This window comes from Halomonas sp. 3H (assembly GCF_024206005.1).
Lineage (GTDB): Bacteria > Pseudomonadota > Gammaproteobacteria > Pseudomonadales > Halomonadaceae > Halomonas > Halomonas campaniensis.
The window spans coordinates 2,470,562-2,582,358 of the sequence record NZ_CP100360.1; the positions used below are offsets into that span (position 1 = coordinate 2,470,562).

Below are 111,797 nucleotides of genomic sequence, written 5' to 3' on the forward strand. Positions count from 1 at the left end.
ATCGCCCTGGCGGGCGCGACGCGCCTCCTCCGGACTGAGCTCGGGCCCCTGGGTCCAGCGGTCGTCTCGTCTGTCGTCGCTCATGGCAGTCTCGTCCTTGCAGCCGTCATCAGAGGGCCCGGCCGACGCCGGCTCGCCCGTGCAGAAAGTCGAAGAGCTCAGGCATCGCCTCGGCGGTGAACGCGGGGCGGCTGGCGGCCAGGCGCTCCGGCGCATGCACCCCCCAGGTCACCGCCACTCGATCCATGCCCAGCGCCCGGGCCATCTCCAGGTCATATTCGGTATCCCCCACCATCACCGCCTCCTCCACGCCGACGCCCAGCTCGGCCAGCAGCTCCTCCAGCATCCGGGGGTGGGGCTTGGAGAGGGTCTCGTCGGCGGTGCGGCTGGCGTGGAACCAGCGGCCGCTGCCGCTCTCGCGGAAGATCCGATCGAGGCCGCGCCGGCTCTTGCCGGTGGCCACCGCCAGGCGCTGACCGGGTCGCCCGTGAAGGTCGGCCAGCCCCTTCACGGCACCGGGGAAGAAGCGCATCGGCGCATGATCGCCCTCGACGAAGTGCCAGGCATAGCGGCTGCGCAGCAGCTCGGCGCGACCGGGGTCGATGCCCGGACAGAGGGTGGCGATCGCCTCGGGCAGGCCCAGGCCGATGATGTTGCGCACGCTCTCCGGCGCCAGCTCCCCCCAGCCGGCGTCCCGGGAGGCCGCCTGCATGCAGGCAACGATCCGCTCGGCGGAATCCATCAGGGTCCCGTCCCAGTCGAAGATCACCAGTCGGTAGCGCATTATCGTCTCCGTGTCAGGCTGAAGGGGTCAGGAGGCGCGGCGGGCGCGGGTCAGCACCGTCTCGAGCTCCTCGGGCAGCGGCGCCCGGATCTGCACCGGCCGCCCGCTGGTGGGCTCGGGAAAGGTCAGCGCCGCGGCATGCAGGAAGAGTCGCGACAGGCCCAGCTCGGCGGACAGTTTCTGGCTGTCGCGACTGCCGTACTTGTCGTCACCGAGCAGCGGATGGCCGGCATGGGCGGCATGCACGCGGATCTGGTGGGTGCGACCGGTGACCGGCTCGGCCTCCACCAGGGTCACCCGAGCGAAGGCCTCGCGCACCGCGAAGCGCGTGCGTGCCACCTTGCCGGCCGGATCGACCCTGACCCGGCGCTCGCCGTTGCCGAGCTCATAGCGGTCGAGCCGGGCCGCCACGAAGTCACGCCGGGCCGGCCAGCGGCCGGCCACCAGGGCCAGGTACTGCTTGTCCATCTGGTGCTGCTTGAGCGAGGCGTTCAGGGCCAGCAGCGCCGGACGCGACTTGGCCAGCAGCAGACAGCCGGAGGTGTCCCGGTCGAGGCGATGGACCAGTTCGAGAAAGTCCAGGTCCTCGCGCACCTGGCGCAGGGCCTCGATCAGGCCGATCTTGACCCCGCTGCCGCCATGCACCGCCAGCCCCGAGGGCTTGTTGATCACCAGCCAGTCGCGCCCCTCCACCAGCACGCTGCCGGCCAGCAGGTTGCGCAGGTTGTCGCTGACCTCGCGCACCGCCTCGCGGGGCGAGAGCCGCAGCGGCGGGATGCGCACCACGTCACCCAGCGCCAGGCGGGTATCGGCCTTGACACGCTTCTTGTTCACCCGCACCTCGCCCTTGCGCACGATGCGGTAGATCAGCGCCCGCGGCGCCCCCTTGATCCGGGTCATCAGGAAATTGTCGACCCGCTGCCCCACCTGGCCCTCGGTCACTTCCACCCACTGTACATCGCGCCCTTCGGCCATGCCGAGACTCCACTGCCAGACCTGCGAAAGCCGCATTCTATCGCAGTGCACGCCATCCTGCGCCAATTGCTGGCCACCCCCTTTGCTGTTATATTGCCAACTCGCTTCAGTGGGCCTGTACGGGCCCCATCGAGCGCCTGCACGACAGACACGCAGGTCGAGGCGAAAAGATCAGGCCGCGACGACGCTCACCCGTCCCGCCGCCGCGTAGGAAAGAGAAAGCAACGATACAACGCCACGCCCGGATCCCCTCGTCGCTCCCCCGTCATGGAGCGGCGGCAGGCCACGGGAAACGTTCCACCATCGTGCCGCAGGTCGGCGTCGGCGAATCGATGAATGCCAGGTGTTGGCGGTGACCGCAGGGCCGGATGGGTGACACCCCACCGAGACATGTCCTGCCTCCGCCCCGTACTCAACATGGTCATGTCGTGCCGGTGCCCCGCCTCGGGCGGGCCCCGACACGGCCGGACGCTACTGCGCATCCGCGACATGCGCTGAGCACAAGCACGCAGCACCCAGAGGTTCGCCCACGCCGATGCTCGCCGGCGCCCCATATTGCGAGTCAACATGAAACGGATGCTCATCAATGCGACCCAGCCCGAAGAGCTGCGCGTCGCACTGGTCGATGGACAACGCCTCTACGACCTGGACATCGAGTCCGGTGCCCGGGAACAGAAGAAAGCCAATATCTACCGCGGCAAGATCACCCGCATCGAACCCTCCCTGGAAGCCGCCTTCGTCGATTTCGGCGCCGACCGCCACGGCTTCCTGCCGCTGAAGGAGATCTCCCGGGAGTACTTCGTCAAGGAGCCCGCCTCCGGTCGCCCCAGCATCAAGGAGGTCCTCAAGGAGGGCCAGGAAGTCATCGTCCAGGTGGACAAGGAGGAGCGCGGCAACAAGGGCGCGGCGCTGACCACCTTCATCTCCCTGGCTGGCCGCTTCCTGGTGCTGATGCCCAACAACCCCAAGGCCGGCGGCATCTCGCGGCGCATCGAGGGCGAGGAGCGCAGCCAGCTCAAGGAGGCGATGAACCAGCTCACGGTGCCCGACAGGATGGGCCTGATCGTGCGCACCGCCGGCATCGGCCGCTCCCCCGAGGAGCTACAGTGGGACCTGGACTACCTGGTCCAGGTGTGGGAGTCGATCACCGCCGAGGCCGGCAAGCGCCCCGCCCCCTTCCTGATCTACCGCGAATCCAACGTCATCATTCGCGCCATGCGCGACTACCTGCGCCAGGACATCGGCGAGGTGCTGATCGACAGCGAGGCGGTGCACCAGGAGGCCCTGGCCTTCATCCGCCAGGTGATGCCCTCCTACCAGCAGAAGATCAAGCTCTACGTCGACGAGGTGCCGCTCTTCTCGCGCTTCCAGATCGAGTCGCAGATCGAGACCGCCTATGAGCGCGAGGTGAAGCTCCCCTCCGGCGGCTCCATCGTCATCGACCACACCGAGGCGCTGGTCTCCATCGACATCAACTCGGCTCGCGCCACCCGTGGCAGCGACATCGAGGAGACGGCGCTGCAGACCAACCTGGAGGCGGCCGACGAGATCGCCCGCCAGCTGCGCCTGCGTGACATCGGCGGCCTGGTGGTGATCGACTTCATCGACATGAGCCCGGCGCGCAACCAGCGCGAGGTCGAGAACCGCATGCGCGACGCCCTGAAGCTGGACCGCGCCCGGGTGCAGATCGGCCGCATCTCCCGCTTCGGCCTGATGGAGATGTCGCGTCAGCGCCTGCGCCCCTCCCTGGGCGAGACCAGCGGCGTGGTCTGCCCGCGCTGCGACGGCCAGGGGACCATCCGCGACGTGCGCTCCCTGTCGCTCTCGATCATGCGCCTGATCGAGGAGGAGGCCATGAAGGAGCGCAGCGCCCAGATCCGCGCCATCCTGCCGGTGCCGGTGGCCACCTACCTGCTCAACGAGAAGCGCGCCGTGCTGGCCGACATCGAACGTCGCCAGGGCGTGCGGGTGGTGCTGCTGCCGAGTCCCGAGATGGACACGCCCCACTACGACGTCCAGCGCCTGCGCGACGACCATGTGGACGAGGAAGGCACCGCCACCCTCTCCAGTTTCGAGCTCTCCACCGACACCGAGGTGGGCCGCGAGCCCGAGGCCGCCTTCGGCAAGCCGGTACAGCGGGCCGAGGCCGCGGTGAAGACCGTGATCCACCACGAGCCGGCCCCGGCCTCCCTGCAGCAGGAAGAGGCCCCGGCCGCCCCGCCGGCGACCCCGGCGCCGACGACCCCGGCGCCGGCGGCCAGGAGTGCCCGGCCGCCGGCCGTGCAGCCGCCCGTCGCCGAGCCCCAGGCCGGCGTGCTGGGCCGCCTGGTCAAGGGCCTGGCCAAGCTGCTGGGCAGCGACGAGGCCCCCGCCGATGGCGAGCAGAAACCGTCCTCCCGCCAGGACGCATCGCGCGACGACAAGGGCGCCCGCAAGCCCTCCCCGCGTGACGACGAGCGGGGCGGCGAACGCGGTAACCGCAACGGCCGCCAGCGTCGCCCCCGCAACGAGGAGCGCCGCGGCGCGCCGCGCCAGGAAAGCGAGCGCGGCGAGGCCAGGGGCGACGGCGCCGAGAGCCGTGACAACCGCGGCAGCCGTGGCGGTCGCGGACGCGGGCGCCAGGACGATGGCCGCCCGGCCCGTCAGCAGGAGACGCCCCGCACCCGCGACGAGAAGTCCAGGGATGACAAGCCCCGGGATGACAAGCCGCGCGACGATTCGCGTCGTCGCGGCAACGAGCGCCGCGACGAGCGTGCCGCCGAGAAACCCGCTGGCCCCAAGGCCGACGCGCCCCAGGCCGAGGCGGCGGTGGATGACGGCAAGCCCAAGCGCACCCGCAACAACCCGCGCAACCGCAGCCGGCAGCACGCCATCAGCCCCAAGGCGTTAGAGGAGCAGCAGCGCCTGCTGGCGGAAGCCCCGAAGGAAGACGCCAAGCCCGACGCCGCCCCGAAGGCGGAAGAGAAGGCCGAGGCTCCGAAGGCAGACGCCAAGCCTGAGACCAAGGCTGAAGAGAAGGCAGAAGCCAAGGTCGACGCTCCGAAGGCCGAGCTCAAGGCAGAAGAGAAGACGGAAGCCAAGGCCGACGCTCAGAAGGCCGAGCTCAAGGCAGAAGAGAAGACGGAAGCCAAGGCCGAGGCTCCGAAGGCCGAGCCCAAGGCAGAAGAGAAGACGGCAGCCAAGGCCGAGCCGAAAGCCGCCGAGGCCAAGGCCGAGGCACCCAAGGCTGAGCCCAAGGCAGAGCAGAAGCCGGAGCCCAAGGCCGAAGCGCCCAAGGCGGAGCAGAAGCCCGCCGAGGCCAAGGTAGAAGCCCCCAAGCCTGAGGCGACCAAGGCCGAGCCGAAGCCCGAAGCCAAGGCCGAGCCGAAGCCCGAAGCCAAGGCCGAGCCGAAGCCCGAAGCCAAGGCCGAGCCGAAGCCGGAGCCCAAGGCCGAGCCGAAGCCCGAAGCCAAGTCCGAAGCGCCCAAGGCCGAGCCGAAGGCCGAGGCGCCCAAGGCCGAGCCGAAGGCCGAAGCGCCCAAGGCCGAGCCGAAGCCCGAAGCCAAGACCGAGCCGAAAGCCGCCGAAGCCAAGGCCGAGCCGAAAGCCGCCGAAGCCAAGGCCGACGCCCAGACGCCCGCCAACGCCGGGGAGACGCCGGAAGAGCGCCGTGCCAGCCGTCGCCGCCGCCGCGCCCATAACGATCCGCGGGAGATCCGCCGTCGCGAGCTGGAGGCGAAGGCCCAGGAGGGCAAGCAGGGCTGAGGCCCCGCATCGCCCTCACCAATGACAGCGCCCGCAGCCTTGGCTGCGGGCGCTGTCGTTTGGGGCCCCGATCAGGTATCTCTCAGCGGCTCAGGGTCTCTCCCCGGCCAGGCGCGGCTCGCGCTCGAGTTCGACGCCGAAACGTTCGCGCACCCGGTCGGCGACGCGCCCGGCAAAGCCCAGCAGCTCCTCGGCGCTGCCGCCGCCGAAGTGGACCAGCACCAGAGCCTGGCGGTCATGCACGCCGAAGTGCTCCTCCCGCCAGCCCCTGAGGCCACAGCGGTCGATCAGCCACCCGGCGGCCAGCTTGACCCGTCCGTCCGGCTGGGGAAAGTGCGGCATGTCGGGCGACGCGGCGAGCAGGCGTGCGGCCTGCTCACCCGCCACCAGGGGGTTCTTGAAGAAGCTGCCGGCATTGCCCAGCACCGCGGGGTCGGGCAACTTCTCGCGACGAATGGCACACACCGCCTCGGCCACCTCCAGGGCGCTGGGCGCGGCGCCCACCCGGGCGGCCAGGTCGCCGTAGCCGAGGCGCGGGCGCGGCGAGCGGGAGAGCCGCATGACCAGCCGGGTGATCACCACCCGGCCGTCCAGCGCCCCCTTGAAGATGCTGTCGCGATAGCCCAGGGCACAGTCGTCGGCAGACAGCACCGCCTCGCGACCGTCCTCGAGATGCACCAGATGCACAGCCTCGAGCACATCACCGAGCTCCACGCCATAGGCACCGATGTTCTGGATCGACGCGGCGCCGCAGTGGCCCGGAATCAGCGCCAGGTTCTCCGTGCCCCAGAGGCCCCGACCGGCCAGCGTCATCACCAGGTCATGCCAGACCACCGCGGCCTCGGCGTGGACGCGAACGCCGTCGCCCTCGCCCGCCTCCAGCCACCAGGCATCCATGGCCGGCCGCAGCACCAGGCCCGCCAGGCGGGCCGGCAGGATCAAGTTGCTGCCGCCGCCCAGCACCGTCAGCGGCCATGCCTCGCGACGGGCCAGCGCCAGGGCCTCTCTCAGCTCTGCCGTGGTCGTCGGCGCGGCGAAGTGCTCGGCGCGGCACGGCAGCCCCAGGGTATTGGCCCGGGAGAGGTCATAGTCGGCCTGGATCGCCAGGCTCAAGGCCGGGGCTCCAGGCGGGCCTCGACGGCCTCCAGCAGCCCGCGGGACGCCGCCTCGACCAGGTCCAGCACCTCCTCGAAGCCCGCCTCGCCGCCATAGTAGGGGTCGGGGACCGCGCGGCCGGGCATCCCGGCAAACTCGAGGAAGAGCCCGACATGGGCCCGACTGTCGGCGGGCCGCCGAGACTCGATGGCGGCCAGATTGTCATGGTCCATGGCCAGCAGGTAGTCGAAGGCCGCGAAGTCCGCGTCATCCAGCTGGCGGGCACGCAGCGCGGAGAGGTCGATGCCCCGGCGGGCCGCCGCTTCCCGAGCCCGGGCGTCCGGACCCTTGCCCACATGCCAGTCGCCGATCCCGCAGGAGTCCACCTGGACCCGATGAGCCAGCCCGCGCTCGTCGAGCAGGCGGCGGAACACCCCCTCGGCGGTGGGGGAACGGCAGATGTTGCCGAGACAGACGAACAGCACTCTCATCAGGCACCTCCCTTGTCGTCATGGGCATCGGCCAGCAGGGCGCGCACCCGCGCCAGGTCTTCTTCGGTGTCGACCCCGGCCGGATGAGGCTCACGGGCCAGCGCCACCTGGATGGCATGGCCATGGTGCAGGGCACGCAGCTGCTCGAGATGCTCGAGGCGCTCCAGGGGCGACGGCGTCCAGTCGCGGTAGTCGGCCAGGAAGCCGGCACGGTAGGCGTAGAGGCCGATGTGGCGCAGCCAGGCATCGGTCTCGAGCAGCTCGGGCCGCGCGGCGAAGGCGTCACGGTCCCAGGGGATCGGCGCGCGGGAAAAGTAGAGGGCTCGGCCGCTGAGCGCGCGCACCACCTTGACCACGTTGGGATTGAAGAGGGCCTCCACCGCGGCGATGGGCTCGGCCAGGGTGGCGATGGAGGCCTCGGGGTCGTCGAACAGACGATCGGCGACCTGGTCGATCAGCGTCGGGGGAATCAGCGGTTCGTCGCCCTGGACGTTGACCAGCACGGCATCGTCGGCGAGCCCCAGCCGCTCGGCCACCTCGCCCAGGCGGTCGGTCCCGGAGGGGTGATCGGCCCGGGTCATCAGCACCTCGGCCCCGCAGGGCACCAGCGCCTCGCGGATGCGCGCATCGTCGGTGGCCACCACCACCCGGGCGGCCCGGCTCTCGCAGGCCCGGCGCCAGACATGGGCCACCATGGGCTCGCCGGCGATCTCCGCCAGCGGCTTGCCGGGCAGCCGCGACGAGGCGAACCGCGCCGGGATGACGGCGATGTACTCGCGCGCCGCCATCACGCCTCTCCCGGGCGTCCGGGGGAGTCGTGGAGCTTCTCGTCGACGGAGAGCTCCCGTGCCTCCTCGGGCAGCATGACCGGGATGCCGTCACGCACCGGATAGGCCAGGCCATCGAAGAGACAGTGCAGCTCCTGGGCCTCGCGGTGATACTTGAGCTTGCCCTTGCAGAGCGGGCAGACCAGCATGGCCAATAGCTCCTTGTCCATTCTCGAACCTCCTGGGGCGACCCGCAGGTCAGCCGCTTGCTCCGCCCCGGGCAGTCTCCCGAGGCGCTCGAAATCGTTCCAGCCGCGCCTCGAACCAGGCCTCGAAGGCCGGATCGGGGGCAGCGACCACGTCCAGCACCCAGCTGTCGTCGGGGGCCAGGCCCCGGCACTTCACCGCATCCTTGGCGGTCATCACCAGCGGCCGGTCGTCGCCGAAGGCGAGATCCTCGGCACGGAAGGCGTGGTGGTCCGTCATGGGGTGGGGAATCACCGCCACGCCGAGTGCTTCCAGGCTGGCGAAGAAGCGGGACGGGTTGCCGATGCCGGCGACGGCATGCACCGGACCCGCGAAGGGCCGCGGTTCCAGCGGACACCGCCGACCATCGCCGAGCCGTCGCCAGCCCGACGGCACCAGCCGCATGCTGAAGGCCCCGTCCGGCGCCGCGAAGGCCGGCTCGCCGTTGACCATCACCGCGTCGACGCTCGCCAGCCGCGACAGCGGTTCGCGCAGCGGTCCCGCCGGCAGGCAGCGGCCGTTGCCGAACCCGCGCCGACCATCCACCACCACCAGTTCCAGGTCGCGACCCAGCGCCAGATGCTGCAGGCCATCGTCCGACAGCAGGATATCGCAGCCGGCCTCGAGCAGCAGGCGCGCGCCCCTCGGGCGGTCCGGATCCACCACCACGGGAAGGGCGGTCTGCTCCGCGAGCATCCGTGGCTCGTCGCCGCACTGTGCCACCGGGGTATCGGCCGTGACCCGCAGCGGATAGGCCTCCGACCGTCCGCCGTAGCCGCGCGAGAGGATGCCCGGTCGCCAACCGCGCTCGACCAGCCGGCCCGCGAGCCAGGCCACCAGCGGGGACTTGCCGGTGCCGCCGAGGGTGATGTTGCCCACCACGACCACCGGCACCGGCGCGCGCCACACCGGCCGGCGCCCCGCGGCGAAGGCCGCCGCCCGTCGGACCACGGCGCGTCGGTACAGCGCCTCCAGCGGGCGCAGCGCGCGCAGCCAGCCGGCGCCGCCGTAGGCGGAGGCCAGCCAGCGCTCGCCCAGCCCGCCGGTCATGCCGACGGGGCCTCCCGAGACGTCATCGGCCAGCGTTCACACATGCCGCTCATGTCACCGGAGCCTCCTGGAACTGCAGGCGATGCAGGGCCGCATAGGCCCCGTCGCGGTCGATCAGCTCGGCGTGGCTGCCCTGCTCGACGATCTCGCCCTGCTCCATCACCAGGATGCGGTCGGCGCGCTCGATGGTCGACAGGCGATGGGCGATCACGAAGGTGGTCCGCCCTCGGCACACCTCCTCCAGGGCCGCCTGGATATGGCGCTCGGATTCGGTATCCAGCGCCGAGGTGGCCTCGTCGAGGATCAGCAGCGGGGCATCCTTGAAGATCGCGCGGGCGATGGCCAGGCGCTGGCGCTGGCCGCCGGAAAGCATCACCCCGTTGTCGCCGACCACGGTGGCGTAGCCCCCGGGCAGGCGGTCGATGAACTCGTGGGCATGGGCCGCCCGGGCGGCGGCCTCGATGGCGGCGGGGTCGGCATCGGGCTCCCCGTAGGCGATGTTGTCGGCGATGCTGGCGTTGAACAGGGTCACCTGCTGCGAGACCAGGGCGATCTGGCGACGCAGCGGGGCCAGGCGGTACTCCTCCACGGGCACGCCGTCGATCAGCAGGCGGCCGGCGGTGGGCCGGTAGAAACGCGGCAGCAGGCCCATCAGGGTCGACTTGCCGCTGCCCGAACGGCCGACGATAGCCACCATCTCCCCCGGCGCCACCTCGAGGTCGATCCCCTTGAGCACCTCGGGCTGGCCCTCGCCATAGGCGAAGCGCACGCCCTCCAGGATCACCCGCCCCGCGAGCCGGCCCGGCTCGCGGGCGCCCTCGTCGCGCTCGGGCGGCTCGTCGAGCAGGCCGAACAGCTCGGCGGCCGCGGCGATGCCCTTCTGGATCTCGCTGTTGATCTCGGTCAGCTGGCGGACCGGCTTGGCCATCAGCGAGGCGGCGGTCACGAAGCCGACGAACTCGCCGGGGGTCATGTCGGCCATCAGCGCGGGCGACATGGCCAGCCACACCAGCACGGCCAGGGAGAGCGCCACCAGCAGCTGGATCACCGGGGTGCTGATGGCCTTGGTCAGCGCCTCCTTCATGCTCTGCTGGCGGTTGTAGTCACTGGCCGCGGCGAAGCGCGCCTTCTCGAAGGCCTCGGCCCCATGGGTACGCACCACCCGATAGCCGGAGAGGGCCTCCGAGGCCACATGGGTGACGTCACCCATGGAGGCCTGGATGCGGCTCGAGATACGCCGGAACCGCTTGCTGGCATAGCTGACCACGCCGCCGATCAGCGGGGTCACCGCCAGGAACAGCAGCGTCAGCATCCAGTTGGTCCACAGCAGGTAGCTCACCAGGCCGATGACGAAGAGGCCTTCCCGCAGCAGGATGGTGATCGCCTTGGTGGCCGCGCCGGTGACCTGCTCCACGTGGTAGGTGACCCGCGAGATCAGGTGGCCGCTGGAGTGGGTGTCGAAGAAGCGACCCGGCAGGTGCAGCATGTGGTTGAACACGTTGCAGCGCAGCGCATGGACCACGTTGCGGGCCACGTTGCTCATGTAGTAGGTGCCGAGGAAGGTGCCGAGGCCGCGGGCGGCGAACATGCCGACCACGAACAGCGGCAGGAACAGCCGGAAGCTGGCATCGGGGTTCTGGATGCCATCGATCAGCCGCTTCATCATCTCCGCCAGGGCGGTGCTCGAGGCGGCATAGATGGCATAGCCGAGGATGGCCAGGGCAAAGGAGCGCCAGTGCGGTCGCACGTAGCCCAGCAGCTGCCGGTAGAGCGTCCAGCCCGAATGGTGTGGGGTCCCGTCCTGGTTCACGGTGTCTCCGCTTGAGTGGATGAAGCCTCGGTGGTGGCGATGCGCACCTGGCGGATGCCCTGCAGGCCGGCCTGGTCGAGGGCGCGCACCACGTCGGCGTGGCGTGCCCGGGCGTCGGCCTCCACCACCAGGCCGTGCTCCCGGGCCTGCTCGGCCTCGGCGGCCAGGGCGTCACCGAGGGCGTCGGCGGAGAGGTCGCGCTCGCCGAGCCGGTAGCGACCCTCGGCGGTGATCACCAGGGTCACCGGCGATGCCTCCGCGGCCAGCCCGCTGGCGCTCTCGGGAAGCTCCAGCTCCAGGGCCTGGCGGGTCTCGAAGGTGGTCGAGACCATGAAGAAGATCAGCAGCAGGAAGACCACGTCGATCAGCGGCGTGAGGTTCACCTCCACCGGATCGCGTCGGGTGCGAGGCAACCTCACGGCTGCCGCACCCGGGGCGCGATGCGCCCGTCGGCCTCCTGGCGCTCGGCCTCATGGCGCTCCGCCAGGGTCAGCTCACCCGGATAGTGGGCCAGGAACTCCACCACCTGCCCGGCCTGCTCCTCCATACGCACGGTGATGTCCTCCACCCGACGCTGGAAGTAGCGATGGAACATCAGCGCCGGGATCGCCACGGTGAGGCCCGCCGCCGTGGTGACCAGGGCGCGGGAGATGCCGCCGGCCAGGTCGGCGGTGCGGCTGGCCCCGTCGCCCGAGACGATCACCGAGAACACCTCGATCATCCCCACCACGGTGCCCAGCAGGCCGATTAGCGGGGCAATGGCGGCGATGGTGCCCAGCGGGCTGAGGAAGCGCTCCATGTCGTGGATCACCGCGGTGCCGGCCTCCTGCAGCCGCGCCCTCACCTGCTCATGGCCCAGCCGGGCATTGCGCAGCCCCGCGGCCAGCACGCCGCCCAGCGGCGAATGGCTCTCGAGCCAGTAGAGGTTCACCTGGCCTCGGGCCACCAGCGAGCAGACCTCCTGCCCCAGCCCCATGGGAGCGATGCGCCCGGCGCGCAGGGTCCACAGCCGTTCGATGATGATCACCGTGGCCAGCAGCGAGCAGCCGAGCAGCGGCAGCATCAGCCAGCCCCCGGCGATCAGGGCCTCCATCATGTCCATGCGCTTCCCCCTGCAGATGCCCGGTCTCTCGAGCCCGGTTACTCGGAAGATTCTAACGCAAGGCAGCCCCCTTCGACACCGCCGTGCCGCCAGGGTAGCGGATGCTCCCCCCGCACCCTCGCCGTCTGGCCATCCCCCAGCCACAGGGTGACGGCGCCGTCATGGGCGGTGCTCCACAGGCAGCTGCCGACGCCACGGAAGCGCCGCACCACGCCGTCATCCGGGTGGCCGAAGGGATTGTGACGCCCCGCGCTGAAGACCACGTGCTGCGGCGCCAGGCGCTGGACAAGCTGCGGCCCGGAGCTGGTGCGGCTGCCGTGGTGGCCGGCCACCAGCGCCGCCAGCGGCGCCTCGGCCTCGAGCAGGAAGGCGCGTTCCACCTCGCGCCCGACGTCGCCGGTGACCAGCAGCCGCTGGCCGCCGGCACTGGCCTCGAGCACGCAGGAGCGGTCGTTGCTGGATAGGCCGGCGGTGTCGGCCGGCGGCCACAGGAAGCGAAAGCGCACCCCGTCGCGCTCCCAGGCGTCACCCGCCCGGCAGGGCGTGAAGGCCACGTCAAGCGTCTCGCCGGGGGGCGCCAGGACGTCTCCGACCCGGTGCCGGTCGACCAGCGCCCCTACCCCGCCGGCATGGTCCAGATCAGCGTGACTGACGATCACCCGGTCGAACCGCTGGCCGGGCGGCCAGAGGGTCTCGAGGGGCGTGAAGCCAGAGCCGAAGCGCGGCCCGGCGTCATAGAGCGCCCGGTAGCCGGCGGTACGCAGCTCGATCAGCTGCCCCTGGCCAACGTCATGGATCCGCACCCGCAGCTCGCCGGGCGCCAGCTCGGGCGGGGGCGTGGTGATCGCCGGCACCGCCAGCAGCACCAGGGAACCGACCAGGCGCAGCGCCAGGGCCAGTCCCGGCAGGGCCCAGAGCAGCGCCATGAGCCCCAGCGCCAGGGCCAGCGGCGTCACCTGGTCGGGGGACGGCAGCCATAGCGGCAGCCACTCGACCGCCAGCTCGAGCAGCCCGGTCAGGAGCTCGACCAGGCGACCGAACAGCCACCAGCAGAGCGTCGAGAGCGGCGCCAGCGGGGCGCTCAGCCAGCCCAGCAGGCCGAGCGGCACCATCAGGCTGCTCACCAGCGGCACGGCCAGGAGGTTCACCAGCGGCGCCGCCGGGGCCAGCCGGGCAAAGGCGACGAGCACTGCGGCGGCCATCAGCGGGGCCAGCAGCAGCTGGGTGCGCACCAGGGCCCTAAGCCAGCCGCGCAGACCGCGCGGTCGGGGCCTGCCCTGCCAGATCAGGATCAGCAGCGCCACCGCCAGGAAGGAGAGCCATAGCCCCGGCCGCCAGGCCGAACGGGGATCGACCAGCAGCACCAGGGCCAGCGCCAGCCACCAACCCTGCCAGGGCCCCGGCGCATGCCGGCCGCTGGCCACCCAGAGCCCCACCAGGGTCATGATCATGGCGCGCATGGCCGGTGGTTCGAGCCCGGCCAGGCCGGCATAGGCCACCGCAGCCGCCCCGGCGAGCCACCAGGGCCAGACCGCCAGCCGCCATCGCCCCGGCGTCGCCAGTCGCGCGGCGCCGCGCCCCAGCAGCAGCACGAAGGTCGCCACCAGCCCCACGTGGAGCCCCGAAATCACCATCAGGTGCGTGGTACCGCTGGCATTGAGCAGCGCCCAGTCGTCGGGGGTCAGGCGCTCGCTTGCCCCGAGGGTCAGGGCCGCCAGCCAGCGGGCGTGGCGCGGTGGAAGGTCGCGGGTATCGAGATGGGCCAGCGCCGGGCGGCGCAGGGAGACCCCCGGCGGCGCCAGCCGCCGTGGCGGCGGATCGCGCCGCACGTAGCCGGCGGCCTGGATCCCCTCCCGCCAGAGCCAGGCACGGTAATCGAAGGTGTCGGGGTTGGCCAGGCCGGACGGCGGGCGCAGGCGCACGACCAGAGACCAGCGCTCGCCGGGCTGCATCGCCGGCGCCTCGTAGGCGCTCAGCCGAACCCGCCGCAGGGCGTCGCAGGGCAGCCGGCCCTCGACCAGTGGGGCACAGCTCTCGACGGCCAGGGTCAGGCGGGTGAGGCGCGCCTCCGGCGACACCTCGAGCAGCCGTCCCTCCACGGCCAGGTCCTCGCGCACCAGTCCCGCGGGGAGGTCCGCGCCCTTTGCCAGCAGCACCACGACGGCCACCGCGGCCATGGCCCCCAGCGGCAGCAGCCAGAGCCACCGTCGCCCGGCCATTGCCCACAGCACGGCGAGGCCGAGTCCCTCCCCCAGGCCCGGCGGGGCTTGGCTCCCCAGCGCCACGCCGAACAGCACGGCCAGCGCCAGGGGAATGGCCAGTCCAAGCGGCATTCCGTTGCTCCCGGATGGTGCTCCGCCCCGCCCCGGTGACCGCGGCGACAGCGCGATTCCGTGGAAGCGGCGGCATGGCAGGTGACATGGCTTGTATGGATAATAGCCCCCATCACGATGCCGCGAGCCAGACGTCATGCCGCGCCGCTTCCTCCAGCGCTACATGCCCCACCCCGACACGCTCAGGCGCCAGCGCTCGCTGCGTTTCATGGGTCACCTGATCGGCAATCCCGCCCTGTGGGTCCTGTCGCGCCGCAGCGTGGCCAACGCCTTCTCGGTGGGGCTGTTCAGCGCCATGCTGCCGATCCCCTTCCAGATGGTGGTGGCGGCCTTCGGCGCCTGGCTGGCCCGCTGCAACCTGCCGCTCTCGGTGGGCCTGGTGTGGATCACCAACCCGCTGACCATGCCGATCATCTTCTACGGCAACTATCGCCTCGGCGCCTGGCTGATGGACACCCCTGCCCGGGAGGCCCCGGAGCGCCTGTCCACCCGCTGGATCGCCGAGCAGATGGCCGACATCCTGCCGGCCCTGGCGGTGGGCTCGGTGGTCACTGCCGTACTGCTGGCGATCGTCGGCAACGTGGTGATCCGCCTGCTGTGGCGCTGGCAGGTCTCGCGGAGCTGGAAGCAGCGTGCCCGGCGACGCCGCCGGCGCCGGGGCCGAGAGGCACCCTGAGCGACAACGCACGCGGCCGGTGCCCGAGGGCACCGGCCGCGTTCCTTGCAGGGTACGTCGCGCCTCAGCGCTCGCTCGCCGCCTCGCGAGGCTGGGCGGCGAGCCGGCCCTCGTCGAGGCGCATCACCCGGTCCTGGTGGGCCGCCAGTGCGGGGTCGTGGGTCACCACCACGAAGGCGCAGGCGGCGTTGCGGGCCAGGTCGTCCATCAGCGCGAGGATGCTGGCCGCGGTGTGCTGGTCCAGGTTGCCGGTGGGCTCATCCATCAGCACCAGGCTCGGGTCGGTGACCAGGGCGCGGGCGATGGCCACCCGCTGGCGCTCTCCCCCCGAGAGCTCGCCGGGCTTGTGGTCGGCGCGCGCCGCCATGCCGACCTTGTCCAGCAGTTCGCGGGCCCGCACCTCGGCGGCCTTCTTGCTCAGCCCGCGCACGATCAGCGGCAGGGCCGCATTCTCCAGCGCGGTGAACTCGGCCAGCAGGTGGTGGAACTGGTAGACGAAGCCGATATGGCGATTGCGGAAGCGTCCCAGCGCCGCCTCGCCCAGCGCCAGCAGCGACTCGCCGGCGATCCTCACCTCGCCCCGGCTGGGCCGGTCGAGCCCGCCCAGCAGGTTGAGCAGCGTGGTCTTGCCGGAGCCGGAGCTGCCGACGATGGCCACCCGCTCCCCGGCATGCACCTTCAGCGCCAGGCCGTCGAGCACGGTGATGTCCTGGGGCCCCTCGCGGTAGATCCGGGTCAGGTCGTGGCACTCCAGCATCGGCTGGCCGGCGGTGCGCTCCATCGGGCGCTCCTCGTTGCGTGTCGTGTCCATGCTCGGCTCACTCATAGCGCAGCACCTCGGCCGGCTGGACGCGCGCCGCGCGCCAGGCGGGGTAGAGGGTCGACAGGAAGGTCAGGCCCAGCGCGGCCGTGACGATGTCGCGCACATCCGTCCAGTCGAGCCGCGAGGGCAGGTTGCTGATGAAGTAGACCCCGGCATCGAGGAACTGGATGCCGAACAGGCTCTCGACCCCGTCGATGATGTCGGAGATGGTCAGGGCCAGCAGCACGCCCAGCCCCACCCCGACCAGGATGCCGATCACCCCGATGGCCAGCCCCTGGACGATGAAGATGCCCATGATCGACCGCGGCGTGGCCCCGATGGTGCGCAGGATGGCGATATCGGCATGCTTGTCGGTGACCACCATCACCAGGGTCGAGACGATGTTGAAGGCGGCCACGGCGATGATCACCGTGAGCAGCAGCGCGATCATGCGCTTCTCCATCTGGATCGCCTGGAAGAGGTTGCCGTGGGAGAAGGTCCAGTCGACGCCGCGATAGCCGGGGCCCAGCTCGTCGATGATCGCTCGGGTCTCGCTGCCGGCCATGAAGAGGTCGTCGAGTTCCAGGCGCAGGCCGCCCACGGCATCGCCCAGGCGCGCCAGGGTCTGCATGTCCTCGATATTGGCATAGGCCAGGCCGGCGTCGAGGTCGGCGCCGACGTTGAAGATACCGCTCACCGTGAAGCGTTTCAGGCGCGGGAAGACCCCGGCGGGGGTGATCGAGGCCTCGGGGACCAGCAGGGTCACCCGGTCGCCCACGTCGACCCCGAGCCGTCGGGCCAGGATCGAGCCGAGCACGATGTTCCATTCGCCGGGTTCCAGGTCGGCCAGGCTGCCCTGCTGCATGTGGCGACCGATGATCGAGACGCGATCCTCCCACTCCGGGTGGATGCCGTTGACCATGGCGCCCTGGTTGCGCCCGCCCACCGAGAACATGCCCTGCTGCTCCACGTAGGGCGCCGCGCCGATGACCCGCTCGCGCTCCATCAGGCGTTCGGCCAGCGACTCCCACTCCACCATGCCGGTGCGCGACTCCACCTTGGCGTGGGGCACCATGCCCAGGATCCGCGTGCGCAGCTCGTGGTCGAAGCCGTTCATCACGGAGAGCACGAGGATCAGCACGGCCACGCCCAGCATGAGGCCCAGCATGGAGGTCAGGGAGATGAAGGAGATGAAGTGGTTGCGGCGCTTGGCGCGCACATAGCGCAACCCGATCAGGAAGGGCAGTCGGTCGAGCATGGTGGCGTTCCTTGTCGGCGGGCGCCCATGGTAAGGCTTTTCGTGCGCCGCTGCATCGGGGTGGCCGCGCCTTGCCGCGGATTTGCACCCTGGCGACTCAGGCCAGGGGTGACGTGCGCAGCGGCCTCGGCGCCGGCATGCCGATGCAGGCCCCCTGGGCATGGTCGATGCCCAGCTCGCGCACCAGGGCCAGCACCTCGGGGCTGTGGACGAACTCGGCCACCGTCTGCAGGCCCAGCTCCCGGGCGAAACGCACGATGCCCCGGGTCAGGGTCAGGGCGCCCGGGTCGCGGTCCAGATGGCGGATCAGGCTACCGTCGATCTTCAGCAGGTCGACGTCCAGGCGCAGCAGGTGCTCGAAGTTGGCGTAGCCGGTGCCGAAGTCATCGATGGCGATGCCCACGCCCAGCGCCCGGGCCCGGGCGATGACGGCGCCGACCGCCGCATAGTCCTCGATGCCCTCCGACTCGAGGAGTTCGAGGATCAGCAGCTCGCCGAGGCCGCTCTCGGCCACCCGGGCGAGCAGCGGTTCGCTGATCTCGGGGTCCAGCAGATCCTCGACGGAGAGGTTGAGGGAGAAGGCCCCGTCGCTGTCGCGCATGGCCTCAAGGCAGCGCTCGACCATGGTCAGCGTCAACCGCCGGTGCAGCCGGCTGCGCCGGGCTACCTCCAGGAACTGGCCGGGGCCCACCGGCTCGCCGGCCTCATCGATCAGGCGCATCAGGCACTCGTGCTTGGCGACTCGGCCGCTGGCCAGGTCGAGGATCGGCTGGAAGTAGGCGACGATCCGCCCCTCCTCCAGGGCCGCCGTCAGCCGGTTGGCCCAGGCCAGGTTCTGCTCGTAGCCCTCGCGCATGCGACTCGCGGGGTCGTGGATCCGATAGCCCAGCTGCTGCTCCCGCGCCTGGCGCAGTGCCATGCCGGCGGCGCTGAGCAGCCCCTCGCGCCCCCCCTCCCCCAGTTGCCAGCTGGCGGCCAGCCCCAGGGTGGCATGCAGCGGCAGCTCCTGGCCCCGCCAGATGAGCCGGGTGCTCCCCACTGCCGACTGGAGCGCCTGCAGGCGCTCCGGCAGCGCTTCCGGCGGGAGGCGCCCCGGCAGCCAGATCGCCTGCTCGTCGGCGGGCATGCGGTAGAGCCGGCTGCCGCGCCACTCGGGCAGCGCCAGCAGCGCCTCGAGCCGGGCGACCATGTGGCGGATCACCTGGTCGCCGCACTCGTGGCCGAACACCCCGTTGAACTGCTTGAAGCCATCGACGTTGACCAGCACCAGCGCCCCCGGACGCTGCTCCTCGAGGTCGGCCAGCAGCCGGGCCCGGTTGGGCAGGCCGGTGAGCGGATCGGTATAGAGGGTACGCAGCCGGCGCAGCATGCCGGCCACGCGCAGCAGGATCACCACCGCCAGCAGCAACACGCCCGCGCCGACGGCGGACATGATGCGCAGGTTGGCCTGGCGCATGGGCACCAGCACCGCGTCGATCTCGGCCTGGGGCACGCCGATGCCGAACACCATGCCGGCTCGGGTATTGGCATGCAGCAGCGTCCAGGCCTCGCCCTCCAGGGCCAGGGAGCGTCGCGCCTGCGCGTCCGTGCCGTCGCGATGCAGCTCCAGGTCGATGATCGCCTCGATCAGCGGCTGGGCACGGGCCTGGTCCTCCGCCCAGGCCAGGCTCGAGAGGTTGCGGTTCTCGCGGTCCACCAGGAAGGCGAAGGCGCTCGGGGTCACGTCCACGTCGCTGACCAGGCCGATGATGTCACCGGCCACCCAGTCGCTGGCCGCCATGCCCAGCAGGCGCCCCTCGGCGTCGATCATCGGGACACCGACGCTGACCACCACGTCGTCGATGCGCGACTTGAAGTAGGCGGCGGTCCAGTGAATGGCCGGAGCGCCCTCCCGCCAGGCGTCCAGGCGACGCCGCAGCCAGTCCGCCTCGCTCCAGCCGGCCTCCAGCGGCTCGACGCGCAGCGTCTCGCCCTCCCGCCAGGCATGCACGCCCAGCGTCAATGACGGGTCGGTGAGCCACAGGGTCACCCCCTGGGCATCGGGAAAGTCGACCAGCGCCTGGCGCAGGGCCGCCTCGACGGCCTCGCGCCCGCCGTCCAGTGCCACCAGTAACTCGCCGGTCCGCGCCAGGTCCCGGGTGTTCTGCTCCATGCGCCGGTGGTGGTCATCGATGCGCCCCCGATTGGCCTGGAAGGTCTCGAGGATCTGGCGCTCGCGCAGTTCGGCCAGGGAGGACTCGGCGATGCGCAGGTTGAGGCTGGATAGCAGCCACATGCCGCCGAGGAAGAGCGCCACCAGCAGGGCCAACAGCAGCATGATGACGTGGCGCCCGGCCAGCCCGGCGCCGGGAGGCCTCATGGCGAGGCCTCGAGATCATCGCCGTCGGCCGCCTCGGCGAGGGCCTCGAGGCGGGTGGCCGCTCGCTCGTCGCCGTTGTCCGCGGCGCGCCGGAACCAGCGTATTGCCGACGCGGTGTCGCCATCGAGTTCCTCCAGGCTACCCATGTGATGCTGGGCCCGGGCATCGCCCTGCTCGGCGGGACCGGCGCACGCCTCACGCGCCTGCTGGAAATTGCGGATGGTGAAGTAGAGGTAGCAGTCGTTGGCCTGGCGGCGGTCCACCGCCTGCTCGACATCGGCCTCCTCCGCGACTCGCGGGGCCGGTGCCGACTCGGCGGGCGGGGGCGTCGGGGCGGCCATGGCGGTCGACGCCTCTCGCTCCCTGACCCGCGCGAAGAAGGCGTTGACGTCGGCCGGGCAGGAGTAGAGGTAGCCGCGACGGTAGCGGTCCAGGTGCTCCCGCGTGGCCGGCCGTTCGCGGTAGCGCTTGGCCACCTCGGCACAGCGCCGGTCCCGCTCGCGGGAGAGCGTGACCAGCTGGTCGGCGTAGCGGGGATCGTCGCCGTGGGCCTCGAGGAAGCGGGTCAGCGGGTCGATCCAGGGCTGGGCCAGCAGCGCCTCCACCTCGGCCTCCTGCTCTGCCTCGTCGAGGGGCTCGTCCTCCGGCCCGCCGGCGAGGCGGGCCAGCCGCTGCCCCTGGGTGCTGATCACCTCGCCCGAGCGGGACAGCCACTCGCTGGAAGTGGAGAGGACATCCTGGCCATCCGGCAGCCCGGCGCAACCGGCCAGCAGCAGGCTGCAGGCGGCAACAAGCGACAAGGGAGTGAGGGGGCGCATGCAGCTCCTTAGCGACCGGGGAGTCGGTCGGCGGTCCCACAAGGATACCATTGCCACCGGAACGGAAAAGCACCCCGTGGCGAGCGGAGCAGACCGGCTATTGCATCCCGTGCCGTTGCCCCCTACATTCGCGACCACACCCATGCCACCACGAGGCCCCGCACGATGGCCATCCGCCTGCTCCCCGAATGGCATCCCCAGGACGCCGTCCAGCTCACCTGGCCCGGCCCCGAGAGCGACTGGGCCCCCATGCTCGAGCGCATCGAGGCTACCCTCGAGGCCATGGTGGTCGCCATCACCCGCTACCAGGCGGTGCTGGTCAGCGTCCCCGACACCGCTACCCGCACCCACCTGGCCGGCCGCTTCGCCCACCTGGGCGTGCCCGGCGAGCGGCTGCATCTGGTGGTGGCACCGGCCGATGACACCTGGGCCCGCGACCACGGCCCGCTGGCCGTGGAGGAGAACGGCGCGCTGCGCCTGCATGACTACGTCTTCACCGGCTGGGGCGGCAAGTTTCCCGCCGGCCGGGACAACACCCTGACTCGTCGCCTGGCGGAGGCCGGCCTCTATGCCTGCCCGGTGAGCGAGCGCGGCCTGGTGCTGGAGGGCGGCGCCATCGAGAGCGACGGCGAGGGCACCCTGCTGACCACCGAGGCGTGCCTGCTCAACCCCAACCGCAATCCCGGCCTGGACCGCCAGGCGGTGGAGGACTGGCTGCACGAGGACTTCGGGGTCACCCGGGTGCTGTGGCTGGCCCACGGCCACCTGGAAGGCGACGACACCGACAGCCATGTGGACACCCTGGCGCGCTTCTGCGACCCGGGCACCATCGCCTTTGTGCGCTGCGACGACCCGCATGACCCGCACTTCCCGGCGCTCTCCGCCATGGAGGCCGAGCTCCGGACGCTGCGCCGCATCGACGGCGAGCCCTACCGGCTGGTGCCGCTGCCCTGGCCGAGGCCCTGCCTCGACCCGGTGGACGGCCACCGCCTGCCGGCCACCTATGCCAACTTCCTGATCATCAACGGCGCCGTGCTGGTGCCCACCTACGGCGACGCCGCCGACACCCGGGCGCTCACCGCCCTGGCCGGCGCCTTCCCGGGGCGCGATATCATCCCCATCGACTGCCTGAGCGTGATCCGCCAGCACGGCAGCCTGCACTGCCTGACCATGCAGCTGCCTGAGGGCAGCCTGGCCATCGAGAAGACGGCCGCCACCTGAAGCAAGAGGCGCCGGGGACAGGTCGTCGCGGGGGTCCTTTTCCAGGGAAGGAAAAGGTAGCGTACAGGGAAGTATTCACAGCGCCCCCGCCGAGACCTGTCGCCGGACCCGCCTCCGAGAAGAGACACACGAGGAGATTTCATCATGTCCCGCCATCTGAAGGTCGGCCTGGTCCAGCAGCCCGCCTGGCCCGACAAGGCCCGCAGCCTCGCCGAGAGCGAGGCCGGCATCCGCGAGCTGGCCGCCGCCGGCGCCGAGCTGGTCATGCTCCAGGAGCTGCATGCCACCCACTACTTCTGCCAGTACGAGGACACCGAGCTGTTCGACCTGGCCGAGCCCCTGGACGGCCCCACCGGCACGCGCCTGGCGGCGCTGGCCGCGGAGCTCGACATCGTGCTGGTGGGCTCGCTGTTCGAACGTCGCGCGCCGGGCCTCTACCACAACACCGCGGTAGTCTACGACCGCCAGCTTGGCGCGGTGGGCCACTACCGCAAGATGCACATCCCCGACGATCCCGGCTTCTACGAGAAGTTCTACTTCACCCCCGGGGATGCCGACGAGGCCCGCGGCCAGGGCTTTGCGCCCATCGACACCTCGGTGGGCCGGCTCGGGCTGCTGGTGTGCTGGGACCAGTGGTATCCTGAGGGGGCGCGGCTGATGGCGCTGGCCGGGGCGGAGCTGCTGCTCTACCCCACCGCCATCGGCTGGGACCCGGCGGACGACGATGCCGAGAAGACGCGCCAGAAGGACGCCTGGACGCTGATCCAGCGCAGCCATGGCGTGGCCAACGGGCTGCCGGTCATCGTCGCCAACCGGGTCGGCCACGAGCCGGACCACTCCGGCGTGGGCCGCGGCATCGACTTCTGGGGCGGCAGCTTCATCTGCGGCCCCCAGGGGGAGCTGCTGGCCCACGCCGGGGTCCAGGCCGAACGCCTGCTGGTGACCCTGGACATGGACCGCGGCGAGCAGGTCCGGCGCATCTGGCCGTACCTCCGGGACCGCCGCATCGACGCCTACGGGGATCTCACGCGGCGCTATCGGGACTGACAGCGCCTAGCGCCTAGCGCCTAGCGCCTAGCGCCTAGCGCCTAGCGCCTAGCGCCTAGCAGGATGATGTCATCGGCATTTCTGGTATCAACGAAGAAACCCCGTCAGTTCATTAGCACTGACGGGGTTTCTGTTTATCAGCCTCGACACTTCCCGCCCGTCATTGAGCAGCTAGGCGCCGGGCGCTCGGCGCTGATCTACTTCCAGAAATCGCGGATCGAGGCGATCCCCTGGGCGCCCACGGCACGGGCATGATTGGCATCGAAGCGGGTCATCCCGCCCAGCGCGAAGACCGGCATGGCGGCTCGCTCGACCAGCTCCTGGAAGTCATGCCAGCCCATGGGCGGCACCTCCGGGTGCGACGGGGTGGTGCGCAGCGGCGAGAGGGTCACGAAATCACAGCCCAGGCGGCCGGCCTGCACCAGCTGGGCCCGGTCGTGGGTCGAGGCGGAGAGCCACTTGCCCTCGGCGATGGGCCGGCGCTCCAGCGACATCAGCCGGTCGCTGGTCAGGTGGATGCCGTCGGCCTCTACCCGCTCCAGCAGCGCAGGCTCGCCGTTGAGCAGCAGGCGCGCGCCATGCTGCCGACACAGCGCCAGCGAGGCCTCCGCCCGGGCGACATACGCCGCCTCGTCCAGCGACTTGGCACGCAGCTGCACCAGGCGCACACCATCCTCCACCAGGGCACGCTCCAGGCGCTGGGCGAACAGGCCCTCATCCGCTTCCTCGGCAGTGATCAGGTACTCGGTGGGCAGCATCACCGCTCTCAGGATCGGCAGGTTGGCCGCCGGGAACGGGTAGTTGACCAGCTCCTTCATCGGCACCCAGCGCACCGCCTGCCCCTCGCGGCCGAAGGGCTCGCCGGAGAAGTCGTGGACCTGCCAGACATCAAGCAGGATGTGCTTGTCGGGATACTCGTGATGGATGCGGATCAGCGGCTGGGCGCGCTGGATCTCCACGCCCAGCTCCTCGTGGAGCTCGCGCTTGAGGCCGCCCAGGCCCGTCTCGTAGGGGGCCAGCTTGCCCCCGGGAAACTCCCACAGGCCGCCGTGATCGACATTGGACGGCCGGCGCGCGATAAGCACCTCGCGGCCGTCGGCGCTGATGATGGCGGCGGCCGCCACGTGCACCCTTCTCTTCACCATTGCGTTCATTCACCTTTCCCACTGGCCCGCGCCCGACGGCGCGGGGTTCTCTGTCTGGCGATGGGCGGCCTCCGCCACCCGATCAGCTGCGATAGTCGGCGTTGATGGTCACGTACTCGTGGGAGAGGTCCGAGGTCCACACCGTGGCACTCTCCTCGCCCCGCGCCAGGTCGATGCGGATGACGATCTCCTCGCGAGCCATCACGGCGCTGCCCGCCTCCTCGGTATAGCCGGGCGCCCGGCCGCCCCCTTCCACCAGGCGAACCTCACCGAGGTCGATGGTCACCCGGGACACATCGAAGTCCGCCACCGGGGCACGCCCCACCGCGGCCAGGATGCGCCCCCAGTTGGCGTCCGAGGCGTACAGGGCGGTCTTGACCAGCGGCGAGTGGGCCACGGTGAAGGCCACGTCCAGCGCCTCGCGGCGACTGGCCGCCGCGTTGACCTGCAGGGTGACGAACTTGGTCGCCCCCTCGCCGTCGCGGATGATCGCCTGGGCCAGCTCGGTCATCACCCGCTGCAGCCCGTTGCGGAACACCGTCAGGGACTCCTCCCCGGCGATGACCGGCCCGCGGCCGGTGCTGATCAGCATGCAGGCGTCGTTGGTGGAGGTGTCGCCGTCCACCGTGATGCAGTTGAAGGAGCGGTCGACGGTCTCGCGCAGCAGGGCGTCGAGCACCCCCTGCTCGATAGTGGCATCGGTGGCCACGAACGCCAGCATGGTGGCCATGTTGGGCTGGATCATCCCCGAGCCCTTGCTGATGCCGTTGATGGTCACGGTCTCGTCGCCCAGGGTCAGGGTCACGCTGGCGCCCTTGGGGCGGGTATCGGTGGTCAGGATGCCCTCGCCGGCCAGCCGCCACGCCTCGGGGCCGTCGTCCAGGGCCTGGAGTGCCGCCGGCAGGCCGGCGACCAGCCGGTCCATGGGCAGCGGCTCGCCGATGACGCCGGTGGAGAACGGCAGCACGGCATGCTCCCCCACCCCGGCCAGCCGCGCCAGCTCGGCACAGGTGGCCCGGGCGTCACGCAGGCCCACCTCGCCGGTGCCGGCGTTGGCATTGCCGGTATTGACTACCAGGTAGCGCGCCCCCTCGCCCCGGGCCACGCAGGCCGCCTGGTGCTCGCGGGCCACCGTCACCGGGGCCGCGCAGAAGGCGTTGCGGGTGAAGCTGCCCGCCACCCTGGCACCCTCGGGTATCTCGATCACCACCAGGTCGCGCCGGCCGGGCTTCTTGATGCCGGCCATGGCGGAGCCCAGGCGCAGCCCCTCGATCACCGGCATCGCCGGAAAGCTCGCGTCACCCACTGCCATCGTCTCGTCTCCTGTCTGGTTGGCGTGCGCCGTGTTCAGCTCAGCTTGCCGCAGCACTGCTTGTACTTCTTGCCGGAGCCGCAGGGGCAGGGATCATTGCGCCCCACCTTGGGCCCCTCGCGGCGCACCGGCCGGCCATCGGCGCCGGGCGGTACCGCCGCCTCGTTGCCGGTGTCGCCGACGGCCGCCGCGGGCTCGTCGTGGCGGCTCGCCGCGCTGGCCTTCTCGCGCTCCAGCGCCTCGCGCCGCTGGCGCTCGAGCTCCTCGACCTCCTCGGGACGCCGCACCTGCACATGGCTCAGGATGCGGGTCACATCGGACTTGATGTTGGCCAGCAGGCTCTGGAAGAGCTCGAAGGACTCGCGCTTGTACTCCTGCTTGGGGTTCTTCTGGGCATAGCCGCGCAGGTGGATGCCGCGCCGCAGGTGGTCCATGGACTGCAGGTGCTCCTTCCAGCGAGTGTCGAGCACCTGCAGCATCACCTGCTTCTCGAAGCGGCGCATCAGCTCGGCACCGGCCTCCTCCACCTTGGCCTGGTAAGTCTCGCGGTGCATCGCCTGAAGGCGCTCACGCAGCTGCTCCTCGTGGAAGCGCTCGTCCTCCTCGGCCCACTGCACCACCGGCGCCTCCAGGTGGAACTCGGCCTTGAGGTGGTCCTGCAGCCCCGCGAGGTCCCACTGCTCGGGCAGGCTCTGGGGGGGCACGTAGTCGCTGATGGCCAGGTCGAGGACCTCCTCGCGGATGCCCATCACGGCGTCGGAGACGTCCTCGGCAGCGAGGATCTCGTTGCGCTGCTCGTAGATCACCCGCCGCTGGTCGTTGGCCACGTCGTCGTACTCGAGCAGCTGCTTGCGGATGTCGAAGTTGCGGCTCTCGACCTTCTTCTGGGCCCGCTCCACGGCGTTGGAGACCATCTTGTGCTCGATCGCCTCGCCGTGCTCCAGGCCCAGCGCCTTCATCATGCGCTGCACCCGGTCGGAGCCGAACAGCCGCATCAGGCTGTCCTCCAGCGACAGGAAGAAGCGCGTCGAGCCCGGGTCCCCCTGGCGGCCGGCCCGGCCGCGCAGCTGGTTGTCGATGCGCCGCGACTCGTGACGCTCGGAGCCGACCACGTGCAGGCCCCCGGCGGCCAGCACCGCCTCGTGGCGCGCCTGCCACTCGGCCTTGAGGCGCTCGATCTGCTCGGGGCCGGGGTTGTCCAGCTTGGCCGCCTCGGCCTCCCAGTTGCCGCCCAGCACGATGTCGGTACCGCGGCCGGCCATGTTGGTGGCGATGGTGATCGCCCCGGGGCGACCGGCCTGGGCGATGATCTCCGCCTCGCTCTGGTGCTGCTTGGCGTTGAGCACGTTGAAGGTCATCCCGGCCCGCTTCATCAGGTTGGCCAGGTACTCCGAGGTCTCGATGGACGCGGTCCCCACCAGCACCGGGCGTCCGGCCTCGGTCTCGGCCTGGACGTCCTTGATGATCGCCTCGAACTTCTCCTCGGCGGTGAGGTAGACCAGGTCGTTGAGGTCACGGCGGACCAGCGGCTTGTTGGTGGGGATCACCACCACGTCGAGGCCGTAGATCTGGCGGAACTCGAAGGCCTCGGTGTCGGCGGTGCCGGTCATCCCGGCCAGCTTGTCGTAGAGGCGGAAGTAGTTCTGGAAGGTGGTCGAAGCCAGGGTCTGGCTCTCGCGCTGGACCGTCACGCCCTCCTTGGCCTCCACCGCCTGGTGGAGCCCCTCGGACCAGCGGCGACCCGGCATGGTGCGGCCGGTGTGCTCGTCGACGATCACCACCTGGCCGTCGGCGACGATGTAGTCCACGTCCCGATGGTAGAGGTGGCGGGCGCGCAGCGCGGAGTGCATGTGGTGCAGCAGGTTGAGGTTCTGGGCCGCGTAGAGGGACTCCTCGTCGCCCAGCAGCCCCTCGCCGCGCATCAGCTCCTCGACCTTGTTGTGGCCGGTCTCGGTGATCTCTACCTGCTTGTGCTTCTCGTCAAGCAGGAAGTCACCGCTGGCCGGATCCTCCTCGTCGCTGCACCTCTCGAGATCGGCGGCGAGGCGGTCCACCACCCGGTAGAGCTCGGTGTTCTCGTCCACGGCCCCGGAGATGATCAGCGGGGTGCGCGCCTCGTCGATCAGGATCGAGTCCACCTCGTCGACGATGGCGTAGTGGAGCCCGCGCTGCACCTTGTCCTCCAGGGAGAAGGCCATGTTGTCGCGCAGGTAGTCGAAGCCGAACTCGTTGTTGGTGCCGTAGGTGATGTCGCAGGCGTAGGCCGCGCGCTTCTCCTCGGAGGTCTGGCCGGAGAAGATGATGCCCACCGAGAGCCCGAGGAACTCGTACAGGGGACGCATCCACTCGGCGTCGCGACGGGCCAGGTAGTCGTTGACCGTGACCACGTGGACACCCTTGCCCGGCAGGGCATTGAGGTAGACGGCGAGCGTCGCCACCAGGGTCTTGCCCTCGCCGGTCTTCATCTCGGCGATGCGGCCATTGTGCAGCGTCATGCCGCCGACCATCTGCACGTCGAAGTGGCGCATGCCCATCACCCGCTTGCCGGCCTCGCGGACGGTGGCGAAGGCCTCGGGAAGCAGGCCGTCGAGGGGCTCACCGGCCTCCAGGCGGCCGCGGAAGTCGGCGGTGCGCGCCTGCAGGGTAGCGTCGTCCAGCGCCTCGAGCTCGCTCTCCAGCGCCGTGACCCGGTCGACCTGGCGGCCCATGCGCTTGACTTCACGGTCGTTCTTGGAGCCGACGACCTTGCGTAACAGGGAGTTGATCATGAAAGGTCCAGTTTCTGCGTGTGGCATCGTGCCGGCGCCCGCGGCGGCCGGCCGTTCAGTTCGGGGATGGCTCAGCGTGCCCACGCAGGGGGGCCACGACGCGTAAGCACGTCGTGGGCGGCCGTGGCCCGCCGCTGCGGCCACGGCAGGAAGGGAAGGCGCGCGGGGGGCGCCAGGCGGACGGGCTCGACAGGCCAGCGCACCAGGGCGCGCCGGCGTGCCTGGAGGCGCGAGCTCGCGCGGATGAGCGCCGGGGCAAGAATGCAGATCTGCACGATCCGCTCGGCATGGCGCAGCCCATCGGCGTGGGCCAGGCCGGCCGGCAGCAGGCAACCCACCAGCAGCCCGGCCAGCCACCAGCGCGCCGGCCGGCGCGGCGTCGAGCGCTGCGACGGGGCACCGGGCGCATCGGCCAGCGGGCGGTCGAGGGGGGCACAGGGCATGGCTGTCGAGGGACTCCCGAGCGTGCTAGGCTTTCGATCCAGAAGGCAAGGCCCATGCCGGCTCCGGCCGAGCCGAATCCAGGCGAAAGCCCCGAGAAACAAGCCAATGAGTATAAAGGTTAAGCGCGCGCGAGCCCAGTCCATGTCCCGACTCCTAGAGGGTCGCGGCGAGCTCGGGTCGCTGATGCGCACGGCCAGGATGATCGAGCGCGCCCAGCAGCACCTGCGCGACCACCTGCCCGTGGAGGTGCGCGAGCACCTCCACGTGGGCGGCTTCCGTGACGGGCGACTCACCCTGATCACCGACCGGGCCGTATGGCTGACCTGGCTGCGCTACGAGCAGCGTCGGCTGCTCGGCCTGCTGCACCAGTTGCCCGGCTTCGAGGCAGTCAACGGCTTCCAGTTCAAGGTGCGCCCGGTGCGCCCGGTCAAGGCGCCCCTGCGCCAGGTGCGCGACCTCCCCCTGCACGCCGCCGACGAGCTGGCCAGCTGTGCCGCCGACGTGGAGGATCCGCGGCTGAAGCGCGCGCTGGAGCGCCTCGCCTCCCATGCCGAGCGCCACTGAGCCCTGACACGACGACGCCGCCCCGTGCCGGGGGCGGCGTCGTCGATGCCTGGCTCGAGGACGGCGTCAGGCCATGGCCGGCGCCGCATAGGAGATCGGGGCGATCTCGGCCTCGTCCTCGAAGGTGACCAGCTCGAAGGCCTCGGGCTGGGCCATCAAGGCACGACACAGCTGGTTGTTGAGCGCATGGCCGGACTTCACGCCACGGAACTCGCCGATCAGGCTGTGGCCGAGCTGGTAGAGGTCGCCGATGGCGTCCAGCACCTTGTGCTTGACGAACTCGTCGTCGTAGCGCAGCCCGCCCTCATTGACGATGCGGTAGTCGTCCACCACGATCGCGTTGTCGAGGCTGCCGCCCAGGGCCAGGTTGTTGGAGCGCAGGTACTCCAGGTCCCGCATGAAGCCGAAGGTGCGCGCCCGCGAAACCTCCTTGACGAAGGAGGTCGTGGAGAAGTCCACCACCGCGGTCTGCTTCTGGTCCTCGAAGACCGGGTGGTCGAAGTCGATGGCGAAGGAGACCTTGAAGCCCCGATGCGGCAGGAAGATCGCCTCCTTGTCGCCGTCGCGCACCACGACCTCGCGCTTGATGCGAATGAACTTCTTCGGGGCATTCTGCTCGCTGATGCCGGCCGACTGGATCAGGAACACGAAGGGGCCGGCACTGCCGTCCATGATCGGCACCTCGGGGGCGCTCAGGTCGACATAGGCATTGTCGATGCCCAGGCCGGCGAGGGCCGACATCAGGTGCTCGACGGTGGCAACCTTGGCCCCGTCGCGGGTCAGCGCGGTGCACAGGGTCGTGTCGGTGACGTACTCGGCACGGGCCGGAATCTGCACCTCGGGATCGAGATCGGTACGCACGAAGACGATGCCGGTATCCACGGGGGCCGGGCGCAGGGTCATGTAGACCTTCTTGCCGGAGTGCAGGCCGACGCCAGTGGCGCGGATGACGTTCTTCAGGGTGCGTTGTCTGATCATGAGCGGTGGCCAGGCTGTTTATCGGTTATCAAACACCGTTCACTATAACACCGAACGAGTGTTTCAACAAAGAAACCTCGCCCGGCGTGACCTACTGGCTCGATAGCACGCCTCAATCGGCCTGACGGCGCAGGAAGGCCGGGATGTCGAGGTAGTCGTCGAGCTCCTGGGAGCGGCGCTTCTCGGCTCGGGGCTTGGCGGCTTCCTCCGGCTCGGCGGCGGCGCGGGCGGCCTGCTGGCGCATGGCCGGCTGCGCCTGGCGCTGGCGGTAGTCGCTGCCGCCCTCGGCGCGCTTCACACCCTCGCGGGCGGCCGACTTCTGCTGCTGACGGCCGTCGAGGCCCGCGGCCACCACGGTGACCCGCAGCTCGTCGGTCATCTCCATGTCGATGGAGGTACCGACCACGATGGTGGCGTCCTGGGAGGCGAACTCCTGGACGGTGGCGCCCACGTCGTTGAATTCGCCGATGGAGAGGTCGGGGCCCGCGGTGATGTTGACCAGGATGCCCCGGGCGCCGTGGAGGTCGATGTCCTCCAGCAGCGGACTGCGGATCGCCTTCTCGGCGGCCTCCCGGGCCCGGTTCTCGCCGGTGGCACCGCCGGTGCCCATCATCGCCATGCCCATCTCGGACATCACGGTGCGCACGTCGGCGAAGTCGACGTTGATGATGCCCGGGCTGGTGATCAGCTCGGCGATCCCCTGCACCGCCCCCAGCAGCACGTCGTTGGCGGCGCTGAAGGCGGTCAGCAGGCTGGCGCTCTTGCCGAGCACCGAGAGCAGCTTCTCGTTGGGGATGGTGATCAGGGAATCGACGTGCTCGGAGAGCTCCTTCATGCCCTCCTCGGCCGCGCGCATGCGCTTGGGCCCCTCGAAGGGGAAGGGACGGGTGACCACGGCCACGGTGAGGATGCCCAGCTCCTTGGCCACCTGGGCCACCACCGGGGCGCCCCCGGTGCCGGTGCCGCCGCCCATGCCCGCGGTGATGAACACCATGTCGGCACCGTTGAGCAGCTCGGCGATGCGCTCGCGATCCTCCATGGCGGCCTGGCGGCCCACCTCGGGATTGGCACCGGCACCGAGCCCCTTGGTGATCTCGCTGCCGAGTTGGAGCACGGTCTTGGCCGCGACTCGCTTGAGGGCCTGGGCATCGGTATTGGCGCAGATGAACTCCACGCCCTCGATGCTGCTCTCGACCATGTGGTTGACGGCGTTGCCGCCGCCGCCGCCGACGCCGATCACCTTGATGACCGCGCTGCTTGAGGGTGCGCTATCTACCAGTTCAAACATTTGCCCCGTCTCCTGGACCGCCGCTGGCGATCCTGTCAGAAATTTCCTTTCAACCAGCCCTTCAGCCTATCCAGCGCCGGGATGCCTTCCCTGAAGCCGCGCCGGGAGGCGTCTTCGCGCCTCGGCTGAACCGGCATCACGCTGCCCTGTGCCTGCTGTCGACCGTGCCCCTGCCGGGCCTCCTGCAAAGCGTAATGTAGCAAACCGACGCCGGTCGAATAAATCGGGTTGCGGACCACATCGGCCAGGCCCCTGACGTTCTGCGGGCAGGCGATGCGCACCGGCATGTGGAAGATCTCCTCGGCCAGTTCCACCACCCCCTCCATCCGCGAGGTCCCCCCGGTCAGGACCACCCCGGCGGCCACCAGGTCCTCGTAACCGCTGCGGCGCAGCTCGTCGCGGACCAGGGTGAAGAGCTCCTCGTAGCGGGGCTCGACCACCTCGGCCAGGGACTGGCGCGAGAGGTCACGGGCGGGGCGGTCGCCGACACTGGGGACCTTGATCAGCTCGTCGCTGGCGGCCAGCTGGGTGAGGGCGCAGGCATACTTGACCTTGATCTCCTCGGCATGCTGGGTCGGCGTGCGCAGGGCCATGGCGATGTCGTTGGTGACCTGGTCACCGGCGATGGGAATCACCGCCGTGTGGCGAATGGCCCCCTCGGTGAAGACCGCGATGTCGGTGGTGCCGCCACCGATGTCGACCATGCAGACGCCCAGCTCGCGTTCGTCCTCGGTGAGTACCGACATGCTCGAGGCGAGCTGCTCGAGGATGATGGCGTCGACCTCGAGACCGCAGCGGCGCACGCACTTCTCGATGTTCTGCACGGCATTGAGGGCCGCGGTCACCAGGTGCACGCGGGCCTCGAGCCTGACGCCGGACATCCCGAGGGGTTCACGGATGCCCCCCTGGGTGTCGATGGCAAACTCCTGGGGCAGCACATGCAGTACCCGCTGTCCCTCGGAGATGGCCCGGGCCCGGGCCGAATCGATGACGCGATCGATGTCGGAGGGGGTGACCTCACGCTCCTTGATCGCCACCACGCCATCGGAATTCATGGAGCTGATGTGGCTGCCGGCCACGCCGACATAGACCGAGTGGATATCACAGCCGGCCATCAACTCGGCCTCTTCCACGGCGCGCTGTATGGACTGCACCGTGGACTCGATGTTGATCACCACTCCCTTCTTCATGCCGCGGGAAGGATGCGAGCCGATACCGGCGATCTCGATGCTGCCATCGTCGGTGGGCTGACCCACGATCGCCACGACCTTGGACGTTCCGATATCCAGCCCGACTACCATATTGGACGCATTGGATGGACCTGCCATGAGTCGGGGAGTCTCCTCGAACCTGGCCCGCTTGGCGGACCTGCAAAACAAGAAATGAACCTGGAGCCAATTATAGGAACAACTTCGGTTGATCCTCCACCCCGGGAAGGAAAACACTCTTCACGATACGGTGATTTTGTCACGAAAGAAACAGGCCGATGCCCTGAGAGACGCGCCTCCCCGCGAAAAAAGGCCTCAGCCTTCTTTCGCGGAGTCATCCTCCAGGGGCTCGGTTTCTCCGTGCCAGGCCACGGCCACCCCGTTGGGGTATCGAAGGTCGATGTAGCGGATATGCGACGCCTGGGAACCGAGCTGACGCTGCCAGGCGGCGGAGAGACGAGACAGCCGGGCTTCCCGGTCGTTGCGGCCAAGCATCACCCAGACGCCATCGTCGAGCTGGAAGCGCCAGGCGCCGCGCGGCTCGAGTCGCAGCTGGGTCATCGACAGCCCCAACTCGGCGAACCGTGCGGCCAGGCGTTCATGGTAGGCCAGCACCTCGGCCCCGCTGCCCGGCGGGCCGGCGAGGTCCGGCAGGTCGCCCGGTGGCGACACCGGCCCGAAGGCGAAGGGTTCACCCTCGGGATTGAGCAGCTGGTCGTCATTCCAGCGTGCCACCGGTACCTGCTCCACCAGCTCGAAGGTCAGGGCATTGGGCCACTCGCGGCTGACGCGCACCTCGGCGAGCCAGTCGATGGCCAGGGCCTCGTCGCGCAGCCCGGCGAGGCTGACAGCCAGCCAGGTCTCGCCCTGGATCAGCGGCGCCAGCTGGCTGCGCAGGTAGTCGGCGCTGACGTGGGTCAGCTCGCCCCGGATCGACACCCGCTCGATGGGCCGGTCGAGCCACAGCCAGAGCGCCCGTCCGCCGGCCCCCACCAGCAGCGCCAGCAGCAGCACGCCCATCAGCCCCCCGCGCCGGCTCATGCCTCGCGGGGCGCCAGGGTGGTGGCGAGGATGCGCAGCACCAGGGCCTCGAAGTCGATGCCCGCATGGGCCGCCGACTGCGGGACCAGGCTGTGATCGGTCATCCCGGGGGAGGTGTTGACCTCGATCAGCCAGAAGCGACCCTCGCCGTCACGCATCACGTCGACCCGGCCCCAGCCCTCGGCGCCGATGGCCAGGAAGGCCTCGCGACTCAGCTCGGCCAGCATGGCCTCGTCGGCGGCCGGGAGGCCGCAGGGCAGGTGATAGCGGGTGTCGTTGGAGAGGTACTTGGCGTCGTAGTCGTAGAAGCCGCCCGGCACCTCGACGCGGATCGCCGGCAGCACCTCGTCGCCGAGCAGCGACACCGTGTACTCCTCCCCCTGGATGAAGCGCTCGGCCATCACCCGGGCATCAAAGCGGGCCGCCTCGCGATAGGCCGCGGCCAGCGCCTCGGCGCTGTCGACGATGCTGATGCCCAGGGTGGAGCCCTCGTGGACCGGCTTGACGATCAGCGGCAGGCCCAGGCGCTCGGCCACCGCCTGCCAGTCGGCGTCGGGGCCGAGCATGACGGACTCGGGCGTGGGCAGACCCAGCGCCTGCCAGACCAGCTTGGTGCGCTGCTTGTCCATGCCCAGCGCCGAGGCCAGCACGCCGCTGCCGGTGTAGGGGATGCCCAGCAGCTCCAGCGCCCCCTGCAGGGTGCCATCCTCGCCGCCCCGGCCGTGCAGGGCGATGAACACGCGGTCCGGCGCCAGCGCCTCGAGCCCCACCAGCCCGCCATCGGCGGGGTCATAGCCGATGGCGTCGACCCCGGCCCGCTGCAGTGCCGCCAGCACGGCGGCGCCGCTCTTCAGGGAGACCTCGCGTTCAGCGGAGTGACCGCCGTAGATCACGGCCACGCGGCCCAGGTCATTCACCAGGCTCATAGGGTCACCTCGTCGAGCTTCAGGGCCGCCTCGGCCAGGCTCAGGGCGATCCCGCCCACGTCGCCGGCGCCCTGGGTGATCAGGATGTCGTCGGGGCGCAACACCCTCGCCAGCAGTCCCGGCAGCTCGCTCTTGTGCTGGACGAAGATCGGGTCCACCTCGCCGCGCTGGCGGATCGACCCCGCCAGGGTGCGCCCCTCGGCCCCGGGGATCGGCGCCTCGCCGGCGCTGTAGACGTCCAGCAGCAGCAGGGTATCGACGCCGGCCAGCACGCGCACGAAGTCCTCGTAGAGGTCACGGGTCCGGGTGAAGCGATGGGGCTGGTAGACCATCACCAACCGCCGCTCGGGCCAGCCGGCGCGGACCGCCTGGATCACCATCTCCACCTCGCGGGGATGGTGCCCGTAGTCATCCACCAGCATCACCTCGCCGGCCCCCTGGGGGGCCGGGAAATGGCCATGCACCTGGAAGCGTCGCCCCACCCCCTGGAAGCTGGACAGACCACGCAGGATGGCGGCGTCGTCGACGCCGGCATCGCTGGCCACCGCGATGGCCGCCAGGGCATTGAGGGCGTTGTGGCGCCCGGGCATGGCCAGGCGCACCTCGAGGGGGGCCAGGCCCGCCGGGCGGCGCGCGGTGAAATGCACCTCGCCTGCGGCCTGGACGAACCCCTCGATGCGGTAGTCGGCATCCTCGCTGAAGCCGTAGGTGACGAACTGGCGATGCACCCGGTCGAGCAGTCCGCGCACGTTGGGGTCATCCAGGCAGAGGATCGCCATGCCGTAGAACGGCAGGTTGTGCAGGAACTCGAGGAAGGTCGCCTTGAGCTTCTCGAAGTCCCCCCCGTAGGTGGCCATGTGGTCCGCATCGATATTGGTGACGATGGCGACCATGGGCTGCAGGTGCAGGAAGGAGGCATCGGACTCGTCGGCCTCGGCCACCAGGTAGTCGCCCTCCCCCAGGCGCGCGTTGGTGCCGGCGCTGGTCAGCCGGCCGCCGATCACGAAGGTCGGGTCGAGGCCGCCCTCGCCGAGCAGGGTCGCGGTCAGGCTGGTGGTGGTGGTCTTGCCGTGGGTGCCGGCCACGGCAATGCCGTGGCGAAAGCGCATCAGCTCGGCGAGCATCTCGGCGCGGCGCACCACCGGCACGCGGTGCTCGTGGGCCCAGCGGATCTCGGGATTGGTCTCGTCCACCGCGGTGGAGACGACCAGCACATCGGCCCCGGCGACGTTCTCCTCGCCGTGGCCGATGGCCACCGTGATGCCGCACTGCCGCAACCGGGTGAGCACCGGCGATTCGCGCAGGTCGCTGCCGCTGACCGTGTAGCCCTGGTTGGCCAGCACCTCGGCGATGCCGCACATGCCGGCGCCGCCGACGCCCACGAAATGGATGTGCCGGATGCGGCGCATGCCCAGCCCGCGGCCGCGCCGCGCCGGGAGGGATTGGCCGGGTACCGGCCGTGACGTGCTATCGCTCAAAACCTGTCTCCATGCAGCCGGCCACCAGGCGCTCGACGGCGTCGAGGTGTGCGCAGGCACGCGCCTGCGCGGCCATGGCGGCGAGTGTGTCGGGATCGAGCAGCGCCGCCAGCCGGTCGGCCAGCGTCGCCGCGTTGAGTTCTGTCTGGGGCAGCAGCTCGGCGGCCCCCTCCTCCACCAGCGCCCGGGCGTTGGCGGTCTGGTGGTCGTCCACCGCATGGGGAAAGGGCACGAACAGTGCCGGCCTGGCTGCCGCGGCCAGTTCCGCCACGGTCAGCGCCCCGGCGCGGCACACCACCAGGTCCGCCCAGCCGTAGGCGCCGGCCATGTCATCGATGAAGGCCGTCACCTCGGCCTCGACCCCGTGCTGGCGATACCCCTCGCGGGTCGCCGCGTCCTTGTCGCGGCCGGCCTGGTGACGCACCTCGGGACGCTCGGCCTCCGGCAGTCGGGCCAGGGCCTCGGGCAGCCGCTCGTTGAGGGCCTGAGCCCCCAGCGACCCCCCCACCACCAGCAGGCGCAGGCGCCGGCCGCGCATCGCCTCGGCACCCCGCGGTGCCTCGCCCAGGGCGGCGATCTCGGCGCGCACCGGGTTGCCGACCACCTCCCCGCGGCCGGGAAAGGCCTGGGGGAAGGCCGCATAGACCCGTCGCGCCAGGCGCGACAGGGCCCGGTTGGTCAGGCCCGCCACGGCGTTCTGCTCGTGGATCACCAGCGGCCGGCCGGCGAGCCAGGCCGCCAGGCCGCCGGGGCCGCTGGCGAAGCCGCCCAGGCCCACCACCAGCTGGGGGTCGTAGGCGCGGATGATCCGCCACGCCTGCCAGACGGCCCGGGTGAGGTTGATCGGCGCCAGCAGCCAGCCGGCCAGGCCGTTGCCGCGCAGCCCGGCCACGCGAATCCGGTGCAGCGGGATGCCGGCCTCCGGCACCAGGCGGTTCTCGATGCCGCGGGGGCTGCCCAGCCACTCCACCCGCACCCCTTCCGCGGCCAGGCCGCGGGCCAGCGAGAGGGCCGGTATCACGTGGCCCCCGGTGCCTCCGGCCATGATCAGGGCACGACGTTGCTGATGCTGGCTCACTTCGGGACTCCTTGGGGTTGGGGTCGGGTGTCGGGACGTCGCTCGCCGGCCCGCGGTGCGGTGGGGCTCGCCCGTCGCACGGCCTGGCGGGTCTCGATGTCCGCCCGCAGCAGCAGGGCCATCATCACCGCACTGACCAGCAGGCTCGAGCCGCCGTAGCTGAGCAGCGGCAGGGTCAGGCCCTTGGTGGGCAGCATGCCGGTGCTCACCGCGATGTTGATGAAGGCCTGGGCACCGATCACCAGGGCGATGCCGTAGCTCAGGTAGGCGGCGAAGGGCAGCCGGGCCAGCTCGGCGCGACGCCCCACCGCCATGGCGCGCCAGATCAGCAGGGCGAAGAGCCCCACCACGCCGATGGCACCGAACAGGCCGAGCTCCTCGGCGAGCACCGCAAAGACGAAGTCGGTATGGGCCTCGGGCAGGTAGAAGAGCTTCTGCACGCTGTTGCCCAGGCCCATGCCCAGCCAGCTGCCGCGGCCGAAGGCGATCAGCGCCTGGGTCAGCTGGTAGCCGCTGGCGAACTGGTCCGCCCAGGGGTCGGCGAAGCTGGCCAGGCGCGCCAGCCGATAGGGCTCGGCGATCGCCAGCAGGGCCCCGCCGGCCGCGACCACCAGCGCCAGCAGCAGGAAGCGACCCCAGGGCGCGCCGGCCATCAGCAGCATGCCCATCACGCAGGCGGTCATCACCACCACGGCCCCGTAGTCGGGTTCGAGGATCAGCAGCACCCCGATCAGCGCCATCACCAGCAGCGGGCGCAGGAAGGCCCCCCACTGGCGCCGCACCTGGGGCAGGAAGCGCTCCAGATAGCCGGCCATATAGGCGATCAGGCAGAGCTTGGCCACCTCGGAGGCCTGGAGGTTGAAGGGCACCCCGGGGATCGAGATCCAGCGCTTGCTGCCGTTGATCTCGCGCCCCACCAGCAGCACCAGCACCAGCAGGGCGATACCCACCAGCAGCAGCAGCGGGCCGTTGACCTTCCACCACACCAGGGGCACGCGCAGGGCCAGGGCGGCGGCCACCAGGGCCGCCACCAGGAAGATGCCGTGGCGGATGCTGAAGTACCAGGCGTTGCCGGTCAGGCTGGCGGCCACCTCCGAGGAGGCCGAGGTGACCATCACCCAGCCGATCAGCATCAGCGCCAGGGCCGCCGTGAGCAGCCAGCCGTCGAAGGGCTGGTCGCGGGTGGAGAGGCGCTCGCGCAGGCGGGCCAGGCGCTTCATGTCACCTCCCGGGCCACGTGGCGCTGCACCCAGGAGCGGAACGCCTCGCCCCGCTCCTGGTAGTTGGCGAACTGATCGAGGCTGGCACAGGCCGGCGACAGCAGCACGCAGTCACCGGGCTCGGCGATCCGGGCCGCCCGGGCCATGGCTGCGGAGAGCTCCCCCACCTCGCTGAGCGGCAGGTGCCCGCGCAGCGCCCGCGCGAGGCGCTCGGCATCGGCGCCGAAGAGGATCGCCTCGCGGCCGTAGCGGGCCAGGGGCTCGGCCAGGGGGCGGAAGTCGGCCCCCTTGCCGACCCCGCCGGCCAGCAGGATCAGCTTGCCCTCGAGGGTCGGACCGAGCCCGGCGATGGCGGCCAGGGTCGCCCCGACGTTGGTGCCCTTGGAGTCGTTGATCCAGCGCACCCCGCCGGCCTCGGCCACCAGCTCGCCCCGGTGGGGCAGGCCCGGGAAGCGCCTCAGCACCGCGCACATGGCCGGCAGCGGCAGACCCAGCCGGTGCCCCATGGCCAGCGCCGCCAGGGCGTTGGCCTGGTTGTGGCGCCCGGCCAGGCGCACCTCGGCCGCCGGCATCAGCGGCGCGTCGCCGTGCATCAGCCAGTCGGCGCCCCGGTAGCGGCCGATGCCCCACTCCCCCGCCTCCGGGGGCCGGGTGGTGAAGCGATCCTGGGCCGGCAGCCGCTCCTCGGGCCAGGTGTTGGGGTCCTCGGCGTTGACCACCCCGTGGCGCGCGCCGCGGAAGATGCCGAGCTTGGCGGCGCGGTAGCCGGCCATGTCGCCATGCCGATCCAGGTGGTCCTCGGAGAGGTTGAGGAAGGCCGCGGTTTCGGCCCCCAGCCGCGGCGTGGTCTCGAGCTGGAAGCTGGAGAGCTCCAGCACGTAGAGGTCCGCGTCGGGCGCATCGGCCAGCAGGTCCAGGGCCGGCGTGCCCAGGTTGCCGCCTACCGCCACGCGCACCCCCGCTTCGCGGGCCATCTCGCCGACCAGCGTGGTCACGGTGGACTTGGCGTTGGAGCCGGTGATGGCGGCGATCGGCGCATGGCAGGCGCGAACGAAGAGGGCGATCTCGCCCACCAGCAGGGGGTCGCCGGTAGCCTCGCGGGTGCAGCCGGCCAGTTCGGCCAGCCCCGGGGCCTGCGGATCGATCCCCGGGCTCAGAACCACCTCCTCCACCTCGGAGAGGTCCAGGTCGGTGAGCGGCCCGCAGTGGAGCTCGACCCCGGGATGGGCGGCCAGGAAGTCGTCCCTGCCGGGCGGAACGGCACGGGTGTCGGCCACCAGGTAGCGCACCCCCTGGCGGGACAGGTGGCGGCAGATGGCGCGACCCGAGACGCCGAGTCCGACCACCAGGGTGACGCCCTTCGGCACCTTGACCATGAACAGCTCCTTGCCCGAGGCGTGACGACGTGCCAGGTTCAGCGCACCTTGAGGGTGGCCAGGCCGATCAGCACCAGCACCACGGTGATGATCCAGAAGCGCACGATGACGCGCGGCTCGGGCCACCCCTTGAGCTCATAGTGGTGGTGCAGGGGCGCCATGCGGAAGATCCGCCGGCCGGTCAGCTTGTAGGAGCCCACCTGGAGGATCACCGAGACGGTCTCCATGACGAAGATGCCGCCCATGATGAACAGCACGATCTCCTGGCGCACGATAACCGCCACCACGCCCAGCGCGGCGCCCAGCGCCAGCGCCCCGACGTCGCCCATGAACACCTGGGCCGGGTAGGTGTTGAACCACAGGAAGCCCAGGCCTGCGCCGGCGATGGTGGCGCAGAACACCGCCAGCTCCCCCGCCCCGGGAATGAAGGGGATCTGCAGGTAGCTGGCGAAGACGCCGTTGCCGCTGGCGTAGGCGAACACCGCCAGGCCCATGGCCACCAGCACGGTGGGCATGATCGCCAGGCCGTCGAGGCCGTCGGTGAGGTTGACCGCATTGGAGCTGCCGACGATCACCAGATAGGTCAGCACCACGTAGAAGACCCCCAGCGGCAGCACCACGTCCTTGAACAGCGGCACGATCAGGCTGGTCTCCACCGGCGAGGCTGCCGTGACGTAGAGCAGCAGGGCGGCGGCCAGGCCGATCACCGACTGCCAGAAGTACTTCCAGCGCGCCGGCAGGCCGCGGGGGTTCTTCTCCACCACCTTGCGGTAGTCGTCGACCCAGCCGATCGCCCCGAACCCCAGGGTCACGGCCAGCACCACCCAGACGTAGTGGTTGGCGAGATCGCCCCACAGCAGCGTGCTGACGGCGATGGCCATCAGGATCATCGCCCCGCCCATGGTCGGGGTACCGGCCTTGGAGAGGTGTGACTGGGGGCCGTCGTCGCGCACCGCCTGGCCGATCTGGCGCTCGACCAGCCGGCGGATCATCACCGGCCCCAGCCACAGGCAGAGCACCAGGGCAGTGAGCGTGCCCAGGATCATGCGCAGGGTCAGGTAGTTGAAGACGTTGAAGGCGCTGAAGAACTGCGCCAGGAAATCAGCCAGATAAAGCAGCATGTATCGCGTTCACCTTGATGCATCCGTACGCAGTGCGGCTACCACCCGTTCCATGCCGGCACTGCGCGACCCCTTGACCAGCACGCTGGCGCCGGGCGGCAGATGGTTGAGGACGTGGCGCGTCAGCGCCTCCCGATCGTTGAAATGGCACCCGCCTTCGCCGAAGGCCCGGCTGGCGGCAGTCGCCGCCTCGCCGAGGGTGCCGAGGAAGTCGATCCCCAGTTCCTGCGCGTAGCGTCCGATCTCGGCATGCAGCCGGTCGGAGGCCTCTCCCAGTTCCCCCATGGCACCCAGCAGGCACCAGTGCGGCCCGGGCAGCGTGACCAGCAGTTCGAGCGCCGCCTTCACCGCGCCGGGGTTGGCATTGTAGGTATCGTCCAGCAGTCGCGAGCCGTTGATGCCGGCCACCGCCGACAGGCGTCCCGCCAGGGGCGTCACGCCGGCCAGGCCGGCCAGCACCTCGGCGGGCGACAGCCCCATGGCCAGCGCCGCGGCGGCGGCGGCCAGGGCATTGGCCACGTTGTGGCGCCCCAGCAGCCCGAGCTGCACCCGGCCCTGCTCGCGGCCGTCGACGACAAGCGTGAAAGCATAGCGCCCCAGGTCGTCGCAGGCCAGCGCCGACGCCGTGACCCGCGCCCCGTCCGCGAGGCCGAAGTCGAGCACCTCGCGGGGAGCCGCCAGCCGTGACCAGGTGGCGAAGAAGGTGTCGTCGCGGTTGAGCACCGCGATGCCGTCGGCGGGCAGCCCGGCGAGGATCTCGCCCTTGGCCTGGGCAATCCGGCCCATGCCACCGAACTCCCCCACGTGGGCACCGGTGACATTGGTGATCACCGCCACCCGGGGTTCGGCCAGCACGCTGGTCCAGGCGATCTCGCCGAGATGGTTGGCCCCTAGTTCCACCACCGCCTGGCGGTGCGACGGCGTGAGCTCGAGCAGGGTCAGCGGCGCGCCGAAGTCATTGTTGAGGTTGCCGCGGGTGGCCAGGGTGGCCCCGCGGCACGACAGCAGCGCGGCGAGCAGCTCCTTGACCGTGGTCTTGCCGCTGTTGCCGGTGACGGCCACCAGGGGGCCGCCCCAGGCGCGCCGCCGCGCCCGGCCGAGCAGGCCCAGCGCCAGGCGGGTGTCGGCCACCTCGAGCTGGGGCAGCGGGTCGTCCACGGAGCGTTCGACGAGGGCCGCCACGGCGCCGGCCTCCCGGGCCTGGCCCAGGAAGTCGTGGGCATCGAAGCGCTCGCCCCTGAGCGCCACGAACAGGCTGCCCGGGGCCAACCGCCGGGTATCGGTGACGATCTCGCCGATCGCCAGGTCCTCCGTCGGCGCCGCGAGGCCCAGCGCCTCGGTCACCTCGCCCAGGGTGGTCAGCCCGCAGCGGCTCATGACGCGCCCTCCCCCGTCGCGCGTCGGTCCAGCGCCCGCTCGGCCTCGGCGAGGTCCGAGAAGGGGTGGCGCACGCCGGCCATCTCCTGGTAGGTCTCGTGCCCCTTGCCGGCGATCAGCACCACGTCGTCGTCACCGGCCTCGGCGAGCACCCGGGCGATGGCCGCCGCCCGGCCGTCGATCTCCAGGGCCCCCCCCCGCGCCGGGGCGGAAAGCCCGGCAAGCACCGCCGCGCGGATCCGTGCCGGCTCCTCGCCACGCGGGTTGTCATCGGTCACCACCAGGCGGTCGGCGTGGCGCTCGGCGGCGGCGGCCATTTCCGGTCGCTTGCCCGGGTCGCGATCGCCGCCGCAGCCGAACAGGCACCACAGCCGCCCATCCAGCGGCAGGTGGTCGCGCAGCGCGGCCAGGGCGTTGTCCAGGGCATCGGGCGTATGGGCGTAGTCGATCACCACGGTGGGCGCGCCGGGCCGCACCAGCGGCTCCATGCGCCCCGGCACCGGCGTCAGGTCGGCGGCGGCGTCGAACAGCGCGCCGATGGGGTGGCCCAGCCCGTAGAGGGTGGCGATGGCCAGCAGCACGTTGTCCAGGTTGAAGCGCCCGAGCAGGGCAGCCTCCAGCACCCGCTCGCCCTCGGGGGTGGCCACCAGCGCCCGCTGGCCGGTCCCGTGGGGGTGCCAGTCGATGACCCGGAAGGTCACCGCCTCGCCCTTCCCGGTGGCCAGCACCCGCACCCGCCCCTCCTGGCCACCCGGCAGGCCGGCCAGCATCAGCCGGGCCAGGGGGTCGTCGGCGTTGACCACCGCGAGCTCGAGCTCGTCGCGGCGGAACAGCCTCGCCTTGGCCGCGGCATAGGCCGCCATGCTGCCGTGGTAGTCCAGGTGGTCGCGGGTCAGGTTGGTGAACACCGCGGCACGCATCCGGCAGCCGTCGAGGCGTCCCTGCTCCAAGGCGTGGGAGGAGACCTCCATGGCCACCCGGCGCACCCCCATGCCCGCCAGCTCGCCCAGCATGGCCTGCAGCGCCAGCGGCCCCGGGGTGGTGAGCCCGCCTGCTGCCAGGGCGCCGGGGCGGCCGTGGCCCAGGGTGCCGACCAGCCCCGCCTCGACGCCCAGCGCCCGGCTCAGCTCGGCGATGTAGTGGGTCACCGAGCTCTTGCCGTTGGTGCCGGTGACGCCGATCAGCTCCAGGGACTCGGGCACGGCGAAGAGCACGCGGCCCAGCTCGCCGAGGCGCTCGCGCAGGCCATCCAGCGTCAGCACACGCGGGTCGTCGGGGCAGGCCCTGGCGTCGCCCGAGTGACACAGCACCAGGCAGGTGCCGGCGGCCAGGACCGCCTCGATGAAGTCGCGGCCGTCGGCGGCGACCCCGGGCACGGCCACGAACACGCGCCCCGGGCCGGCCTGGCGGCTATCCAGCGTCAGCGTCAGGGGCTCCGCCGGCAGCGCGGGGAACTCCCCGGCGGCGCCGGGCCAGAGGCGCTCGAGGGTCGCGGCCAGGTGCGATGCACTCACCTGCATGGAAGGCGTCTCCTGTCGTGGCAAGGGCAGCGGCGGGGGAACATGGCGGGCCTCACCGGCTGCGCTGGTCGGGGGGCACGTCGAGCAGGCGCAGGGCGCTGCCGACGACACGCGAGAAGACCGGAGCCGCCACGGCCCCGCCGAAGTAGCTGTCGCCGCGGGGGTGGTCGATCATCACCACGGTGACGATGCGCGGGTCGGAGACCGGCGCGATCCCGGCGAACAGGCTGCGGTAGGCGTCCTGCACGTAGCCGGCGGAGCCGGTCTTGCGCACCGTGCCGGACTTACCGGCGACGCGATAGCCGGGCACCATGGCGCGTCGCGCGCCGGTGCCCGGCTGCACCGAGGCCTCCATCACCCGCAGCAGGTCGTGGGCCACCGCCGGGTCGATGACCCGCTCGCCCGGCGGCGGCGCGTCCAGCCGCAGCAGCGACGGCGGCAGTCGCTCGCCGCCGTTGGCCAGGGCGGTATAGGCGCTGGCCAGCTGGAGCGCCGAGGTCGACAGGCCGTAGCCGTAGGAGAGCGCGGCCCACTGGCTGCGTGACCAGCGCACCGGCGCCGGCAGGGTGCCGGTTGACTCGCCGGGAAAGCCGGTCTCGGGGCTCTGTCCGAAGCCCAGGCGGCGGTAGAGGTCGGGGACCAGCGGGTCGTCGAGTTCCAGCACCAGCTTGGACATGCCGATATTGGAGGACTTCTCGAGGATCCCGGCCAGGTCCAGCTCGCCATAGTTGCGGATGTCGCGGATGGTGAAGCGGTCGATGCGCATCCAGCCCGGCGATGTGTCCACCACCACGTCGCGGGGGAACTGGCCGCTCTCCATGATCGCCGCCATGGCCAGGGGCTTCATCACCGAGCCGGGCTCGAAGACATCGACGATGGCCTGGTTGCGCAAGCCCCGGGGGTCGATGCCGGCGCGGTTGTTGGGGTTGTAGGAGGGCTGGTTGGCCATGGCCAGCACCTCGCCGGTGCGGGCGTCCATCATCACCACCACGCCGCCATCGGCGTCGTGCTCGGCCACCGCCGCCTTCAGCTCACGGTAGGCCATGTACTGCAGCCGCTGGTCGATGGCCAGCGTCAGCTCGCCGCCGGGCCGGGCATCGCGCAGGACTTCGAGGTCGCGCACCAGGCGACCGCGGCGATCCTTGAGCACCCGCCGCTGCCCCGGGGTGCCGGCGAGGTAGGGCTGGTAGGCAAGCTCCAGCCCCTCCTGGCCGGTGTCGTCGACGTTGGTGACCCCCAGCAGCTGGGCGGCCACCTCCCCCGACGGGTAGTAGCGCTTGTACTCGTTCTGGGCGTACACCCCGGGGACGCGCAGGTCCAGCACCTGCTGGGCCGCCTGGGGGGTCATCTGCCGCCGCAGGTACATGAACTCCCGCGAGGCGAAGCGCTCGAGGCGCGCCTCCAGCTCCTCCAGCGGGAGGTTCAGGGCCCGGGCCAGCATGAGGCGCTGAATGCTATCCTCGGGAACGTCCTGAGGGTTGGCCCACAGGGTCACCACCGGGGTGGAGATCGCCAGGGGCTCGCCGTGGCGGTCGGCGATCATGCCGCGGTGGGCGGGAAGGGTATCGGTGCGCAGCGTGCGGGCATCGCCCTGCCCCTGCAGGAAGGGCCTGTCGAGGACGTGCAGAGTGACGATGCGCCCGGCGAGCAGGCCGAGGGCCAGCAGCACGATCAGCAGCATCAGGCCGTAGCGCAGACCGCCCATGGGCGCCATGGGCGGTGGGCGGCGCGGCGTCACACCGCTGCGGACCTCGGTGCTCATGGCCGGATCACCTCGACTTCATCGACGTCGGGCAGGCGCATCTCCAGGCGCTCCATGGCCAGCCGCTCGATGCGTGCCGGAGAGGACCAGGCGCTCTCCTCCAGCAGCAGCTGGCCCCATTCGGTCTGCAGCTGCTGCTGCTCGCGCTCCAGCTGCTGCAGGCGGCCGTACTGCTCGCGCGTCAGGTGGCTGGCGGTGATCACCGCCAGGGCACTGGCCAGGCAGGCCGCCAGCAGCACCAGCACGACCACCAGCCGGGGACCGGGCCGCAAGCCAGGCGGCCACCCGAAGCCGGTTGTCGATGGTCGTCCCTGAACCATGTCGCCTCCTTCAGTGACGCTTGCGCGCCACCCGCATCACCGCACTGCGCGCACGCGGATTCTCGTCGACCTCCTGCGGGGTCGGACGCTGCGCCCTGCCCAGTGCCTCGAGGCGCCGCTCGAGCTGGTCGTCGCGGATCGGCACCCCACGCGGCAGGTGGGTGTCGCCGCGCACGTGGTGGCGGATGAATCGCTTGACCCGCCGGTCCTCCAGGGAGTGGAAGCTGATCACCACCAGGTGGCCGCCCGGGGCGAGAGCTTCGAGGGCCGCCTCCAGGGCCGCATCGAGCTGCTCGAGTTCGCCGTTGACCCGGATGCGCAGCGCCTGGAAGACCCGGGTGGCCGGGTGCTTGTGCTTCTCCCAGGCAGGGTGTGCCGCCTTGACCACCTCGGCCAGGTCGGCGGTGCGCGCGAAGGGTCGCTCGCTGCGTCGCGCCACGATGGCCCTGGCCAGCCGGCGGGCATAGCGCTCCTCGCCATACTCCTTGAAGACCCGGGCCAGCTCATCCTCACCGGCCCGGGCGATGAAGGCCGCCGCACTCTCGCCCTGGGTGGGATCCATGCGCATGTCCAGCGGGCCGTCGCGCAGGAAGCTGAAGCCGCGCTCCGGGTCGTCGAGCTGCGGCGAGGAGACCCCCACGTCGAGCAGGATGCCCGACAGGCGGCCGTGCAGGCCGTGGCGCTCGGCGATCTCGCCGAGGCGGGCAAACTCGGCCCGCTCGATGGTGAAGCGATCGTCATGGATGGCGGCCGCCTCGGCGATGGCCTGGGGGTCGCGGTCGATGGCCAGCAGGCGCCCGCCCTGCCCCAGGCGATCGAGGATCGCCCGGGAGTGGCCACCGCGGCCGAAGGTGCCATCCAGGTAGGCGCCGTCGGGGTCATGGATCAGGGCCTCGACGGCGCCGTCGAGCAGCACGCTGGCATGGCGATAGCCGCGGGGGGGAGTGTCGGGTGCGGATGACGTCATGCGCTTCTCGATCGGCGACTGGCGGGACGGCACCGGGCCGGACGCTCAGGGATGGAAATCGGGGGGAGCCGGCCGATAAGCCGGGTTCTGTCGTGGACAGTCATTCCTCTAGGGGCCGCGTCACCGCGGCCCTCAAGCAACCTACCCGAACCCGACGCGGGCCACGCCATGGGGTTCCTATTTGGTCTTGCTCCGAGTGGGGTTTGCCGTGCCACGCACTGTTGCCAGGCGCGCGGTGCGCTCTTACCGCACCCTTTCACCCTTGCCGGCCTCCCGAGGGAGACGTAGGCGGTCTACTCTCTGCTGCACTTTCCGTCGGCTCGCGCCGCCCAGGCGTTACCTGGCACTCTGCCCTGTGGAGCCCGGACTTTCCTCCCCCGGATCACTCCGGCGGCGACTGTCTGGCCGACTCCCGCGGCAAGGATAACAGCGCCCCGCAGGCCCCTCAATGCCTGATCGCGGCTCAACCCGCATCCTTGAGGGCCTGGGCACGGGCGTACCAGGCCTTCCTGGCGCCGCCCAGCACCCGCGCGGCCACCGAGGCCGCCTGCTTGACGCCGACGCCCTCGGCCAGCAGCGCCGCCAGCAGCGCCTCGCCCTCCACCACCGTCGCTTCGTCCTCCTGGCGCGGCGGCGCGCCGGCCACCATCACCACGAACTCGCCGCGGGCCTGGTCGGGGTCGACCTCCATGCGGGCGAGCAGCGCCTCGGCGCTGCCATCGAGGAAGGTCTCGAAGGCCTTGGTCAGCTCCCGGGCCAGCACGACCCGGCGATCGCCCATCACCGTGGCCAGGTCGGCCAGGGTGTCGCGGATGCGGTGCGGGGACTCGTAGAAGACCAGGGTCTCCTCGCGCGCGGCCAGCGCCTCCAGGCGACCGCGACGTCCCGCCCCCTTCGCCGGCAGGAAGCCCTGGAAGGCGAAGCGGTCGGTGGGCAGGCCGGCCGCCGATAGTGCCGCCACCAGGGCACAGGGGCCGGGCACCGGCACGACCCGCCGGCCCCGGGCGCGCAGCTCGCGCACCAGCACGAAGCCGGGATCGCTGATCAGCGGCGTGCCGGCATCGGACACCAGCGCCAGCGCCTCCCCGGCGGCCAGTCGGGCATCGAGCTGCTCCACCCGGGCCGCCTCGTTGTGTTCGTGCAGCGACAGCATCGGCACCGAGAGCCCCAGGTGGCGAAGCAGCCCGGCGGTATGGCGGGTGTCCTCGGCGGCGATCAGCGCCACCTCGCCCAGCAGGCGGGCGGCCCGGGGGCTCAGGTCCTCCAGATTCCCAATCGGCGTGGCGACCACGTACAATACACCTGACTTCGAGTCTGACACTGGCGGCTCCACGGCAAGCTCCTGACACAACGGACGAAGGATGGATTCATGCTGACACCCTCACGCGGCCTGCTGGCCACCGCGCTGGTGGCGACGCTGCTGGCAGGCTGCGCCATGCAGCCCGGCAGCGTCGACCGCCTGCCCGACGACGACCCCGCCCGCCTGCTTGAGCAGGCCGCGCAGCAGGCACCGGAACAGGCGGCCCGCACCCGGCTGGAGGCGGCCGACATCCTAGCACGGCAGGGCCAGACCACCCAGGCACTGGAGATCGCCACCGACATCGACGACAGCCGGCTCGAGGGCCGCGACCTCACCCACTGGGCGCTGCTGCTGGCCGATCTGGGGCAGCGCGAGGAGGACCCCTGGGCGGTGATCCAGGCGACCCAGCGTCTCGACGAGCTGGACCTGGGCCCTGAGGAGGCCCTGGGGCTTCGCGAGCAGCTCGGTCTGGCGCTGCTCGAGGTGGATGAGCCCCGCGCGGCGGCCGAGGCCCTGCTGGCCGTCCAGGCGGCCACCGACGAGGTGTCGCTCAACGATCCGATCTGGCGCGCGCTGGGTCGGCTGGACGGCGGCGAGCTCTCCACCCTGGGCCGCGAAGGCGACGAGCTGACCCGCGGCTGGGTCGCCCTGGCGGAGCGGGTGCGCAGCAGCGGCGGCGACATCCAGCGCCTGTTCGCCCGGCTGGATGACTGGCGGGAGCGCAATCCGCGCCATCCCGCCGCCCGCCAGGTGCCCGCCGAGCTCCTCGCCCTGCGCGAACTGCGCGGTCTCGAGGTGCGCCATGTCGCCGTGCTGCTGCCCGAGTCCGGGCCCCTGGCCCGGGCAGCCGGCGCGATCGGCGACGGCATGCGTACCCGCCACCGTGACGCCGTCGGCAGCGGTGCCAGCGGGGTCCAGCTGAGCTTCCTCGATGCCAGCCAGGGCGACCTGGCGGCCCTCTATCGCGAGGCCGAGAACCGCGGTGCCCAGGTGGTGGTCGGCCCGCTCGACAAGGAGCAGGTCACCGAGCTCGAGAGCCGCGACAGCGTGCCGCTGCCCACCCTCGCCCTCAACTACGGCCATGGCGAGCGCAACCGTGCCGAGGGCCTCTTCCAGTTCGGCCTCTCCGCCGAGGACGAGGCACGCCAGGCGGCCCGCCGGGCCTGGGGAGACGGCCACCGCCGTGCGGCCCTGCTGGTGCCCGACAACGACTGGGGCCGGCGCGTGGGGGAAGCCTTCTGGGACGAGTGGAGCAGCCAGGGCGGCGAGGTCTCCAACGCGGTGCGCTACAACCCGGGCGCCCCGGCCACCGAGAGCACCCGCCGGGCCATCGGCAGCCCGCGTCCCGACATGCTGTTCCTGCTGGGCCTGCCGGACTATGCCCGCCAGGTACCGCCGACCCTGGACTACTACGACGCCAGCCAGCTGCCGGTCTATGCCACCTCGCACCTCTTCGAGGGCCGACTCAACCCGCAGCTCGACCACGACCTGGACGACGTCCAGTTCCTCGACATCCCCTGGCAGATCCCCGATGCCGCCGTGGGCGGGGTGGACGCCCTGCCCTTCAGCGACAGCTATCATCAGCTGCGCGAGGAGGAGGACTCGACGCTCTTCCGGCTGCGGGCCATGGGCGTCGACGCCTATGAGCTGGCCCTGCGACTGCCGCAGTTCCAGGCGCTGCCCGACAGCGAGCTGTTCGGCGCCACCGGCACCCTGCGTGCCGGCGAGGATGGCCGCATCCAGCGCCAGCTGCCCTGGGCCCGCTTCCTCAACGGCGTGCCGCAGCCGATCCTGATTCCCGGGATCTTCGGCGATGACCGGGCCCCGTGATGCCCGCGCCCGCGGCGAGGCCATCGAGCGCCACGCCGCGGCCTGGCTGGTCGAGCGGGGCCTGGTCCTGGAGGCGGTCAACCAGCATGCCAAGGGCGGCGAGATCGACCTGGTGATGCGCGACGGCGAGGTGCTGGTCTTCGTCGAGGTCCGCCACCGCGCCGACACCCGTCACGGCCACCCGCTGGAGACCGTCACCCCCGCCAAGCAGCGCCGGCTGATCCGGGCGGCGCGTTTTTATCTCCAGCGCAACGGGCTATCATGTCCGTGCCGCTTCGATGTGCTGGCCGTCACCGGGCACCCGCCCGCCCTCGAGTTCGAGTGGGTGGACAACGCCTTCGATGCCCACTGAGCGGCTACCCCCAACCGCCCCCTAGGGAAGCAACCGGACCGGACCAGGAACCCAGCATGGATTTCCAGCAGCGCATTCTCGGCCACTTCAATGCCAGCATCGACACCAAGACCTATGCCAGCGAGGTGCTGCCCCCCTTCATTGAGGTGGCCAGCCAGATGATGGTCCAGTGCCTGGTGAGCGAGGGCAAGATCCTGGCCTGCGGCAACGGCGGCAGCGCCGGCGACAGCCAGCACTTCTCCTCCGAGCTGCTCAACCGCTTCGAGCGCGAGCGCCCGAGCCTGCCCGCGCTGGCGCTGACCACCGACACCTCGACACTGACCTCCATCGCCAACGACTACAGCTACAACGAGGTCTTCTCCAAGCAGATCCGCGCCCTCGGCCAGCCCGGCGACATCCTGCTGGCCATCTCCACCAGCGGCAATTCGGCCAATGTCATCCAGGCCATCCAGGCCGCCCATGACCGCGACATGACGGTAGTGGCGCTGACCGGCCGCGACGGCGGCAACATGGCGTCGCTGCTCGGCCAGGACGACTGCGAGATCCGCGTTCCCGCCACCTCCACGGCGCGCATCCAGGAGGTCCACCTGCTGGTGATCCACTGCCTGTGCGACCTGATCGACGAACAACTCTTCGGTACAAGCGAGTGAACCCCATGACCCGGAAGTCCCTGATCACCCCCCTGCTGCTGACCCTCTCCCTCGGCCTCGTGGGCTGTACCACCGTGACCGGCGTCACCCACCCCGGCACCATCGAGGAGAACTACGGCAAGCGCACCACCGGCACCCAGGTCGAAGACCAGAACATCGAGACCAAGATCAGCCACAACCTGCGCCGCACCGATGCCCGCCTGGGCGACGCGCGCATCAACGTCGACAGCTACAACGGCATCGTGCTGATCACCGGCCAGGTCCCCAGCGAAGAGCTCAAGGCGACGGCCAGCGAGGTCGCCAGCCAGGTCCGCAACGTGCGCGACGTGCACAACGAGCTCTCCGTGGCGGCCAACCTGCCGGCCAGCCAGCGCCTCTCCGACACCTGGCTCAATACCCGCATCCGCACCAACCTCGCGGCCAACGAGCGCATCGATGCGAGCCGCATCCGCGTGGTGACCGAGAATGCCAGCGTCTACCTGATGGGCATCGTCACCCGCGCCGAGGCCGATCGCATCGTCGATGCGGTCTCCCGAGTCGGCGGCATGCAGCGCATCGTCAAGGTCTTCGACTACCTCGACTGAGCCGCCCGCGCCCCAACCCCGGCACCTAACGCGACACGGCAGGCCCGAAGGCCTGCCGTGTCGTTTTTGCTGTCGCGAGGAAGCCGGCTCGGCTACTTGATGACCCGCAGCGACGGCTTGCCCTTGCGGGGGCGCGCCTCTTCGTCATCGGAGCCAGACTCGGGAGCCTCGGCCTCCTCCTGCGCCGCGTCGACGCTGGAGAGGGATGGCGCGTCCTCCTGGGGCGGCGCCTCCTCGGGCATCACCGGCTCATGGCCGAACACCATGCCGACGCCGTTCTCGCGCGCATAGATGGCGACCAGCGCCGAGATCGGCACCATCACCTGCATCGGCTTGCCGCCGAATCGCGCCCCGAATCCGATGGCCTCGTTCTCCAGGAACAGGTCACGTACCGCGGTGGGCGCCAGGTTCAGCACGATCTGGCCGTTCTGCACGAACTGCCGGGGGACCTCCACCCCGGGCTGCTCGGCATCGACGACGATATAGGGCGTGAGGTCGTTGTCCAGCAGCCACTGGTACAGGGCCCTGGCCAGGTATGGACGACTCGAGTAGGGGCGACTGGATGGCATCGTGTGGCCCTCCTGGATCTGGTGCCACCCCCGCCGGACGGGCAGAGGGCGGCAGAGTGTTCAGGTGCGCATCTCGCGCTCGCTCTCGCTCAGCGAGGCCTTGAAGCCGTCGCGCTCGAACACCCGCTCCATGTAGCTGAGCAGCGGCTTGACCTGCTTCTCCGGCAGTTCGATGCCCAGCGCCGGCAGGCGCCAGAGGATCGGGGCCAGGCAGCAGTCCACCAGGGTGAACTCGTCGCTCATGAAGAACGGCATGTCCTCGAAGATCGGCGAGATGCCGATCAGGCTTTCGCGCAGCTCCTTGCGCGCCTTCTCGGCTTCCTTCTTGGGGCCCTGCTCGATCTGCTCGACCAGCGGGCACCACTCGCGCTCGATCCGGTGCATCCACAGCCGGCTCTGGGCGCGCGCCACCGGGTAGACCGGCAGCAGGGGGGGATGCGGGAAGCGCTCGTCCAGGTACTCCATCATCACCTTGGACTCGTAGAGCACCAGGTCCCGATCAAGCAGCGTGGGCACGCTGTTGTAGGGGTTCAGGTCGGCAAGCTCCTCGGGACGCTGCTCATCGGTGACCTCGACGATGTCCACCGCGACGCCCTTTTCGGCGAGCACGATACGCACGCGATGGCTGAAGTGATCAGCTCCCCCGGAGTAGAAGGTCATCGACGACCGCTTGGCCACTACACCCATGAAACAATCCTCGCATCAGTTCGAACCGCAATGATAACACGACAGCCGGAGCGGTGAGGGCCGGTGCTTGCCGCGGGCCGCGCAGAAACCACAGGGGGCGCATGGCCTGCGGCCATACGCCCCCGGTCTGTTCCGCCGAGGCGGATCAGTGGATGTCGCGCCAGTACTCGCGCTTCAGCAGGTAGCCGATGACACCGAAGATGAAGATGAAGATCAGCACCTTGGGGGCCAGGGCCTGGGCCTGCAGCTTGGAAGGCTCGCCGACGTAGACCAGGAAGTTGGTCAGGTCATAGACCGCCTCCTCGAACTCGTCCGGCTCCATGGCGCCAGGACGGGTGACCTGCAGCACGTCGCAGGACTGGTACTTGCCGGTCAGCGGGTCGAGTTCGGCGCCCTCCATGGGACGGTCGCTCTCGGCGCAGACCTTCTCCTGCACGCCCTGCAGGGGCTCGAGCACGTTGGGCATGGCCACCAGGTCGAACACGGCGTTGTTCACGCCGGTCGGGCGGCTCGGATCCCGGTAGAAGCTCAGCAGGTAGGAGTAGATCCAGTCACCGCCGCGCAGGCGGCCATGCAGCGTCAGGTCTGGGGCCGCGGCCCCGAACCAGTTGGCGCCATCCTCACGGCTCATGGCGTTGTGCATCTGGTCGTTGTAGGCCAGCTCGGATGAGAAGATCAGGTTCTGCTCCACCAGGTCCTGGGGCATGCCGAAATCCTCGGCGGCCCGAGCGAAGCGCTGGTGCTCCAGGGTGTGACAGCCCATGCAGTAGTTCACGTAGAGCTGCATGCCCCGCTGCAGCGAGGCCTCGTCCTTGAGGTCAGGCGTCATCGAGAAGGGAACATCTGCCGCCGGCGCCGCCATGGCCGTGAAGGGCACCAGCGCGAAGAGCAGTGCGAACAGTTGCTTTTTCATTAGCCAGTCACCCTTTCCGGAACAGGTTTGGTCTTCTCCAGCCTTGTGTAGAGCGGCATCAGCAGGAAGAAGGCGAAGTAGATCGCGGTGCACAGCTGGGCCACCAGGGTGCGCAGCGGGGTGGCCGGCAACGCGCCCAGGATGCCCAGGATGACGAAGCTGACGGCGAACAGGGCCAGCATCACCTTGGACATCCAGCCCTTGTAGCGCATGGAGCGCACCGGGCTGCGATCCAGCCAGGGCAGCACGAACAGCACGGCAATGGCACCGCCCATGAACAGCACGCCGAGGAACTTGGCGTCGAGGCCGAACAGGTCGAAGGTGATCGCCCGCAGGATCGCGTAGAAGGGCGTGAAGTACCACACCGGGGCGATATGGTCAGGGGTCACCATGGGGTTCGCCGGCTCGAAGTTGGGCCGCTCGAGGAAGTAGCCGCCACCCTCGGGGAAGTAGAAGATCACCACGGCGAACACGAACAGGAACACGGCCACGCCGACGATGTCCTTCACCGTGTAGTACGGGTGGAAGGGGATACCGTCCAGCGGCTTGCCGGTCTCGTCCTTCTTGGCCTTGATGTCGATGCCGTCCGGGTTGTTGGAGCCGACCTCGTGCAGGGCGATCAGGTGGAGCACCACCAGCGCCAGGATCACGATGGGCAGCGCCACCACGTGCAGGGCGAAGAAGCGGTTCAGGGTGATGCCGGAGATCAGGAAGTCACCACGGACCCACTGGGCCAGGTCGGGACCGATCACGGGTATCGCCGAGAACAGCGAGATGATCACCTGGGCGCCCCAGTATGACATCTGGCCCCAGGGCAGCAGGTAGCCCATGAAGGCCTCGGCCATGAGCAGCAGGTAGATGGTCATGCCGAAGATCCACACCAGCTCGCGGGGCGCCTTGTAGGAGCCGTAGAGCAGGCCGCGGAACATGTGCAGGTAGATCACCACGAAGAAGGCCGAGGCGCCGGTGGAGTGCATGTAGCGGATCAGCCAGCCCCACTCCACGTCGCGCATGATGTACTCGACCGAGGCGAAGGCGCCCTCGGCGGAGGGGTTGTAGCTCATGGTCAGCCACACGCCGGTGAGGATCTGGTTGACCAGCACCAGCAGGGCCAGCGAGCCGAAGAAGTACCAGAAGTTGAAGTTCTTGGGCGCGTAGTACTTGGTCAGGTGGTCCTGGACCATCTGCGTCGCGGGAAAGCGGTCATCGACCCAGCGCATCAGGCCCTTCTCCGCCTTCGCCTTGTTCGGGTTAGCCATCAGGCAGTCTCCTCATCCTCACCGACGATGATGATGTCATCGGTCTCGAAGCGATAGGGCGGAACCTCCAGGTTGGTCGGTGCCGGCACATTGCGGAACACCCGACCCGCCAGGTCGAAGAAGGAGCCATGGCAGGGGCAGAAGAAGCCACCCGGCCAGTTGTCCATGTCCACCGCATCGGGTTCGGGACGGAAGAGCGGCGAGCAGCCCAGGTGGGTGCAGATACCGATCAGCACGCCGATCTCGGGACGGATGGAGCGCAGCGGGCCGGAGATGTAGCCGGGCTGCTGCGGTTCCTGGGACTCGGGGTCGGAGAGGCGCGAGCCGTCGAACCCTTCGGTGCGCTCGATCATCTCCGGCGTGCGGTTGATGATCCACACCGGACGCCCCCGCCACTCGACGGTCATGCGCTGGCCCGGTTCGAGCTTGGACACGTCCGCCTGAACGGGCGCACCCGCCGCTCTTGCCCTGGCACTGGGCTGCCAGGAAGCCACAAAGGGGACCGCAACCCCGACGGCACCCACCGCACCCACGACGGTGGTGGCACCAACGAGGAAACGGCGCCGACCCTTGTTTACGCCGTTATCTGCCATTTCAGGTTTCTCCCATCAGCTTACCCGCTGTTCCATCACGGGCAGTAGAGCGTCCCGCGACCACGGATACCAAATGCGCTCTATAGTAAGAAAATGCGCTGCTCCATACAAGGACAACACCCCTTGACCAAGGTGGAACCTCGCCGACAATTTATTGATCTGAAAAACAAAACGCCCGAGTCGAACGACTCGGGCGTGTCTCTCGCAGCTGGCAGGCTGACCTGGTGATCAGCGCTTGGAGAACTGCGGACGACGGCGCGCCTTGCGCAGGCCGACCTTCTTGCGCTCGACCTTACGGGCGTCGCGGGTCACATAGCCGGCTTCGCGCAGCTGGCTGCGGAACTCCTCGTTGTACTCCATCAGGGCACGGGTGATGCCGTGGCGGATGGCACCGGCCTGGGCCGAACCGCCGCCGCCCTTGACGGTGACGAAGACATCGAACTGGTTCAGGGTATCGGTCAACTCGAGGGGCTGACGGACCACCATGCGGCCGGTGACGCGACCGAAGTACTGGTCCAGCTCACGGCTGTTGACGGTGATCTTGCCGGTGCCCGGCTTCAGGAAGACGCGCGCGGTAGAGGTCTTGCGGCGCCCGGTACCGTAATACTGCTGTGTCATGGCGAAGACTCCCTCAGATGTTCAGTTCTTGCGGCTGCTGGGCGGCGTGCGGATGCTCGGTGCCGGCATAGACCTTGAGCTTGGAATACATGGCACGACCCAGGGGACCCTTCGGCAGCATGCCCTTGACGGCGGACTCGATGATGCGCTCCGGCGCATGGTCGAGCAGCTTGTCGAAGGTCATGGAGCGCAGGCCACCGGGATAGCCGGTGTGACGGTAGTAGGTCTTGGCCGTGGCCTTGTTGCCGGTGACCTTCACCTTCTCGGCATTGATCACGACGATGTAGTCGCCGGTATCGACATGCGGGGTGAATTCCGGCTTGTGCTTGCCGCGCAGGCGGCGGGCAATTTCGGTGGCCAGTCGGCCGAGCGTCTTGTCCGTGGCGTCGACGACGTACCAGTCGCGCTGGACGGACTGCGGCTTTGCAGTGAACGTCTTCATGGATGAATCACCAAAGATCAGTGTATTGGGTTCTGCCGCCGGCGAGCCGGCATGGAACCATCCCTATTCTTCTTGGTTGCCCCGCTCGGCGGTCAGGCCGCAGGCGAGTCAACGGTCGAGCGAGCGCGCATTCTACCTGAGAGCCGCGGCACGGGCAACGCCTGGCAAACGCCCGAGGTGGCACGGTCGGATCACGGCTTGTGCGGCAGCGCCAGGTACTCGTGGGACTGCATCTCCTGCAGTCGCGAGAGCGTGCGCTGGAACTCGAACTCCAGGCGACCGTCGGCGTAGAGCGCCTCCGCCGGCACCTCGGCGGACATCAGCAGCTTGACGCCCCGGTCGTAGAACTCGTCGACCATGTTGATGAAGCGCCTGGCCTGGTCATCCGTGGCCCCGCTCATGCGGGTCACGTTGGAGACCAGCACGCTGTGGAACTCGCGTGCCAGCTCGATGTAGTCGTTCTGGCTGCGCGGGCCGTCGCACAGCTCCCGAAACTCGAACCACACCACGTCGTCATGCAGGCGGCGGGCGTGCAGCACGCGGTGATTGACCTCGATGGGCGCATCGGCCTCGCCCTCGTGGCCGGCGATCTCGCGGAAGCTTCTCGCCAGCTCCGACTCCGCCGCCTCGTCCAGGGGGGCGTGGAAGATCTCGGCACGCTCCAGGGCCCTCAGCCGATAGTCGATCCCCGAGTCGACGTTGACCACCTCGCAGTGGCGGTTGAGCAGATCGATGGCGGGCAGGAAGCGCGCCCGCTGCAGGCCGTCCCGGTAGAGGTCATCGGGCACGATATTCGAGGTGGCCACTAGCACCACGCCATGTTCGAAGAGCGCCTCGAGCAGGTTGGCCAGGATCATCGCGTCGGTGATGTCCTTGACGAAGAACTCGTCGAAACAGATCACCCGCGCCTCGTCGGCGAACTTGGCGGCGATCAGCCGCAGCGGGTTCTTCTCGCCCTTGTAGTGCTCGAGCTCGTTGTGCACCCGCTGCATGAAGCGGTGGAAGTGGGTGCGCATCTTCTCCGGGAACGGCAGCGACTCGAAGAAGGCATCCACCAGGTAGGTCTTGCCGCGCCCTACCCCGCCCCAGAAGTAGAGCCCGGTCACCTCCGGAAGGGTCGGGGCCGGCGCGGATTCGCGCCGGCCCCGCTTGCCGAACAGCCCGGCCATGCGCGACTTGAGACCGCCCTCCGGGGGGAGCGCCCGGGGGCGCGTCCGCGGCATGGCCACCAGGTCGTCGTAGAGACGCTGGAGATGCGCCACCGCCTGCTCCTGGGCGGCATCGTACTGGAAGTCATCGCGCTCGAGGTCGGCACGGTAGCGGGCCATGGGCGTGAGGCGTGCGTCACGGGAATCGGGCATGGTCGACGGTGCACTCATGGAAGGGGACTGCCTGTCGCGGCTTCGATAGGCAGCGCATTATACGCCCCTCGCCGCCGCTTCGCATCGCCACCGGCGCGTTGACCCGACGCGCAACCTCGGCCCTATAATGGGCTGCCGGGGCCAGCCGCCCCGGGACTCCGGATCCGCTTCGCGCCGGATCGTCCCACAGCCGCAGGGAGAGACACGTGGACGACAGCAACATCAACTGGATTCTGGCCATTGCCTGCCTGCTGGCCGGCATCGGCATCGGGGCACTGGGCTATCACCTGCTCAATGCCAGCGCCGCCGGCCAGCAGCGGCTACGCCAGCGCCTCGCGGAGCGCGACCGCGAGCTGGCCGCGCTGAAGGAGGGTCTGGGCGACCACTTCGGGGAGATGTCCACCCTCGTCGACTCCCTGCAGCGTGACAGCGAGGCCCTGGCCCGACGCCTGGCCCAGGACAGCGAGGCCCTGGGCGGCAAGCCCCGGGCACGAGGCTTGGAGGTCACGACCGCCCCCGCCGCCAACGACACCGAGGAGGCCCTGCCCACCCCCCGCGACTACGCCGACGGCACCGGCGGCACTCTTTCAGAGGATTTCGGCCTGAAGAACGACGAGGAGGCCAGAGCGCCGCAGCCCCCGCGCTACTGAGGTCACCGCGGCACCCTCTCAGAGCTCTCGACAGGGTCTCGGCCTGAAGAACAACGAGGCGAGCAAGGCGCCGCAGCCCCCGCGCTACCGAGGCCACCGCGGCCCCCTCTCAGAGCTCTCGACAGGGTCTCGGCCTGAAGAACGACGAGGCGAGCAAGGCGCCGCAACCCCCGCGCTACTGAACACACCGCGTCACCCTGTCCGAGCTCTCGACAAGGTCCCGGCCTGAAGAACGACGAGGCGAGCAAGGCGCCGCAGCCCCCGCGCTACCGAGGCCCTTTCCCACCCGGCAGCGACGCGCCCCGAGACCTCCTCGGGGCGCATGCGTTAGGGCCGACTCAGGCGGGGTTGTCGATGTCCACGAAGCGGTGCTCGATGTCGAACCGGGCGGCCAGCCACGCCCCCAGCGCCTGGACACCGTAACGCTCGGTGGCGTGGTGACCCGCCGCCAGGTAGTGGATGCCCAGTTCCCGGGCCAGGTGGGTGGTACGCTCGGAGATCTCCCCCGAGATGAAGGCATCGGCCCCCGCCTCCCTGGCCGCCGTGATCATGTCCTGGGCGCCCCCGGTGCACCACGCCACCCCCCGGCGCCTCGACCAGCTGCGGCTCGCGCGCCAGGCGTTGTCCGACGTGCTGCGCGAGCCCCCGGGCGTCGAGCCCCTCGGGCGGCGACCCCAGCCACACCAGCCCCTCGCCGAGCTCGCCGTCGGCACAGCCGTCGACCGCAAAGTCTAGCCGGCGGCCCAGTTCGGCGTTGTTGCCCAGGTCCGCATGGGCGTCCAGCGGCAGGTGGTAGGCCAGCAGGCTGATGTCGTGGGCGAGCAGGGCCCGGAGGCGCCGGCGCTTCATGCCGGTGATCGCCACCGGCTCGTTCTTCCAGAAGTAGCCGTGATGCACCAGCACCAGGTCGGCCTGCCAGGCCACCGCCTCGTCGACCAGCGCCTGGCAGGCCGTCACGCCGCTCATCACCCGGACCACCCGGTCGCGCCCCTCGACCTGCAGGCCGTTGACCGTGTAGTCCTTGAAGCGCTCAGGCACCAGCTCCCGGTCACAGGCGGCCACCAGCGCATCGCGATTCGTCATCGGGACCTCCATACGTCCACTGGGTGAGAATGTTACCATTCCCTCATTGTACCGGCGGGGCCCCTGCCCCCGCGACCGCCCGCCACAAGGACGATCAACCGCATGTTCCGCCCCCTGCGCCCCCTGCTGCCCTTCCTGCTGCCGATCCTCATCGGCGTGCTGCTGGCCGTGGTGCTGCTCAACGCCTTCCCGCAGCTGACGGGTCGGCAGGCGCCGCCCGCCGCCCCGCCGACGCTCCAGTCTCCCGGTGCCACGCCTCCCCTGTCGGTATCGCCGCAGGTCGAGGCGCCGCGGGAATCCGGCTCGCGGCCGGCGCCCGAGATTCGCCAGGCCCAGCCGCTCAGCCGCGAGCAGGGCCCGGTGAGCTATGCCGCGGCCGTGGAGCGCGCCGCCCCCGCCGTGGTCAACATCTACTCCTCCCGGGTGGTGGAGCGCGACCAGCATCCGCTGATGTCCGACCCCTTCTTCCGCCAGTTCTTCGGCGACGACATGCCGGCGCGCCAGCGCATGCTCTCGAGCCTCGGCTCCGGGGTCATCGTCAGCGAGGACGGCTATGTGCTCACCAACCACCACGTGATCGGCGGGGCCGACCAGATCCAGGTGGCCCTGCGCGACGGCCGCGAGACTTTAGCCGAGGTGATCGGCACCGACCCGGAGAGCGACCTGGCCGTGCTGCGCATCGACCTCGACGACCTGCCGGTGATAGAGCTGGCAGACTCCGCCCAGGTGGCCGTGGGCGATGTCTCCCTGGCCATCGGCAATCCCTTCGGCGTCGGGCAGACGGTGACCATGGGCATCATCAGCGCCACCGGCCGCAGCCACCTGGGGCTCAACGCCTACGAGGACTTCATCCAGACCGACGCCGCCATCAACCCCGGCAACTCCGGCGGCGCCCTGATCAATCCCGAGGGAGCCCTGGTGGGCATCAACACCGCCATCTTCTCGCGCTCCGGCGGCTCCCAGGGCATCGGCTTCGCCATCCCGGCCAACCTGGCCCGCAACATCCTCGAGGAGCTGGTCACCCAGGGCCGGGTGATCCGCGGCTGGCTGGGCGTCGAGGCCCAGGAGCTCAACCCGGAGCTGGCCGCCTCCTTCGGCCTGCAGGCCCCCCGCGGCGTGGTGATCGCCGGCGTCGTGCCCGGCGGCCCGGCGGCCCAGGCCGGCCTCCAACCGGGCGACGTGCTGCTGGCCATCGACGGGCGGCCGATCCTCGATGCGCGGGTGACCATGTCCGATATCGCCGCCGTGGCACCCGGCGAGACGCTGCCTCTCACCGTGGTGCGCGGCGGCGAGACCCTTCAGGTCACCCTGGAGGTGGGCGAGCGACCCGCACCGGAGCTGCGCCGGCCGGAGTAGCCTGTCGCGCGCTTCGCGATCCGCCGCAATGCAGGAGGCCCCGCCATGGCGGGGCCTCCTGTGTATCGGCAAATCCATCCGGCTGGCCCGGGCTCACTCCTTGATGCGGTACTCGGCGGAGCGGGCGTGGGCGGTCAGCGACTCGCCGCGGGCCAGCACGGAGGCCACCTTGCCCAGTTCCGAGGCCCCCTCGGCGGAGCAGTGGATGATCGAGGAGCGCTTCTGGAAGTCATAGACCCCCAGCGGCGAGGAGAAGCGCGCGGTGCCCGAGGTGGGCAGCACGTGGTTGGGGCCGGCGCAGTAGTCGCCCAGTGCCTCGGCGGTATAGCGGCCCATGAAGATGGCCCCGGCGTGGCGGATCTCCGGCAGCCAGCCCTCCGGGTTGGCCACCGAGAGCTCAAGGTGCTCGGGGGCGATGCGGTTGATCAGCGCCATCGCCTCCTCGCGGCTGGCGCACTCGATCAGCGCCCCCCGGCGCGCCAGGGACTCACGCACGATCGCCTCGCGCTCCAGGGTCGGCAGCAGCCGCTCGATGGCGGCCTCCACGGCATCGAGGTGAGCGGCGTCCCAGCTCACCAGGATCGCCTGGGCGTCCTCGTCATGTTCGGCCTGGGAGAAGAGGTCCATGGCCAGCCACTCGGGGTCGGTGCCGCCGTCGGAGACCACCAGGATCTCCGAGGGGCCGGCGATCATGTCGATCCCCACCTGGCCGAACACCGCCCGCTTGGCGGTGGCCACGTAGATGTTGCCGGGCCCGACGATCTTGTCGACCCGCGGCACCGTCTCGGTGCCGTAGGCCAGTGCCGCCACCGCCTGGGCGCCACCCACGGTGAAGACGCGGTCGACCCCCGCCAGGTGGGCCGCCGCAAGCACCAGCTCGTTGAGCACGCCATCCGGGGTCGGCACTACCATGATGATCTCGCGCACCCCGGCCACGTGGGCAGGGATGGCGTTCATCAGCACCGAGGAGGGATAGGCGGCCTTGCCGCCCGGCACGTAGATGCCGGCGCGGTCCAGGGGCATCACCTGCTGGCCGAGCACGGAGCCGTCGGCCTCGGTGTAGTGCCAGGACTCGGGCTTCTGCCGCTCGTGGTAGAGGCGGATCCGCTCGGCGGCCTGGGCCAGCGCCTCGCGCTGGGCGGCGGGCAGGCCATCATAGGCCTGGCGCAGGCGCTCGGCGGAGAGGGTCAGCTCGGCCATGGTCGTCGCCGAGAGGCGATCGAAGCGGTTGCTGGCCTCGACCAGGGCCGCGTCACCGCGGCGCCTGACCGCCTCGATGATCTCGTCGACGCGCTGCTGCACCGCGGCGTCGGAGACGCCTTCCCAGGCAAGCAGGGACGACAGGCGTTCTTCGAAGCCCGCGTCGGCGGTGGCGAGCCGGGCGATGCCGGAGGAGACGGATATCTCGGTCATGGGAAGCTTCCGTAACGTTCGGGTCTGTCGATCATTCTTCTGCCTCGGCGAACGGCTGGCAAACCGCCGGCGGCTATCACGTCGACGCGTCCAGGCTATGAGGGCGGTCTGCTCAACTCACGGCCGGTTCGCGGCGCGCCGCCACCGCCTCGCCAAGGCGCTCGATCAGCGGCTTGATACGCGCATGCTTCATGGTCATGGCGGCCTTGTTGACCACCAGCCGGGTGCTGATGTCGGCGATCAGCTCACGGGGCTCCATGCCGTTGGCACGCAGGGTATTCCCGGTGTCGACGATGTCGACGATCTCGTCGGCCAGGTTCATCAGCGGCGCCAGCTCCATGGCCCCGTAGAGCTTGATCACCTCGGCCTGGATGCCCTGCTCGGCATACCAGCGCCGGGCCACGCCGACGAACTTGGTGGCCACGCGGCGCCTTGCGCGGGCCGGCTCGGCGCCGGTGATCCCCGCGGTCATCAGCCGGCAGCGGGCGATCTCCAGGTCCAGCGGCTCGTAGAGCCCCTCGGCGCCGTGCTCGAGCAGCACGTCCTTGCCCGCCACGCCCAGGTCGGCGGCGCCCAGCTGCACATAGGTGGGCACGTCGGTGGCGCGGATCACCACCAGCTTGACGTCGGGCAGGTTGGTGTCGAACAGCAGCTTGCGGCTCCTGCCCAGGTCCTCGGCAGGCTCGATGCCGGCGTCGGCCAGCAGCGGCAGGGTCTCGTCCAGGATGCGGCCCTTGGAGAGGGCCAGGATCAGTTGTTTACTCATGCTCTCGCCTTGGTCGTCCTTAGCCCGGCACGCGGCGGATCTGCGCGCCCAGCAGCTGCAGCTTCTCCTCGATGCACTCGTAGCCGCGGTCGATGTGGTAGATGCGGTCGACCCGGGTCTCGCCCTCGGCCATCATCGCCGCGATCACCAGGGAGGCCGAGGCACGCAGGTCGGTGGCCATCACCGGGGCACCGGAGAGGCGCTCGACTCCCTCGATCACCGCGGTGTTGCCCTCCAGGGCGATCTTCGCGCCCATGCGGTTGAGCTCCTGGACGTGCATGAAGCGGTTCTCGAAGATGGTCTCCACCACCCGGGAGGTGCCCTCGGCCACCGCGTTCATGGCCACGAACTGCGCCTGCATGTCGGTGGGAAAGGCCGGATAGGGCGCGGTGCGGATGTTGACCGCCTTCGGACGCTTGCCGTGCATGTCCAGCGCGATCCAGTCGTCGCCGGTGGTGATCTCGGCGCCGGCCTCCTCCAGCTTGGCCAGCACCGCCTCGAGGATATCGGCGCGGGTCCGGCGCACCCGCACCCGCCCCCGCGACAGCGCCGCGGCCACCAGGAAGGTGCCGGTCTCGATGCGGTCCGGCATCACATCGTGGTAGGCACCGTGCAGGCGCTCGACGCCCTCGACGGTGATGGTATCGCTGCCGTGGCCGCGGATCTTCGCCCCCATGGCGATCAGGCACTCGGCCAAGTCGACCACTTCAGGCTCCCGGGCGGCGTTCTCCAGCACCGTGGTGCCGTCGGCCAGCGTCGCCGCCATCAGCAGGTTCTCGGTGCCGGTGACCGTCACGGTATCGAAGAAGATGGTGGCGCCCTTCAGGCGACCATCCACCCGCGCCCGGATATAGCCACCCTCGACGCGGATCTCGGCGCCCATGGCCTCGAGGCCGCGCAGGTGCAGGTCCACCGGACGCGAGCCGATCGCGCAGCCGCCGGGCAGCGAGACATCGGCGTGGCCGAAGTGGGCCAGCAGCGGCCCCAGCACCAGGATGGAGGCGCGCATCTTCTTGACCAGCTCGTAGGGGGCGTCGCAGTGCTTCACCTGGGCGCCGTCGAGCTGGATGGTCATCTTCTCGCCCATCACCGGCTCGACGCCGAGATGGCCGAGCAGTTCCAGGGTGGTGGTGATGTCCTGCAGGTGCGGCAGGTTGCCGATGGTTACCGGCTCCTCGGCCAGCAGGGTGGCGCAGAGGATGGGCAGCGCGGCGTTCTTGGCCCCGCTGGCCCACACCTCGCCGTCCACGGGGCCGTTGCCGGTAATGATCAGTTTGTCCATGGAGGTTCGCCCGTCAGGCGCTGGCGTTCTCCGGCGCGCTGTCCCACTGCGCCGGGGTATAGGTCTTGATGCTCACCGCATGCAGGGCACCGCTGGCGATCTCGTCGGCCAGCGCGCCGTAGATCAGCTGCTGCCGCTTGACCGGCGACAGGCCATCGAAGACCTCGCCCACGGCCACGACCTGGAAGTTGCAGCCCTCGCCCTGGATATGGAACTCGCAGCCCTCGACGCGCGCCTCGAGCAGCGCCTTGACTTCGCTGGGTTGCATGAACCGGCACTCCTGTGATGCTGGGGATGGGAAGGCCATCGGCCGCGGCGCGGCCGATGGCTCGGATCGAGCAAGGGACACATGGTAAAGAAAAGCGCCGCGCTTGGCGATGCCGGCGGCCAGGGGCGCCTCAGGCGTCCGCTTCGGCCACCGGCAGCAGCCGGTCGAGTCCGGCCACCTCGGTGAGACGCTGCAGGGAGTGCGAGAGGCGCACCGTGCGCAGCTTGAGCCCCGCGGCACGGGCACAGCGCATCCACTCCAGCACCACGCTGAGCGCGGCGCTGCTGACCCCCGCCACGCCGCACAGGTCGAAGACCACCCGGGTGCCGGCCGGCTGGCCGACCAGCCAGTCGCGGCCGGAGGCGGCCAGCGCGGCGGCGGCATCGAACCCCACCCGCCCGCTCACCCGAAGGCCCTCGGCCGTGGCCTCCAGCCGGGCCCCGCGATGCTCGAGCAGCACGCTCATGCGTCGCCGCCCTCCTCCAGCTCCTCGACGGCCAGCTCCGGCGACCAGCCGTCGATCACGGCATCGTAGTCGCGGCCCTGGTCACGCATGGCCTGGTCGAACTGGTTGCGGAAGGTCAGCCCCAGGTTGATGCCGTTGACGATCACGTTGACGACCTTCCACTCGTCGCCGGAGAGTCGCAGCGAGTAGCTGACCGGGTAGACGGTACCGTCCATGGCCACCACCTCCATGTCGACGCTGGCCTGGTCCTCGTGGCGCGGGGCGCGCTGGGCATCGAGCACGCGCAGTTCGCGGTAGTCGAAGGTAACCAGGCCCCGGGTGTAGGTGTCGATCAGGGTCTGGCGGAAGGTCTCCACGAAGCGCGAGCGCTGCTGCGGGGAGGCGTTCTGGAAGTAGCGGCCCATCACGCTGGCCCCGATGTAGCGGAAGTCGGCGATGTCATCGAGGCTGTCGTCCACCAGCGCCTTGAGCTCGTCGAGGTTGTCGGCGAAGTAGTCGCGCCGCCCCTCGATCTGGCCGGTGAGCTCCTCGACGCTGTGGCGGATCAGCTGCTCGGGCGTGCGTTCGGGAGCGGCACTGGCCGGCAGCGCGAACAGGGCCAGCAGCAGGCCCGCCAGCAGCAGGCCCGCCAGCAGCGAACGGAGGGGAAGGTAAAGACGGTTCATGCAGTCAACTCTCCTTGAGACAAACCAGATCGACGCGCACGCGCGTCAATCGCTGACCATGTTGGACACGAACTGCTGGATGAGTTCTTCCAGCACGATGGCCGACTGGGTATCGCGGATGGTGTCACCCGCGGCCAGGGTCTCGGGATCGCCGCCCACCGAGAGCCCGATGTACTGCTCGCCGAGCAGGCCGGCGGTGAGGATCGCCGCGGTGGTGTCCCGGGAGAGCCTGCCCTCCAGGTCGCCATCGAGCTCGAGGATCACCCGGGCGTCGTACCAGTCGGTGTCGAGCTCGATCGCCGCCACCCGCCCCACGGTGACGCCGGCCATGGTGACCCGCGCACGGGGCTTTAGCCCCCCGATATTGGCGAAGTTCGCCTCCAGGCGAAAACTGTCGCCCGGGGCCTGGAAGGTCAACCCGCTGACCCGCAGGCCCAGGAACACCAGCCCCAGGATGCCGGCCAGCATGAACAGGCCGACGCCGAGCTCCATCATCTTGCTGCGCTTCATCGTGTTTCTCCGAACATCAACGCCCCGCTACCGACAGGCAGCGTGCCAACCGCAGGGGGACCAGACAAAGGGGTGGAAGGCATCAGGAGAGCCCCCCGAACATCACCGCGGTCAGCACGAAATCGAGACCGAGCACCGCCAGGGAGGAGTAGACCACCGTGCGAGTCGTGGCCCGCGAGATGCCTTCCGAGGTGGGCACCAGGTCATAGCCCTGGAACACCGCGATCCAGGTGACCACCACCGCGAAGACCAGGCTCTTGACCATGCCGTTGCCCACGTCGCCGATGAACGCGACGCTGGCCTGCATGTTGCCCCAGTAGGAGCCCTCGAAGACTCCCAGCCACTCGACACCCACCAGGTAGCCGCCGTAGATGCCCACCACGCTGAAGCCGATGGTCAGCAGCGGCAGTGAGACGAAGCCCGCCCAGAGCCGCGGCGCCACCACCCGGCGCAGCGGGTCCACGCCGATCATCTCCATGCTGGTGAGCTGCTCGGTGGCCTTCATCAGGCCGATCTCGGCGGTCAGCGCCGACCCGGCCCGGCCGGCGAACAGCAGCGCCGCCACCACCGGCGCCAGCTCGCGGAGCAGCGACAGCGCCACCATCTGCCCCAGCGCCTGCTCGGCGCCGAAATCGACCAGGATGGTGTACCCCTGCAGCGACAGGACCATGCCGATGAACAGCCCCGAGACCAGCACGATGGCCAGCGACAGCACGCCGACGAAGTGCATCTGGCGCAACCAGAGGGCCCACCCCTCCCGGGACGGCACGCCGATGGCGGACTGGGCCACGAAGATCCCGGCCCGGCCCAGTGCCTCGAGCAGGTCGCAGCCGCGGCGCCCGAGGCGCATCACCCGCGCGATCATCGCCCGCCCCCCGCACTCAGAATGTCCTTGAAGTAGTCCACCGCCGGATAGTGGAAGGGCACGGGGCCGTCCGGCTCGCCGTGGACGAACTGGCTGACGCGCGGGTCCTGGTCCACGTCGAGGCTCTCGGGGGTGCCGTGGGCCATCACCTGGCCGTCGGCGATCACGTAGACATAGTCGGCGATGGTCAGGGTCTCCTTGATGTCGTGGGAGACCACGATGGAGGTGAGCCCGAGGGCCTGGTTGAGCCGCTTGATCAGCTGCACCAGCACGCCCATGGAGATCGGGTCCTGCCCCACGAAGGGCTCGTCATAGAGGATCAGCTCCGGGTCCAGGGCGATCGCCCGGGCCAGCGCTACCCGGCGCGCCATGCCGCCGGAGAGCTCCGCGGGCATCATCTCCCGGGCGCCGCGCAGGCCCACCGCTTCGAGCTTCATCAGCACCAGGTCGCGCACCATGGCGCCCGGCAGGTCGGTATGCACCCGCAGCGGGAAGGCGACGTTCTCGAACACGCTCAGGTCGGAGAACAGCGCCCCGCTCTGGAACAGCATGCCCATCCGGCGACGCAGGGCAAACAGCGCCTTGCGCGACAGCCGGTGCACCTCCTCGCCGTCGATCGTCACGCGGCCGGCGTCGGGCGCCAGCTGCCCGCCGATCAGCTTGAGCAGGGTGGTCTTGCCGGTGCCGCTGGGCCCCATGATGGCGGTGATCCTGCCACGCGGAATCTGCAGGTCGACGCCGCGGAAGATCTCCGTGTCGCCCCGCGAGAAATGCAGCCCCTCCACCACCACGAAGGGAGTGTCGCTCATCGGCCTGTCATCCCAGCAAAGAATTATCGAACATCGTATCCTAACCGGGCTCGGCAACGCCACCTCCGCGCGCGCCGCCGCTTGCACCGGCCGCCCCCAGGCCGTTTAATGGGCGCCCTTTCCCGCGACCAAGGAAGGGTCCCCCATGCTGGTTCCCCTGATCGTCGTGCTGCTTGGCCTGGCTGCCCTGCTGTGGAGCGCCGAGCGCTTCGTCGGTGCCGCGGCCGCCACGGCGCATCGCGCCGGGATGAGCACCCTGCTGGTGGGCATGACCATCGTCGCCCTGGGCACCTCCGCCCCGGAGATCGTGGTCTCGGTGATGGCCTCGCTGGACGGCATCCCCGACCTGGCCATCGGCAACGCGCTGGGCTCGAACATCGCCAATATCGGCCTGGTGCTCGGCGTCACCGCGCTGGTGGTGCCGGTCCCGGTGCGCTTCTCCCTGGTGCGCCGCGAGCTGCCCCTGCTGCTCGGTGCCACGGGCCTGGCCGGCTACGCCCTGGCCAACGGCGTCCTCGGCCGCTTCGACGCCCTCTTCCTGCTCCTGCTGCTGGTGTTCAGCCTGTGGTGGCTGTTTCGTGCCGACACCCCCGATGCCCCCGGGGCCGGGGCAGAGGCCGGGACCATCCCCGACATGCGCCTGGCTCGGGCGCTGCTCTGGCTGGTGGCCACCCTGGCGGTCATGGTGGCCGGCTCCCGCGCCCTGGTCTGGGGCGCCAGCGAACTGGCGCGCGGGCTCGGGGTCAGCGAGCTGGCCATCGGCCTGACCGTGGTGGCCATCGGCACCAGCCTGCCGGAGCTGACGGCCTGCGTGGCCAGCGCCCTGAAGCGCCACCACGATATCGCCATCGGCAACGTGATCGGTTCCAACCTCTTCAACCTGCTCGCCGTGCTCCCGGTGCCCGGCCTGCTGGCCCCGGGCGCCATCGACCCGGCCGCGGCCAGCCGCGACTACCCGGTGATGCTGCTGCTCACCCTGGCGCTGGGCATGCTGCTGCTCTGGTACCGTCGCGGCCGCCTGGGCCGGCTGCCCGGCATGCTGCTGCTGCTCGCCTACCTCGGCTACCTGGCCTGGCTCGGCCTGGCCAGCGTCAGCGGCTGAACGGCACCGGTCGCGACCTCCTCCGACGCTCGGCTTGAGTGAAACCCCGCAACAGGCAACAATCATCGCCATGACCCAAGACGCCACCCCGGGCCCCGCGCCCTCGACCCTGCGCGACAGCGCCCGCCGCACCCTGCTGCTGGAGCAGCAGGCCATCGCCGCGCTGATCGAGCGCCTCGATGCCGATTTCGACCGTGCCTGCGAGCTGATCCTCGCCTGCCGAGGCCGGGTGGTCGTCACCGGCATGGGCAAGTCGGGCCACATCGCCGGCAAGATCGCCGCCACCCTGGCCAGCACCGGCACGCCGGCCTTCTTCGTGCATCCCGGCGAGGCCAGCCACGGCGACCTCGGCATGATCACCCCCGGCGACGTGGTGCTGGCCCTCTCCCATTCCGGCGAGACCGCCGAGGTCACCGCCCTGCTGCCGCTGCTCAAGCGCATGGGGGTGCCGCTGGTCAGCATGACCGGCCGGCCCACCTCGACCCTGGCCCGCCATGCCGAGGCCCACCTGGATGCCGGGGTCGAGCGCGAGGCCTGCCCGCTGGACCTGGCCCCGACCTCGTCGACCACCGCCTCCCTGGCACTGGGCGACGCCCTGGCCGTGGCGCTGCTGGAGTCCCGCGGTTTCACCGCCGAGGACTTCGCCCGCTCCCACCCGGGCGGCAGCCTGGGCAAGCGGCTGCTGCTGCGCGTGGCCGACCTGATGCACCAGGGCAGCCGCCTGCCCCGGGTGCCCCTGGGCAGCCCGCTGCGCGACGCCCTGCTGGAGATCACCCGCCAGGGGCTCGGCTTCACCTGCGTGGTCGATGACACGGGCCGCCTGGTCGGCGTCTACACCGACGGCGACCTGCGCCGCACCCTCGACCAGCACCGCGACCTCGGCGCCCTGACCGTGGACGAGGTGATGACCGTCCCCGGCAAGCGCGCCCACCCGGAGATGCTCGCCGCCGAGGCTGTGCGCCTGATGGAAGACCACCGCATCTCGGCGCTGGCCGTGGTCGATGACCAGGGCCGACCGATCGGCGCCCTGCACATGCACGACCTGCTGGCCAGCGGTGTCATCTGATGCCATCCCCCACCCTCCCGGAGTCCCCATGACCCACGTTTCTCCCCTGCAAGACCCCCGCCTGGTCGACCGGCTGCGCCGGATCCGCCTGCTGGCCCTGGACGTGGACGGCGTCCTCACCGACGGCCAGCTCTACTTCCAGGCCGACGGCATCGAGATCAAGGCCTTCAACGTCATGGACGGCCACGGCCTCAAGCTGCTCAAGCGGGCCGGCATCGAAGTGGCGCTGATCACCGGCCGGGATTCCCCCACGGTGAGCCGGCGGGCCGCCGCCCTGGGCATCAAGCACGTCTTCCAGGGCGTGGAGAAGAAGCTGCCGGTGCTGCGCGACCTCTGCACCCGGCTCGGCCTCGAGTTCGACCAGGCGGCCTACTGCGGCGACGACATGCCCGATGTGGGCGCCATCCGGCGCGCCGGGATCGGCATCAGCGTCCCCTCCGCCCCGGACTACATCCAGAAGCATGCCGACTGGGTGACCGAACGGGCCGGCGGCCACGGCGCCGTGCGCGAGATCTGTGACACCCTGCTGAGGGCCCAGGGCCACTGGGACGCGGTGCTCGACACCTACCTCCACGGGGTCAACTGAGCCCATGGCGTGGTCCCTGCCCCGCCCCTCCTTCCGGGTCTGGCTGCTGCTGATCCTGCTGGCCCTGGGCGGCGCCCTCGTCCTGCTCGACCCGCGCGGCGGGCCGGAGTACGGGGAGGTCCCCCGGGACGAGGCGGGCGAGCCCGACTACTACCTCGAGGGCGCCCGCCTGACCCGCTTCGACGCCGAGGGCCGCGCCCACCAGCGCCTCGACACGCCGCGCCTGGTGCATACCCCCCACGACGACGTGACCCGCCTGCAGACCCCCGACGCCCGGCTCCACGACAGCGCCGGGCGGGTCTGGTACGCCCGGGCCGACAGCGGCGTGCTGGGGCCCGGCGGCAACCCGCTGACGCTCTCCGGCGACGCCCGGCTCAACGCCCCCGAGGAGCGCTGGCAGCTAGACACCGAGGTCCTGCACTTCGACGCCGATACCGGCCACGCCTGGAGCGACACCCCGGCCCTGCTGCGCCAGCCCCCCCAGCGCATGAGCGGCGACCGCTTCGATGCCTGGATCCATGACAACCGGGCGCGGCTGACCGACAATGTGCGCGGCCACCATCCGCCCGAGACCCGAGAGGAGTCCCCGCCATGAAGCCCCCCTTCGCCCTGCTGCTCTGCCTGCTGCTGCCGCTGGCCACCGCCCCGGCCCTGGCGCAGCAGGGAGATGCCTCCGCGCCCATCGAGGTGGAGGCCGACCGCCTCGACCTGGACGACCGCGCCGGCACCGCCGTCTACACCGGCGACGTGGACATCCGCCAGGGCAGCATGCAGCTCACCGGCGACCGGGTGGAGATCCGCCGCAACGCCGCCGGCGAGCTCACCCGTGCCATCGCCACCGGCGAGCGCGCCTATATCGAGCAGCAGCCCGACCCGGCCGAGCCGGTGGTCCGGGGCTGGGGCCGCACCATCATCTACCACGTGGCCGAACGCCGGGTGGAGCTGATCGACCGGGCCGAGCTGCACCAGGGCGGCGACACCTTCGACGGCGGCTACCTCGAGTACTTCCTCGACCGCCGCGTGGTCCAGGCCCGTGCCGAGGGCGAAGGCGTCGAGGGACGCCAGCGCATCCGCATGACCCTCCAGCCCGAGCAGTAAGGCGACCCCATGAAGACCCTTCACGCCCGCCACCTGGCCAAGAGCTACAAGCGCCGCCGCGTGGTGCAGGACATCAGCCTCTCCATCGACCAGGGCCGCATCGTCGGCCTGCTGGGCCCCAACGGCGCCGGCAAGACCACCTCCTTCTACATGATCGTGGGCCTGGTGCGCGCCGATGCCGGCGAGGTGTACATCGACGGGCTCGACCTCTCCCGGGCCGCCATGCACCAGCGCGCCCGGGCCGGGATCGGCTACCTGCCCCAGGAGGCCTCGATCTTCCGCAAGCTCTCGGTGGCCGACAACATCATGGCGATCCTCGAGACCCGCAAGGACCTCGACCGCCCGGCCCGCCGCGCCCGCCTCGAGCAGCTCCTCGAGGAGTTCCATGTGACGCATATCCGCGACAACCTGGGCATGAGCCTCTCCGGGGGCGAGCGGCGCCGGGTGGAGATCGCCCGGGCCCTGGCCACCGAGCCCGCCTTCATCCTGCTCGACGAGCCCTTCGCCGGCGTCGACCCCATCTCGGTGGGGGAGATCAAGGGCATCATCCGCCAGCTCAAGGCCCGGGACATCGGCGTGCTGATCACCGACCACAACGTCCGCGAGACCCTCGACATCTGCGACACCGCCTACATCGTCGGCGACGGCAAGATCATCGCCGAGGGCAGCCCCGACTCGATCCTCGCCAACCAGCGGGTGCGTGAGGTCTACCTGGGCGAGGACTTCCGTCTCTAGCCCGAACGCTTCCACAAGTCACTGAAGTACATGTCGTTATATCGCGACGGCATGAGGATTGCGCTTGGCACGCTTATTGCTGCATTTTCCTCTCCCGGAGGCTTGCATCGGGCCCTGCCGCGGACTAGGGTGAGGCTTTCCGGCGAAGAGAGCAGACCTCACCGATGGCCATGAAAGCCTCCCTTCAGCTGCGCGTCGGCACCCAGCTGACCATGACCCCCCAGCTGCAGCAGGCCATCGCCCTGCTGCAGCTCTCCACCCTGGACCTGCGCCAGGAGATCCAGCAGGCGATGGAGTCCAACCCGATGCTGGAACTCGAGGAGGGGTTCGGCGAGCAGGCGGTCGCCGAGACACCCGAGGATGACTGGTCCAGCGAGATCCCCGCGGAACTCTCCACCGACAGCGACTGGTCGGACACCTACCAGGACCTGGGCGCCCCCGCCGGCGGGGGGGAAGGGCCGGACTTCGAGCGCCAGGCCGAGGGACAGAGCCTGCGGGGCCACCTCGCCTGGCAGCTGGCAATGACCGACCTCGAGCCTCGCCAGCTGCAGATCGCCGAGAGCCTGATCGATGCCGTGGACGACGCCGGCTACCTGGCCCAGCCCCTCGACGAGATTCGTGACGGGCTGCGCCGCCAGGGCCTCGACGGCCTGCGCAGCCGCGAGGTGGAGCAGGTGCTGTTGCGCCTGCAGCAGTTCGAGCCCACCGGGGTCTTCGCCCGCGATCTGCGCGAGTGCCTGATGCTGCAGCTCGCCACCCTGCCCGACAACACCCCCCTGCTGCCCCAGGCCCGCCGCCTGGTGCGCCAGTTCCTCGAGGCCCTGGCCGGCGACGACCGCCGCCTGCTCAAGCGGCGGCTGGGGCTCGACGACGACGACCTGGAAACGGTGATCGCCCTGGTCCGCTCGCTCGATCCGCGACCCGGCAGCGCCTTCGCCAGCGTGGACAGCGACTACGTGATCCCCGACCTCGTCGCCCGCTATGACAGCCGCGGCTGGAAGATCGAGCTCAACCCGGACGCCCTGCCGCGGCTGCGGATCCAGCCCGATTACGCCGCCCTGATCCGCCGCGCCGACAAGAGCCAGGACAACCAGTTCCTCAAGGACCACCTGCAGGAGGCGCGCTGGCTGCTCAAGAGCCTCTCCAGCCGCAACGACACCCTGCTCCGGGTCGGCCGCGAGATCATGGCCCGCCAGCTCGACTTCCTCGAGCAGGGCGAGGAGGCGATGAAGCCGCTGATCCTGGCCGACATCGCCCAGGCGGTGGAGATGCACGAGTCGACCATCTCCCGGGTCACCACCCAGAAGTACATCCATACCCCGCGGGGCGTGTTCGAGCTGAAGTACTTCTTCTCCAGCCATGTCGGCGGCAACGGCGAGGGCGACGCCCACTCCAGCACCGCCATTCGCGCCCGCATCCGCAAGCTGATCCAGGAGGAGCCCCCGCGCAAGCCGCTCTCCGACAGCAAGCTGGTCGCCCTGCTCGACGAAGCCGGCATCCAGGTGGCGCGCAGGACCGTGGCGAAGTACAGGGAGGCCATGGGAATCCCCTCCTCCAGCGAGCGCAAGCGGCTGCGTTGAATCCGGGTGGACCGTGGCGCTCTCCACAGTCACCCGCGAGGCCATGGGCATCCCCTCTTCCAGCGAGCGCAAGCGCCTTCGCTGACCCGCGTCAACGCACCGCTCGACGCTGCCGGCGCGGGGGGTATGCAAGGCAGGAAAAAGGGTTACAATCGAATCACAACCAACGAGCAAGGAGCGTGTCATGCAAGTCAACATCACCGGCCATCATGTGGAACTGACCGATGCCCTGCGTGGCTATGTGAACGAGAAACTGGCTCGCGTGGAGCGCCACTACGACAACATCACCAATGTCCAGGTGACCCTGTCCGTGGAGAAGGAGCGCCAGCTCGCCGCCTGCACCCTGCACGCCGCCGGTGCCGACCTGCATGCCGAAGCCCAGGACGGCGACATGTACGCCGCCATCGATGCCCTGGCCGACAAGGTGGACCGCCAGCTGGTCAAGCACAAGGAGAAGGCCCAGGCCCGCGCCCAGGGCGCCGGCGCCCGCTGATTCACCATGACACTGGAAACCATCCTGCCCCCCGAGCGCACCCTGTTCGGTGTGCCCGGGGGAAGCAAGAAGCGGGTGCTGGAGTTCTTCAGCACCTTCATCGCCCAGAACACCCCCAGCCTCGACAGTCAGGAAGTCTTCAGCCGCCTGATCGGCCGTGAACGGCTGGGCAGCACCGGCATCGGCAACGGGGTGGCGATTCCCCATGCCCGGAGCCCCCACTGCAAGACCCCGATCGCCGGCTTCCTCAAGCTGGCCGAGCCGGTGGACTTCGATGCCATCGACGGCGAGCCGGTCGACCTGGTCTTCGTGCTGCTGGTGCCGGAAGAGGCCGACGACGCCCACCTGGCCCTGCTGGCCCAGGTGGCCGGCATCATGAACGATGCCGATACCCGCAGCGCCCTGCGCCGCAGCGAGAGCCAGCGCGAGCTCCACGAGCGACTCATCGAGGCGATCCGACGACAGGCCTGAGCCCTGCGGGCCGCCCGGCCACTTCAATGACCAGGAGACCCGTCATGCAGCTCGTGATCATCAGCGGCCGTTCCGGCTCGGGTAAGTCGATCGCGCTGCAGGCGCTCGAGGACCTCGGCTACTACGCCATCGACAACCTGCCCGCCATGCTGCTCGGGTCGCTGGTCGACGAGCTCAAGGGCGCGGAATCGCCTCGCTCGTCGATTGCCGTGAGCATCGACGCGCGCAACCTGCCCCAGGCCCTGCAGCGCTTCCCCAGCCTGCTCGAGGAGGTACGCAGCCGCGGCATCGACTGCCAGGTGATCTACCTGACCACCGATGCCCGCATCCTGCTCGAGCGCTACTCCGCCACGCGCCGCCGCCACCCCCTGACCCGGGACAGCCACATGACCCTGGCCGAGGCCATCGACTCCGAGGAGCAGGCGCTCGCCGAGATCCGCGACCTGGCGGACCTGGTGATCGATACCTCGCGCCTGTCGGTCCACGAGCTGCGCGGACGCATCAGCGACCAGGTGGCCCGTCACCGCGCCGAACAGCTGACCCTGACCATCGAGTCCTTCGGCTTCAAGCGCGGCGTGCCCCTGGATGCCGACATCGTCTTCGATGCCCGCTGCCTGCCCAACCCCTACTGGGACCCGCGCCTGCGCAGCGCCACCGGCCGCGACCCCGAGATCATCGCCTTCCTCGAGGGCTACCCGATCGTCGCCGAGATGCTCGACGACATCCTCGGCTGGGTCGAGCGCTGGATGCCGGCCTACCGGGCCAGCCACCGCAGCTACCTGACGGTGGCCATCGGCTGCACCGGCGGCCAGCACCGCTCCGTCTACCTGGCCGAGCGCCTCGCGGCGCGCCTGGCCGAGCACCACCCCAACGTGCGGCTGCGCCACCGCGAGCTGGGCATCCACGACACCCTGGCCCGCCAGTCCGGAGGGGCGGAGGAAGCGCCCGACGGCCAGGGAAAGCAAGGAAACTGACGCGTGCCGCAACGCCAGCTGACCCTCACCAACAAGCGCGGCCTGCACGCCCGCGCCGCCACCAAGCTGGTGCAGTGCTGCCAGCCCTTCGCCTCGCGCGTCACCGTGGCCAATGGCCCCCTGCAGGGCGACGCCGCCAACATCATGTCGCTGCTGATGCTCGCTGCCCCCTGCGGGACCGAGCTCACCGTGAGCGCCGAGGGCGATGACGCCGAGGCGGCCCTGGACGCCATACAGGCCCTCTTCGAGGCCCGCTTCGACGAGGATGAGTAGCGGAATCGCTGCGCTCGCTCATCCCTCTCCGATGGAAACTGGGACTCCCGAGCTAACTGGGCGATGTCAGCTGCCGGCCACGGTCATCTCGTCGATCAGCCAGCTGCCGGTGTGGATGCTGCCGCGGGTGTCGGTGTCGCTGCCGATGCCGACCAGACCCTTGAACATCGCCTCCAGGTTACCGGCGATGGTGAACTCCTCCACCGGGTGCCGGATCTCGCCATTCTCCACCCAGAAGCCCGCCGCGCCCCGGGAGTAGTCGCCGGTCACCGGGTTGACGCCCTGCCCCATCAGCTCGGTCACCAGCACCCCGCTGCCCATGCGGGACAGCAGTTCCTCACGCGGGGTGAGCGGCGCCAGGAGGCGCAGGTTGCGCGCGCCGCCGGCATTGCCGGTGGTCTGCCTCCCCAGGCGTCGGGCGCTGTAGGCGGAGAGCATGTAGCTGGCCAGTCGCCCGTTCTCGATGAAGACGTTGTCGCGGGTCTGCACGCCGTCGTTGTCGAAGGGCGAACTCGCCATGGCCCCCACCTCCATGGGCCGCTCCTGCAGGCCGAACCACACCGGGAAGAGCGGGTCGCCCAGGCGGTCGCAGAGGAAGGAGGCCTGGCGATAGAGGGCACCGCCGGCGATGGCGCCCATCAGCGAGCCGACCAGCCCGGCGGCCAGCGTCGGGTCGAACATCACCGGCAGGCGACCGGTGGCCGGACGGCGCGCACCCAGGCGCCGCAGGGTGCGCTCGGCGGCGCTCTCGCCCACCGCTTCCGGGGCCAGCAGCTGCCTGGGATCGCGGGCGCTGGTGTAGTCGTAGTCGCGCTGCATGCCGCCCTCGTCCTCGGCGATCAGCATGCAGGAGAGCGAGTGGCGACTGCCGCGCTGGCTGCCCAGGAAGCCGTGGCTGTTGGCGTAGACCCGCACCCCCTCGCCGCTGGAGAGCGAGGCGCCGTCGGAGCTCTTGATGCCGGCGCGCCCCCGGCCCGCCGCCTCGCAGGCCAGCGCCAGCTCGATGGCCTCCTCGGTGGAGAGTGCCCACGGGTGGTGGACCTCGAGGTCCGGCAGCTCACGAGCCATCAGCTCGGCATCGGCCAGGCCCGCGGCGGGGTCCTCGCCGGTGTGGCGAGCGATCGCCAGCGCCTTCTCCACCACCGCGCGGATCGAGGCCTCGCCGGCATCCGTGGAGGAGGCGCTGCCCTTGCGCTTGCCCACGTAGACCGTGACGGCGATGCCCTGGTCGCGGGAGAGCTCCACGGTCTCCACCTCGCCCTCGCGCACGCTGACGCCGATCCCCTGGTCCACGCTGGCGCCCACCTCGCAGGCATCGGCTCCCAGCTGCCGGGCGAGCGCCAGGGCGGTGCGGGCACGGGATTCCAGCAGGGCCTGCTGGTCGACGGCATCGAAAGCCTGTGTCATGTGATTCTCCTCGTCATCCGGCCCGCAGGCCGAAAGGGTCGTGATGTTCGTGACACAGCCCGCGAGCGCGGGCTGGTATACTCTGTCGAATCTTAAGCCTCAACCATGGAAGCGGCATGTCCCAGGATTCTCCCCGCGAGCTGCTCGAGCAGCTTATCCAGCAGCAGCCCGATGACGACGAGCGCCCCAGCAAGTCGCAGCTCAAGCGCGAGATGCACGCCCTGCAGGCGCTGGGCGAGGCGATCATCGCCATGACCCCCGCCGAGCGCGCCCGCTTTCCCCTCTCCGACGACATGCTGGCCGCCGTGGAGGAGACCTCCCGGGTCCGCTCCCACGAGGGGCGCCGTCGCCACATGCAGTACGTGGGCAAGGTGATGCGCCGCGAGGACCTCGAGGCGATCAAGGCCGTCTACGCCGAGATCGAGCAGGAGACGCTGCGCCGCGACCACGCCTTCCATCGCCTGGAGAAGTGGCGGGACCGCCTGCTCGAGGAGGGCGACGCCGCCGTGGAGGCGTTCATCGCCGATTTCCCCGACGTCGATCGCCAGGCGCTGCGCCAGCTGATCCGCAATGCCCAGCGCGAACGCGAACGGGGCAAGCCCCCCGCCAGCGCCCGCAAGCTGTTCAGGCTGATCCGCGATACCGCGGGGCTCTGACTGCCGTTGCCTGATGCCTTGTAGGAGGCCGACTCTGTCGGGCGACAGGAGCCGACAGGCTCCCGGCCAATGCCTACTCCAGCCGAGACTGCCGGGCGCCTGACGGCGCCGTCGCCCAGCGGAGCTGGCCTCCTACCGTGTCGACGCCTACGAGGCAGTGCCCCCCACCGTCAGCTCGTCCAGCTTCAGCGTCGGCTGGCCGACGCCCACCGGGACGCCCTGCCCCTCCTTGCCGCAGACGCCGATGCCGGCATCCAGTTCCATGTCGTGGCCGATCATCGACACCCGGCCCATGGCCTCGGGGCCGTTGCCGATCAGGGTCGCGCCCTTCACCGGGGCGGTGATCCGGCCGTCCTCGATCAGGTAGGCCTCGCTCGCCGAGAAGACAAACTTGCCCGAGGTGATGTCCACCTGCCCGCCGCCGAAGCTCACGGCGTAGAGGCCACGCCTGACGCTCTTCAGGATGTCGGCGGGATCGTCCTGCCCGGCCAGCATGTAGGTGTTGGTCATGCGCGGCATCGGCAGGTGGGCGAAGGACTCGCGGCGGGCGTTGCCGGTGGGCGCCATGCCCATCAGGCGGGCGTTGAGCTTGTCCTGCATGTAGCCGGTGAGGATGCCGTCCTCGATCAGCGGGGTGTACTGCCCCGGGGTCCCCTCGTCGTCGATACTCATCGAGCCGCGCCGGTCGGCCAGGGTCGCATCGTCGACCACGGTGACCCCCCTGGCCGCCACCCGTTGGCCCATGCGTCCGGCGAAGGCCGAGCTGCCCTTGCGGTTGAAGTCGCCCTCCAGGCCGTGGCCCACCGCCTCGTGGAGCAGGATGCCGGGCCAGCCCGGGGCCAGCACCACAGGCAGCTGGCCTGCCGGGGCGTCGACCGCCTCCAGGTTGACCAGCGCCTGGCGTACCGCCTCCTTCGCGAAGCGCTCGGCCACGTTGTCGTCGCGCAGCCGCGCCATGGGGTAGCGGCCGCCGCCCCCGGCGCTGCCGCGCTCCCGGCGCCCGTTGCGGACGGCGATCACGCTGACATTGAAGCGCACCAGCGGGCGGATGTCCGCCGCCAGGGTGCCGTCGCTGGCCCGCACCAGCACCACCTCGTGGACCCCGGAGAGCGAGGCGCTGACCTGGCTGACCGAGGGGTCGGCGGCCCGGGCCACCCGGTCGGCCAGCTTGAGCATGGCGATCTTCTCCTCGGCGCTGAGGCCGGAGAGCGGGTCCACGCCGCCGTAGCGACCGTCGGCACTCACCACCACCCGCGGCGCCACCGCCAGGCGGCTGCCGCTGCGCACGATGCCGGAGGCGGTGCGCCCGGTCTCGGCGAGGGCCTCGCCGGTGATCTGGTTGGAATAGGCGAAGCCGGTCTTCTCGCCGGCCATGGCGCGCACACCGACGCCGCCGTCGATGTTGTAGCTGGCCTCCTTGACCTCGCCATCCTCCAGCACCCAGCCCTCGTGCCAGCTGCGCTGGAAGTAGAGGTCGGCATAGTCGATGCCCGCCCCCAGGGCGGCCGCCAGGCCGCCGTCCAGGTCGTCGAGGGCGAGCCCGCCCGGGGCGAGCAGGATGTCGGCGGCGTCTTCGAGCAGGGAACGTTGCGATGATGTCATTCGGCACTTTCCACGGAGATCTGCGGCGAGGTCCAGGGACCCCGCACGCGATAATGAATTCGAGTCACGCTGTCGATGGCGTCACCGAACAGCCGATCGGCGATGAACAGGGCGCCGCCGACCACCGGGGCGCCGGCGATCACCGCCGCCAGCGGCAGGTTGCGGCTGATCGGCACTGTGACGCTCAGCCGCTGGTCGAGTTCCCGCCGCGCCAGGTCGACGCGACCGTCCAGGGTGAAGCGAGTGGCCGGCCCCTCGATCTCCACCGGCCCGCGCGTCTCCAGAATGCCACCATACAGGGTCGCGGCGCCGGTGACACGATCGAAGGCGGTGCCCTGGCCGGTGACATCGGAAAAGTCCAGGCGCAGCCGGCGCAGCAGGTTGTCGACGTTGATCAGCCCGACCAGCCGCGCCGAGGGCGAGTCGATGTTGACGAAGCGCCCGTCGCGCAGCCGCACCTCGATGCTGCCACGGGAACGCTCCAGGGCGAACTGCCAGGGCGCCCCGGGCCAGGCCAGCTGGCTGGTCACCCGGGTCTCGCGATTGCGGATCGCCGCCGGCTGGCTCAGCCGCTCGAAGAGCGTGCCCAGGTCGCGGCCATCGAGGTCCAGGCGTGCCCGGGTCAGGCTGTCGGCCGGCCCCGCGGCCTCCCACACCAGCTCCCCCCGGGCCGAGACCTCGCCGAGGGTCAGCCCCAGCGGCGCGATGGTCAGGCGCTGCGGCGAACCCTGCCAGCGGGCGGTGAGCGGGCCGAAGCGCTGCCCGCGGTGCTCGATGTCGGCGATCCTCAGCCGCCCCCGGGGCAGCTCGGCCACCCAGGCCGGGAGCGGCGCCGGATCCGGCGGCGTGGCGATCTCGTCGAGCAGCGTCCCCGCCGTCCCCGCATCGGGCACCAGGCCATCCAGCGAGAGCCGCATCAGCGCGATGTCCAGCGGCTCGGCGAGCTGCGGGCGGTAGTCCAGATGGCCCGCCAGCAGGCTGCCGTCGAGGGCCAGGCGCCAGCCGCCGCCGGCCTGGGGTCGCCCCTCGACCCGCAGCGAGCCCAGGCAGCGGCCGTCATGCCACAGGCAGTCGCTCTCGAGGTGCAGCTGACGCAGGGTGCCGGCCAGGCCGTCGCCGCCGGCGCCCCCGGCCAGGCCCGACAGTGCCCCGCCCCACTCGGCCAGGTCGAGCCGCGGCTGATAGGCCTCCACCCACCAGCCGTCGCCTTCGGGCCACGCCGGGGTGGGCGGCCGGCCCAGCCAGAGCTGGCCCTGGCCGGCGCCAGCCCGCTCTCGCCAGCGCAGCGACAGGGCGTCGCCCAGCCGTCCCTCGAATCGGCCGGCGGTCAGGTCGGCATCGAGCCTCAGCGCGCGTCGCTCGCTCGCCGCCTTGCCCAGCGGCGCGGGCAGGTCGATGGCCAGCCCCTCCAGGGCACTGTCGAGACGCAAGCTGCTGCCGGCATCGCCGATGGCCAGGCGCCCCTGCCAGGGAAAGCGCCCCCGGAGTCGCTCGTCGAGGGCCGGGCTCTCGGCCCAGTCGGCCAGGGCGGCCCCCTCGGCGCTCCCGGCGAGGTCGAGCCCGCCGGCCAGGGTGTCGATGTCGGCCCGCACGGGGCCGCCCAGCAGGCGTCCCTCCACGCGCCCCTCGAGGCCGCCCGCCTCGCCCTGCTGGCGCCAGATCAGCGGGCCCTCGAGGTCACGGAACACCAGCCCCAGGGGCCGGTACGCCAGGCGCGGGAAGGCGGCCTCGGCGGCGATCTCGAGCGCCAGGGGCTCGGCATCGTCTCCGCCGAGGGCATCGTCTCCGCCGAGGGGCAGTTCGAGCGCCAGCGCGCCGCTGGCCGAGCCCTCGCCCTGCCAGTCGGCGACCGCCTCGATCCCCTCCACCGGCATGGCCAGCAGGTAGCGGCGCAGCGCCTCGGCCGAGGCCGAGAGGTCACCGCTGACCGACAGCCGTTGATCGACCAGGGTGGCCCGACCATCGCGGGCCTCGACCCCGAGGCTCTCCGCCCGATCGACGCGGGCCTCGAGGGTGGTGTCCTGCAGGCTCAGGCTCCCCTCGACGCCTTCCAGTGCCGGCCACTCCGGTGCGAAGGGCAGGCGCCCCTCCTCGATCGCAAGCTCCAGGCCGAACGAGGGCGGAAGGCGGCTCGCCCCGCCGGCCAGGGGCACATGCAGCCGCAGCGAGCCCGCCGGGACGCGTCCGGCCACGCCGGCCGAGAGCCAGTCGAGCAGGTCCTCGCCGAGGATCGCCACCGGCAGCCAGTCCACCAGCGGGGTGTCAACGGCATCCACGTCGCGAAAGCCCAGCGACAGCCCGAAGCCACCCCGCGCGCCGCGGCCCGTCGAGAGCCCGAAGCCGCCCTCTACCTCGGCCCCGTTCCACCCGACCCGCAGGTCGCGGCCGCTGACCATGCTGCGCGGCCCGTCATAGGCCCAGCTCACCTGGCCGGCGGCATGGTCGAGGACCATCGGCGCGGCGAACACCTCGGGGAAGTGGAGCTCGGAGTCCTGGCCGCCGCCAAAATGCACCCGGCCGGTAAGGTCACGCGCCTCGACCCACATGTCGAGCGGGCCGACACCGGGGGCCTGCTGCCAGGGCGACACCTCCACGTCGTGCAATGCCGTGCGTGCCAGCCAGTGCCCCGCCTGCTGGCCGAGCCCGAAGCCGGCGACGCGGCCACGGGGATCCAGGGTATCGATGACGCGGGCCAGCGCCTCCGGCAGCGGCACCCGGTGGCGCCAGGCCGCCAGGGAGCCCAGGTCGAACTCGCTGGTATTGAGCCACCAGCCCTCGGGACCGCCGGTGAAGTGCCAGTAGTGCGGCAGCGGGGGACCCCAGCGCGCCTCCGGCGTCTCGGGCTCCACCGCCTCGGGACTGCTGGCGTCCCCTTCCAGCCACGCCTCCCAGCCCTGGCTGCGTCGCAGCCACTGGCCGCGCGCCACGAGATCGTCCAGGGCGACGATGCGCCGCTCGCCCTGGTCGTCGTCATGGCTCATGGCCAGCCGGGAGACATCCAGCTCCAGGCGGGCATCGGCCAGGCTGCCCCGGTGCCAGCGCCCCCAGAGCCGCGCATCGCCGCTGGCGGTGTCGAGGCGCAGGGGTTCGTTGCGGCCCAGCACCTCCACCAGGCCTATCAGGCTGTCGAGCTTCATCTCGGCCTGCAGCGCGGCGTTGAAGTCGCGAAAGCCCGAGGGGCCGGGCAGGACCTCGAGGGCCGCCTGCATGGCGGCGTTCCGCTGGCCGACCAGGCGCACCTCCCCCTCCAGGTGGGCGCGGCGGGCGTCGCCGGTCATCAGCAGCCGCGGCGCCTCGAGCTCCACCCGGCGCTCGCGGCCATGCAGCACCAGGCGCAGCTCCTCGACCCAGGCGCGCTGGCGCAGCAGCACCCCGACCCAGAAGTCGAGTCGCTCCAGGTCGAAGTCGCCGTGGGGCCTCAGCTCGGGGGGCAGCTCGGCGGGGTCGGGCCAGTGCCACCCCCCCGCCTCGGTCTGGTAGAGGTGGATCGTCACGCCGGACAGGCGGGCATCCTCCACCACCGGCACGCCCTGGCGCAGGCTTGCCAGGGTATCCAGCCGCAGCTGCCCATGGCTCACCTCGAGCAGCGGCAGGGCGACACGATCGGGTCGGGCATGGATCGCCAGGCCGTCCAGGGAGACCTGGGGGTCGAGGCGCACCAGCCGGGTATCGAGCTCGCGGATCTCCACCTCGGCGCCGAAACGCAGCGAGAGCAGCGCCTCGAGCCGTGGCGTCAGGCCGTCGGCCAGCCCCAGGGCCAGGCGCAGCGCCAGCAGCAGCAGCGCCACCGATGCCAGCAGCAGCGCCACCAGCGACAGGCTCCAGCGCAATACCAGACGCGTCGGGGACATGGGCTCACATCAGCACGATGTCGTACTGCTCCTGGGAGTAGTGGGCCTCGACCTGGAAGCGGATCGGCTTGCCGATGAACTCCTCCAGGTCGGCCACGGCCGCCGACTCCTCGTCGAGCAGCCGATCCACCACCGCCTGGGCCGCCAGCACCATGTAGGTCTCGGCGCTGTAGGCGCGCTCCTCGCGCAGGATCTCGCGGAAGATCTCGTAGCAGACGGTCTCGGGGGTCTTGAGGGTGCCACGCCCGGCACAGGTCGGACAGGCCTCGCAGAGGGTCTGCTCCAGGCTCTCCCGGGTGCGCTTGCGGGTCAGCTGCACCAGGCCCAGTTCGGTGACGCCGGTGCACTTGGTCTTGGCGTGGTCGCGCTCCAGCGACTTCTCGAGCATGCGCAGCACCTGGCGCTGGTGCTCCGGGTCCTCCATGTCGATGAAGTCGATGATGATGATGCCGCCCAGGTTGCGCAGGCGCAGCTGGCGGGCGATGGCGGTGGCAGCCTCGAGGTTGGTCTTGAAGATGGTCTCCTCGAGGTTGCGATGCCCCACGTAGCCGCCGGTGTTGACGTCGATGGTGGTCATCGCCTCGGTGGGATCGATGACCAGGTAGCCGCCCGACTTGAGCTGCACCTTGCGCCCCAGAGCCTTCTGGATCTCGTCCTCGACGCTGTAGAGGTCGAAGATCGGCCGCTCGCCGGCGTAGTGCTCGATGCGCTCCAGGGCATCGGGCATGAACTCCTCGGCGAACTCGATCAGCTTGACGTAGTTCTCCCGGGAATCGATGCGCACCTTCTCGATCTCGTCGCGCATCACGTCGCGCAGGATGCGCATGAACAGCGGCAGGTCGTCGTAGATCACGCTGGGGGCGGAGGCGGTGACCTTGCGCTCGCTGACCTTGCGCCACAGGCGCAGCAGGAAGTGCATGTCCCCGGCGAGCTCGTCGAGCCCTACGCCCTCGGCGGCGGTGCGCACGATGAAGCCGCCGGTCACCTCCAGGGTCTGCTGGGCCTGGGCCTCCTCGATCAGGCCGCGCAGCCGCTCGCGCTCACCGTCGTCCTCGATGCGCTGGGAGACCCCATGGTGGGGCGCGTCCGGCATGTAGACCAGGTAGCGCGACGGCACCGAGAGGTGGGTGGTCAGTCGCGCCCCCTTGGAACCGATGGGATCCTTGGTGACCTGCACCACCAGCGCCTGCCCCTCGTGGAGCAGGTGCCCGATGGAGAGCTGCTCGTCGGCCGGGGTGCCGGGGGGCATCACCTCGTGGGCGTGTATGAAGGCCGCGCGATCCAGCCCGATGTCGACGAACGCCGCCTGCATGCCAGGCAGCACGCGCACCACCCGGCCCTTGTAGATGTTGCCGACGATGCCGCGCCGACGACTGCGCTCGATGAAGGCCTCCTGCAGCACGCCGTTCTCCACCACGGCGACGCGGGTCTCCATCGGCGTCAGGTTGATGAGTACTTCACCGCTCATGCGGAATTCCTTGTCCAAGAGAGTCTGTCGCCATTATGACATAGGCCCGCTCGGCAGCGCCCCGTTCCACAACGGGACGCCCTGGCGGCGCAGCAGCGCGGCGGTCTCGTACAGCGGCAGGCCCACCACCGCCGAGTGGCTGCCGGCGATGCGCTCTACGAACACCGCCGCCAGCCCCTGGATGGCGTAGCCGCCGGCCTTGTCGATGGGCTCGCCGGTGGCCCAGTAGGCGGCGATCTCGTGGTCGGCGATCTCGCGCATCTCGACCCGGGTCGCCACGCAGGCGTCGAGCATTCCCGAAGGCCCGGTGACCGCCACCGCCGTCAGCACCTCATGGGCGCGCCCGGAGAGCGCACGCAGCAGGGTCGCGGCGTGCTCGGGCCCCTCCGGCTTGCCGAGGATCTCGCCGTCGCAGACCACCGCGGTATCGGAGCCCAGCACGGGTAGCGCGCTGAGCCGCGCGCCGGCCAGGGCCTTCTCGCGGGCCAGGCGCAGCACGTAGGCCTCGGCCTGCTCGCCGGGTTGCGGCGTCTCGTCGATGTCCACCGGCCGGACCTCCACGGCCACGCCGATGGTGGCCAGCAGGTCGCGGCGGCGCGGCGAGGCCGACGCCAGGCAGAGCACCGGGGAACGGGGGGCGTCAGTCATGGCAGGCCTCCGGGTCATTCCCTCGCCAGCCGCCGACCCAGCGCCTCGAACAGGGTGGCCAGCCAGGGCCAGAGCAGGGCGCCGATCAGCGAGGGCAGCAGGAAGGAGAGGTGGATGGAGAAGGGCCCGAGCAGGGTGCGCAGCCACTGCTCGGCCAGCTGGACGGTGCCCAGCAGCACCAGGATCAGCACCGCCTGCTGGACCAGCGAGTAGGCGCGGAAGCGCGGATAGACCAGCGCACAGAGGAAGGCCAGCAGCGACAGGGTCAGGGCATTCTGGCCCAGGGTCGCCCCCTCGATCAGGTCGAGCAGGATGCCGAGCACGAAGCCGTGGAAGACCCCGACCCGCAGCGGCGCCTTCATGCACCAGTAGATCAGCATCAGCCCGAGCCAGTCGGGCCGCCATATCTGCCAGCCATCGGCCAGCGGCATCACCTGCAGGCAGAGCGCCAGCAGCAGCGACAGCCAGATCCACGGCAGGGCCAGGTTGGCGGCGGACGGGGGGGCCATCAGGGGGTCTCCTCGTCGGGGGTGAGGCCGATCAGCGCCCGCGCCGCCTCCACGGCCTCGGGGGTGAGCTCGTGCACCCAGGCCGACTCGTCCACGTCGGGGACGGGGGGCGGGAAGAGCAGCAGGAAGTGGCGGGACCGCTGCAGCTGGGCCACCGGCGTGGCCGTGACCCGGGCGAAGGGCTGGCCGGGGTCATGGACCACCTCGGCGACCCGGGCCACCGGATAGCCGGCGGGGAAGCGCCCGGCCAGGCCCGAAGTGACCAGCAGGTCGCCCTCGCGGATATCGGCGGTGTCGGGCACGTGCAGCACGTTGAGGGCATCGTAGCGGCCGCCGCCCTGGACGATGAAGCGCAGGCCGTTGCGGTTGACCTGCACCGGCAGCGCATGGCTGGCATCGGCCAGCAGCAGCACCCGGCTCGAGTAGGCCGACACCGCCGTGACCTGGCCCACCAGTCCTGAGGCGTCCATCACCGGCTGGCCCACGTAGGCGCCGTTGCGTCGCCCGCGGTCGATCACCATCTGGTGGGCGAAGGGGTCCGGGTCCAGGGAGAGCAGCTCGGCGGTGATGAAGGGCACGTCGTTCTGGTCGCCGGCCTCCAGCAGCTCGCGCAGCCTCACGTTCTCGGCGGTAAGACTGGCCATGCGCTGCACGCGGTGGGAGAGGGTCAGGATCTGCTCACGCAGGCGCCGATTCTCCTCCAGCAGGGCGCGCTGGTCGGAGAGCGCCAGGGAGCCCCAGTTGAGCACGTCGCTGGGAATGCTCACCGCCCACTGGATGGGCGCCACCACCGTGGAGAGCTGGGCGCGGATCTCCTCCATGCGCGTGAAGCGCGTGTCGACGAACATCAGCGCCGCGGAGGCGAGCACGCACAGCAGCAGGCGATAGCCGGGCAGCGGACCATGCGAGAACAGCGGCTTGATAGGCGTTCTCCCCTAAAGTCAGCCCCGGGTCAGTCGCTGGAAAGCAGCTCGAAGGTATGCTGGTCGATCATCTCCAGGGCCTTGCCACCGCCGCGGGCCACGCAGGTCAGCGGATCCTCGGCGACGATCACCGGCAGGCCGGTCTCCTCGGCGATCAGCTTGTCCAGGTCGCGCAGCAGTGCGCCACCGCCGGTCAGCACCAGGCCGCGCTCGGCGATGTCGGAGGCGAGCTCCGGGGGCGACTGCTCCAGGGCATTCTTCACCGCGGAGACGATGGAGGCCAGGGTCTCCTGGAGGGCATCGAGGATCTCGTGGGAGTTGAGCGTGAAGCTCCGCGGGATGCCCTCGGCCAGGTTGCGGCCGCGCACGTCGATCTCGCGCAGCTCTCCGCCGGGGTAGGCGCAGCCGATCTCCTCCTTGATGCGCTCGGCGGTGGCCTCGCCGATCAGGCTGCCGTAGTGGCGGCGCACGTAGCCGATGATCGCCTCGTCGAAGCGGTCGCCGCCGACGCGAATCGACTCGGAGTAGACGATGCCGTTGAGCGAGATGATGGCGATCTCGCTGGTGCCGCCGCCGATGTCCACCACCATGGAACCCTGGGCCTCCTCTACCGGCAGGCCGGCACCGATGGCGGCCGCCATGGGCTCCTCGATCAGGAACACCTCGCGGGCGCCGGCGCCCTCGGCGGACTCCTTGATGGCCCGCCGCTCCACCTGGGTCGACATGCAGGGCACGCAGACCAGCACCCGCGGGCTCGGGGTGAGGAAGGTGCTCTGATGGACCTTGCGGATGAAGTGCTGGAGCATCTGCTCGGTGACGGTGAAGTCGGCGATGACGCCATCCTTCATCGGCCGGATGGCAGTGATGTTGCCGGGGGTCCTGCCCAGCATGCGCTTGGCATCGGAACCCACGGCGGCCACGCTGCGCATGTTGCCGGACTGGCGGATGGCCACGACCGACGGCTCGTCAAGCACGATGCCGCGACCGCGCACGTAAATCAGCGTATTGGCCGTGCCCAGATCGATCGACAGATCGCTGGAGAACAGCCCCCTCAAGCGTTTGAACATGGAAGTCGTTACCTAGTGCAGTCCGGGAACCCTGTGCGGAGGCAAACGGTATCACCGCGGCCCCCCAGCAGCAAGCGGAAGACCCGCCGGGAACCGCGCACCACGGGCCTGCCCGCGAAGCGCCGGATGTGGTACCTTCTGCGTTTTGTTTCCCCTTCCGAGGACATCCGACCATGGCGCTTGAACACGCTGACGTTCTCAGGGCCGCCCACCTGGCCCGTCTCGGCCTGAGCGACGCTGATGCCGCCCACTATCTCGAGGACCTCGGCCGCATCCTGGAGATGGTCGACCAGCTGCAGACCCTGGATACCGAGGGCGTCGCGCCGCTGGCCCACCCCCTCGACGCCACCCAGCGCCTGCGCGCCGACGAGGTCACCGAGACCGACCGGCGCGCCCACTTCCAGCGCTGCGCCCCGGCGGTGGAGCAGGGCCTCTACCTGGTGCCCCGCGTGGTGGAGTGACCGCCCGCATGCCCTCCCCCCTCTGCATCGCAACGGCAAGCCTTACGGAGCCACCGGCCCATGCATGACAAGACACTGAGCGAACTCGCCGCCGCCCTCACCGCGGGCGAGTTCACCAGCCGCGAGCTGACCGAACACCTGCTCGCACGCATCGAGCGCCTCGACGGCGACCTCAACAGCCTGATCACCGTCACCACCGAGCAGGCCCTCGCCGCGGCCGACGCTGCCGACGCCTGCCGCGCCCGCGGCGAGGGCGGCCCGCTGACCGGCCTGCCGCTGGCGATCAAGGACCTGCTCTGCACCGACGGCGTGCGCACTACCGCCGGCTCCAGGATGCTGGCCAACTTCGTCGCCCCCTACGACGCCACCGTGGTGGAGAAGCTCAAGGCCGCCGGCACGGTGAGCCTCGGCAAGACCAACCTGGACGAGTTCGCCATGGGCTCCTCCAACGAGAACAGCGCCTTCGGCGCGGTGAAGAACCCTTGGGACGCCGCGGCGGTACCCGGCGGTTCCTCCGGCGGCAGCGCCGCCGCCGTGGCCGCGGGCCTGGTGCCGGCGGCGATGGGCACCGACACCGGCGGCTCGATCCGCCAGCCGGCGGCCTTCTGCGGCATCACCGGGCTCAAGCCCACCTATGGCCGGGTGTCGCGCTACGGCATCATCGCCTACGCCTCGAGCCTCGACCAGGCCGGCCCCATGGCCCGCACCGCCGAGGACTGCGCCCTGCTGCTCAATGCCATCGCCGGCCACGACCCACGCGACTCCACCAGCGTGGCCCGCGGCGTGCCGGACTACACCGAGGAGCTCGCCGCCCCGCTCACCGGCCTGAAGATCGGCCTGCCCCGGGAGTACTTCGGCGACGGTCTGGACCCCGAGGTGGAGGCCGCCACCCGCGAGGCGATCCGCGTCTTCGAGACGCTGGGCGCCAGCGTGCGCGAGGTGAGCCTGCCGCATACCCACTACGCCATCCCGGCCTACTACGTGATCGCGCCGGCGGAGGCCTCATCGAACCTCTCCCGCTACGACGGCGTGCGCTTCGGCCACCGCTGCGAGGCCCCCACGGACCTCATCGACCTCTACAAGCGCTCCCGCGCCGAGGGGTTCGGCGAGGAGGTGAAGCGGCGCATCCTGATCGGCACCCACACCCTCTCGGAAGGCTTCTTCGACGCCTACTACAAGAAGGCCCAGCAGGTGCGCCGGCTGATCCGCCAGGACTTCCTCGACGCCTTCGAGGAGGTGGACGTGCTGATGGGCCCGGCCTCGCCCACGCCCGCCTTCGACCTGGGGGCGAAGAAGGATCCGGTCTCCATGTACCTGCAGGACATCTACACCATCGCCGTGAACCTGGCCGGCATCCCCGGCATCAGCGTGCCGGCGGGCTTCGTCAAGGGCCGCCCGGTGGGGCTGCAGATACTCGGCACCCACTTCGCCGAGCCGCGCCTGCTCAACGTCGCCCACCAGTTCCAGCAGGCCACCGACTGGCACCGCCGTCGGCCGGCCATCGCCGAGGAGACCCTCTGATGCAATGGGAAACCGTGATCGGGCTGGAGGTGCACGTCCAGCTCGCCACCCGCTCCAAGATCTTCTCCGGCGCCTCCACCGCCTTCGGCGCCGAGCCCAACACCCAGGCCTGCGCCGTGGACCTGGGGATGCCCGGGGTGCTGCCGGTGCTCAACGAGGCCGCCGTGGCCATGGCCGTGCAGTTCGGCCTGGCCATCCACGCCGAGATCCCCGAAGTCTCGGTGTTCGACCGCAAGAACTACTTCTACCCGGACCTGCCCAAGGGCTACCAGACCAGCCAGATGTACCACCCCATCGTCGGCCCCGGCGAGGTGGAGATCACCCTGGACGACGGCGGCACCAAGCGCATCCGGGTGCACCATGCCCACCTGGAGGAGGACGCCGGCAAGTCGCTCCACGAGGACTTCCACGGCATGACCGGCATCGACCTCAACCGCGCCGGGACCCCGCTGCTGGAGATCGTCTCCGAGCCGGACATGCGCTCGGCCAAGGAGGCGGCCGCCTACCTGAAGGCGATCCACTCCATCGTCACCTACCTGGGAATTTCCGACGGCAACATGGCCGAGGGCTCCATGCGCTGCGACGTCAACGTCTCGGTGCGTCCGGCGGGCCAGGCCGAGTTCGGCACACGTGCCGAGATCAAGAACGTCAACTCCTTCCGCTTCGTCGAGCGCGCCATCGCCTTCGAGGTGGAGCGCCAGATCGAGCTGCTGGAGGATGGCGGCACGGTGGTGCAGGAGACCCGCCTCTATGATCCCGAGCGCGACGAGACCCGCAGCATGCGCACCAAGGAGGAGGCCAACGACTACCGCTACTTCCCCTGCCCCGACCTGCTGCCGGTGGTGCTCGACCAGGCCTACGTGGACCACCTGCGCGACCGCCTGCCGGAGCTGCCCGACGAGAAGCGCGCCCGCTTCCAGGACACGCTGGGCCTCTCCGCCTACGACGCCGGCGTGCTCTCGGCGAGCCGCGAGATGGCCGAGTACTTCGAGGCGGTCAAGGAGGCCTGCGGCGATGCCAAGCAGGCCGCCAACTGGGTGCAGGGCGAGCTCTCCGGCGCCCTGAACCGCGAGGGCCTGCCGATCCAGGACAGCCCGGTGTCGGCCGCCCAGCTCGGCGGGCTGATCGCGCGGGTCATGGACGACACCATCAACGGCAAGGCGGCCAAGCAGGTCTTCCAGGCGCTGTGGAACGGCCAGGGCCAGAGCGCCGACGAGGTGATCGAGGCCAAGGGCCTCAAGCAGGTCACCGACAGCGGCGCCATCGAGGCGATGATCGACCAGGTGATCGCGGACAGCCCCGCCCAGGTGGCCCAGTACCGCGACGCCGAGCCCGACAAGCGCGGCAAGATGATCGGCTACTTCGTCGGCCAGGTGATGAAGGCCTCCCGCGGCACCGCCAACCCGCAGCAGGTCAACGCCCTGCTGAAAGAGAAGCTGGACGCGCTCTGCTGATGGCCGGGCACGCAGGCACTACCCGGGCAGGGGGAGCACGGCATGGCAGATGATGTGGGCGCGCGGCTGCGCGCGCTGCGTACCCTGCGCGGCATCTCCCAGCGCGAGCTGGCCAAGCGCTGCGGGGTGACCCACTCCAGCCTGTCGCTGATCGAGCAGGGCAAGGTCAGCCCCTCGGTCAGCTCGCTGAAGAAGATCCTCGACGCCATTCCCATGAGCGTCGGGGACTTCTTCACCATGGACCTGGAGAACGGCCGCCGGGTCTTCTACTCGGCCGAGGATCTGACCGACGTGGGCTCGGGGGACGTCATCTACAAGCTGGTGGGGGCCGATCGCCGCGATCGCGCCCTCTCGTTCATGGTGGAGACCTACCCGCCCGGCGCCGACACCGGCCGCGAGATGATCGCCCACCAGGGCGAGGAGGCCGGCGTGGTGCTGGAGGGCGAGATCGAGATCACCATCGGCGCCGAGACCCGCCTGCTCCGCCCCGGCGAGGCCTACTACTTCGAGACCAACGTGCCCCACCGCTTCCGCAACCCGGGCAGCGAGCCCTGCCGCCTGGTGAGCTGCGCGACCCCCGCCCGGGCCTTCTGACCCCGCGCGGCGTCAGCCCTTCTTGAGTTTCTCGATCTCTGCACGCAGCGCCTCCGCCTCCTCGGTGAGCGAGGCGTTGGCGCGCATGTCGCCGTTGCGGGCGGCATGCATCGCCTGCTCCAGCTTCTGCTCGTAGGCCTTCTGCAGCTTCTTGGTCGGGTCCGTCTTGAAGAGTCCGAACATGGGTCACCTCCTGAGGGGGTCATGTCCGGACAGGCTACTCCTCCTGCCGCACAAAAGCTATACGATATCTGTACAGATTATATTTCTTGTATATGAAACGACAAGGCCGGCGCCCATGGCGCCGGCCTTGTCGCGTTGCGATGGCGTCAGGTCGCCAGCGACATCCAGACGCTCTTGAGCTCGGAGTACTCCTCCAGGGAGTGGTGGGACTTGTCGCGGCCGTTGCCCGACTGCTTGACGCCGCCGAAGGGCATGGTCTGGTCGCCGCCGGCCCAGTTGTTGACGAACACCTGGCCGGAATGGAGGCGCCGGGTCACGCGCATGATGCGATCGATGTCCTGGCTCCAGAGCCCCGCGGCCAGGCCATAGGGGCTGTCGTTGGCCATGGCCACCGCCTCCTCCTCGCGGTCGAAGCCGAACACCGAGAGGACCGGGCCGAAGATCTCCTCCCGGGCGATGGTCATCTCGGGCGTCACGCCATCGAATACCGTGGGCGGGATGAACAGCCCCGGGCCCTCCAGGGCCTCGCCTCCGACACGCAGCCGGGCGCCCTCCTCCTGGCCCTGGCGGATGAAGTCCAGCACGCGGCGATACTGGGTCTCGTCGACCATGGCGCCCATGAAGCTCGCCGGGTCCAGGGGATCGCCGGGCTGCATGGTCTCGGCGGCGGCCACCACCTTGTCGATGAAGGCCTCGCGGATCGCATTCTCCACCAGCAGACGCGAGCCGGCGATGCACACCTCGCCCTGGTTGTGGAAGATCGCCTCGGCGGCGTGCTTCGCCACCCGGTCCAGGTCCCGGCAGTCGGCGAAGACGATGTTGGGGGACTTGCCGCCGCACTCCAGGTAGAGCCGCTTGAGGTTGGACTCGCCGGCATACTGCATCAGCTGCTTGCCCACCGCGGTGGAGCCGGTGAAGGCCAGGCAGTCCACCCCCATGGAGAGGGCAAGCGCCTTGCCCACCGTGTGGCCGAAGCCCGGCAGCACCTGGAAGACGCCCCGGGGCAGCCCGGCCTCCCTGGCAAGCCCCGCCAGGCGCAGCGCCGAGAGGGGCGACTTCTCCGAGGGCTTGAGGATCACGCTGTTGCCGGCGGCCAGCGCCGGGGCGACCTTCCAGGCGGTCATCATCAGCGGGAAGTTCCAGGGCACGATGGAGGCCACCACGCCGAGCGGCTCGCGCAGCACCAGCGCCAGGGTCTCCTCGCCGGTGGGGGCCACCTCACCGTAGAGCTTGTCGATGCACTCCGCCTGGTAGCGGAAACAGGCAATCGCCCCGGCCATGTCGCCCAGCGAGCTGCCCACCGGCTTGCCCATGTCCAGAGTGTCGAGCAGCGCCAGCTCGTGCTTGTGGGCCTCCATCAGGTCGGCCAGGCGCAGCAACACCTTCTTGCGGCGGCCCGGCGCCAGGCGCGACCAGGCACCGCCGTCAAAGGCCGCCCGGGCGTGGCCCACGGCGATCTCGGCATCGGCGGCGTCGCAGCTGGCGACATGCGCCAGGGTCTCGCCGGTGGCCGGGTTGGTGGTCGCGAAGGTCTCGCCGCTGGCGGCCTCGACGAAGGCGTCGTCGATGAAGGCGCGGGTCTCGAGCCCTTTCTCGTCCCTCAGGGAGGCGGCCAGGGCCTGCCAGTCGGCATGGGTCTTCGGGGGGTGGAAGCGGCTCATGGGAGGCTCTCCTCCTGCTTGGGGGTGGTCGGGGTGGCCAGACGGGCCAGGGTGGCATCCAGTGCCGCGCGGGCCTTCTCCATCAGCTCGTCGATCTCGGCATGGGAGATCACCAATGGCGGCGAGATGATCATGGTATCACCCACCGAGCGCATCACCAGGCCGCCGGCGAAGCAGAGGTCGCGGCACAGGAGGCCGACGCCCCGGGCGCTGTCGAAGCGTTCGCCGGTGGCGGGGTCGACCAGTTCCAGGGCGCCGATCAACCCCAGCGAGCGCGCCTCGCCGACCAGGGGGTGGTCGGCGAGCGCGGTCCAGCGTTCCGCCAGGTAGGGGCCGACGTCGTCGCGCACCCGCTCGACCACCCCCTCGGCCTCCATCAGCTCCAGGTTCCTGAGCGCCACCGCGGCGCAGGCCGGATGGCCGGAGTAGGTGAAGCCGTGGAAGAACTCGCCGCCCTCCTCGATCAGGGTCTCGGCGACCCGGTCGCCCACCAGCACCCCGCCGATGGGCAGGTAGCCGGACGAGAGCCCCTTGGCGATGGGCATCAGGTCGGGCTCAAGGCCGTAGTGGACGCTGCCGAACCACTCGCCCAGGCGGCCGAAGCCGCAGATCACCTCGTCCACTACCAGCAGGATGTCGTACTTCTCCAGCACCGCCTTCACCGCCGGCCAGTAGCTCGCCGGCGGGATGATGGCGCCGCCGGCCCCCTGCACCGGCTCGGCGATGAAGGCCGCCACCGCCTCCTCGCCGAGCTCGAGGATCTTTGCCTCGAGTGCCGCGGCGCACTCGCGGCCGAAGGCCTCGGGGTCCTGGCCGGCCGTCCGCCCTTCCTGAAACCAATAGGGCTGGCGCACGTGGGCGATCTTCGGCACGCCGGGGCCGCCCTGGCCATGCATGGGCGCCATGCCGCCGAGGCTCATGCCGGCCACGGTGGAGCCGTGGTAACCGTTCTCGCGGCCGATCACCCACTGCTTCTCGGGTTTTCCCTTCAGGGCCCAGTAGCGGCGCACCATGCGCAGCACGGTGTCGTTGGCCTCGGAGCCGGAACCGGTGAAGAACACATGGTTGAGGTGCGCCGGCGCCAGCGCGCAGAGCTTCTCGGCAAGCTTCACCGCCGGCGGGTGGGTCGTCTTGAAGAAGTTGTTGTAGTAGGGGAGCCGGTGCAGCTGCTCGGTGGCCGCGGCCACCAGCTCCTCGCGACCGTAGCCCAGGTTGACGCACCACAGGCCGGCCATGCCGTCGAGGATGCGATGACCCTCGGCGTCATGGATATAGACCCCCTCGGCGCGCTCGATGATGCGGCTGCCCTCCTCGCCCAGCGCCTTGAAGTCGGTGAAGGGGTGGAGGTGGTGGGCGCGGTCCAGCCGCTGGTAGTCAGGCGTCTGCATGGCGGACTCCCTGGCGGGCGGCCGCCCGCGCGGCATATCGCTCCCGGCAGGCGGCCGCGAAGCCCTCGAACAGCGCCCGGTAGAGCGGGTGCTCGCGGGGCCGCCACTCGGGATGCCACTGCACCGCCAGGGCGAAGCCGGCCGCGTCGCGTACCGAGATGGCCTCGATGAGCCCATCCGGGGCGTGCGCCTCGGCGACGAGCCCCGGCCCCAGTTCGGCGATGCCCTGCTGGTGCAGTGAGTTCACCCGTGAGGCGGGCCCGGGGTGAAGCGCGGCCAGCCGGCCGCCCGGCACGATGGCCAGGTCGTGGGAGGGGGCGTACTGCGTCTCGCGGGCCCCCTCGGGCTCGCGGTGGTCCATCAGGCCCGGTACCGCCTGCACCGCCTGGTGGAGCGTGCCGCCGAACGCCACGTTGATCTCCTGGAAGCCGCGGCAGATGCCCAGCAGCGGAAGCCCCAGGTCCAGGGTCGCGGGAATCCAGGCCAGCGCGGCAGCGTCGCGGTGAGCGTCGTCGCGGGTGTTCTCCGGCGCGCGCGCGGCGCCATAGCGATGCGGCTCGACGTTGGTATAGCTGCCGGTCAGCAGCAGGCCGTCCAGGTGGTCGGGCAGGTCGCCGGCCACGGCGTCCTCCCACACCGGCAGGATCACCGGCGCCAGGCCGAACTCGCGCAGCGCGGCCAGGTACTTGTCGGTCACCATGTGGGCGGGATGTCCCTCCACCTCGCGTCGGCAGGCGATCACGCCCACCAGGGGCCGGGTCGACATGGCGCTCTCCTCTCGTCGATGGACCTGGATGTTATGCTTTGCTCAACATAACCGGTCACGAAGAGGATGCCAAGCCATTGCCTCCCACACCCGATCCGACGACACCGCCCAATGCAGGCCGCCTCTTCCCGGGACGCCAGGCGCGGGACGCGCCGCGGCCGCGCGTAAAGAATTTGACAACATGCACCCTCCGTCACAAAGTGTGCCCCATGCGTTAGCCAACTTGGGGATCCCATCGTCATGTCGTCAGATGCCGCCGCCGAGGCCAGGGCCTTTCTCGCCCGCCACCCCGAGGTCGATGCCATCGACCTGCTGATCAGCGACCTCAACGGCGTGCTGCGCGGCAAGCGCATCGGCCGCGAGAGCCTGGAGAAGGCCTACACCCAGGGCATCAACCTGCCCGCCTCGGTGTTCGCTCTGGACATCCTCGGCAACACCATCGAGGAGACCGGCCTGGGGCTGGCGATCGGCGACGGCGACCGGGTCTGCCGGCCCCTGCCGGGCACCCTGATGCCGACCCCCTGGCGCCGCGGGGGCCGCCAGGCCCAGCTGCTGATGGCGATGGAGGAGGCCGACGGCACGCCCTTCTTCGCCGAACCGCGTCGCGTGCTGGCCCGCCGGCTGGAGCGCCTCGCGGCCCGCGGCCTCACCCCGGTGGTCGCCGTGGAGATGGAGTTCTACCTGGTGGACCGCAAGCGGGGTGAACGGGGCATGATCCAGCCGCCGTGCTCGCCGGCCACCGGCGAGCGGGCGTCCCAGAGCCAGCTCTACTCGGTCACCGAGCTCGACGAGTATGCCGCCTTCCTGGGCGAGGTGCAGGCCGCCGCCGAGGTCCAGGGCCTGCCCCTGGACACCATGCTCAAGGAGTGCGCCCCGGGGCAGTTCGAGATCACCCTCCGCCACGGGGCCGACGTCCTGGCCGCCTGCGATGCCGCGGTGCTGCTCAAGCGGCTGATCAAGGGGGTGGCGCAGAACCACGGCGTCGAGGCCACCTTCATGGCCAAGCCCTACGGCCTGGAGGCGGGCAACGGCACCCATGTCCACGTCAGCCTGCTGGATGCGGCCGGCGACAACGTCTTCGCCGCCGAGGCGGGGGACCCGCTCGGCACCCCTGCGCTGAAGCAAGCCATCGCCGGGCTGCTCGACCTGATGCCGGCCAGCATGGCGCTGTTCGCCCCCAACCTGAACTCCTTTCGCCGCTTCCAGCCGGGGCTCTACGTGCCCATGGCGCCCACCTGGGGCTTCGACAACCGCTCGGTGGCGGTGCGCATCCCCTCGGGCCCCAATGTGGCGCGGCGTCTGGAGCACCGCGTGGCGGGGGCGGACGCCAACCCCTACCTGCTGCTGGCGGCGCTGCTGGCCGGCATCGAGCACGGCCTGGCCGGCGAGCTCAGCCCGCCCGCGCCGGTCACCGGCAACGCCTACGAGCAGTTCCCGCCCAGCCTCACCAACAGCTGGTGCCAGGCCCTCGACCTGCTCGAGGCCAGCGAGCCCTTGAACGCGGCGCTGGGCGAGGACTTCCTCGGGGTGTTCCTGGCCAACCGCCGCGCCGAGCGCGACCAGGCCATGCAGCACGTCAGTCGCCTCGAGCACGACTGGTACCTGCGCCATGTCTGAGCCCCACTCCCCCTCGTACTACGCCGCCTCCGTCGTCGAGGCGTCCGGCTATCCGCGCCTGGAGGGCGAGCACCGCGTCGATGTGGCCATCGTCGGCGGCGGCTTCACCGGCGTGGCCACGGCGGTGGAGCTCGCCGAGCGGGGCTATCGAGTCGCGGTGGTCGAGGCCAATCGAATCGGCTGGGGGGCCAGCGGGCGCAACGGCGGCCAGGTCACCGGCAGCCTCTCGGGGGAGGCGACCATGCGGCGGCAGATGCGCCGCACCCTGGGCGAGGAAGCCGCGGACTTCGTCTGGAACCTGCGCTGGCGGGGACACGAGATCATCCGCCGCCGCGTCGAGACCTACGCCATCCGCTGCGACCTCAAGCACGGCCACCTGCAGGCCGCCTGGCAGCCGAGCCACCTGGCGGCGCTGCGGGACGACTTCGAGGCCTGCCAGGCCCATGGCATGGGCGACCACATCGCCTGGCTGGACCGGGACCGGGTCGGCGAGCTGCTCGGCACCCGGCGCTACCATGGCGCCCTGCGCAACGACTACAACATGCACCTGCACCCGCTGAACCTCTGCCTGGGCGAGGCCCGGGCGGCCGCGGGGCTCGGCGCGCTGATCTTCGAGGATTCGCCGGTGGTGGAGATCACCCACGGGGCTACGCCGGCGGTGGTCGGCGAACGCGGCCGGGTCGTCGCCGACAGCGTGATCCTGGCCGGCAACGCCTACCACCGCCTGGAGCGGCGGCGGCTGGGCGGCCGGCTCTTCCCGGCCTCGCTGGGAATCGTCGCCACCGCCCCGCTGGACCCCGCCACGGCGGCCGCGATCAACCCCGAGGACCTGGCGGTCTACGACACCCGCTTCGTGCTCGACTACTACCGGTTCACCGCCGACCGCCGGCTGCTGTTCGGCGGCGGGGCCAACTACTCGGGACGCCACTCGCCGGACATCGCCGCCGAGCTGCGCCCGCGCCTGGAGCACACCTTTCCGCAGCTCGAGGGGGTGGCGATCGACTTTGCGTGGCAGGGCATGGCGGGCATCGTGATCAATCGCGTGCCCATGCTGGGCCGACTGTCCCCCAACGTCTACTACGCCCAGGGCTACTCGGGGCACGGCATCGCCACCTCCCACATCGTCGGCGAGATCCTCGCCGAGGCGGTCGGCGGCAGCCTGGAGGCCTTCGACGCCTTCGCCGAGGTGAGGCACTGGCGGGTCCCCTTCGGCGACCGCCTGGGCAACGCCCTGCTGGCCGCCGGCATGGGCTACTACCGGCTGCGGGAACGGCTGCGCTGAGCGCGCCGCCGCCCGCCTCGCCTCACCCCTCCGCGGGGATCGCCGCTGCCCAGTTCGGACGTCCCTCCTCGAGGGGCACACGATCCCCCTGGGGCGCGCGGTCCAGGCGGCTGGTCTGCATCACCTCCCCGTAGCGCCAGGTCACCTCGTAGCCGTCGGGTTCCTGATGGGTCTCCACCACGGTGTGGCACTCCTGGCGCGTGGTGGTCTGCGGCGCCTGGGACTGGGCCGCCTGGGCGTGCTGGCGCGCCTCGACGCGCTCCTGCACCTCGCGGCCGGCCAGGCCGCCGCCCACGGCGCCGGCCACGGTGGCGAGCTTCTTGCCGCTGCCGCCGCCCACCTGGTTGCCCAGCAGGCCGCCGACGATGGCCCCCGCGGCGGTGCCGACCACCCGGTGGGGGTCGCGGCTGCCCCCCTGGCTCGGGGCGGCCTGGGGCGCGACCTGCACCACCACCTCCTCGCAGACCTCGCGGGGCGTCTCCACGCTGCGCGTCAGGGCCTCGACGCCGACGATCTCGGCGTACTCCGGCCCTCGCTCCTGCTGCTGGACCTGCCAGGCACCGAAGGCCAGGCCGCCCAGCCCCAGCACGGCCAGGGTGGTTCCTACCATGATCGACTTGCTCATTGTTCACCTCCTGGAGGGCGCAAAGGCGCCTCTTGGACTGACGATTCAAGGCCTCGCGGCCGCAGGCCCGCTCCAGGCGTGCATGACGAAGGGAAAAGAAAGGACGATGAGGGGCGGTGCATCCTGCTCCGCCTGGCAAGGCCACAGTATAGGCCGACGGACCGCCCAAGGGTGCCGTGATGGCCCGCTTCCACATTATCTGACAGACTGTCTCTTCATGGCGACAGATGGCGCCAGAGGCCGCGGCGGTAAGTTCGCTAACGGCCGGCCAACTGGCGAGGGCATACGGCCAGGCCTGCCTCAGAGCCCCAGGCGGTCCCGGGTCGAGTAGTACCAGGCGCCCAGCGCCGAGAGCGGCACCCGCAGCAGGCGCCCGCCGGGGAACGGCAGGTGGGGAAGGCCGGCGAAGGCGTCGAAGCGCTCGCCCTGGCCGTGCATCACTTCGGCGATCAGCTTGCCGGCCAGATGGGTGCAGGTGACGCCGTGGCCGGAATAGCCCTGGGCGTAGTAGACATTGCCGTTGACCACCCCGAACTGCGGCAGACGGTTCAAGGTCATCAGGAAGGTGCCACTCCAGGCGTAGTCGACCTTGACGTCGGCGAGTTCGGGAAAGGTCTTTAGCATCTTGGGCCGGATCACGGCCGTGATGTCGGCGGGGTCGTCGCCACCGTAGTTGACCCCGCCGCCGTAGAGCAGACGGTTGTCGCGGGTCAGCCGGTAGTAGTCGAGCAGGTAGTTGCAGTCCTCCACCGCCAGGCCATTGGGAATCAGCTCACAGCCCCGCGCCTCGCCCAGCGGCTCGGTGGTGATGATCTGGGTGCCGCAGGGCATCGAGCGCCCCTCGATCTCGGGAAGCACGCCGCGCAGGTAGGCGTTGCCGGCCATCACCACCCGCTCGGCGCGCACGCAGCCGCCGGCGGTGCGCACCGTGACCGGCTCGCCGTGCTCCACGGCGGTGACCGGCGAGTGCTCGAGGATGCGCCCGCCCAGCGACTCCAGCGCCGCGGCCTGGCCCAGCACCAGGTTGAGCGGGTGCAGGTGGCCGCCACCGTGGTCCACCAGGGCGCCCACGTAGCGTTCGCTGTTCACCTCGCGCTTCAGCGCCTCGCCCTCCAGCAGCTCGAGCTCGCGGTAGCCGTAGCGCTCCCAGAGCGCCTGGTGCTCGCGCAGCCCCGCCAGCTGCCTGGCGTTGCAGGCGGCGAAGAGGTTGCCGTCGCGCAGGTCGCAGTCGATGTCGTAGCGCGCCACGCGCTCGCGGATGATGCGGTTGCCCTCGAAGGCCATGTCGCCGAGCGCCCGTGCGGTCTCGGCGCCGTACTTCGCCTCGATGACGTCCATGTCGCGGCTGTAGCTGTTGACGATCTGGCCGCCGTTGCGCCCGGAGGCACCGTAGCCGACCCGCACGGCCTCCAGCACCACCACCGAGAGCCCGCGTTCGGCCAGGTGCAGGGCGGCGGAGATGCCGGTGAAGCCGCCCCCCACCACGCAGACGTCACAGGTGATCTCGCCGTCCAGGGCGGGGCGCTCCGGCGCGGGGTTGGCGGTCGCCGCATACCAGGATGCGGCGTGGCCGCGCTCGAACGAGACAGACATGGGAGCTCCCGAGTGGTGATTTTAATCAACAAGTACTGACGATGATACCGAGAAGATCGACTAAACAGCAATGATCATGACATGGATTATTCAACACTCGACGAGGAGGGCTGCCGCGCCCCGCCGGAGCGCCCGCCCCGGCCGGCTCAGGCCCCCTCCTCCGCCGCCGCCAGGGCCTGGCGGCGGCGCGCCTCGCTGCGGCGCATGAAGTACCAGGCCAGGAAGGTGGCCAGCGACACCGCCAGGATGATCAGGGTGGCCAGGGCGTTGATCTTGGGCGAGACACCCATGCGCACCGAGGAGAACACCACCATGGGCAGGGTGGTGGCCCCGGGGCCGGAGACGAAGCTGGCGATCACCAGGTCGTCGAGCGAGAGGGTGAAGGCGAGCAGCCAGCCGGCGGCCAGGGCCGGCGCGATCACCGGCAGGGTGATCTGGAAGAAGGTCTTCACCGGCGGCGCGCCCAGGTCCATGGCCGCCTCCTCGATGGAGCGATCCACCTCGCGCAGCCGCGACGAGACCACCACCGCCACGTAGGCGCTGCAGAAGGTGGTGTGGGCGATCCAGATGGTGACCATGCCGCGGTCGGCCGGCCAGCCGATGATCTGGGCCATCTGCACGAACAGCAGCAGCAGCGACAGGCCGGTGATCACCTCGGGCATCACCAGCGGTGCGGTAACCATGCTGGAGAGCGCGGTCTTGCCGCGGAAGCGGGCGAAGCGGGTCATCACGAAGGCCGCCAGGGTGCCCAGGCAGACCGCCATGGAGGCCGCGAAGAAGGCGATGCGCAGGCTGGTCCATACCGCCGCCAGGATCTGGCGGTCACGCAGCAGCTCCAGGTACCAGCGCCCCGAGAAGCCCGCCCACACCGTGACCAGCCGCGAGGAGTTGAAGGAGTAGAACACCAGCACGACCATCGGCAGGTAGAGGAACAGCAGGCCGAGGATCAGCATCACCGTGGTGAACGAGGGCTTGCGGGTCATGTCACTCCTCCAGTTCGCGGGACTGGTAGCGATGGAACAGCGCGATGGGGATCAGCAGCAGCAGCAGCATCACCATGGCGAGCGCCGAGGCCACCGGCCAGTCGCGGTTGTGGAAGAACTCCTCCCACAGCACCTTGCCGATCATCACCGTGTTGGGACCACCGAGCAGTTCCGGGATCACGTACTCCCCCACCGCGGGGATGAACACCAGCATGGAGCCGGCGATGATCCCGCCCCTGGAGAGCGGCAGGGTCACCTTGAGGAAGGTGTTGAACTTGCGCGAGCCGAGGTCCGAGGCGGCCTCCAGCAGCGAGCCGTCGAGCCGGGTCAGGTTGGCGTAGAGCGGCAGGATCATGAACGGCAGGTAGGCGTAGACGATGCCCAGCATCACCGCGAAGTTGGTGTTCATCATGCGAATTGGCGAATCGATCAGCCCCACCCACAGCAGCAGGTTGTTGAGCAGACCGTTGTTGCTGAGGATCCCCATCCAGGCGTAGACGCGGATCAGGAAGGAGGTCCAGGAGGGCAGCATCACCAGCAGCAGCAGCACCAGCTGCCAACGCGCTGGCGCCCGGGCCATGGCGTAGGCCATCGGGTAACCGATCAGCAGGCAGAAGACGGTGGAGAGGAAGGCGATCTTCACCGAGCCCCAGTAGGCCGACACGTAGAGGGAGTCGGAGAGCAGGAACAGGTAGTTGCCGAGGTTGAGGGCAACGTTGAGGGTCTCGGCGCTGTAGTCGAGGATCGCCGCGTAGGGCGGCACCGAGATGGCCGCCTCCGAGAGGCTGATCTTGAGCACGATGGCGAACGGCGCCAGGAAGAACAGCGTCAGCCACACCAGCGGCACGGCGATGACCCAGCCGCGGCGCGGGCGCAGCCAGCGGCGCAGCCGCGGGACGGGAGATGGCGTCATGTCGGACCTCACCTTGAGCCGGGCTCAGTCATGCAGGACGACGGCGCTGCGGTCGTCCCAGTGGATGAACACGCGGTCGTCCCAGCTCGGCCGGTCGCCGCGCCGCTCGACGTTGGTCATGCTGACCTTGACCAGGTGTCCCTGCTCGGTGCGCACGAAGTAGACCGAGAGCCCGCCCAGGTAGGCGATGTCCTCCACCGTGCCCGCCGCCCAGTTGTAGTCGCCCTCGGGCGTCTCGCGACCCAGCCAGGTCTTCTCCGGGCGCACCGCCACCCACACGCGACGCTCGTCGGCCTGGGTGCTGACCCCGTGGCTGATGTAGATCCGCCGGCCCAGCTGGGGGCTCTCGATGATGCAGTGGTCGGCCTCGTCGGCGACGATCTCCCCCTCGAAGAGGTTAACGGTGCCGACGAACTCGGCCACCATGCGGCTCGCCGGGCTCTCGTAGACATCCATGGGGGTACCGACCTGGGCGATCCAGCCATCGGCCATGATGGCCACCCGGTCGGCCATGGTCATGGCCTCCTCCTGATCGTGGGTGACCATGATGCAGGTCACCCCGACCCGCTCGAGGATCTGCACCACCTCGAGCTGCATCTCGGTGCGCAGCTTCTTGTCCAGCGCACCCATGGGTTCGTCCAGCAGCAGCAGCTTGGGCCGCTTGGCCAGCGACCGGGCCAGGGCCACCCGCTGGCGCTGGCCGCCGGAGAGCTGGTGGGGGCGGCGCTTGGCGAAGGCCTCCATGTGCACCAGCTTGAGCATCTCGGCGACCCGGTCGCGGATCTCGTCCCGGGGCAGCCGGTCCTGCTTGAGGCCGAAGGCGATGTTCTGCTCCACCGTCATGTGCGGGAAGAGCGCATAGGACTGGAACATCATGTTGATGGGCCGCTCATAGGGCGGCATGGCGGTGATGTCCTGGCCGTCGAGGAGAATCTGCCCGTCGCTGGGCTTCTCGAAGCCCGCCAGCATGCGCAGCAGGGTCGACTTGCCGGAGCCGGAGCCCCCCAGCAGGGCGAAGATCTCCCCCCGGCGGATGGTCAGGTTGACGTCGTCCACCGCCAGCGCCCCGTCGAAGCGCTTGCTGATGCGGCGGATCTCGACCAGCACGTCGTCGCTGGGACGACGGCCGGGGGCGCTCCCGGGCCGGGCGGTGTCGGCCGCCGCGTCGGGTCGCTCGCGACCCGAGAGCGCCGTCTGGGATGGGGCCATGGTGGGGTCTCCGTGGCAGTTGTCTGGCGCGGGGCCCGCTGCCGGGCCGCCGCGACTGTCGGGGGCCGGCCCGGCGGGCCGGCCGGTCATGGCTACATGCCGGACTTGACGCGATTCCAGACCCGGGTGCGGATCCGCTGCACGGCCAGCGGCTTCTCCTCGGCCACGTAGAGGTTGTCCATCACCGCCTGGTCGGGATAGATCGAGGTGTCCGCGAGGATCTCGGGGTCGAGGTAGTCGTTGGCCGCCCGGTTGGGGTTGGCATAGACCACGTACTCGGTGATCGCGGCGGCGATCTCGGGCTCGAGGATGAAGTTGATGAAGGCGTGGGCGTTGTCGGGGTTCGGCGCGTCGGCGGGGATCGCCATCATGTCGAACCACAGCGCCGCGCCCTCCTTGGGGATGCTGTAGGCGATGGAGAAGTCGCGTCCGGCCTCCTCGGCACGATCGGCGGCCTGGAAGATGTCGCCGGAGTAGCCCGCCGCCACGCAGATGTCGCCGTTGGCGAGGTCCGAGATGTAGCGCGACGAGTGGAAGTAGGTGACGTTGTCGCGCACCGCGGCGATCAGGTCACCGGCGGCCTCCAGGTCCTCGCGCTCCTCGGAGAGCGGCGAGAGGCCCAGGTAGGCCATGGCCGGCGAGAGCATCTCGTCGCCGGAGTCGAGCATGGAGATGCCGCAGCCGCCCTCGCGCAGCGCGGCGGTCACCTCGGGGTCGAAGATCAGCGCCCAGGAGTCGGTGGGCGCATCCTCGCCGAGGATCTCGGTGACCCGGTCGACGTTGTAGCCGATGCCGTTGGTGCCCCACATGTAGGGGACCGAGTAGCGGCTGCCGGGATCCACGGACTCCAGGTCGTCCATCAGGTCGGGGTTGAGGTTGGCCAGGTTGGGCAGCTTGTCGTGGTCCAGCTCCTGGTAGACCCCGGCGCTGACCTGGCGGGTGAGGTAGTGGTTGGAGGGCACCACCACGTCGTAGCCCGAGCGGCCCGCCAGCAGCGCGGCGTCGAGCACCTCGTTGCTGTCGTAGACGTCATACACCACCTCGATGCCGGTGGCCTCGGTGAACTTCTCCAGGGTGTCCGGCGCGATGTAATCCGACCAGTTGTAGACCCGTACCTCGTTGGCCTGGGCGGCGGCGGCGGCCAGCGCCAGGCTGGCGGTGGCCACGGCCAGGGAGAGTCGCTTGCTGTGCATCATCCTGTCACCTCTTCGTCGCTTGTTGTTATCGGCAGCCCCAACGGCTCATCCGACTGTGACCCAGCGTACCCAGCCTGCCTCGCGGCGGTCTCAACGCTGGCGAGTGTGCCCGCAGGCACACGGCGGCCTGCTACACGCTGAGCAGCAGGAACTCCCGCTCCCAGGAGCTGATCACCCGCTTGAAATTCTCGTTCTCCACCCGCTTCACCGCCACGAAGCCGGTGACGAACTTGCTGCCCATGTAGGTCTCGAGCTCGGCACAGTGCTCCATGCGGTCCAGGGCCTGCTCCAGGGTGAAGGGCAGGCGCAGGTTGCGCCGCTCGAAGGCGCGGCCCTGCACCGGGGCCGAGGGATTGACCTTCTGGATCATGCCCAGGTAGCCGCACAGCAGGCTCGCCGCGATGGCCAGGTAGGCGTTGGCATCGGCGCCCGGCAGGCGGTTCTCCACGCGGCGGTTCTGGGGCGTGGAATCCGGCACGCGCAGCCCGCAGGTGCGGTTCTCTTCCCCCCACTCCACGTTCACCGGGGCGGAGGTGTCGGGCAGGAAGCGGCGGAAGGAGTTGACGTTGGGGGCCATCAGCGGCAGCGCCTCGGGAATGAACTTCTGCAGCCCGCCGAGGTGGTGGAGGAACAGCTGGCTCATGGTGCCGTCGTCGTTGGAGAAGACGCTGCGGCCGCTCTTGGCGTCGAGCACGCTCTGGTGGATGTGCATGGCGCTGCCCGGCTCGTTGGTCACCGGCTTGGCCATGAAGGTGGCCGCCACGTCGTGCTTGAGCGCCGCCTCACGCATGGTGCGCTTGAACAGGAAGACCTGGTCGGCCAGCACCAGGGGGTTGCCGTGACGGAAGTTGATCTCCATCTGGGCGGTGCCCTCCTCGTGGATCAGGGTATCGATGTCGATCCCCTGAGCCTCGCACCAGTCATACATGTCCTCGAACAGCGGGTCGAACTCGTTGGCGGCGTCGATGGAGAAGGACTGGCGGCCGGTCTCCTGGCGCCCGCTGCGGCCGATGGGCGGCTGCAGCGGGAGGTCGGGGTCCTCGCAGCGCTTGGTCAGGTAGAACTCCATCTCCGGGGCCACCACCGGCTGCCAACCCTGTTCGGCATAGAGCGCCAGCACCTTCTTGAGCTGGTTGCGTGCCGAGAGCTCGATGGGGTTGCCCATCTTGTCGAAGCAGTCGTGGATCACCTGGGCGGTGGGCTCCAGCGCCCAGGGCACCGGGTAGGCGGCATCCGGGTCCGGCTTGCAGACCATGTCGATATCGGCAGGGTCGAGCAGCGAGTAGTAGAGCTCGTCCTCGACGTAGTCGCCGGTCACCGACTGCAGCAGCACGCTCTCGGGCAGGCGCATGCCCTTCTCGGCCACGAACTTCGAGACCGGGGCGATCTTGCCGCGGGCGATGCCGGTGATGTCCGAGACCAGGCATTCCACCTCGGTGATGTGCCGCTCCTTGAGCCAGCTTTCCAGGTCTTTCATGGGAACCTCGTCTGTCGCCCGATCGTCGGGCGGTCGCTAGAGTCGATCGCGCAGCTTGTAGAAGGTGGTGGCCAGGACCAGCAGCGGCGTGCGCAGCCGCTCGCCGCCCGGGAAGCGCCGGTGGGGCATGGCGGCGAAGACGTCGAAGCGTTCGCTCTGCCCGGCGATGGCGTCGCTCATCAGTTTGCCGGCGAGCCCCGCCAGGGCCATGCCGTGCCCGGAGTAGCCCTGGGCATAGTAGAGATTGCCTTCCACACGGCCGAAGTCCGGTGCGCGGTTGAGGGTGATCGCCACCTCGCCGCCCCAGCGGTAGTCGATGCCCACACCGCGCAGGACCGGGAAGAGGCTGGCGATCTTGGCGTCCATCCGCGCCTGGAGCCCTCGCGGCTCGCGCCCGGTATAGCTTACCTCGCCACCGTAGATCAGCCGGCGATCGGCGCTGAGGCGGTAGTAATCGAGCACGAAGTTGGCGTCCGACAGGGCATCGTTCCTGGGCAGCACCCGGGCGGCGCGCTCGGCAGAGAGGGGCTCGGTGGCGATGATGTAGTTGGCCGCGCGCATCACCCGACCCTCGAGCTGGGGCACCAGCCCGCCCTGGAAGGCGTTGGTGCCGATCACCACGAAGTCGGCGGTCACCCGCCCCTGGGCGGTGGCCACCACGGCGGGCCGGCCGGGACGTACCTCCACCACCGGGCTGCCCGCGTGGAGGGTGGCGCCGGCCTGGCGAGCGGCCCGGGCCAGGCCCAGGGTGTAGTTGAGCGGATGCAGGTGCCCGCCCTCGCTCTCGTAGAGCGCCCCGGGGTAGGCGTCGGTGACCACGTGCTCGCGCAGGGCGTCGCCCTCGAGCCAGGTCAGGGCCTCGTAGCCGTAGTCGCGGGCCAGGCGATCGCGGAAGGCCTTGAGCTCATCCACATGACGCGGCTTCACCGCGGCATGCAGGTAGCCCCAGGCGAGGTCGCAGGGGATGGCGTGGCGCTCGACCAGGTCGGCGGTGAGGCGCACCGCCTCGCGACTCATCTCCCAGACCTCCCGGGCCCGTTCGAGGCCCAGCGCCTGCGCCACCGTGGCGATGTCGGTACCCAGCCCCGGCAGAATCTGGCCGCCGCTGCGCCCGGAAGCACCGTGGCCGATCTCCTCCGCCTCCAGCAGCACCACCCGGTAGCCGCGCTCGGCCAGGTGCAGCGCCGCCGAGCAGCCGGTCACCCCGCCGCCGATCACGCAGACGTCGGCGCGGACCTCGCCCGCCAGGGGCGGGCAGGGGCCGAGGTCGACGGCGATGGAGTCGCGGTACCAGGAGGTGGGGCGCTGGTTCAGCGATGACATGTCGGGAGCCCTTGCGGTCGTGCGCGGTGCGCTGGTTGTTGTTGGGATCGGCATCCTGTGCCCCCTCAGTTTGACACCAGGCGGACAGTCGATGTCAAGTATTCAATAACAACGCTTCCCCGCGGACTCGCTCCCACCGGCTGCGACATCCTCGTCGTCACCTCTTCCCAACGCCTCGAGAAAGGCATCCAGCACGCGATTCGGGCGGCGGTCGCGACGCGTGATCGCCACGAAGGGCGTCAAGAAATGACAATCATCGGGACACAGCGGTCGCAGGCGCCCCTCCGCCACCCAGGGGACCGCCTGGTGCTCGGGCAGGTAGCCGATGTAGGCCCCGGTGAGGATCAGGAAGGCGGCGCCCTCGCGATCGGAGGCGGTCGCGGTGGCGTGCAGCCGGGCGTGCTGGCGTCGTGCCCCCTCGGGCAGCGGGTAGGAGGGCACCACGGCATCGAGCTCGCCCAGCGCCGAGGGGGCGGGGTCGGCATCGAACAGCGGGTGCCCCGCGCCGCAGTAAAGGCGCGAGACCTCGTGGTAGAGCGGGCGCGCCTCGAGGCTCGCGGGCAGGTTGACGTCCGGGACCACGCCGAGGTGGAGGCGGCCGTCCAGCACCGCCCGGGCGATCTCGCCGGGTGGCTCCATCTGCATGTTGATGCGCACCTCGGGGCCGCTCGCCTTGAGCTCGGCCAGGGCGTGGGTGATGCGCATCCGGGGCAGGGTCACCAGGGTATCGGTGATGCCGATGTTGAAGTCGCCGCGCAGGTGGTCATGCAGGGCGTTGACCTCGGTACGGAAGGTCTCGAGGCTGGCCAGCAGCGTCTCGGTGGCCTCCAGCACCTCGCGCCCCTCCTCGGTGAGGGAGAACCCGGCGCGCCCTCGCCGGCACAGCCGCAGGCCCAGGCGGCGCTCCAGGTCGCCCATGTGCAGGCTGATCGCCGAGCGGCTGATGCCGAGCTCCGCCTCGGCGGCGGAGAAGCCGCCGCACTCGGCGACCGCGCGGAAGACCCGCAGCAGGCGGATGTCGAAGTCGGTGACGCGGCCCGGGAAGGCCTGGTGGCGCGCCATGGGCTCAGCCGCCGCAGACCGGGCAGGCCGGGTCGCGGGGCACCCGGAAGTGGCGCCACTGGCCGGTGAGGCCGTCGAAGGTGGAGAGCCCCCGATGGGGCGTGCCGGCGCCGCTGAGCAGCTTGATCGCCTCCAGGGCCTGGAAGCTGCCGACCAGCCCCACCAGGGGCGCCACCACGCCGCTCTCGGCGCAGGAGAGCGCCTCGTCGCCGCTGCCGTCCGGCGGGTAGAGGCAGGCGTAGCAGGGGTCCTCGGGGTCACGGGGATCGAAGACCGCCAGCTGGCCCGAGAAGCGGATCGCCGCCCCCGAGACCAGCGGCACCCCGGCGGCCCGACAGGCGGCGTTGATGGCGTAGCGGCTGGAGAAGCGGTCGGTGCAGTCGAGCACCACGTCGGCCGCGGCCACCGCCGCCGCCAGGGCCTCGCCGGCCAGGTGGGTCTCCACCGCCTCGATGCGGCACTCGGGGTTCAGGCCCAGCGCCGACTCGCGGGCCGAGGCCGCCTTGTTGCGGCCGAGGTCCGCCTCGCCGTGGGCGATCTGGCGCTGCAGGTTGGAGAGCTCCACCGCATCGGCATCGGCCAGGGTCAGGCGCCCGACCCCGGCGGCGGCGAGATACAGGGCCACCGGCGAGCCGAGCCCGCCGGCACCGACCACCAGGGCATGGCCGGCCAGCAGCCGCTCCTGGCCCTCGATGTCGATGGCCTCGAGCATGATCTGGCGGCTGTAGCGCAGCAGCGCCCGGTCGTTCATGGGGGGACTCACTTGCTGTCGAACTCCTCGATATCGGGCACGTGGAGGGAGAACTCCTCCTTGACCTCCTCCATCACCACGTAGCTCTTGGACTCCTTGACCCCGGGCAGGGTCAGCACCACGTCGCCGAGCAGCTGGCGATAGGCGGACATCTCGGGGATGCGGCACTTGAGGATGTAGTCGAACTGCCCCGACACCAGGTGGCACTCCTGGATCTGGGGCAGCTTGGCCACGGCGCGGCGGAACTCGTCGAACACCGCCGGCGACTGGGTCTCCAGGCTGATCTCGACGAACACCAGCAGGTTGGCCTTGAGCGCCCGGGGGTCGAGCACCGCCTTGTAGCCGCGGATGACCCCCGCCCGTTCCAGGCGCTTGACGCGCTCCAGGCACGGCGTGGTGGAGAGGCCCACCTGGGCGGCCAGGTCCACGTAGGAGATGCGGGCGTTCTCCTGCAGGCAGCGCAGGATCTTCAGGTCGATGCGGTCGAGCGAGCGGGTCTTGGCTTTCATTGTCGTCTGGGTTCACGCCGGTCGGAGGAGTGGCTGGGCCCGCCGCCATGAGAGGCGATTCGACTGGAAACACCCGGGCCGGCAGGGGCGCTGTGGTGTTCGGTCCGGAAATCACGGCGACGGCTGGAAATTTCACCTGCTGAAGGTGTACCACAGCCGAGCGCACCACTGCCAGCCGCCCCCTCAACGCCCCGGGCCTCGAGGACGACGCCTGTCGCGTGGGGCCGTTCTGGCGCCAGAGGCGCACCTCAACGCCCCGCCGTTCGCCCCAGGCTGACCCGCTCGTGGCCGCCGAGATCGCGCCGTGAGGCGACCTCGCCATAGCCGGCCTCCACCAGCGCCTCGCGCACCGCTGCCCCCTGCTCGGCGCCGTGCTCCAGCAGCAGCCAGCCGCCGGGTAGCAGGTGGCCGCGGGCCTGGTCCACCAGGCGGCGCAGGTCGGCCAGGCCGCCCTCCCCGGCCACCAGCGCCGAGCGCGGCTCGAAGCGCACGTCGCCACGGACCAGGTGCGGGTCATCATCGGCCAGATAGGGCGGGTTGGAGACGATCAGCGCGAAGCGCTCGGCGGCCTCGCCCTCGCCCAGGGCCGAGAACCAGTCGCTCTGCCGGAACGCGGCGTTGCCCAGCCGGTGGCGCTCGGCGTTGCGCCGGGCGAGCGCGACCGCCTCGGGCCGGATGTCGACGCCGAGCACCCGCCAGCCGGGTCGCTCGCTGGCGAACGCCAGGGCGATGGCACCGCTGCCGGTGCCCAGGTCGAGCAGCCGGCCAACGGCCGACACGGCCCGCTCCAGGGCCGCCTCCACCAGGGTCTCGGTATCGGGGCGGGGGATCAGGGTGCTGGGGGCGGTGGCCAGCCGCAGCCCCCAGAACTCCCGCTCCCCGGTGAGGTAGGCCACCGGCCAGCCGGCGGCACGGGCCGCCACCAGCGCCTCGAAGCGGGCGCGCTCGAGGGTCGGCG

106 protein-coding genes, 1 other RNA gene and 1 pseudogene (2 of these 108 running past the window's edge) are annotated in these 111,797 nt (G+C 70.4%); 29 read left to right on the forward strand and 79 right to left on the reverse strand.

Features of this window, described 5'->3' with window-relative positions:
* The 3 genes in view from sppA to NFC98_RS11500 are tightly spaced (at most 27 nt apart) and all read right to left on the reverse strand, a layout consistent with a single transcriptional unit that may run on beyond the window.
* On the reverse strand, positions 1-84 hold the 5' portion of the coding sequence (sppA, locus tag NFC98_RS11490; protein ID WP_254275115.1) for a signal peptide peptidase SppA. Its footprint begins 993 nt before the window's first position; only the first 84 of its 1,077 coding nucleotides appear in the window; it begins with the start codon at positions 82-84; its stop codon lies off the left edge, out of view.
* Positions 85-109: 25 nt separating this feature from the next.
* Positions 110-784 (reverse strand): HAD-IA family hydrolase, encoded by a 675-nt coding sequence (locus tag NFC98_RS11495; RefSeq protein WP_254275116.1) that lies wholly within the window; start codon positions 782-784, stop codon positions 110-112.
* Positions 785-811: 27 nt separating this feature from the next.
* Positions 812-1,759: an RluA family pseudouridine synthase gene (locus NFC98_RS11500; protein ID WP_254275117.1), complete on the reverse strand. Its 948-nt coding sequence runs from the start codon at positions 1,757-1,759 to the stop codon at positions 812-814.
* Between the two features lie 567 nt (positions 1,760-2,326).
* Between NFC98_RS11500 and rne the strand changes: the two genes are divergently transcribed.
* Positions 2,327-5,503 (forward strand): ribonuclease E, encoded by a 3,177-nt coding sequence (gene rne / locus NFC98_RS11505; RefSeq protein WP_254275118.1) that lies wholly within the window; start codon positions 2,327-2,329, stop codon positions 5,501-5,503.
* A 90-nt stretch (positions 5,504-5,593) separates the two neighbouring features.
* Here rne and murB read toward each other — a convergent pair whose 3' ends face one another.
* Genes murB through NFC98_RS11550 form a run of 9 tightly spaced genes read right to left on the reverse strand, consistent with a single transcriptional unit; the run spans position 5,594 to position 14,397 of the window.
* On the reverse strand, positions 5,594-6,616 hold the full coding sequence (gene murB / locus NFC98_RS11510) for a UDP-N-acetylmuramate dehydrogenase (protein WP_254275119.1): 1,023 nt from the start codon (positions 6,614-6,616) through the stop codon (positions 5,594-5,596).
* Complete coding sequence (locus NFC98_RS11515; RefSeq protein WP_254275120.1) at positions 6,613-7,089, reverse strand: low molecular weight protein-tyrosine-phosphatase; 477 nt, start codon at positions 7,087-7,089, stop codon at positions 6,613-6,615. The genes murB and NFC98_RS11515 overlap by 4 nt, the downstream gene beginning before the upstream one ends.
* The gene (gene kdsB, locus NFC98_RS11520) at positions 7,089-7,877 is read right to left on the reverse strand and encodes a 3-deoxy-manno-octulosonate cytidylyltransferase (RefSeq protein WP_254275121.1); all 789 of its coding nucleotides are present in this window, start codon (positions 7,875-7,877) and stop codon (positions 7,089-7,091) included. The genes NFC98_RS11515 and kdsB overlap by 1 nt, the downstream gene beginning before the upstream one ends.
* Positions 7,877-8,086 (reverse strand): Trm112 family protein, encoded by a 210-nt coding sequence (locus tag NFC98_RS11525; RefSeq protein ID WP_254275122.1) that lies wholly within the window; start codon positions 8,084-8,086, stop codon positions 7,877-7,879. Before NFC98_RS11525 ends, kdsB begins: the two co-directional genes overlap by 1 nt.
* Before the next feature lie 28 nt (positions 8,087-8,114).
* A complete protein-coding gene (lpxK, locus tag NFC98_RS11530) occupies positions 8,115-9,152 on the reverse strand; it encodes a tetraacyldisaccharide 4'-kinase (protein ID WP_254275123.1) in 1,038 nt (345 codons plus the stop codon).
* 49 nt (positions 9,153-9,201) lie between these two features.
* Positions 9,202-10,962, reverse strand: a complete 1,761-nt coding sequence (gene msbA / locus NFC98_RS11535; protein WP_254275124.1) for a lipid A export permease/ATP-binding protein MsbA — start codon at positions 10,960-10,962, stop codon at positions 9,202-9,204.
* Positions 10,959-11,381: a biopolymer transporter ExbD gene (locus tag NFC98_RS11540; protein WP_254275125.1), complete on the reverse strand. Its 423-nt coding sequence runs from the start codon at positions 11,379-11,381 to the stop codon at positions 10,959-10,961. Before NFC98_RS11540 ends, msbA begins: the two co-directional genes overlap by 4 nt.
* On the reverse strand, positions 11,378-12,064 hold the full coding sequence (locus NFC98_RS11545) for a MotA/TolQ/ExbB proton channel family protein (protein WP_254275126.1): 687 nt from the start codon (positions 12,062-12,064) through the stop codon (positions 11,378-11,380). Before NFC98_RS11545 ends, NFC98_RS11540 begins: the two co-directional genes overlap by 4 nt.
* A gap of 38 nt (positions 12,065-12,102) precedes the next feature.
* Positions 12,103-14,397, reverse strand: a complete 2,295-nt coding sequence (locus NFC98_RS11550; protein ID WP_254275127.1) for a DNA internalization-related competence protein ComEC/Rec2 — start codon at positions 14,395-14,397, stop codon at positions 12,103-12,105.
* A gap of 136 nt (positions 14,398-14,533) precedes the next feature.
* Between NFC98_RS11550 and NFC98_RS11555 the strand changes: the two genes are divergently transcribed.
* Positions 14,534-15,073, forward strand: a complete 540-nt coding sequence (locus tag NFC98_RS11555; RefSeq protein WP_254275128.1) for a DUF2062 domain-containing protein — start codon at positions 14,534-14,536, stop codon at positions 15,071-15,073.
* Between the two features lie 64 nt (positions 15,074-15,137).
* Here the strand turns inward: NFC98_RS11555 and NFC98_RS11560 are convergent, their stop codons facing one another.
* The 4 genes from NFC98_RS11560 to NFC98_RS11575 form a co-directional block, all read right to left on the reverse strand.
* On the reverse strand, positions 15,138-15,884 hold the full coding sequence (locus NFC98_RS11560) for an ABC transporter ATP-binding protein (protein ID WP_254275129.1): 747 nt from the start codon (positions 15,882-15,884) through the stop codon (positions 15,138-15,140).
* A 7-nt stretch (positions 15,885-15,891) separates the two neighbouring features.
* The gene (locus tag NFC98_RS11565) at positions 15,892-17,133 is read right to left on the reverse strand and encodes a lipoprotein-releasing ABC transporter permease subunit (RefSeq protein ID WP_254275130.1); all 1,242 of its coding nucleotides are present in this window, start codon (positions 17,131-17,133) and stop codon (positions 15,892-15,894) included.
* A gap of 97 nt (positions 17,134-17,230) precedes the next feature.
* Positions 17,231-19,492: an EAL domain-containing protein gene (locus tag NFC98_RS11570; protein WP_254275131.1), complete on the reverse strand. Its 2,262-nt coding sequence runs from the start codon at positions 19,490-19,492 to the stop codon at positions 17,231-17,233.
* Positions 19,489-20,310, reverse strand: coding sequence for a hypothetical protein (locus tag NFC98_RS11575; RefSeq protein ID WP_254275132.1), 822 nt, complete (start codon positions 20,308-20,310; stop codon positions 19,489-19,491). The genes NFC98_RS11570 and NFC98_RS11575 overlap by 4 nt, the downstream gene beginning before the upstream one ends.
* A gap of 165 nt (positions 20,311-20,475) precedes the next feature.
* Between NFC98_RS11575 and NFC98_RS11580 the strand changes: the two genes are divergently transcribed.
* Together NFC98_RS11580 and NFC98_RS11585 are read left to right on the forward strand one after the other, a co-directional pair.
* On the forward strand, positions 20,476-21,531 hold the full coding sequence (locus NFC98_RS11580; protein ID WP_254275133.1) for an agmatine/peptidylarginine deiminase: 1,056 nt from the start codon (positions 20,476-20,478) through the stop codon (positions 21,529-21,531).
* Between the two features lie 144 nt (positions 21,532-21,675).
* A complete protein-coding gene (locus NFC98_RS11585; protein ID WP_254275134.1) occupies positions 21,676-22,578 on the forward strand; it encodes a carbon-nitrogen hydrolase in 903 nt (300 codons plus the stop codon).
* A gap of 197 nt (positions 22,579-22,775) precedes the next feature.
* Here NFC98_RS11585 and NFC98_RS11590 read toward each other — a convergent pair whose 3' ends face one another.
* From NFC98_RS11590 to NFC98_RS11605, 4 genes are all read right to left on the reverse strand, one after another.
* Positions 22,776-23,723, reverse strand: coding sequence for a Nudix family hydrolase (locus NFC98_RS11590; RefSeq protein WP_254277833.1), 948 nt, complete (start codon positions 23,721-23,723; stop codon positions 22,776-22,778).
* 82 nt (positions 23,724-23,805) lie between these two features.
* Positions 23,806-25,035: a bifunctional glutamate N-acetyltransferase/amino-acid acetyltransferase ArgJ gene (gene argJ, locus NFC98_RS11595; protein WP_254275135.1), complete on the reverse strand. Its 1,230-nt coding sequence runs from the start codon at positions 25,033-25,035 to the stop codon at positions 23,806-23,808.
* A gap of 35 nt (positions 25,036-25,070) precedes the next feature.
* A complete protein-coding gene (secA, locus tag NFC98_RS11600) occupies positions 25,071-27,803 on the reverse strand; it encodes a preprotein translocase subunit SecA (RefSeq protein WP_254275136.1) in 2,733 nt (910 codons plus the stop codon).
* Between the two features lie 71 nt (positions 27,804-27,874).
* Positions 27,875-28,246 (reverse strand): hypothetical protein, encoded by a 372-nt coding sequence (locus NFC98_RS11605; RefSeq protein WP_254275137.1) that lies wholly within the window; start codon positions 28,244-28,246, stop codon positions 27,875-27,877.
* A 142-nt stretch (positions 28,247-28,388) separates the two neighbouring features.
* Here NFC98_RS11605 and NFC98_RS11610 point away from each other — a divergent pair, with 142 nt between their 5' ends.
* Complete coding sequence (locus NFC98_RS11610) at positions 28,389-28,811, forward strand: DUF721 domain-containing protein (protein WP_254275138.1); 423 nt, start codon at positions 28,389-28,391, stop codon at positions 28,809-28,811.
* Positions 28,812-28,877: 66 nt separating this feature from the next.
* Here NFC98_RS11610 and lpxC read toward each other — a convergent pair whose 3' ends face one another.
* The 17 genes from lpxC to rsmI all read right to left on the reverse strand — a co-directional run bounded on the left by lpxC (position 28,878) and on the right by rsmI (position 47,792).
* Positions 28,878-29,789: a UDP-3-O-acyl-N-acetylglucosamine deacetylase gene (gene lpxC, locus NFC98_RS11615; RefSeq protein ID WP_254275139.1), complete on the reverse strand. Its 912-nt coding sequence runs from the start codon at positions 29,787-29,789 to the stop codon at positions 28,878-28,880.
* Between the two features lie 112 nt (positions 29,790-29,901).
* Positions 29,902-31,077, reverse strand: a complete 1,176-nt coding sequence (gene ftsZ, locus NFC98_RS11620) for a cell division protein FtsZ (RefSeq protein ID WP_183330117.1) — start codon at positions 31,075-31,077, stop codon at positions 29,902-29,904.
* A 35-nt stretch (positions 31,078-31,112) separates the two neighbouring features.
* On the reverse strand, positions 31,113-32,405 hold the full coding sequence (gene ftsA, locus NFC98_RS11625; protein WP_183330115.1) for a cell division protein FtsA: 1,293 nt from the start codon (positions 32,403-32,405) through the stop codon (positions 31,113-31,115).
* Between the two features lie 195 nt (positions 32,406-32,600).
* Complete coding sequence (locus NFC98_RS11630; RefSeq protein ID WP_254275140.1) at positions 32,601-33,326, reverse strand: cell division protein FtsQ/DivIB; 726 nt, start codon at positions 33,324-33,326, stop codon at positions 32,601-32,603.
* Positions 33,323-34,252 (reverse strand): D-alanine--D-alanine ligase, encoded by a 930-nt coding sequence (locus tag NFC98_RS11635; RefSeq protein ID WP_254275141.1) that lies wholly within the window; start codon positions 34,250-34,252, stop codon positions 33,323-33,325. Before NFC98_RS11635 ends, NFC98_RS11630 begins: the two co-directional genes overlap by 4 nt.
* On the reverse strand, positions 34,249-35,661 hold the full coding sequence (gene murC, locus NFC98_RS11640) for a UDP-N-acetylmuramate--L-alanine ligase (protein WP_254277834.1): 1,413 nt from the start codon (positions 35,659-35,661) through the stop codon (positions 34,249-34,251). The genes NFC98_RS11635 and murC overlap by 4 nt, the downstream gene beginning before the upstream one ends.
* A gap of 58 nt (positions 35,662-35,719) precedes the next feature.
* Positions 35,720-36,808, reverse strand: coding sequence for an undecaprenyldiphospho-muramoylpentapeptide beta-N-acetylglucosaminyltransferase (gene murG, locus NFC98_RS11645; RefSeq protein ID WP_254275142.1), 1,089 nt, complete (start codon positions 36,806-36,808; stop codon positions 35,720-35,722).
* Complete coding sequence (gene ftsW, locus NFC98_RS11650) at positions 36,805-38,028, reverse strand: putative lipid II flippase FtsW (protein WP_254275143.1); 1,224 nt, start codon at positions 38,026-38,028, stop codon at positions 36,805-36,807. Before ftsW ends, murG begins: the two co-directional genes overlap by 4 nt.
* Complete coding sequence (gene murD, locus NFC98_RS11655; RefSeq protein WP_254275144.1) at positions 38,025-39,404, reverse strand: UDP-N-acetylmuramoyl-L-alanine--D-glutamate ligase; 1,380 nt, start codon at positions 39,402-39,404, stop codon at positions 38,025-38,027. Before murD ends, ftsW begins: the two co-directional genes overlap by 4 nt.
* Positions 39,405-39,442: 38 nt before the next feature.
* Positions 39,443-40,525, reverse strand: coding sequence for a phospho-N-acetylmuramoyl-pentapeptide-transferase (mraY, locus tag NFC98_RS11660; protein ID WP_183330105.1), 1,083 nt, complete (start codon positions 40,523-40,525; stop codon positions 39,443-39,445).
* A 9-nt stretch (positions 40,526-40,534) separates the two neighbouring features.
* On the reverse strand, positions 40,535-41,902 hold the full coding sequence (murF, locus tag NFC98_RS11665; RefSeq protein ID WP_254275145.1) for a UDP-N-acetylmuramoyl-tripeptide--D-alanyl-D-alanine ligase: 1,368 nt from the start codon (positions 41,900-41,902) through the stop codon (positions 40,535-40,537).
* Positions 41,899-43,422, reverse strand: a complete 1,524-nt coding sequence (locus tag NFC98_RS11670) for a UDP-N-acetylmuramoyl-L-alanyl-D-glutamate--2,6-diaminopimelate ligase (RefSeq protein ID WP_254275146.1) — start codon at positions 43,420-43,422, stop codon at positions 41,899-41,901. Before NFC98_RS11670 ends, murF begins: the two co-directional genes overlap by 4 nt.
* Positions 43,423-43,474: 52 nt before the next feature.
* Entirely contained in the window at positions 43,475-45,184 is a 1,710-nt protein-coding gene (locus NFC98_RS11675; protein ID WP_254275147.1) for a penicillin-binding protein 2, read from the reverse strand.
* Positions 45,181-45,504: a cell division protein FtsL gene (ftsL, locus tag NFC98_RS11680; protein WP_183330100.1), complete on the reverse strand. Its 324-nt coding sequence runs from the start codon at positions 45,502-45,504 to the stop codon at positions 45,181-45,183. Before ftsL ends, NFC98_RS11675 begins: the two co-directional genes overlap by 4 nt.
* Before the next feature lie 10 nt (positions 45,505-45,514).
* A complete protein-coding gene (gene rsmH / locus NFC98_RS11685; protein ID WP_183330099.1) occupies positions 45,515-46,471 on the reverse strand; it encodes a 16S rRNA (cytosine(1402)-N(4))-methyltransferase RsmH in 957 nt (318 codons plus the stop codon).
* 60 nt (positions 46,472-46,531) lie between these two features.
* Positions 46,532-46,884: RNase P RNA component class A (rnpB, locus tag NFC98_RS11690), an RNA gene on the reverse strand.
* Between the two features lie 50 nt (positions 46,885-46,934).
* Positions 46,935-47,792, reverse strand: coding sequence for a 16S rRNA (cytidine(1402)-2'-O)-methyltransferase (rsmI, locus tag NFC98_RS11695; RefSeq protein ID WP_254275148.1), 858 nt, complete (start codon positions 47,790-47,792; stop codon positions 46,935-46,937).
* A gap of 48 nt (positions 47,793-47,840) precedes the next feature.
* Here rsmI and NFC98_RS11700 point away from each other — a divergent pair, with 48 nt between their 5' ends.
* Genes NFC98_RS11700 through NFC98_RS11715 form a run of 4 tightly spaced genes read left to right on the forward strand, consistent with a single transcriptional unit; the run spans position 47,841 to position 51,187 of the window.
* Positions 47,841-49,601 (forward strand): penicillin-binding protein activator, encoded by a 1,761-nt coding sequence (locus tag NFC98_RS11700; protein ID WP_254275149.1) that lies wholly within the window; start codon positions 47,841-47,843, stop codon positions 49,599-49,601.
* Positions 49,585-49,953, forward strand: a complete 369-nt coding sequence (locus NFC98_RS11705; protein WP_254275150.1) for a YraN family protein — start codon at positions 49,585-49,587, stop codon at positions 49,951-49,953. The genes NFC98_RS11700 and NFC98_RS11705 overlap by 17 nt, the downstream gene beginning before the upstream one ends.
* Positions 49,954-50,009: 56 nt before the next feature.
* Positions 50,010-50,603: a phosphoheptose isomerase gene (locus tag NFC98_RS11710; protein WP_183330095.1), complete on the forward strand. Its 594-nt coding sequence runs from the start codon at positions 50,010-50,012 to the stop codon at positions 50,601-50,603.
* Between the two features lie 5 nt (positions 50,604-50,608).
* Positions 50,609-51,187: a BON domain-containing protein gene (locus NFC98_RS11715; protein ID WP_254275151.1), complete on the forward strand. Its 579-nt coding sequence runs from the start codon at positions 50,609-50,611 to the stop codon at positions 51,185-51,187.
* A 92-nt stretch (positions 51,188-51,279) separates the two neighbouring features.
* Here the strand turns inward: NFC98_RS11715 and NFC98_RS11720 are convergent, their stop codons facing one another.
* The 8 genes from NFC98_RS11720 to zapE form a co-directional block, all read right to left on the reverse strand.
* Positions 51,280-51,756, reverse strand: a complete 477-nt coding sequence (locus tag NFC98_RS11720) for a ClpXP protease specificity-enhancing factor (protein ID WP_254275152.1) — start codon at positions 51,754-51,756, stop codon at positions 51,280-51,282.
* Between the two features lie 60 nt (positions 51,757-51,816).
* Entirely contained in the window at positions 51,817-52,443 is a 627-nt protein-coding gene (gene sspA / locus NFC98_RS11725) for a stringent starvation protein SspA (protein ID WP_183330092.1), read from the reverse strand.
* Between the two features lie 145 nt (positions 52,444-52,588).
* Positions 52,589-53,356 (reverse strand): cytochrome c1, encoded by a 768-nt coding sequence (locus NFC98_RS11730; protein WP_254275153.1) that lies wholly within the window; start codon positions 53,354-53,356, stop codon positions 52,589-52,591.
* Complete coding sequence (locus tag NFC98_RS11735) at positions 53,356-54,615, reverse strand: cytochrome bc complex cytochrome b subunit (RefSeq protein WP_254275154.1); 1,260 nt, start codon at positions 54,613-54,615, stop codon at positions 53,356-53,358. Before NFC98_RS11735 ends, NFC98_RS11730 begins: the two co-directional genes overlap by 1 nt.
* On the reverse strand, positions 54,615-55,208 hold the full coding sequence (gene petA / locus NFC98_RS11740) for a ubiquinol-cytochrome c reductase iron-sulfur subunit (RefSeq protein WP_254275155.1): 594 nt from the start codon (positions 55,206-55,208) through the stop codon (positions 54,615-54,617). Before petA ends, NFC98_RS11735 begins: the two co-directional genes overlap by 1 nt.
* Before the next feature lie 228 nt (positions 55,209-55,436).
* Positions 55,437-55,826: a 30S ribosomal protein S9 gene (gene rpsI / locus NFC98_RS11745; protein WP_183330088.1), complete on the reverse strand. Its 390-nt coding sequence runs from the start codon at positions 55,824-55,826 to the stop codon at positions 55,437-55,439.
* 13 nt (positions 55,827-55,839) lie between these two features.
* Positions 55,840-56,268: a 50S ribosomal protein L13 gene (rplM, locus tag NFC98_RS11750; protein ID WP_183330087.1), complete on the reverse strand. Its 429-nt coding sequence runs from the start codon at positions 56,266-56,268 to the stop codon at positions 55,840-55,842.
* Positions 56,269-56,459: 191 nt separating this feature from the next.
* Positions 56,460-57,647: a cell division protein ZapE gene (gene zapE / locus NFC98_RS11755; RefSeq protein WP_254275156.1), complete on the reverse strand. Its 1,188-nt coding sequence runs from the start codon at positions 57,645-57,647 to the stop codon at positions 56,460-56,462.
* Between the two features lie 188 nt (positions 57,648-57,835).
* Between zapE and NFC98_RS11760 the strand changes: the two genes are divergently transcribed.
* On the forward strand, positions 57,836-58,279 hold the full coding sequence (locus NFC98_RS11760; RefSeq protein ID WP_254275157.1) for a YhcB family protein: 444 nt from the start codon (positions 57,836-57,838) through the stop codon (positions 58,277-58,279).
* Between the two features lie 338 nt (positions 58,280-58,617).
* Here the strand turns inward: NFC98_RS11760 and NFC98_RS11765 are convergent.
* A pseudogene (locus NFC98_RS11765) lies at positions 58,618-59,362 on the reverse strand (Nif3-like dinuclear metal center hexameric protein).
* Between the two features lie 102 nt (positions 59,363-59,464).
* On the opposite strand from NFC98_RS11765, the gene NFC98_RS11770 reads away from it, so the two are divergent.
* On the forward strand, positions 59,465-60,718 hold the full coding sequence (locus tag NFC98_RS11770) for a S1C family serine protease (protein WP_254275158.1): 1,254 nt from the start codon (positions 59,465-59,467) through the stop codon (positions 60,716-60,718).
* A 93-nt stretch (positions 60,719-60,811) separates the two neighbouring features.
* On the opposite strand, the gene hisD is transcribed toward NFC98_RS11770, so the two are convergent.
* The 9 genes from hisD to NFC98_RS11815 all read right to left on the reverse strand — a co-directional run bounded on the left by hisD (position 60,812) and on the right by NFC98_RS11815 (position 67,762).
* Positions 60,812-62,131: a histidinol dehydrogenase gene (gene hisD / locus NFC98_RS11775; RefSeq protein ID WP_254275159.1), complete on the reverse strand. Its 1,320-nt coding sequence runs from the start codon at positions 62,129-62,131 to the stop codon at positions 60,812-60,814.
* A gap of 112 nt (positions 62,132-62,243) precedes the next feature.
* Entirely contained in the window at positions 62,244-62,897 is a 654-nt protein-coding gene (gene hisG, locus NFC98_RS11780; RefSeq protein ID WP_254275160.1) for an ATP phosphoribosyltransferase, read from the reverse strand.
* A 19-nt stretch (positions 62,898-62,916) separates the two neighbouring features.
* Entirely contained in the window at positions 62,917-64,179 is a 1,263-nt protein-coding gene (murA, locus tag NFC98_RS11785) for a UDP-N-acetylglucosamine 1-carboxyvinyltransferase (protein WP_254275161.1), read from the reverse strand.
* A 13-nt stretch (positions 64,180-64,192) separates the two neighbouring features.
* Positions 64,193-64,447, reverse strand: a complete 255-nt coding sequence (locus NFC98_RS11790) for a BolA family protein (RefSeq protein WP_183330079.1) — start codon at positions 64,445-64,447, stop codon at positions 64,193-64,195.
* A 130-nt stretch (positions 64,448-64,577) separates the two neighbouring features.
* The gene (locus NFC98_RS11795) at positions 64,578-64,913 is read right to left on the reverse strand and encodes a lipid asymmetry maintenance protein MlaB (protein ID WP_254275162.1); all 336 of its coding nucleotides are present in this window, start codon (positions 64,911-64,913) and stop codon (positions 64,578-64,580) included.
* On the reverse strand, positions 64,910-65,578 hold the full coding sequence (locus NFC98_RS11800; protein WP_254275163.1) for a phospholipid-binding protein MlaC: 669 nt from the start codon (positions 65,576-65,578) through the stop codon (positions 64,910-64,912). The genes NFC98_RS11795 and NFC98_RS11800 overlap by 4 nt, the downstream gene beginning before the upstream one ends.
* Before the next feature lie 45 nt (positions 65,579-65,623).
* On the reverse strand, positions 65,624-66,088 hold the full coding sequence (gene mlaD, locus NFC98_RS11805; protein WP_183330076.1) for an outer membrane lipid asymmetry maintenance protein MlaD: 465 nt from the start codon (positions 66,086-66,088) through the stop codon (positions 65,624-65,626).
* A gap of 82 nt (positions 66,089-66,170) precedes the next feature.
* Entirely contained in the window at positions 66,171-66,953 is a 783-nt protein-coding gene (mlaE, locus tag NFC98_RS11810) for a lipid asymmetry maintenance ABC transporter permease subunit MlaE (RefSeq protein ID WP_254275164.1), read from the reverse strand.
* Entirely contained in the window at positions 66,950-67,762 is an 813-nt protein-coding gene (locus NFC98_RS11815; protein ID WP_254275165.1) for an ABC transporter ATP-binding protein, read from the reverse strand. The genes mlaE and NFC98_RS11815 overlap by 4 nt, the downstream gene beginning before the upstream one ends.
* Before the next feature lie 145 nt (positions 67,763-67,907).
* On the opposite strand from NFC98_RS11815, the gene NFC98_RS11820 reads away from it, so the two are divergent.
* From NFC98_RS11820 to NFC98_RS11870, 11 genes are all read left to right on the forward strand, one after another.
* A complete protein-coding gene (locus NFC98_RS11820; protein WP_254275166.1) occupies positions 67,908-68,864 on the forward strand; it encodes a calcium/sodium antiporter in 957 nt (318 codons plus the stop codon).
* A gap of 70 nt (positions 68,865-68,934) precedes the next feature.
* Positions 68,935-69,930 carry an SIS domain-containing protein gene (locus NFC98_RS11825; protein WP_183330072.1) on the forward strand — a complete coding sequence of 332 codons (996 nt, stop codon included), beginning with the start codon at positions 68,935-68,937 and terminating at the stop codon, positions 69,928-69,930.
* Between the two features lie 28 nt (positions 69,931-69,958).
* Positions 69,959-70,516, forward strand: a complete 558-nt coding sequence (locus NFC98_RS11830) for an HAD family hydrolase (protein WP_183330071.1) — start codon at positions 69,959-69,961, stop codon at positions 70,514-70,516.
* Between the two features lie 4 nt (positions 70,517-70,520).
* A complete protein-coding gene (lptC, locus tag NFC98_RS11835) occupies positions 70,521-71,111 on the forward strand; it encodes an LPS export ABC transporter periplasmic protein LptC (RefSeq protein WP_254275167.1) in 591 nt (196 codons plus the stop codon).
* Positions 71,108-71,614 (forward strand): lipopolysaccharide transport periplasmic protein LptA, encoded by a 507-nt coding sequence (lptA, locus tag NFC98_RS11840; protein WP_254275168.1) that lies wholly within the window; start codon positions 71,108-71,110, stop codon positions 71,612-71,614. The genes lptC and lptA overlap by 4 nt, the downstream gene beginning before the upstream one ends.
* A gap of 9 nt (positions 71,615-71,623) precedes the next feature.
* Positions 71,624-72,349 carry an LPS export ABC transporter ATP-binding protein gene (lptB, locus tag NFC98_RS11845; protein ID WP_254275169.1) on the forward strand — a complete coding sequence of 242 codons (726 nt, stop codon included), beginning with the start codon at positions 71,624-71,626 and terminating at the stop codon, positions 72,347-72,349.
* Positions 72,350-72,513: 164 nt separating this feature from the next.
* Complete coding sequence (locus tag NFC98_RS11850) at positions 72,514-73,929, forward strand: RNA polymerase factor sigma-54 (protein WP_254275170.1); 1,416 nt, start codon at positions 72,514-72,516, stop codon at positions 73,927-73,929.
* 184 nt (positions 73,930-74,113) lie between these two features.
* Positions 74,114-74,422, forward strand: a complete 309-nt coding sequence (raiA, locus tag NFC98_RS11855) for a ribosome-associated translation inhibitor RaiA (RefSeq protein ID WP_183330066.1) — start codon at positions 74,114-74,116, stop codon at positions 74,420-74,422.
* A 6-nt stretch (positions 74,423-74,428) separates the two neighbouring features.
* Positions 74,429-74,893: a PTS IIA-like nitrogen regulatory protein PtsN gene (ptsN, locus tag NFC98_RS11860; RefSeq protein ID WP_183330065.1), complete on the forward strand. Its 465-nt coding sequence runs from the start codon at positions 74,429-74,431 to the stop codon at positions 74,891-74,893.
* Positions 74,894-74,937: 44 nt separating this feature from the next.
* A complete protein-coding gene (gene rapZ / locus NFC98_RS11865) occupies positions 74,938-75,867 on the forward strand; it encodes an RNase adapter RapZ (RefSeq protein WP_254275171.1) in 930 nt (309 codons plus the stop codon).
* 3 nt (positions 75,868-75,870) lie between these two features.
* Positions 75,871-76,140 carry an HPr family phosphocarrier protein gene (locus NFC98_RS11870; RefSeq protein WP_183330063.1) on the forward strand — a complete coding sequence of 90 codons (270 nt, stop codon included), beginning with the start codon at positions 75,871-75,873 and terminating at the stop codon, positions 76,138-76,140.
* 66 nt (positions 76,141-76,206) lie between these two features.
* On the opposite strand, the gene pmbA is transcribed toward NFC98_RS11870, so the two are convergent.
* Entirely contained in the window at positions 76,207-77,547 is a 1,341-nt protein-coding gene (gene pmbA / locus NFC98_RS11875; protein ID WP_254275172.1) for a metalloprotease PmbA, read from the reverse strand.
* Between the two features lie 116 nt (positions 77,548-77,663).
* Here pmbA and yjgA point away from each other — a divergent pair, with 116 nt between their 5' ends.
* Positions 77,664-78,203, forward strand: coding sequence for a ribosome biogenesis factor YjgA (gene yjgA, locus NFC98_RS11880; RefSeq protein WP_254275173.1), 540 nt, complete (start codon positions 77,664-77,666; stop codon positions 78,201-78,203).
* Between the two features lie 147 nt (positions 78,204-78,350).
* Here the strand turns inward: yjgA and tldD are convergent, their stop codons facing one another.
* From tldD to NFC98_RS11915, 7 genes are read right to left on the reverse strand one after another with little or no spacing between them, the layout of a single operon-like run.
* Entirely contained in the window at positions 78,351-79,805 is a 1,455-nt protein-coding gene (gene tldD, locus NFC98_RS11885) for a metalloprotease TldD (RefSeq protein ID WP_183330060.1), read from the reverse strand.
* Positions 79,802-83,656, reverse strand: a complete 3,855-nt coding sequence (locus NFC98_RS11890; protein ID WP_254275174.1) for a YhdP family protein — start codon at positions 83,654-83,656, stop codon at positions 79,802-79,804. The genes tldD and NFC98_RS11890 overlap by 4 nt, the downstream gene beginning before the upstream one ends.
* Positions 83,657-83,660: 4 nt before the next feature.
* Positions 83,661-85,124, reverse strand: a complete 1,464-nt coding sequence (gene rng / locus NFC98_RS11895; RefSeq protein WP_254275175.1) for a ribonuclease G — start codon at positions 85,122-85,124, stop codon at positions 83,661-83,663.
* 33 nt (positions 85,125-85,157) lie between these two features.
* A complete protein-coding gene (locus NFC98_RS11900; RefSeq protein ID WP_254275176.1) occupies positions 85,158-85,772 on the reverse strand; it encodes a nucleoside triphosphate pyrophosphatase in 615 nt (204 codons plus the stop codon).
* Between the two features lie 14 nt (positions 85,773-85,786).
* A complete protein-coding gene (mreD, locus tag NFC98_RS11905) occupies positions 85,787-86,281 on the reverse strand; it encodes a rod shape-determining protein MreD (RefSeq protein WP_183330056.1) in 495 nt (164 codons plus the stop codon).
* Complete coding sequence (mreC, locus tag NFC98_RS11910) at positions 86,281-87,204, reverse strand: rod shape-determining protein MreC (RefSeq protein WP_302055111.1); 924 nt, start codon at positions 87,202-87,204, stop codon at positions 86,281-86,283. Before mreC ends, mreD begins: the two co-directional genes overlap by 1 nt.
* Positions 87,205-87,233: 29 nt before the next feature.
* Positions 87,234-88,271: a rod shape-determining protein gene (locus NFC98_RS11915; protein WP_183330055.1), complete on the reverse strand. Its 1,038-nt coding sequence runs from the start codon at positions 88,269-88,271 to the stop codon at positions 87,234-87,236.
* Positions 88,272-88,444: 173 nt separating this feature from the next.
* On the opposite strand from NFC98_RS11915, the gene gatC reads away from it, so the two are divergent.
* The 4 genes from gatC to NFC98_RS11935 are packed head-to-tail and all read left to right on the forward strand — an operon-like array spanning position 88,445 to position 92,301.
* Positions 88,445-88,732 carry an Asp-tRNA(Asn)/Glu-tRNA(Gln) amidotransferase subunit GatC gene (gatC, locus tag NFC98_RS11920; RefSeq protein ID WP_254275178.1) on the forward strand — a complete coding sequence of 96 codons (288 nt, stop codon included), beginning with the start codon at positions 88,445-88,447 and terminating at the stop codon, positions 88,730-88,732.
* 60 nt (positions 88,733-88,792) lie between these two features.
* A complete protein-coding gene (gene gatA, locus NFC98_RS11925) occupies positions 88,793-90,253 on the forward strand; it encodes an Asp-tRNA(Asn)/Glu-tRNA(Gln) amidotransferase subunit GatA (protein ID WP_254275179.1) in 1,461 nt (486 codons plus the stop codon).
* Complete coding sequence (gatB, locus tag NFC98_RS11930; protein WP_254275180.1) at positions 90,253-91,707, forward strand: Asp-tRNA(Asn)/Glu-tRNA(Gln) amidotransferase subunit GatB; 1,455 nt, start codon at positions 90,253-90,255, stop codon at positions 91,705-91,707. The genes gatA and gatB overlap by 1 nt, the downstream gene beginning before the upstream one ends.
* 42 nt (positions 91,708-91,749) lie before the next feature.
* Positions 91,750-92,301 (forward strand): cupin domain-containing protein, encoded by a 552-nt coding sequence (locus NFC98_RS11935; RefSeq protein WP_254275181.1) that lies wholly within the window; start codon positions 91,750-91,752, stop codon positions 92,299-92,301.
* 12 nt (positions 92,302-92,313) lie between these two features.
* Here the strand turns inward: NFC98_RS11935 and NFC98_RS11940 are convergent, their stop codons facing one another.
* The 4 genes from NFC98_RS11940 to NFC98_RS11955 all read right to left on the reverse strand — a co-directional run bounded on the left by NFC98_RS11940 (position 92,314) and on the right by NFC98_RS11955 (position 96,299).
* A complete protein-coding gene (locus NFC98_RS11940) occupies positions 92,314-92,484 on the reverse strand; it encodes a DUF6435 family protein (RefSeq protein WP_183330050.1) in 171 nt (56 codons plus the stop codon).
* Between the two features lie 146 nt (positions 92,485-92,630).
* Entirely contained in the window at positions 92,631-94,145 is a 1,515-nt protein-coding gene (locus tag NFC98_RS11945) for an aldehyde dehydrogenase (RefSeq protein ID WP_254275182.1), read from the reverse strand.
* A complete protein-coding gene (locus NFC98_RS11950; protein WP_254275183.1) occupies positions 94,142-95,533 on the reverse strand; it encodes an aspartate aminotransferase family protein in 1,392 nt (463 codons plus the stop codon). The genes NFC98_RS11945 and NFC98_RS11950 overlap by 4 nt, the downstream gene beginning before the upstream one ends.
* Entirely contained in the window at positions 95,520-96,299 is a 780-nt protein-coding gene (locus NFC98_RS11955) for a gamma-glutamyl-gamma-aminobutyrate hydrolase family protein (RefSeq protein ID WP_254275184.1), read from the reverse strand. Before NFC98_RS11955 ends, NFC98_RS11950 begins: the two co-directional genes overlap by 14 nt.
* Positions 96,300-96,539: 240 nt before the next feature.
* Between NFC98_RS11955 and NFC98_RS11960 the strand changes: the two genes are divergently transcribed.
* Both NFC98_RS11960 and NFC98_RS11965 read left to right on the forward strand, forming a co-directional pair.
* The gene (locus NFC98_RS11960) at positions 96,540-97,916 is read left to right on the forward strand and encodes a glutamine synthetase family protein (RefSeq protein WP_254275185.1); all 1,377 of its coding nucleotides are present in this window, start codon (positions 96,540-96,542) and stop codon (positions 97,914-97,916) included.
* Entirely contained in the window at positions 97,909-99,198 is a 1,290-nt protein-coding gene (locus tag NFC98_RS11965; RefSeq protein WP_254275186.1) for an FAD-binding oxidoreductase, read from the forward strand. The genes NFC98_RS11960 and NFC98_RS11965 overlap by 8 nt, the downstream gene beginning before the upstream one ends.
* A gap of 22 nt (positions 99,199-99,220) precedes the next feature.
* Here NFC98_RS11965 and NFC98_RS11970 read toward each other — a convergent pair whose 3' ends face one another.
* The 12 genes from NFC98_RS11970 to prmC all read right to left on the reverse strand — a co-directional run.
* Positions 99,221-99,823 (reverse strand): glycine zipper 2TM domain-containing protein, encoded by a 603-nt coding sequence (locus tag NFC98_RS11970; protein WP_254275187.1) that lies wholly within the window; start codon positions 99,821-99,823, stop codon positions 99,221-99,223.
* Positions 99,824-100,123: 300 nt separating this feature from the next.
* Positions 100,124-101,416, reverse strand: coding sequence for an FAD-binding oxidoreductase (locus NFC98_RS11975; protein WP_254275188.1), 1,293 nt, complete (start codon positions 101,414-101,416; stop codon positions 100,124-100,126).
* 146 nt (positions 101,417-101,562) lie between these two features.
* A complete protein-coding gene (locus NFC98_RS11980) occupies positions 101,563-102,399 on the reverse strand; it encodes an ABC transporter permease subunit (protein ID WP_254275189.1) in 837 nt (278 codons plus the stop codon).
* A gap of 1 nt (position 102,400) precedes the next feature.
* Complete coding sequence (locus NFC98_RS11985) at positions 102,401-103,312, reverse strand: ABC transporter permease subunit (RefSeq protein ID WP_254275190.1); 912 nt, start codon at positions 103,310-103,312, stop codon at positions 102,401-102,403.
* Positions 103,313-103,336: 24 nt separating this feature from the next.
* Complete coding sequence (gene potA, locus NFC98_RS11990) at positions 103,337-104,521, reverse strand: polyamine ABC transporter ATP-binding protein (protein ID WP_254275191.1); 1,185 nt, start codon at positions 104,519-104,521, stop codon at positions 103,337-103,339.
* Between the two features lie 92 nt (positions 104,522-104,613).
* The gene (locus tag NFC98_RS11995) at positions 104,614-105,717 is read right to left on the reverse strand and encodes a polyamine ABC transporter substrate-binding protein (RefSeq protein ID WP_254275192.1); all 1,104 of its coding nucleotides are present in this window, start codon (positions 105,715-105,717) and stop codon (positions 104,614-104,616) included.
* Positions 105,718-105,847: 130 nt separating this feature from the next.
* Positions 105,848-107,194 (reverse strand): glutamine synthetase family protein, encoded by a 1,347-nt coding sequence (locus tag NFC98_RS12000; RefSeq protein ID WP_254275193.1) that lies wholly within the window; start codon positions 107,192-107,194, stop codon positions 105,848-105,850.
* A gap of 36 nt (positions 107,195-107,230) precedes the next feature.
* A complete protein-coding gene (locus tag NFC98_RS12005; protein ID WP_254275194.1) occupies positions 107,231-108,517 on the reverse strand; it encodes an FAD-binding oxidoreductase in 1,287 nt (428 codons plus the stop codon).
* Between the two features lie 102 nt (positions 108,518-108,619).
* Positions 108,620-109,579: a LysR family transcriptional regulator gene (locus NFC98_RS12010; protein WP_254275195.1), complete on the reverse strand. Its 960-nt coding sequence runs from the start codon at positions 109,577-109,579 to the stop codon at positions 108,620-108,622.
* Between the two features lie 4 nt (positions 109,580-109,583).
* Complete coding sequence (locus NFC98_RS12015; protein WP_254277835.1) at positions 109,584-110,330, reverse strand: molybdopterin-synthase adenylyltransferase MoeB; 747 nt, start codon at positions 110,328-110,330, stop codon at positions 109,584-109,586.
* An 8-nt stretch (positions 110,331-110,338) separates the two neighbouring features.
* Positions 110,339-110,839 (reverse strand): Lrp/AsnC ligand binding domain-containing protein, encoded by a 501-nt coding sequence (locus NFC98_RS12020; RefSeq protein WP_183330034.1) that lies wholly within the window; start codon positions 110,837-110,839, stop codon positions 110,339-110,341.
* 248 nt (positions 110,840-111,087) lie between these two features.
* Positions 111,088-111,797, reverse strand: the 3' portion of a protein-coding gene (gene prmC, locus NFC98_RS12025) for a peptide chain release factor N(5)-glutamine methyltransferase (protein WP_254277836.1). It continues 145 nt past the right edge of the window; the window shows 710 of its 855 coding nt (coding positions 146-855); the start codon falls outside the window, past its right edge — the gene reads right to left on this strand; the stop codon is at positions 111,088-111,090.

Coding starts and splice junctions, on each gene's coding strand:
- NFC98_RS11495 (WP_254275116.1), bottom strand. CDS start 784: ATGCGCTACCGACTGGTGATCTTCGACTGGGACGGGACCCTGATGGAT.
- NFC98_RS11500 (WP_254275117.1), bottom strand. CDS start 1,759: ATGGCCGAAGGGCGCGATGTACAGTGGGTGGAAGTGACCGAGGGCCAG.
- rne (WP_254275118.1), top strand. CDS start 2,327: ATGAAACGGATGCTCATCAATGCGACCCAGCCCGAAGAGCTGCGCGTC.
- NFC98_RS11515 (WP_254275120.1), bottom strand. CDS start 7,089: ATGAGAGTGCTGTTCGTCTGTCTCGGCAACATCTGCCGTTCCCCCACC.
- kdsB (WP_254275121.1), bottom strand. CDS start 7,877: ATGGCGGCGCGCGAGTACATCGCCGTCATCCCGGCGCGGTTCGCCTCG.
- NFC98_RS11525 (WP_254275122.1), bottom strand. CDS start 8,086: ATGGACAAGGAGCTATTGGCCATGCTGGTCTGCCCGCTCTGCAAGGGC.
- lpxK (WP_254275123.1), bottom strand. CDS start 9,152: ATGACCGGCGGGCTGGGCGAGCGCTGGCTGGCCTCCGCCTACGGCGGC.
- NFC98_RS11545 (WP_254275126.1), bottom strand. CDS start 12,064: ATGGACATGATGGAGGCCCTGATCGCCGGGGGCTGGCTGATGCTGCCG.
- NFC98_RS11550 (WP_254275127.1), bottom strand. CDS start 14,397: ATGCCGCTTGGACTGGCCATTCCCCTGGCGCTGGCCGTGCTGTTCGGC.
- NFC98_RS11555 (WP_254275128.1), top strand. CDS start 14,534: ATGCCGCGCCGCTTCCTCCAGCGCTACATGCCCCACCCCGACACGCTC.
- NFC98_RS11560 (WP_254275129.1), bottom strand. CDS start 15,884: ATGGACACGACACGCAACGAGGAGCGCCCGATGGAGCGCACCGCCGGC.
- NFC98_RS11565 (WP_254275130.1), bottom strand. CDS start 17,133: ATGCTCGACCGACTGCCCTTCCTGATCGGGTTGCGCTATGTGCGCGCC.
- NFC98_RS11570 (WP_254275131.1), bottom strand. CDS start 19,492: ATGAGGCCTCCCGGCGCCGGGCTGGCCGGGCGCCACGTCATCATGCTG.
- NFC98_RS11575 (WP_254275132.1), bottom strand. CDS start 20,310: ATGCGCCCCCTCACTCCCTTGTCGCTTGTTGCCGCCTGCAGCCTGCTG.
- NFC98_RS11580 (WP_254275133.1), top strand. CDS start 20,476: ATGGCCATCCGCCTGCTCCCCGAATGGCATCCCCAGGACGCCGTCCAG.
- NFC98_RS11585 (WP_254275134.1), top strand. CDS start 21,676: ATGTCCCGCCATCTGAAGGTCGGCCTGGTCCAGCAGCCCGCCTGGCCC.
- NFC98_RS11590 (WP_254277833.1), bottom strand. CDS start 23,723: ATGGTGAAGAGAAGGGTGCACGTGGCGGCCGCCGCCATCATCAGCGCC.
- argJ (WP_254275135.1), bottom strand. CDS start 25,035: ATGGCAGTGGGTGACGCGAGCTTTCCGGCGATGCCGGTGATCGAGGGG.
- secA (WP_254275136.1), bottom strand. CDS start 27,803: ATGATCAACTCCCTGTTACGCAAGGTCGTCGGCTCCAAGAACGACCGT.
- NFC98_RS11605 (WP_254275137.1), bottom strand. CDS start 28,246: ATGCCCTGTGCCCCCCTCGACCGCCCGCTGGCCGATGCGCCCGGTGCC.
- NFC98_RS11610 (WP_254275138.1), top strand. CDS start 28,389: ATGTCCCGACTCCTAGAGGGTCGCGGCGAGCTCGGGTCGCTGATGCGC.
- lpxC (WP_254275139.1), bottom strand. CDS start 29,789: ATGATCAGACAACGCACCCTGAAGAACGTCATCCGCGCCACTGGCGTC.
- ftsZ (WP_183330117.1), bottom strand. CDS start 31,077: ATGTTTGAACTGGTAGATAGCGCACCCTCAAGCAGCGCGGTCATCAAG.
- ftsA (WP_183330115.1), bottom strand. CDS start 32,405: ATGGCAGGTCCATCCAATGCGTCCAATATGGTAGTCGGGCTGGATATC.
- NFC98_RS11630 (WP_254275140.1), bottom strand. CDS start 33,326: ATGAGCCGGCGCGGGGGGCTGATGGGCGTGCTGCTGCTGGCGCTGCTG.
- NFC98_RS11635 (WP_254275141.1), bottom strand. CDS start 34,252: ATGAGCCTGGTGAATGACCTGGGCCGCGTGGCCGTGATCTACGGCGGT.
- murC (WP_254277834.1), bottom strand. CDS start 35,661: ATGCGCCGCATCCGGCACATCCATTTCGTGGGCGTCGGCGGCGCCGGC.
- ftsW (WP_254275143.1), bottom strand. CDS start 38,028: ATGAAGCGCCTGGCCCGCCTGCGCGAGCGCCTCTCCACCCGCGACCAG.
- murD (WP_254275144.1), bottom strand. CDS start 39,404: ATGGTCAAGGTGCCGAAGGGCGTCACCCTGGTGGTCGGACTCGGCGTC.
- mraY (WP_183330105.1), bottom strand. CDS start 40,525: ATGCTGCTTTATCTGGCTGATTTCCTGGCGCAGTTCTTCAGCGCCTTC.
- murF (WP_254275145.1), bottom strand. CDS start 41,902: ATGAGCCGCTGCGGGCTGACCACCCTGGGCGAGGTGACCGAGGCGCTG.
- NFC98_RS11670 (WP_254275146.1), bottom strand. CDS start 43,422: ATGCAGGTGAGTGCATCGCACCTGGCCGCGACCCTCGAGCGCCTCTGG.
- NFC98_RS11675 (WP_254275147.1), bottom strand. CDS start 45,184: ATGAGCACCGAGGTCCGCAGCGGTGTGACGCCGCGCCGCCCACCGCCC.
- ftsL (WP_183330100.1), bottom strand. CDS start 45,504: ATGGTTCAGGGACGACCATCGACAACCGGCTTCGGGTGGCCGCCTGGC.
- rsmH (WP_183330099.1), bottom strand. CDS start 46,471: ATGACGTCATCCGCACCCGACACTCCCCCCCGCGGCTATCGCCATGCC.
- NFC98_RS11700 (WP_254275149.1), top strand. CDS start 47,841: ATGCTGACACCCTCACGCGGCCTGCTGGCCACCGCGCTGGTGGCGACG.
- NFC98_RS11705 (WP_254275150.1), top strand. CDS start 49,585: ATGACCGGGCCCCGTGATGCCCGCGCCCGCGGCGAGGCCATCGAGCGC.
- NFC98_RS11710 (WP_183330095.1), top strand. CDS start 50,010: ATGGATTTCCAGCAGCGCATTCTCGGCCACTTCAATGCCAGCATCGAC.
- NFC98_RS11715 (WP_254275151.1), top strand. CDS start 50,609: ATGACCCGGAAGTCCCTGATCACCCCCCTGCTGCTGACCCTCTCCCTC.
- NFC98_RS11720 (WP_254275152.1), bottom strand. CDS start 51,756: ATGCCATCCAGTCGCCCCTACTCGAGTCGTCCATACCTGGCCAGGGCC.
- sspA (WP_183330092.1), bottom strand. CDS start 52,443: ATGGGTGTAGTGGCCAAGCGGTCGTCGATGACCTTCTACTCCGGGGGA.
- NFC98_RS11730 (WP_254275153.1), bottom strand. CDS start 53,356: ATGAAAAAGCAACTGTTCGCACTGCTCTTCGCGCTGGTGCCCTTCACG.
- NFC98_RS11735 (WP_254275154.1), bottom strand. CDS start 54,615: ATGGCTAACCCGAACAAGGCGAAGGCGGAGAAGGGCCTGATGCGCTGG.
- petA (WP_254275155.1), bottom strand. CDS start 55,208: ATGGCAGATAACGGCGTAAACAAGGGTCGGCGCCGTTTCCTCGTTGGT.
- rpsI (WP_183330088.1), bottom strand. CDS start 55,826: ATGACACAGCAGTATTACGGTACCGGGCGCCGCAAGACCTCTACCGCG.
- rplM (WP_183330087.1), bottom strand. CDS start 56,268: ATGAAGACGTTCACTGCAAAGCCGCAGTCCGTCCAGCGCGACTGGTAC.
- zapE (WP_254275156.1), bottom strand. CDS start 57,647: ATGAGTGCACCGTCGACCATGCCCGATTCCCGTGACGCACGCCTCACG.
- NFC98_RS11770 (WP_254275158.1), top strand. CDS start 59,465: ATGTTCCGCCCCCTGCGCCCCCTGCTGCCCTTCCTGCTGCCGATCCTC.
- hisD (WP_254275159.1), bottom strand. CDS start 62,131: ATGACCGAGATATCCGTCTCCTCCGGCATCGCCCGGCTCGCCACCGCC.
- hisG (WP_254275160.1), bottom strand. CDS start 62,897: ATGAGTAAACAACTGATCCTGGCCCTCTCCAAGGGCCGCATCCTGGAC.
- murA (WP_254275161.1), bottom strand. CDS start 64,179: ATGGACAAACTGATCATTACCGGCAACGGCCCCGTGGACGGCGAGGTG.
- NFC98_RS11790 (WP_183330079.1), bottom strand. CDS start 64,447: ATGCAACCCAGCGAAGTCAAGGCGCTGCTCGAGGCGCGCGTCGAGGGC.
- NFC98_RS11795 (WP_254275162.1), bottom strand. CDS start 64,913: ATGAGCGTGCTGCTCGAGCATCGCGGGGCCCGGCTGGAGGCCACGGCC.
- NFC98_RS11800 (WP_254275163.1), bottom strand. CDS start 65,578: ATGAACCGTCTTTACCTTCCCCTCCGTTCGCTGCTGGCGGGCCTGCTG.
- mlaD (WP_183330076.1), bottom strand. CDS start 66,088: ATGAAGCGCAGCAAGATGATGGAGCTCGGCGTCGGCCTGTTCATGCTG.
- mlaE (WP_254275164.1), bottom strand. CDS start 66,953: ATGATCGCGCGGGTGATGCGCCTCGGGCGCCGCGGCTGCGACCTGCTC.
- NFC98_RS11815 (WP_254275165.1), bottom strand. CDS start 67,762: ATGAGCGACACTCCCTTCGTGGTGGTGGAGGGGCTGCATTTCTCGCGG.
- NFC98_RS11820 (WP_254275166.1), top strand. CDS start 67,908: ATGCTGGTTCCCCTGATCGTCGTGCTGCTTGGCCTGGCTGCCCTGCTG.
- NFC98_RS11825 (WP_183330072.1), top strand. CDS start 68,935: ATGACCCAAGACGCCACCCCGGGCCCCGCGCCCTCGACCCTGCGCGAC.
- NFC98_RS11830 (WP_183330071.1), top strand. CDS start 69,959: ATGACCCACGTTTCTCCCCTGCAAGACCCCCGCCTGGTCGACCGGCTG.
- lptC (WP_254275167.1), top strand. CDS start 70,521: ATGGCGTGGTCCCTGCCCCGCCCCTCCTTCCGGGTCTGGCTGCTGCTG.
- lptA (WP_254275168.1), top strand. CDS start 71,108: ATGAAGCCCCCCTTCGCCCTGCTGCTCTGCCTGCTGCTGCCGCTGGCC.
- lptB (WP_254275169.1), top strand. CDS start 71,624: ATGAAGACCCTTCACGCCCGCCACCTGGCCAAGAGCTACAAGCGCCGC.
- NFC98_RS11850 (WP_254275170.1), top strand. CDS start 72,514: ATGGCCATGAAAGCCTCCCTTCAGCTGCGCGTCGGCACCCAGCTGACC.
- raiA (WP_183330066.1), top strand. CDS start 74,114: ATGCAAGTCAACATCACCGGCCATCATGTGGAACTGACCGATGCCCTG.
- ptsN (WP_183330065.1), top strand. CDS start 74,429: ATGACACTGGAAACCATCCTGCCCCCCGAGCGCACCCTGTTCGGTGTG.
- rapZ (WP_254275171.1), top strand. CDS start 74,938: ATGCAGCTCGTGATCATCAGCGGCCGTTCCGGCTCGGGTAAGTCGATC.
- pmbA (WP_254275172.1), bottom strand. CDS start 77,547: ATGACACAGGCTTTCGATGCCGTCGACCAGCAGGCCCTGCTGGAATCC.
- yjgA (WP_254275173.1), top strand. CDS start 77,664: ATGTCCCAGGATTCTCCCCGCGAGCTGCTCGAGCAGCTTATCCAGCAG.
- tldD (WP_183330060.1), bottom strand. CDS start 79,805: ATGACATCATCGCAACGTTCCCTGCTCGAAGACGCCGCCGACATCCTG.
- NFC98_RS11890 (WP_254275174.1), bottom strand. CDS start 83,656: ATGTCCCCGACGCGTCTGGTATTGCGCTGGAGCCTGTCGCTGGTGGCG.
- rng (WP_254275175.1), bottom strand. CDS start 85,124: ATGAGCGGTGAAGTACTCATCAACCTGACGCCGATGGAGACCCGCGTC.
- NFC98_RS11900 (WP_254275176.1), bottom strand. CDS start 85,772: ATGACTGACGCCCCCCGTTCCCCGGTGCTCTGCCTGGCGTCGGCCTCG.
- mreD (WP_183330056.1), bottom strand. CDS start 86,281: ATGGCCCCCCCGTCCGCCGCCAACCTGGCCCTGCCGTGGATCTGGCTG.
- NFC98_RS11915 (WP_183330055.1), bottom strand. CDS start 88,271: ATGTTCAAACGCTTGAGGGGGCTGTTCTCCAGCGATCTGTCGATCGAT.
- gatC (WP_254275178.1), top strand. CDS start 88,445: ATGGCGCTTGAACACGCTGACGTTCTCAGGGCCGCCCACCTGGCCCGT.
- gatA (WP_254275179.1), top strand. CDS start 88,793: ATGCATGACAAGACACTGAGCGAACTCGCCGCCGCCCTCACCGCGGGC.
- gatB (WP_254275180.1), top strand. CDS start 90,253: ATGCAATGGGAAACCGTGATCGGGCTGGAGGTGCACGTCCAGCTCGCC.
- NFC98_RS11935 (WP_254275181.1), top strand. CDS start 91,750: ATGGCAGATGATGTGGGCGCGCGGCTGCGCGCGCTGCGTACCCTGCGC.
- NFC98_RS11940 (WP_183330050.1), bottom strand. CDS start 92,484: ATGTTCGGACTCTTCAAGACGGACCCGACCAAGAAGCTGCAGAAGGCC.
- NFC98_RS11945 (WP_254275182.1), bottom strand. CDS start 94,145: ATGAGCCGCTTCCACCCCCCGAAGACCCATGCCGACTGGCAGGCCCTG.
- NFC98_RS11950 (WP_254275183.1), bottom strand. CDS start 95,533: ATGCAGACGCCTGACTACCAGCGGCTGGACCGCGCCCACCACCTCCAC.
- NFC98_RS11955 (WP_254275184.1), bottom strand. CDS start 96,299: ATGTCGACCCGGCCCCTGGTGGGCGTGATCGCCTGCCGACGCGAGGTG.
- NFC98_RS11960 (WP_254275185.1), top strand. CDS start 96,540: ATGTCGTCAGATGCCGCCGCCGAGGCCAGGGCCTTTCTCGCCCGCCAC.
- NFC98_RS11965 (WP_254275186.1), top strand. CDS start 97,909: ATGTCTGAGCCCCACTCCCCCTCGTACTACGCCGCCTCCGTCGTCGAG.
- NFC98_RS11970 (WP_254275187.1), bottom strand. CDS start 99,823: ATGAGCAAGTCGATCATGGTAGGAACCACCCTGGCCGTGCTGGGGCTG.
- NFC98_RS11975 (WP_254275188.1), bottom strand. CDS start 101,416: ATGTCTGTCTCGTTCGAGCGCGGCCACGCCGCATCCTGGTATGCGGCG.
- NFC98_RS11980 (WP_254275189.1), bottom strand. CDS start 102,399: ATGACCCGCAAGCCCTCGTTCACCACGGTGATGCTGATCCTCGGCCTG.
- NFC98_RS11985 (WP_254275190.1), bottom strand. CDS start 103,312: ATGACGCCATCTCCCGTCCCGCGGCTGCGCCGCTGGCTGCGCCCGCGC.
- potA (WP_254275191.1), bottom strand. CDS start 104,521: ATGGCCCCATCCCAGACGGCGCTCTCGGGTCGCGAGCGACCCGACGCG.
- NFC98_RS11995 (WP_254275192.1), bottom strand. CDS start 105,717: ATGATGCACAGCAAGCGACTCTCCCTGGCCGTGGCCACCGCCAGCCTG.
- NFC98_RS12000 (WP_254275193.1), bottom strand. CDS start 107,194: ATGAAAGACCTGGAAAGCTGGCTCAAGGAGCGGCACATCACCGAGGTG.
- NFC98_RS12005 (WP_254275194.1), bottom strand. CDS start 108,517: ATGTCATCGCTGAACCAGCGCCCCACCTCCTGGTACCGCGACTCCATC.
- NFC98_RS12010 (WP_254275195.1), bottom strand. CDS start 109,579: ATGGCGCGCCACCAGGCCTTCCCGGGCCGCGTCACCGACTTCGACATC.
- NFC98_RS12015 (WP_254277835.1), bottom strand. CDS start 110,330: ATGAACGACCGGGCGCTGCTGCGCTACAGCCGCCAGATCATGCTCGAG.
- NFC98_RS12020 (WP_183330034.1), bottom strand. CDS start 110,839: ATGAAAGCCAAGACCCGCTCGCTCGACCGCATCGACCTGAAGATCCTG.